Origin of the sequence: Symbiopectobacterium sp. (assembly GCF_047692315.1) — a bacterium.
Classification (GTDB): domain Bacteria; phylum Pseudomonadota; class Gammaproteobacteria; order Enterobacterales; family Enterobacteriaceae; genus Symbiopectobacterium.
Map to the genome: position 1 here is coordinate 1 of NZ_JBLLJS010000025.1, position 83365 is coordinate 83365.

Genomic DNA, 83365 nt, shown 5'->3' on the forward strand with positions numbered 1-83365 from the left:
CTCTGGTTCTCTGGTTCTCTGGTTCTCTGGTTCTCTGGTTCTCTGGTTCTCTGGTTCTCTGGTTCTCTGGTTCTCTGGTTCTCTGGTTCTCTGGTTCTCTGGTTCTCTGGTTCTCTGGTTCTCTGGTTTATGTTGCCCAGCAGCACAGGATTTTATCTACGACAACCCTGGCTGAGCTGCTGGGTTACCGGGATGTTTTTGCCGCGCGTCAGCGCATCGAATCAGGCGACTATCAGCCGGAAGATCTAGAACGTCTGGACGTTGTGTTTGCTGAAGCCCGTTTGCCTGCTTTGTTCCTGATAAACGTGCTGCTGAACTGAGTGGCGGTGAGCGTGTGCGGGCACTGCTGTGCGCGGCGTTTATGGCTGATGCTGACTATTTACTGCTTAATGAACCGACCAATCACCTCGACCGACAGGCGAGAACGTGGTTTTACGATCAGCTTTCCCGGCAACGCGGCGGAACGTTGGTGGCAACGCACGACCGTGAACTACTGGCGATGATGCCACACATTTTGGAACTGACCCCGGCGGGTTTGCGTAACTATGGCGGGAATTATGATGATTATCAGCGTCAGCGTCAGCGTCAGGCTGAACAACAGGCTGCTCAGGCAGCATTGGAGCATGCCACGGCTGAGCGTCGGCGCACCCGGATGCGTTTGCAAAAAGAGCATGATGCCAGCCAGCGGCGATCGGCACAGACCTTACGAACGGTTGATTCACTGAATATTGCGTCATTTGAACGGGTGCAATACAAAGCGGCGGCAAAAGCGCGTTTAGGCACGCTGCGTAAGCAGCACCGCGAGCAAAATGATGTGCTTAATGCCGCTGTATGCGAGGCGCAGGGAAGAGTAGAGGAAGATTGCCCGATATTATTCACGCTGCCAGGTAGCCATGTCGCACCAAACAAACAGGTGCTGATGATGGAAGACCTCGTATTGCCCCATGTCGCAAATTCTCCTTTCAACTGGAGGATGGATGGTCCTATACGGGTAGCACTGCGCGGGCCAAACGGCTGTGGCAAATCGACCCTGCTTAAGTTGATCGTAGGGGATGAAACGCCGGTCTGTGGTGACTGTCGAGTTTCGGTCACCACGGCTTATCTTGATCAGCACCTGTCGCGTTTGGATCTCTCTCTGTCGGTACTGGCGCATCTGAATGCCGAAGATACGCCGCTGGAAGAGGGCGTGCTGCGTACCCGACTGGCGCAATTGCAACTGGATGCGAATAAGGTTGCTCTTCCTCTGGCAGTATTAAGCGGCGGAGAACGTCTGAAGGCGGCATTGGCCTGCGTGCTTTGGCATCGCGAAGCCGCGTAATTGCTGTTGTTGGACGAGCCCACCAACCATCTTGATCTGACGTCAACGCAGGCGGTTGAGGCCGCGTTGTCCACGTTTCCGGGCGCCATTATTGTGGTATCGCATGATGAGGCGTTTCTTGCTGGATTGCGGCTTACGCATAGCCTCGAATGGCGGGGAACAGGGTGGCATTGTGAAAGGGGATAGCGAATGTGCAGGTTTGGGCATCGCGGGTGTTTGAACATAATAATTCAAATTTCTTGATGTTCTTCATCACCTGCTGGTGACTTTCTCCCGGCGAAAAAGGGCGTAAAGTAATCCTATCGAGTGCACCGGCACATCAATATGACTCACTAAGGATACTTCTATGAACACTTCCCGGATGCCCGCACTATTTCTCGGCCATGGTAGCCCGATGAACGTGTTGTAAGAGAATGAATACACCCGCGCATGGCGTCATTTAGGGGCAACGCTGCCGCGCCCGAAAGGCATTATCGCGGTGTCTGCCCACTGGTATACCCGTGGCACAGCGGTAACGGCGATGGAAAAACCGCGCACGATTCACGATTTCGGCGGTTTCCCGCAGGCGCTGTTTGATACCCAGTATCCGGCGCCGGGATCGCCTGAACTGGCGGAACGCATCCAACAGGCGCTGGCGCCGCTACCGGTAATTGCTGACCACGAGCAGTGGGGCTTTGATCACGGCTCCTGGGGCGTGTTGATCAAAATGTACCCAGATGCAGATATTCCCGTGGTGCAACTGAGCGTGGACGGCACCCAGCCAGCAGAATACCACTACCAGCTGGGTACCAAACTGGCGGCGCTGCGTGATGAGGGCTATATGATTGTCGCCAGTGGTAACGTGGTGCATAACCTACGGATGGTGAAGTGGGATGGCGATGCCACACCTTATGACTGGGCGGATTCCTTCAATCAGTTTGTTAAGGATAACCTGAACTATCAGGGAGACAGCCACCCGCTGGTAGACTTTATGCAACATAATAAGGGGCCGCGTTATCGAACCCGACGCCCGATCACTTTTTACCGCTGCTCTATGTGCTGGGCAGTTGGGACGGTTAAAGAACCCATCACGGTGCCCGTTGATGGTATTGTGATGGGCGCATTGAGCATGCTGTCAGTGCAAGTGGGCCGTTAAGCATGAATACCAAGCCCACGCCTGTCGCGGGCTTGGTTTATACCTGACGGCATCAGCCGTTTTTGAGTGAATCCAGAATATCTTGCGCCGTTTTTTTGTGGTTTTCTGACGCTTTGGCATTGTTAAGCAGGCGGTTTGCCCAGAGAGCTGCTTGCTTGTCATCCTTTTTCAACACTTTGCCATCGGCGAGCAGGCTTGCCAGCGCCATTTGCGCGATGGGCATGTTGTCCTCGGCTGCCTTGGTCAGGTACGCCTGCCCCTGTTGTGGATCATGGGGGATTCTTTTCGAGGTGAAGTAGGTTTTGCCTACGGCAAACTGCGAAGGCACATGCCCGCCATCTGCCGCACGTTTCAGCCATACAAACCCTTCTTTCCAAGCATCGGCTGAACCTCTGGTTGTCAGGTTGTACGCCAGGCGGTTTTGCGCTTCAAGATCGCCCTGTTCTACGCGTTTTACCAGATCGGTATCTTCATCGTAGATGGCTTTTACGTCGGGAGGTAGCGCGGTGGTGCTGGCGGCATGGGCGGTAAACAGGGCGCTGACGGTGCAAAGCAGCAGCACGGACAGAAGTCGCTTTTTCATAAAAGTCCTTTTTCGAAGATTTAGATATCGCTAGTGGATATCGGCGAGCAGAATACGTTCTTTAGCTTTTGAAAGTATTAATTCAATAACATCATGATATTAGCACGAGACCGCCAAGAAAAAACCACCGGAAACGGTGGTTTTTTCTGACAATGCGAATCAATCCAGAATGATATGCGGGTAAAAGCGTGATAGATCCTGAGTGATCAATTCGCGATCTTCGCGTAGACCAATACCGCACGGCTGATCGTTGACCAGCCAACTGCCGATCACCGTATGGCTGTCGCCAAAGGTTGGCAGCGGATGGTATTGCTGGATTATCTTGCCTTCTTCGCCGTAAGGGCCGTCAACGGAAGCGATCTGCTGACCCTCTTTCACGATCTGAATATTGGCACCTTCACGTGAGAACAGCGGTTTAATCACGTAGCTCTCGAGTGCAGGGTGCTCGTCGCCGGCAAAATAGGCGGGCAGCAGGTTGGGATGGTTGGGAAACATTTCCCACAGCATCGGCAGCAGCGCCTTGTTGGAGATAATGCTTTTCCAGGCGGGTTCAAGCCAGCGCCCGCCCGCATCTTCCAACTTGGTGGAAAACATTTCGCGCAGCATGAATTCCCACGGGTAGAGCTTGAACAGATTGCCGATCACCTGATTTTGCATATCGGTGAACTGGCCCTTTTCACCCAGCCCAATCTCTTCCATGTAGAGGAATTCAGTGGGCACGCCAGCTTCCAGCGCGCAATCCTGAAGGTATTGCACCGTGCCGCGATCTTCCTCCGTATCCTGACAGCAGGCCATGTGCAGTAAGCCGAAGCCATGATTGAGGCGCAGTTCTTCAAAGCGGGCGATCAACGCTTCCTGAATGCTGTTGTACTGATCGGCATTCTGCGGCAGCTTACCGGCGTTGATCTGGTCTTCCAGCCACAACCATTGAAAAAAAGCCGCTTCGTACAGCGATGTCGGTGTATCAGCGTTATTTTCCAGCAACTTTGCCGGGCCTTTGCCGTCATAGGCCAGATCGAGGCGTGAGTAGAACGAGGGCTGCTGGCTGCGCCAGGAGCTTCTGACAAATTCCCAAGTGTGCTTGGGAATGCAGAATTTAGTCATCAGTGCATCGCTGCCGACCACCTTTTCAACCATTTGCAGGCACATCTGGTGCAGCTCAGCGGTCGCAGCTTCCAGCTCTTCAATCTGCGCCAGCGTGAACTGGTAGTAGGCGTTTTCACACCAGTAGGGCTCGCCGTACATGGTGTGGAAGCGGAAACCAAATTCTGCGGCTTTTTCACGCCAATCCGGGCGTTCGGCAATATCAACGCGCTTCATGCTTATGTCCCTTAGCCACCCATACTGCGAGAAGAGGAGCTGGAACCGGTGCTGGCGCTGCTGCGCTGCATGCTGGTCTGCTTGGCGACGCTTTCGCCAAAGCCGCCACGGGTGATGGTGTTAGTGGTGGCGGGTTTAGGTGCCAACGCTGTTTTGGGTACGGTAACGGTACGGCCAGAGGTGGCGGCGCCGTAGCTTTTACCGCTGGCATCCACGAACTGGCCGTTGGCCGGGCTTGCCGGAGAGCGGGAAGAGAACAGCGGCTGCTGAGCAAAGCCAGCGCCCCCGCCCATCATGCGCCCCATCATATAACCGGCCATCAACGGCATCCAGGAGCTGCTGGTTTGCGTTGGCTGCGCGGCGGTGCCCGCTTGCGCTTGCGCTGGCACTGGCGTACATTGCGCTTCACCAAATTCAGCGACACAGTCTTCTTTGCTGGCGTATTTCGGTGCGGTTTTTTCTGCTTCTTTCAGCGCGTTGTTGTACGCAGTGGTGCACTGAGCACTCATGGACGGGTTCGCCGCCGAGCAGTCATCCGCATTTTGATACATCGACACGGTTTCGTCAGTCTGTTCGCAACCGGCCAGAATAAAGGCGGCGCTGATCGCGAGCGCGACCGGTGCCAGACGATAGGTGCGCCAGCCCTTTCGGAAAGCGTCCTTCTGTATGTTTTCTGTACGTTTCATATGGTTATCCCAGAGGGTAAGGCGTCAATGCCAAAGGTATGCCAAGTATGCATTAGCATAGGGGATGACTGGCTGAATTTAAAGCATTACGCCTGTCAGAACGTCTGCTCTTTACGTTGCTATACATTTTATTGCGCGCTCGGGCGGGCTGGAATAAATTCGAGCCAAACAAAAAGGAGATACGGTGAGTATCTCCTTTGGGTATTTAACGGCCTGATGGGTACGGCGTCATTAGCCGCGCGGTGTTCTTGGCTCCGGCGCGCTGTTGTCAGTAAAGACCGGCGAAGTGGAAACGTCCTGACCCAACGCAGCGTTCAGTGCCTGCAAGTCGTTTTCGTTTAATGTACCCAACGCTGATTTGATGTTCAGCTGATTGATCAGGTAGTCATAACGCGCATTGGAGAGTTGCTGCTTGGCATTATACAACGTGGTGGTGGCATCCAACACGTCAACGATGGTACGCGTACCCACTTGGTAGCCTGCTTCCATCGCATCCAGGGAGCTTTGCGCTGACACTTCAGCCTGTTTGTAGGCGTTGATGCTGCTGATCGAGGCAGAAATATTATTGAACGAAGAACGTACAGTCTGCACCACGGAGCGGTGTGCGCTTTCCAGCAATTCGCTGGCGCTGACGAAGCTGTGTTGTGCCTGCTTCACGCGCGAGCTGGTGGCACCACCGCTGTAAATAGGCACTGTCAACGATAGGCCGATTTTGTTTTGGCCAGCGTCGTTATCGCTCATGTTTCTGCCTGTAGAACCCGAATAGCTGGTGTTGCTTACGCCGGAGGCGGCGGTTAAATCCAGCGTTGGCATGTGGCCAGTTTCCGCCGAGCGGATCTGCTCACGTGCCAGATCCTGACTGAGACGGTTGGACAGCAAGCTCAGGTTATGGTTTTCTGCGTCTTTCAGTAAGGTCGCAATCGCCCCCGGTTTCTCTGTAGAGAAGCGGCTGATGTTCAGCCCCGCCAGTTGCGGATAGAAGTTACCGCTGACCTGACGCAGGTTTTCCAGCGCGTTATCCAACGTGTTGCGCGCGGACACTTCGCTGGCCAATATGCTGTCGTATTGGGCACGGGCGTTCTGTACGTCGGTGATGGCTACCAGCCCGACATTAAAGCGCTGGGTGGTTTGATCGAGCTGACGATAAATGGCTTGCTTCTGCGCGTTAACGTAGGAGAGCGCGTCAATGGCGCGCAGCACGTTGAAATAGGCGGTAGCGGTATTCAGAATCAGCGTTTGTTGTGCCGTCTGGTAGGTCACGTCTTGAATGCCTGCCTGCTTTTCTTGCAGCGTCAGGGCGCGCCATTTAGACATATCAAACAGCGTTTGGGTCAACTGTAAGGAGCCGCTGGTGGCGTTGCTGTTTATGCCGTCATTCGTTCCGCGGAAGTTGTTGGTGTAACCGTAGTCGGCCCCGAGCCCGAGTTGCGGCAACAGGGGGCTGCGCGCCTCGTTGATTTTCTCGAAAGCAGCATCACGCGTCGCAGCCGAGCTGCGCAAATCCGGGTTAGTGGTTTTAGCTTGTTGATAGACCTGTAACAGATTTTCCGCGTGGCTCACGGCGCTAAAGCCGCTCAGGCTCAGACCAATAAGAAAAAGATGATGTAGAAATTATTGCACGAGAGTCGCTGTACGATGGTTTTTTTTCGCTGGAGCGCTATCGTTTTCGTCATCGGCTGTTTAACGGTGAGATGAGCGGTGAAGTCAGCCAGGAAATTTTGGAGCTTGGTCATGCAGTTGTATTACTGCCTTATGACCCGGTACGGGATGAAGTGGTGCTGATTGAGCAGATCCGTATTGCCGCTTACGACACCAGCCCGACACCGTGGCTGTTTGAACTGGTGGCCGGGATGATTGAACCCGGTGAGAGCCTGGAAGCGGTGGCGCGGCGTGAAGCGCAAGAAGAAGTGGGCCTCAATGTTGGGCGCTGTAAGCCGATTATCAGCTATCTGGCGAGCCCGGGGGGCACCAGCGAGCGTCTGGCGGTGATGGTGGGCGAAGTGGATGCCCGCGTAGCAAGGGGAATCCACGGTCTTCCCGAAGAGAATGAAGATATCCGGGTGCATGTTGTCAGCCGCGAACAGAGCTATCTGGGTGGAAAGTGGGATTATTGATAACGCTGCGTCTGTCATTGCGCTGCAATGGTTGGCGTTGCACCATACACAATTAAGACAGGAGTGGACGGAGTAAGCTGATGAAACGCTACACCCCGGATTTTCCGGCCATGATGCGGCTGTGCGAAATTCATTTCGCACAATATTACGCCGTTTATTGCCGCGAAAGGATGAAGTCGGAGAAAGTGCGGTTTATCATGTAAATAACGCAAGCTATCGCTTAACGATAGTGGAATCCACGCGTTATACCTCATTGGTTGAAATCCAGCAGATAGCGCCTGCCGTCAGCTATTGGAGCCTGCTAACGTTGAGCGTGCGGCTCTACCATGACGCGCTGGTTGCGGAAGTGTGTGCCAGTCAGCAGATCTACCGTTTTAAAGCACGTTATGATTACCCGAATAAAAAATTGCATCAACGTGATGAAAAGCATCAAATTAATCAGTTTCTTGCTGATTGGCTAAGGTACTGCCTGACGTATGGTTTTGCATCGGCACCGTTAAATGCCGATTCCAGTCTGTTAGACAGATTTCAGTAACCAAGGATACTATTTTTTGGAAAGTCTGCTGAAAGTTCCTGTGGCGAGTGGGGCCAGAATCAGGATTTTACAAATAACCGATACCCACCTGTTTGCAGGCGAGCATGAGACGTTGCTCGGCGTGAACACATACCGTAGTTACCATGCCGTGCTGTCTGCTATTCAGGAGCAGGGGCAGGATGTTGACCTGATCGTGGCAACGGGAGATCTTGCTCAGGATCATTCTCAGGAAGCCTATCACCACTTTACGCGCGGCATTGCTCAGTTATCCGCGCCTTGCGTGTGGCTACCCGGGAATCATGATTTTCAACCCGCGATGGTGGATGTGCTGGTGCAGGCGGGCATTGCCCCTTCCAAGCACGTGCTGTTGGGCGATGCGTGGCAGATTATTTTATTAGACAGTCAGGTGTTTGGCGTGCCGCACGGCGAGTTGAGCGAGTATCAACTGGAGTGGCTGGAGCTCAGTCTGCTGCGTTTTCCGGAGCGCCATACGCTGCTATTGCTGCATCACCATCCGCTGGCTTCCGGTTGCACCTGGCTCGATCAGCATAGCCTGCGTAATGCGCACCATTTGGATGCGGTGCTGGCGCGTTATCCGCAGGTGAAAAACGTGCTGTGTGGGCATATTCATCAGGAGTTGGATCAACCCTGGAACGGACGCCGCTTGATGGCAACGCCCTCCACCTGTGTGCAATTCAAACCGCATTGCACCAACTTCACCATTGGCGATGTCGGGCCGGGCTGGCGCCATCTGGATCTGTTGTCGGACGGTACGCTGGAGACGCGCGTTTGCCGCCTGAGCGGCAGCGAGTTTTTGCCCGATATGGATTCGGACGGCTATTAATGCCTACGCTACTTTACCTTCACGGGTTCAACAGTACGCCGAAGTCGGCTAAAGCGACGGCGTTGGCCGCGTGGCTGGCGCAACACCATCCTCACATTGAGATGCTGGTGCCGCAACTGCCGCCCTATCCGGCGCAGGCGGCAGAGCTGTTGGAGTCGTTGGTGATGGAGCGCGCGGGGCGTCCGCTCGGTCTGGTGGGGTCATCGCTGGGCGGTTATTATGCGACCTGGCTGTCGCAATGTTTTACCTTGCCCGCCGTTGTCGTCAATCCGGCGGTGAAACCCTTCGAATTGTTGCTGGAACATCTCGGCGAATATCGGAACCCCTATACAGGCGAAGAATATGTGCTAGAGTCTCGGCATGTTTACGACCTGAAAGTGATGCAGATTGAATCACTCGACGCGCCGGATTTGCTGTGGTGTTTGCTCCAGACAGGGGATGAAGTGCTGGATTATCGGCAGGCCGTGGCGTATTACACGGATTGCCGCCAGACGGTGGAATCGGGCGGGAACCACAGTTTTGTTGGGTTTGATCACTATTTTGACCCTATTGTGCGTTTCCTGGGATTGAGCGACGATTAATCCGTCCAGTACCGCACCGGCCTCCCCCAAACGGACAACGACACGGTGTTGTCCGCTGGCAGTGCATCATCTCAGCACCATTTCCGTTTTACACATTTAAACAACGAATAACGCGAATATGAGTCAATCAAGTTATAACGCTGACGCCATTGAGGTGCTCAGCGGCTTAGAGCCGGTGCGCCGCCGTCCGGGGATGTACACCGATACCACACGCCCCAACCATTTGGGGCAGGAAGTGATTGATAACAGCGTCGATGAGGCGTTGGCGGGCCATGCGCGCCGTGTTGACGTTATCCTGCATGAAGATCAGTCCCTTGAAGTGATTGATGATGGCCGCGGTATGCCCGTGGATATCCACCCGGAAGAAGGGGTGCCCGCCGTTGAACTGATCCTGTGTCGCCTGCATGCCGGGGGTAAATTCTCCAATAAAAACTACCAGTTCTCCGGTGGTTTGCACGGTGTAGGGATCTCGGTGGTGAACGCGTTATCTTCACGCGTCGAAGTGACTGTGCGCCGCGACGGGCAAGTCTACGATATCGCTTTCGAGAACGGCGAGAAGGTGCAAGATTTAAAGGTCAGCGGCACCTGTGGGCGGCGCAACACTGGTACCCGCGCGCATTTCTGGCCGGATGCCAGCTTTTTTGACAGCCCGCGCTTTTCTGTTTCGCGCCTGACGCACCTGCTGAAAGCCAAAGCGGTGCTGTGTCCCGGCGTGGAGATCACGTTCAAAGACAAAGTTAACAACACCGAACAGCGTTGGTGCTATCAGGATGGTCTGAACGACTATCTGTGCGAAGCGGTCAACGGCCTGCCGACGCTGCCGGAAAAACCGTTTATCAGTTCCATTGCTGGCGACACCGAAGCGGTGGACTGGGCGCTGCTGTGGCTGCCGGAAGGCGGAGAACTGCTGATGGAAAGTTACGTCAACCTGATCCCGACGGTTCAAGGCGGGACGCACGTTAACGGCTTGCGTCAGGGCTTGCTGGACGCCATGCGCGAGTTTTGCGAATTTCGCAATATTCTACCGCGCGGCGTGAAGCTCAGCGCAGAGGATATCTGGGAACGCTGTGCCTATGTGCTGTCGGTGAAGATGCAAGACCCGCAGTTTGCCGGGCAGACTAAAGAGCGCCTTTCTTCGCGTCAGTGCGCTGCCTTTGTTTCCGGCGTGGTGAAAGATGCGTTTAGCCTGTGGCTGAACCAGAACGTGCAAGCGGCTGAAATGCTGGCCGAATTGGCGATCTCCAGCGCCCAGCGTCGCATGCGCGCGGCCAAAAAAGTGGTGCGTAAGAAATTGACCAGCGGCCCGGCGTTACCGGGAAAATTGGCGGACTGCACCTCACAGGATTTGAATAAAACCGAACTGTTCCTGGTGGAAGGGGATTCTGCGGGTGGTTCCGCGAAGCAGGCGCGTGAGCGAGAGTTTCAAGCGATCATGCCGCTCAAGGGCAAGATCCTCAATACCTGGGAAGTCTCTTCCGATGAAGTGCTGGCCTCGCAGGAGGTGCATGACATCTCTGTCGCGATCGGCATGGATCCTGACAGCGACGATCTCAGTCAGTTGCGCTACGGCAAGATCTGTATTCTGGCGGATGCGGATTCGGACGGCTTGCACATTGCCACGCTGCTGTGTGCGCTGTTTGTGCGCCATTTCCACCCGTTGGTCGCGGGCGGCCATGTGTATGTAGCAATGCCGCCGCTGTATCGTATCGACCTCGGTAAAGAGGTGTACTACGCGCTGGATGAAGAAGAGAAAGCCGGGGTGCTGGAGCAGCTGAAGCGTAAAAAAGGCAAGCCTAACGTTCAGCGCTTCAAAGGGTTGGGTGAGATGAACCCGCTACAGCTGCGCGAAACTACGCTTGATCCCAATACGCGCCGTCTGGTGCAGCTCACCATCAGCGAAGACGATGTGAGCGAAACGCTGGCGGTGATGGATATGCTGCTGGCGAAGAAACGCTCTGAAGATCGCCGCAACTGGCTGCAAGAGAAGGGCGATCGGGCGGACATTGAGGTGTGATGCCGTTATCGAGCAATGGCATATAAACAGAACCGCTCCAACGCATGACCAGCCGGTATTTTGGGATAATTGAAATCATCGCCGGTATTGGTCATGCCTATTTTGATCATTACGCGCTGTGAAGCAAGATTTTGCAGCGGAGTAAAAGCATAGACCGCAGGTGCATCGAGTTTCTCAAAGGTATAGCGAATTGCGTATTTTGCCCCTTCAGTGGCATAACCGTTTCCCCAATGCCGCGCTTGCAAACGCCAGCCTGCCTCGATAAGCGGCGCATGAGGAATTCCACTCTCTGCTTGCAGCTCATGCAAACCAATAAACCCGATAAATTCGCCGCTTGATTTCAATTCCACCGCCTAGAAGCCCCAGCCTTTTTCGGCAATATGGGCTCTGAGGCGGTCTGCCTGTGCATTACTTTGCTCTCGCGGGAAATAGCGCATCCAATGAAAGTCACGCTGGAAGAGTTGCAGGCGTTTGTCGTGGTCATCGACAGCGGATCGATTACGGCAGCGGCAGAGCAGTTGGGGCAGACGGCCTCCGGCATCAGCCGTGCACTGCGTCGGCTGGAAACCAAGCTGGATACCACGCTGTTGCACCGCACTACGCGTCGCTTGGTGTTATCACAGGAAGGCGAGCTGTTTCTGGCGCAGGCGCGTGAGGTGATCGCTTCTGTCGAACAGGCGGAAGAGTTAATGGCCGTTGGGCGTGAGCAGCCGTGCGGTACGTTGCGCGTCAATGTGGCGTTCCCTTTTATGCAGCATGCCATTGTGCCATTGATCCCTGAATTTCGCCGCCGTTACCCGCACATTCAGCTGCAATTGAACACTGATGACGTCTTTATTGATTTGCTGGAGCAGCATACTGATATTGCAATCCGCATTGGCACCCTGCGGGATTCCAGCATTCATGCGCGCCTGCTGGGTAGTACGCGCACGCGGATTTTGGCCAGCCCCGATTATTTGCGGTGTCACGGTGTACCGCAGACCGTGGAGGCGCTGGATAATCACGTATTATTCGGTTTTACCCATGTGGATGCGCTCAATGTCTGGCCGGTACGTAAAGCTAACGGTGAGCTGTATCGCATCAAGCCGGCGCTGGTGGCATCGAGCGGCGAAACGCTGCGCCAACTGGCGCTGCAAGGGGAAGGGATCGTCCGCTTATCTGATTTTATGACACAGGACGATCAGAAAAGCGGTCGATTGGTGCCAGTACTCGAGCAACAGACGATCGAAACGCGCATGCCGGTGAATGCGGTTTACTACCGCAACACCAAGTTGACTGCGCGTATCAGCTGTTTTCTCGATTTTCTCAGCGAGAAGATGGCGCAACAGTTGCTGTAGGCTGCGCTCAGGCGAATACGTTGGTCAAATGTTCGCGGTATTCAGCCAGATAGCGATCCACATCCAGCAGCTTGATCACATCGTTGCAGATAAAGGTCGGCAGCGGAGACAGGCCGATAAACTGGTTCGCCTTGTGGAATGGCAGGTAAACGCCGTCGACGCCTACACCGTGAAAGAACTGGTCGGGATCGGTAAAGGCTTCCAACGGCGCGTTCCAGGTGAGGGAAAGCATATAATTTCGCCCTTGCAGCAGGCCGCCGGAGCCGTATTTTTTGCTGGCGTCTGAGCGGGTGCGGCCATCGCTGGCATACAGAGACTCGTGGCCGTGAGTAAAGACCTCATCGACATATTTCTTCAGGATCCAAGGCACATCCATCCACCATCCCGGCATTTGATAAATGATGGTGTCCGCCCATAAAAAGCGCTGAACTTCTTCATCAAGATCGTAGCCCTGATCCACGTTGGTCACCTGCACGTTATGGCCCTGTTCGCTGAGCAAGGTGGCGGCAAAATCCGCGAGTGTATTGTTCAATTGGCCTTTGGAGTGACCAAAGGATTTGCTGGCATTGATCAGCAGAATGTTTTGCATGGTGACGATGATCCTGATTGTTAATGAAAGTAAGGCAGTGTAGTGCGCAGGCTAAGGATGAAAAACGGGGTTGATGGCATAACACTCTTGACTGTCAGTCAATAAATCAGGTGTTTTATACCCGGCATGTCAGCCCGCTGATAAGCAAAAAAGGCAGGAAAACCAACGTATCGGTTTTCCTGCCCTGGAGAGGCGATGTTTTGCGTTTATCTCATTTCACGCAATAAACGCAACGATTAGAAATCGACGCTCATGCCCAGTTGGAATGTACGTCCCGGTGCAATGGACAACTGTTGATCGTAATAACGTGCGTTATTGGGATCAGTATCGGTCGGAGCCTCAATGTTGCGGCTGTTCTGGTAATCCCAATATTTACGGTCAGTCAGGTTGTAGATGCCACCGTTAATGCGCACGTTTTTGGTGATGCGATAGTATGCAGTCAAATCCACCAAACCATAGCCCGGTACGCTCATAAAGGTGTGGTTGTCCGTGCCCAGGACGTTACCGTTACCGACGCGTTTACGACCTGCGGCGTAATTGGCAGTTTTCCCTTTGGTAAAGGTGGTGATCAACGCACCGCCATAGGTGTTGCTCGGGTCGTCATAGTAGGTCGGCCTTTTGTGGCGTGACGGTGTCGAGATTGACGTAGCGGTCACCGGAGGCGCTGGATTTCGAGGCACCTTGAGTATAGCCGTAAGCCAGACGGGCGCTAAACCCTTTAGCTTGTTCAAACCAGGTGCCCAGTTCGAAGCGCGCGCTCAGTTCGCCGCCGTAGATATAGGCTTTATCGCGGTTTTCGGTGAGATAGAGGATGCGTATATTGTCGGGTACATTGCCAAACATCTCGGGATTGTTGTTTCGGTGGTAATAACCGTTGGCGATAAAGTTTTTGTAATCGTTAATAGAATGCGGCAGCGCTGATCGTTACCCCATCCACGATACGGCCCTTCAGTCCCCGCTCATAGTTATCGCTGGTTTCTGTTTTCAGATTAGGATCGCCGAGCGTGGCATAAGGGCTGGCTCCTCCAAAGCTGCCATAACCTAGTGCCCAGGCACCATAGAGTTGCCCGGCGTTCGGGAACTGAGCGCCGCGCTTGTACTGCACATAGGCCAGCAGGTCCGGCTTCAGGTTGTACTGAAGGGTTAAGGCGGGAAGGATCTGACCGTCGGCGTTGGTGCCGTACATTTTGGCGGTTTCACTTGCCGTTACGTTACCGTGAGTGTTAGTGAACAGGTTATCGGTATTCTCTGGTTTGGCGTGCTGCCAGGCGAAACGCACGGCGGGAATCACCGAGAAATCACGGCCTGCCACATCCCAGGTCATCTTGTCCTGCACAAAAGCACCGGCATTGATGATCTTGCTGTCGGCTTGTGGGCGACCCAGGTCTACTGCACCTGCCGCACCGGCCCGCAGATTTTTGGCAACCAATGGGCGCTCAGACTCTGATTGGCGCAGGTTTACACCGTAACTAAAGCGATGGTTACGCCACTCTTTTGTTGCTTTGCTTTCCAGCCCAAGGGTGTTGGTATCATAGCCGCTCCACACCTGAGTCGGTAACGCGGCATCGCTGATGGTGTAGTCATGGGCTTTGGTTTTGCTAAAGAACAGTTTGCTGTTTAGGCTGTCAAACAGCAGCCCGTCAGTCGGTGTATACAGATCCGCGACGCTCACGCCCCAACGGCGAGTTTTACTGTCCTGAAATGAGGTGCTGCCATCACGGGTAGAGCTACCATCAGCGCCAACATTCCAGGTGGGGAAGTTGCTGTGGTTAAACTTCTCGTAATACTCCACGGTGCCTGTCAACTGATGCAGGTCGTTCGCCTGCCAGATCCCGGAGGCCAGCACCGCGTTGGAGTGCCAGTTGGCTGGATTGCTGTCGATAGCGGCATCGCGATGATTTTCGGTTTCATTACCGTCACGGCGGCTGTAGACCACAACGCCGCGCAGGGTGTCGTCACCGCCTGCGGCAGTAATGCCATTGTGGAAGCTGCGATCGGCGGAGTCATATCCGGCCTGATAGCCAAAGTAGCTATGTTTGTCGCTGCTAAGGAAATTGTCCGGCGATTTGGGCACAAAAGAGACGGAGCCGCCCAGCGCGTTATTGCTGTTCGACACGTCGGTAGCGCCGGAAGCGATATCTACCGAGCCGTACAAGTAGGGATCGAGGTAATCAACGCGGCCGATGCCGGTGCTGCCCGCCTGAACGCGGCCGCTCGGCGTAGAGGTACCGCGATCGGTCCCTGCGGGAAGTTCAACGCCGTCAATATCGATAGAGGCGCGGTTGTTTTCCAGCCCGCGAATGTTGTAGCCGCTGTAGACACCGCGATCGTAGCTGCTCTTGCCTGCGGTTGCCCCTGCGCTGACGCCCGGTGCACTCACTAGCGGTTGGTAGCGCATAATATTGCCGCCTTCTTTCAATAAGTCGTTGGCCGTCAGGGTGGTTTTCGTTCCGCTTCTCGCTCCACGCGGGGAGAAAGTACCGTCATGGTGTCCTGGGACTCTTTCTGGGCATTGTCCGATTTGCCTTGCGCGCTTTGCGCCGCATTGGCGCCAAATGCCAAGCCGGACAGGACGCCGGTCAGCAAAATGTTATTCATATTCTTATGATTTAACATGATAGAGCTCTTGGGTTCGCGATGGTTTGAGTACGTGAAAATGAAGGTGCCGATATTGTCATCGGTGCGGTACGGCGCCGCGTATAGCAAATATAATCATTATCACCATGATTGCGGCATTAAGATTTCTTAATAAAGGAACCCGAAGACGATTGATGAAGTGTTAAGGGAGGAATGCATCTGAGGTTTGTGACAGTGGCTGGCAAGATGCTGTACTATCTGCGCATACATTACCGCGCGGTCAGTATTAGCACGCTGCGGGAATTAAGCATTTTTAGATGACCCGTTTTGGATGATCATTGAGTCACCGCGTAAGGATTATCGATGAGTGAGATTACTCATGACGGCGCAGAACGTCTTGCGCTGCATACGTTTACAGAAAATGCGTACCTGAACTACTCCATGTACGTCATCATGGATCGGGCGCTGCCTTTTATTGGTGACGGCCTCAAGCCAGTGCAACGCCGCATCGTCTATGCGATGTTGGAGCTGGGGCTGAATGCCAGCGCCAAGTTTAAAAAATCCGCCCGTACCGTGGGTGACGTGCTGGGGAAATACCACCCGCACGGTGACAGTGCCTGCTATGAAGCCATGGTGTTGATGGCGCAGCCTTTCTCTTATCGCTATCCGCTGGTGGATGGGCAAGGGAACTGGGGGGCACCGGACGATCCGAAATCCTTCGCTGCGATGCGTTATACCGAGTCTCGCCTCTCCAAATATGCCGAAGTGTTGCTGAGCGAATTGGGGCAGGGGACGGTAGAGTACCAGCTCAACTTTGACGGCACCTTGCAGGAGCCGAAAATGTTGCCCGCGCGTCTGCCCAACATTTTACTTAACGGCACCACTGGTATCGCTGTCGGGATGGCGACGGATATTCCGCCGCACAACGTGCGTGAAGTGGCCGCTGCTGCCGTGGCGCTGCTGGAAAAACCAGATGTATCGCTCGACGATCTGTTGCAGTTCGTTCAGGGGCCGGATTTCCCCACTGAAGCGGAGATCATCACGTCGCGTGATGAACTACGGCGCGTCTATGAGCAGGGGCGTGGTTCAGTACGGATGCGAGCCTTGTGGAAGAAAGAAGAGGGCGAAGTGGTGATCACGGCGTTGCCGCATCAGGTTTCGGGGGCGAAAGTGTTGGAGCAGATCGCCAGCCAAATGCGGGCGAAAAAGCTGCCGATGATCGACGATTTGCGCGATGAATCGGATCATGAGAACCCGACGCGTCTGGTGCTGGTGCCGCGATCTAACCGTATCGAGCTCGATCAGGTGATGAACCACCTGTTTGCCACAACGGATCTGGAAAAAAGCTACCGCATCAACATGAATATGATCGGTCTGGATAACCGCCCCGCCGTGAAAGGCTTGGTGGAGATCCTAAGCGAATGGCTGGTGTTCCGCCGCGATACGGTGCGCCGCCGCCTGAACTACCGTCTGGAAAAAGTGCTCAAGCGTTTGCACATTCTGGAAGGTTTGCTGATTGCGTTTCTGAACATTGATGAAGTTATCCATATCATCCGCACCGAGGATGAGCCAAAAGCGGAACTGATGCGCCGTTATGGCCTGAGTGATACCCAGGCTGAAGCCATTCTGGAATTGAAATTACGGCATTTGGCGCGTCTGGAAGAGATGAAAATCCGCGGCGAGCAAAATGATTTGGAAAAAGAGCGCGATCAGCTTCAGGCGCTGCTGGCATCAGAACGTAAGCTCAACAATCTGCTGAAAAAAGAGATTCAGTCGGATGCTGAAGCCTATGGCGACGATCGCCGTTCGCCGCTGCATGAGCGTGCTGAAGCCAAGGCCATGAGCGAGCACGATTTTGTGCCGTCTGAGCCGGTTACTGTTGTGCTGTCAGAAATGGGCTGGGTGCGCAGCGCCAAAGGGCACGATATCGATCCTTCCGGGCTGAGCTTCAAGGCGGGTGACAGCTTCCGCGCCGCCGCGCGCGGCAAGAGCAACCAGCCGGTGGTGTTTATCGACTCCACCGGGCGTAGCTACGCGCTCGATCCGATTACGTTGCCGTCGGCGCGCGGTCAGGGTGAACCGCTGACCGGCAAACTGACTCCGCCGCCGGGTGCGACCATTGAGCATGTTCTGATGGCCGCGGATGAACAGCGTCTGTTGATGGCGTCCGATGCAGGCTACGGATTTATCTGCACCTTCAACGAGTTGGTCGCGCGCAACCGTGCCGGTAAGGCGATGATCACTCTGCCGGACAACGCCAAAGCGTTGGCGCCAATCGTGGTAGAACACGATGACGATCTGCTGATGGCCGTCACCGCCGCTGGCCGCGTGCTGTTGTTCCCGGTGTCCGATCTGCCTCAGTTGTCAAAAGGCAAAGGCAACAAGATTATTTCCATCTCCTCGGCTGATTTCGCCGCGGGCAAAGATCGCCTGGCTATCCTGCTGGTGCTGTCGCCACAGGCGACGGTGAAACTGTTCTCCGGCAAGCGCAAAATTGTGGTACGCGCGAGTGAACATCACGGTGAACGGGGCCGTAAGGGTACCTTGTCGCGTGGGCTGCAACACATTGACCGCATTGAAGTTGATGCACCGCAAGCCCCGAAGGATAGCAGCGAGGAGTAATGCGCAGCCTGATATCGCCTGATAGCGGTATCAGGCCTCTCTCCCCCTTTCTCACTTGGCTGATGGTGTGGTGCCGCGGCAAAGGATTACCCGTGTGTTTTATGCCGAAGTCGCTATACTAGCGGCGGCGGTTGGCTTATGAGGTTGCTATGTTATTCATTATCCGTTTTGTGGTAGTGGTGATTTTTTCCATTCTGATTTGTCTGTTCGGTACGATTTACTGCCTGTTTAGCCCGAAGAATCCGCGCCACGTGGCGACATTCGGCCATGCATTTGGGCGGCTTTCGACCCTGTTTGGCCTAAAAGTGGAAGTCAGAGTGCCAGCAGATGCAGGACACTACGGTAACTGCATTTATATTGCCAACCATCAGAACAACTACGATATGGTGACGGCATCGAATGCAGTACAGCCCGGCACGGTGACGGTCGGTAAAAAAAGCCTGGTGTGGATCCCTTTCTTTGGGCCGCTCTATTGGTTAGCGGGTAACTTGCTGATTGACAGAGAAAACCGCGCCAAGGCACACGGCATGATTGCGCAAGTGGTCCAACACATTAAAGAGCGCAATATCTCCATCTGGATGTTTCCGGAAGGCACGCGCAGCCGTGGTCGTGGGCTAATGCCGTTTAAAACTGGCGCTTTCCATGCAGCTATCAGCGCCGGTGTACCGATTGTGCCGATTTGCGTGACCAATACCCATAACAAAGTAAAACTGAACCGATGGAATAACGGTCATGTGATTGTTGAAATGCTGCCACCGATTGACACGTCTGCGTATGGTAAAGAGCAGGTGCGTGAACTGGCCGCGCACTGTCATGATGTGATGGCGGCGCGCCTGGCTGAGCTGGATGCCGAAGTGGCTGAGCGGGAGAAAGCGGCGAAGCGTTAAAGATTTTTACGTCCTCCGCGTTGGTGGATGTATACGGTTAGCAAGATTACGGAGTTCTTATGTCACTCAGCCGCCGTCAGTTTATTCAGGCATCGGGGCTTATGGTGTGTGCGGGCGCGTTGCCTGCGACGGCGCAGGCAAGTGGTAAGCAAAATGCGTTACCCATTCCGCCACTGTTGGAGTCTCGTCGCGGACAGCCGCTTTTTTTGACCATGCAGCGTGCTCACTGGGCGTTTTCCGGTGACCGCAAAACCTCGGTGTGGGGCGTCAATGGACGCTATCTCGGCCCGACGGTAAAGGTGTTCAGCGGCTATGACGTCAAACTGATCTACGGCAACCGCCTGAATGAGCCGGTCTCGATGACTGTCAGTGGCTTGCAAGTGCCTGGCCCGCTGATGGGCGGTGCCGGGCGCATGATCTCTCCGGGAACTGACTGGGCCCCCGTGCTGCCGATTCGTCAGGCGGCTGCCACCTGCTGGTATCACGCCAACACGCCAAATCGCATGGCGCCGCACGTTTATCAAGGGCTGGCCGGGCTTTGGTTGGTGGAAGACAGCACCAGCAAGAACCTGCCGATTCCCAACCACTACGGAGTGGATGACTTCCCGCTGATCATTCAGGACAAGCGCCTGGATAACTTTGGCGTTCCGGTCTACAACCCGCCCAGTAGCGGTGGGTTTGTTGGAGATACGCTGCTGGTGAACGGCGTACAAGAGCCGTTTGTCGAAGTCTCACGTGGTTGGGTACGCCTGCGTTTGTTGAATGCTTCGAATGCGCGCCGCTACGTGATGCGTTTAAGCGATGGTCGTCCGATGTACCTTGTCGCCAGCGATTTGGGCTTTTTACCGCTGCCGCTGGCGCTGAATCAGATTTCGTTAGCGCCGGGTGAGCGGCGAGAAATACTGATTGATATGTCTCAGGGTGGGGAAGTGACCTTGACGGCGGGCGATGCGGCCACGCTGATGGAGCGCTTGCGCGGTTTGTTTGAGCCCTCCAGTATTCTGGTGTCAACGCAGATACTGACGTTAAAACCCACCGGCTTGTTGCCATTGGTCACCAACAATCTGCCCGCCCGTTTGCTACCGGATACCGTGCTACCCGCGAATATCAGTCGGACACGGGAGTTCCGTCTGGGTGATAGCTTGCCGGGTATCAATGGTGCGATGTGGGATATGACGCGCACGGATGTCCAGGCGCAAGAAGGGCGCTGTGAACGCTGGATTATTCATGCCGATTCTCCACAGCCGTTCCATATTCAGGGCGCGATGTTCCTGGTGCGTAGCGTCAACGGTGCTGCTCCGGCAGCCGATCAGAGCGGCTGGAAAGATACGGTGTGGGTGGACGGTGACGCAGAACTGTTGGTCTATTTCACCCAATCGTCATCAGCGTCATTCCCGTTCCTGTACTACAGCCACACGCTGGAGATGGCGGATCGTGGTTCTACCGGACAGTTGGTGGTGCAGTGATACTCCTGCGGTAAAACACAAGGGGGCGTCTAGCCCCCAAGCGTTCTGCGCTATAGATTAGCGTTCGGGTTACTTTGCGTTGTCACGGTGGGCTGTGTTTCAGCAACCTTCAGCGTCAGCTTGAACCACTCCACCACGCGATGAATGAGCGGCTCCTGATACCAGGGCAAATCGCCGTGATTTGCCCCTTCCAGTAACACATACTCTGCCGGATTTCCGCCCTGCTTTAAGGCCTTGAACAACTGAGCACTTTGGACCGGAGACACCAGTGTATCTGCGCTGCCGTGCATGATCAGGAACGGGGGTTTTTTGCCGTTGATGTGTCCCATTGGGCTAGCGTACGAGGCTTTTTTCTCATCCTTGCCGATTGCCGCACCGGGGAAATCGCGGAATGCCGCGCCGTGCACCAGCAGCGCTTCGGTTGACGCGGGCGAACGGTGTACTTCTTGTATATTCTCTGGGAAGCCGGCACCAATGTTTAAGAGATTTGAGAAACCGTAAAGTGTCGCAACCGCTTGCACATCTGAGGATTTATCGAGGTTTTCCCCTTTATCGAAGGCTTTCTCATCGTTTGTGGTTCCCAGCATCTGTGCGACATAGCCCCTGGCAGAATCACCTAACACGCCGATACGTTGCGGATCAATGCCGTATTCTGCCGCGTGTGCGCGTAAATAACGCACGGCAGCCTTACCATCAAGCACTGGGGCAGGGAAGGTATCCGGTACTACGTGATATTCTGCTGCCGCAACGACAAAACCTGCTTGTGCCAGTGCCAGACGCATTTCGGTGTATTTTTCATATTCAGCAGAAATAAGACCGCCGCCCGGGAAGTAGACAATGGCAGGTTTCAATACATTGGTTCGAGGCACCAGCAATGACATTTTTAGCTGGTGTACTGAGCGTGTGCCTTTGATTTGTGAGTAGACGACGTTACTGAGCGTGTCGACTTGCCCGCGTGTTACCGGGATCTGAATCACTTCGGCACCGGATGCGTATCCAGGCAGTTGTTGTGGGGCGGAATAGGCGGATGTGGAGGCGATGCCCGTCACTATCGTGCCAATCAAGGCAATCTGTTTTATTTTCATAACCTTCCTTATGCGATCGCTGACGTGGGGTTATTTCAGGTTTTCAGGAAAATTGGCAGGCAGTTCACTGGCCGGGCAAGCGATCACGCTCTCGTTATTTGCGCCACAGTCACGAACAAAGGTAATGGTGGCGAACTCATCGATCACTTCCGTTGGGTAGGCCGGGCCCGCAGCGCGGTAGGCTTGCATGGTAGAGATGTGATCGTTTTGGAAGCACACAGTTTTTTGCGGATCGTTGATAACCCAACGCGGGAAGAAAATGGTGCCGTGGAACAGACGATCGCCCAGATTGACAATCAGGCTGACATCGGTGCCGGTAGGTTCCGTCCAGGAAATCTTATAGACGCTCTGGGCAACGCGAACGATATGGGCAAACTGGTCCTTGACCCAACGGTTGGCGACGATGCCGCTGTGAATGCGGTAATCCAGCGTGTGGTCGTTCTTCACGTAAATTTCATAGTTCCAGCCATTATCGTAGGTATAAACCAGATATTTACCGACAAAATTGCTGAGATCGTGCTTATCAAATGTACTCATGGTCCTGCTCCTTTTGTTCTTGATGTCAGGATCATATTGCGTCACCCTATGAATTAATAACGCTGATTTCCCATATAATTCATCCAAAATTTAGATTGATTATGCACAAGACGACGTTGGAACAATGGTTCCTGCTGGATAAGGTGATTGAGCTGGGCAGTTTTGCTCGCGCGGCGCAGGCGACGCACCGCAGTCAGTCTTCGGTAAGCTACAATCTGGCGCTGCTTCAAGAGCGCCTCGGCGTAGTATTGCTGGAGGCCAAGGGGCGTAAGGCGGAGATAACGCCGGCGGGGGCGTTGCTGCTGGCGCAGGTCAGACCGTTGCTCAACGCCTTTCATTATGTGGAGACGCAGGCTGCTACGCTTAAAAACGGTGTACGTACGCGTCTCGATCTGGTGGTCGATAACGTATTTCCTCGCGAGACGCTGTTTGCCATTTTGCGTGAGTTTCAGCAGTTACACCCCGACACCCACGTTCATCTGACGGAGATACTGGAGAATCAACCTTGGGACGTTGATGCCGATGTGGCGGTGCTGACGCGGCGTGAAGACATGATGGGGCGGGGCGAATGGCTGATGAACATCGATTTTGTTGCCGTGGAGCACCGCGATCACCCTTTGCATCAGCAGCCAGCGCCGCTACGCGAAGAAACGCTGCTGCGCTACCCGCTGGTGAGAATTGCTTCCCGGGAGAACAGCCTACCGCTGGCGGTAACGGCGGCCACCGAATATTGGACTTTCTCCACCGTGGAATCGGCAATTGAAGCGGTGATGCATCAGGTTGGTTATGGCTGGTTACCGGAGGAGTGGATTACAGCACCGCTGGCGTCGGGTGTGTTAAAGACGCTGGCGTTAGGACACGGCACGCGGCGCGCCACACCGTTACACCTGATCGTCCGGAGGGCACTGGCTCCGCTGGATGAACAGGTGAAAACCCTGCTGACGCTGTTTCGACGCACCAGTCGCAGTACTCCCCAAACGGGGCGTACCGAATAAGATTGCATCTGGTTTAGCGCGTTAAGAATGCTGGCAGCGGGGGAGCGTCGGGGAAATATTCGTGTAGCGTATTCCAATCGGGAGGCTGTGATGAGCCTTGAACGGCAACCATGCAAGCGGCAACCCGATTGGCCAGATCGACAGACTCTGTTAGCGACCAGCCCGCAGAAAGCCCAGCCAGCAACCCGCCGCAGTGCGCATCGCCCGCGCCAATGCTGTCCACTACGGTGACCGGATAGGGCGCCACGGCTTCTGGAGCACTGTCCGGTGGGCAAATCCATGCCCCTTCCTTATCCAAGCGACAAATCAACGTCAGCCCGCTGCGTGCGGCGTACTGCTGTGCCAGCGCCAGACACCAGCCGTTGTCCATGTCAGGATGGCGCATAAGCACTGGCAGGTGCAGTGCTTGCATGGCGGTTTCCACCGCATTGCCCCAGTTGCCATTGCCCACGGGCATGCCGTTTAGCACCGAAGCGCCAAGGCGCGTGAGCACGCGCGCCACGTTAAAAGCACAGCCGCCGATTTGCAGTCCGTTGTCTTTGGCTTCCACGTCTTCCCCACTGAGCGGCATACGTGGAACGCCCAGCAGCATATCGCCACAGGCACCGCCAATCACCAGCACTTGCCGGGTGTTTTTTCCCTCATGCATTAGTGATTCTCCCGGGGTTGTAGCAACAGGTAAAGGCCGTAAGTCACGCCGCTGACGCTAAAGGAGAGAAACAGCCCGAGGCTGGAGTTTTCGAAGATACCGGTCGCCCAGGGGCCATCGATAAAACCGGTTCTGGTGACCATCAGCCCGGCAAACGAGGTATATCCCACCAGCGCGAAGCTGGTGACGCCCGCAATGGCTGCGAGCAATGACTGAATAAACGATAATCCGAACGAAACGATGATTGCACCATACACGATGCCAAGAATGCCAATATTCGCGGCGCACCAAATCCAGAACAGTTCTAACGGTTTTCCTGTGCGTTCCGTAGGAGGAACAATATCGATTCCCGTATTTTCAACTTGCCAGGTCTTATTCTGCTGTGTTTCACCCATGACGACGGCTCCTTGTTGGCCTTAATGAAGCGGGTGGCGGAAAGGGCTGTCATGCAGTGACGATAGATGACGGCAGCCATGCCGAAGAGAGAGTCCAATGTTAAAACATAGCAGCGGAACGGCAGGACAGACAGTAATTTAATGCGTTTGTTGAGCTGTGGTGTGTGGAAAGCGCGTAGCACGGAGAAGTTATCGCGATCGCCCTGATGGAAGGCGGTAAGAAAAAAATAAAGGTGCAGCCAAAACAGAATGACTGCACCTTTTCTCAGTTCATGCGTGGGTAAAACGTGTGATACCGAGTGACAACATAAAACGGCTGTTAAAGGTGTTGTTATGTGCCTAATACGTCGGGCACCAAGTACTGCCTGTTACTGCTTATTGCTGTGTGTTGTATTTATGCCATTTCATGTTAATGGACTGTATTTCTGATTGTATTATTCAATGCACGACTTCTTCGATAAACACTTTATTCGATAAACAAGGGCGCGTTCGCGCATTTTCCTGGTATTGCTAAGAGTCCTTTCGTATGCCATTGGAACAAGGGCTGGCATACGTGCTCAGGTGACATTTTTCGCTCTGAGCGCTGTTCTCATCGCACGATATACTTAAATAACAAGGGGATTATTGTGATCTGTGTCGTGAGACGCTGTTTTATGGTCAACTAAATGACCCCCTAGTGTTGGCACGTCTGTATTTAATGTATACAATCCACAGTATAAAAGAAAGTCTAATTAAATGCCATTGAGATACCAATACCAGTCCTGAATCTTGTCTCGTGGTAATTGCTCTCGCCATGTTGATACCTGTTAGGTGTATGCTATTCGTGGCGCAAAATAACACTAGTAAGGCCGTACTATGCAGGAGCTATTTCGTTGGGTCAGGCACACACTTGAGCAACCCTCTTCAGCGCCGCGCTATATGCAATTGGCGATGATTTTGGAACAGGGCATCAGCCAGAAAAAGAGCTTGCTGGTCAGTTCTTCCCTGCTGAACGTATGATTGCCCAGCAGTTGGGGGCTTTCTCGCGTTACGGTCTCCCGCTCTTTGCGCTGTTGGAAGAAAAGGGATTGATTGTGCGCCAGCAGGGCGTCGGAACGCGTATTAGCCAGCATCTTGATTATTCGTTGGATGATGAAGAGGCGGGGTTCACCAAGTTAGTGTTGCAAGCAGGTGGCGTTGCGGGTAATCGCTGGCTGGAGCGCACCACGGTTCTTCTGCCGGACGAGGTCGCCAGTAGCGTGCCCGCTTTGAAAGGCGAGCGTGTGACCAAACTGCGGCGTGTGCGATTGATCAACGGCGAGCCCGTGTCGCTGGAAACCACGTGGATCCCGTTGGATTTGTTGCCTGCACCGGAAATTCTGGAGCACTCGCATCAATATTGGGCAGAGCGCGGGATTGTCCCGGCGAAAAAGAAGGTACGTATCAAGGCAATTGCTTGTCAGGCTGAGACGGCGCGGCTGTTGAATATTCAGCCAGGTATGCCACTGCTGTTTTATCGCCAGCATACTTACAATGCGCAAAATAGCTTGCTTGAGTATTGTGAAATTTATTGTCGCAGTGATATCTACGAAATACAGGTATCGGACTGAGCCGTCTTTCAGCCAGCCTCATCGCTTATAAGGCTGGCTGTCTCGTCAGATTATTGACAACCGCCTCTAGCCCGGCAGTGTTCCCATTCTGCTGTACCCTCATCCGGCCCTGTTGCCGGGTCATTGCAATAAGGCCACCACGGGTTTGATTTGTTGCACACAATATGCGCGTGGGTCCCCGATGCAAAGCCTAGTATGCCTATCAGAAACAGATAGTTGATTGCATTTTTCATCGGTAACATCTCCATATTCACCATGTTTGGGTTATTACACGAACAGCTAAACTGCGTCATGAATCATGGAGTGGGGGTTATACCTGAGCAACGAATAGGGAGCGCTTGTTTGGTGTTTGTTCACGATATTTGAGCGAAATGATTGTTATTTAATACTGCTGCTCAGGGAGAAAGCACATGCAACGGAAAGAAGGGATTTCCGCCACCGGGGAGTGGCGGAGATAACGTTAGTCTTTAGGTTGGGAAATTGGTGCGTGGAACATCAGGGTCTGGCCCCAGCCGTTTGCCAGAATCCAGCTTGGCGATATCTCCCAACTCGTCTTTGTCGAGACGGAAATCGAACACGTCGAAATTTTCTCGGATACGCGTGGGCGTAACCGATTTAGGGATCACCACCAGGCCGGAATCTAAATGCCAGCGGATCACGATCTGCGCCGGCGTTTTGCCGTATTTCAGCGCCAGTTGTCGGATCAGCGGTTGATCAAATACGCCTTCACCGCCTTGTGCCAACGGGCTCCAGGACTCGGTTTGGATCTGGTGTGTGGCATTCCAGGCGTGTAATTGGCGTTGCTGAAACAGAGGATGCAGTTCAACCTGATTAATCACCGGGAAGACGCCCGTTTCAGCTTTAAGGCGCTGTAAGTGGTGCGGGTGAAAATTGCTGACGCCAATACTTTTTGTCAGACCTTGTTCCTGCAAACGCAGCAGGCCGCGCCAGGCATCGACGTAGGTATCCTGATCCGGTACCGGCCAGTGGATCAGATAAAGATCGACAAAATCCAGCCGCAATTTTTGTAGGCTCTCTTCTTCCAGGGCTTTTTGCGGATCGGACTGATCGGTATTCCACAGTTTGGTGGTGATAAAAAGTTGATCGCGGGGCAAGGTGCTGGCCTGTAGCGCTTCTCCGACGCCAGCCTCATTTTTGTAAATCGCAGCGGTATCAATGGCCCGGTAGCCGGTGTCTAGCGCATCGGTCACGGCGGCCACCGTTTGATCGTGTGTTGCTTGCCACACTCCCAGGCCGAGCTGCGGCATAATGTTGCCATCGGCCAGTTTGATCATGGGTTGCGTCGTCATGTCATTCTCCTTTATTCGAGAATCATCCCTGCCGAGGTAGGCAAGGGCTCGGTTAGTGTTCAGCCACCGGATACGGTGATGAATGGGATCCCTTCAACCCTGTTCGTAATCGATAGGACATGTCGGTTAAGTCTAGCCGAAAATAGCCGCAAAGCGGCGAGGGGATTTAGCGGTACCTACCTTTCTTGCGAATAACATCAAGAAAATCAGAGAACAGCGGGTACCGCTGCGGAATAGTCGGAAAGAGAGGGCGCGTTAGGCAGCGGAGCGCCTTTTATGCCACAGCATCACCAGCATGCCAACCAATCCACTGATCAGTAAAACAATGGGGAGAATGATCAGGGAGGTCATGACCTGGTCTTCATAACGCTTGACCAGTGGCACATGGCTAATGGCATAGCCCAGTGTGACAATACCAAACACCCACAAAAAGCCGCTCAACCAGTTGAACAACTGAAAACGAAGGCTGTTGAGGCCGGAAATACCTGCTATGGTCGGCAACAGCGTGCGGATAAAGGCCAGAAAACGGCCAATCAGCAATGCCATCAGACCGTGGCGGTGGAACATGTGGTAGGCACGCTGGTGATAGTGTGCGGGCAGTTGCAGCAGCCACCCTTTAACAATGCGCGTATCTCCTAACCAGCGACCTTGCAGGTAGCTGAGCCAACAGCCGAGACTGGCTGCGATGGTAAGCAGTAACATGGTGGGCACGAAACTCATCACGCCTTTGGCGATCATAGCGCCGGTGAGCAGCAGCAGGCTGTCTCCCGGCAGAAAAGATGCCGGCAGCAAGCCATTTTCCAGAAATAATGTCGTGAAAAGAATGCCGTAGATAACCCAGATAACATTGGGGTCGGCCAACGCACTGAAATCTTGCTGCCACAGCGCCTGAATGATGTCGTGAACCACACTCATATTACTTCCTGCCAGGTGTAGGGGCCCAAAGTACAACCGCGCTCGCACAAACGCCGAACGGATCAATCTGTGTCGCTAAGCAATAGCGTAGGGCCAAGAACTTAGTGTCGCCAATACGAACGCCTCTCGGCGGCATAAGTTGTGTTATTCATATAAAGCGGTTTTTTTGTCTTACTTATTCCGTTCATCATACACGCTTTATACACACCACCGCAGCCATATCAAGGGATATCGCCGTCACACTTTGTGAATTCTGTTGAATCCGGCCGTCAAATCATCGATCAGATCATCACAGTCTTCAAGCCTGATATGTAACCGAATAAGTGTGCCGGTGAAATCAACGCCGCCAGCGGGACGAATAGCAGCCAGATCTTCCGGCTGATTGGCAAAAATCAGGGATTCGAAACCGCCCCAGGAGTAGGCCATGCTGAAATGGGCGGAATTATCCAGATAGTCAGACAGCTGTTCCTTGCTCAGCTTTTGCTTCAGCACAAAGGAAAATAATCCGTTACATCCTGTGAAATCATGGACATAGAACTCATGCCCTTTACAGCTTGGCAGAGCAGGGTGGTTTACCACCGCCACTTCCGGCCGCTCAGCGAGCCAGTGGGCGATACGCAGGCTGCTCTCCTGATGCTGCTTGAGGCGAACCCCGAGGGTGCGCAGGCCACGGCTGGCGACGTAAGCGGTATCGGCATCGACCATTTGTCCCATCAGATAGGAATACTCACGCAGTCGATCCCAGCAGCGTGCGTTGGCAACGGCGGTACCCAGCATGGCATCGGAGTGGCCGACGATATACTTGGTGCCGGACTGCACGGAGATATCAATACCGAACTCGAGCGCTTTAAACAGAATGCCCGCCGCCCAGGTGTTATCCATGATGATCACAATATCAGGGTTAACGCGCCGCACAGCGCTGACGATGGCAGGGACATCGTGCACTTCCATGGTGATTGAACCGGGAGATTCGAGGAACACCACTTTGGTGTTTTCCTGAATCAGGTCGGCAATACCAGCACCGATAAGCGGATCAAAATAGGTGGTGGCGACATTAAACTTGCTCAGGACGTTATCACAGAAAGCCTGCGTCGGTTCATAGACGGAACCGGTAACCAGCACATGATCCCCGCCTGACACAAAAGAGAGTATCGCATTGGTGATCGCCGCTGCGCCGCATAGGTAAAGCGCACAACCTGCGCCGCCCTCCAGCTCCGTCATCGCTTCCTGTAACGAGAAGTGCGTCAGTGTGCCGCGACGTCCGTAGAACAGACGCCCTTTGGCCCGGTTGATGGTTGCCTGCTTCTTGTCTGCAACCGTCTCAAAAATCAGAGATGAGGCGCGTTGAATAACGCTGTTGACCGATTCCTGAGTGTATCTTTTGCTGCGTCCTGCGGCGACCAGCGCCGTTGCTGTTTTCTTGCTGCTCATGTCTGTTTCACCAAAGGTAACGGAAAGGTCTACGTTAACATGGCGCGACGACGAGGGGGATGGCGTTTTTTACCCTGAGGGAAAAATGGTCAGAGTCACTGTTTTTCCGAAGGATGGAGTGACGTCATGCTGGCGAGCTCGGAGGAAGTGCCAGCCCGTCTTGCACGAAGGGCTGGCGGAATTGATGCGAACTTACCCGGTATGGACGCCGAAAAACTTGGGCAGCCACAGGGAAATGGCGGGAATGTAGGTGACCAACATCAAGACGAAGAACAGGCCGCAGTAGAAGGGCAGCATAGCTTTCACCACCTGTTCTATCTTCTGTTTACTGACGGCGCTGGCAACAAACAGCACGGAGCCTACTGGCGGAGTGATCAAACCAATCCCCAGGTTAACCAGCATGATCATGCCGAAATGTACGGGATCGACGCCGAGTGAAATGGCGACAGGTAACAGCACAGGCGTCAGGATCAGCGGTGCCATGTCCATCAACGTGCCAACCAACAGCAGCATGATGTTGATCCACATCAGAATGACGTACTTGTTATCCGAGATAGAGGTAAAGAATTCGGTAATGCGGCTCGGTAACTGCATATAGGTCATGATAACGCCGAATGCAGCAGTAAAACCGATCAGGATCATCACGATGGTGACGGTTTTTACCGTGCGGTACATCAGCTTCGGCAGCTCTGTCCAGGTGTAATCCTTGTAGATGAACATGGTGACGAAGAACGACCATACGCAAGCGATGGCCGCGGATTCGGTGGCGGTGAAGATCCCAGAGAGAATCCTCCCCCATGATGATCACCACGGTCACAGGCCCCACAGGGTATCCACAAAAATCTTCAGCGCTTGTTTGAACGGGATCTTCTCGCCTTTAGGGTAGCCGCGTTTGTGGGCAAAGCCCACGCACATCACCATCATGGTGAAGCTCAGCAGCAGGCCCGGCATGATACCGGCGATGAACAGTGAAGCGATAGACACCGTGCCGCCAGTGGCCAGCGAATAGATGACCGAGTTATGGCTGGGCGGTGTGAGGATGGCCTGCACCGAACCGCTGGCGGTCACGGCAGCAGCAAAATCACGCGGGTAACCTTTCTTTTCCATTTCTGGGATCATCACTGAACCGATGGAGGCAGTGTCCGCCACCGATGAACCGGAGATGGCACCAAAGAAGGTTGAAGCCACAATATTCACCAGCGACAGGCCGCCGCTCGAGCCGGAGCCGCTTGGCTAAGTCAGCCGCTGTTATCGCAAACGATGGATAACCTGATTGCTGCTGCTGCGCCAGATTAACGCAGGATCTTTGAGATCCTGTACAAATTTACCGTCTACTAACACGTTGATCAGCGCCACGACCTGTTGTTGCTCGGAGGTGAGTTCAGCCAGCACGTAGCCGGTCCGCATCCAGATATCTTTGTCGGGGCATTCGGCGCGAATACGCTGCACCAGACGCAGTACGTCCGGTACGTTTTGCGGATGGAGCGGATCGCCACCGGAGAGCGTCAAGCCTTGGCGCGGAATCTGCGTATCCTGCAAATCGGCAATAATCTGGTCTTCCAGCGCCTGAGTGAAAGGAAGGCCGGAATTGAGACGCCAGGTGCTTTTGTTGTAGCAACCTGGGTATTGATGCACGCAACCGGAAACGAACAGCGTACAGCGCGTGCCGGGCCCGTTGACCACGTCAACCGGGTAATACTGGTGATAATTCATGGTATGGCGTTGTTTGCTGGTTAGAGATAGCCGGCATCCCGTCGACGCCGGTAAAAGTGCGAAGTTGGCCGCGTCCTTGCGACCATCAGGCACTGCGCGGGCCGCTTAGCCCAGTTGACCATTGCCGAGATGCTTGATCCCGGCGTTTCACTTCTTCCTGCTTCCCGGCGTTGAACGGACGTGCATCCGGACCGCTCAAATAGCCGCATACGCGACGCGTCACGGATACGCGAGCGGAGTCGTGATTGCCATATTTCGGGCAGGTAAAGCCTTTGCTGGTGCACTCAAACTCACCGGTGAAGCCACACTCATAACACTCATCGATCGGCGTATTGGTACCGTAATAGGGCACACGGCTATAGCTGTAATCCCAGACACAGGTTTTCGCTCGGCGTGCTGTAGAGGCTGAAGCCGTAGCCCGTCTCTTCTTTCCACTGCTCCGTCGCGGCTTTCAAGCGTGCGACGATGGCGACAGCTTTCTCACGCAGTTGCTCATTGTCGAATAAGTGCGTCTGGTTAACCGAACAGAGCGTTAACGGTTTCATGAATCCCGATGTAGCCCAGAGAAATGGATGCACGGCCATTTTTGAAGATTTCGGCAATGTTGTCGTCGGCTTTCAAACGTACACCGCATGCACCTTCCATATACAGGATCGGTGCGACGCGGGCTTTGACGTTTTCCAGACGAGCAATACGCGTCATCAGCGCTTTTTTCGCCAGTTGCAGACGATTATCCAACAGGTTCCAGAAGCGCTCTTCGTTATGCTCAGCCTCCAGCGCGATGCGCGGCAGATTCAGGCTGATCACACCGAGGTTGTTGCGACCATCATGAATCTGTTTGCCCTCTTCCTCATACACCCCAAGGAAACTGTGGCAGCCCATCGGCGTTTTAAACGAGCCGGTCACTTCAACCACCTGATCGTAGTTGAGGATATCTGGGTACATATGCTTGCTGGCGCAGTCCAACGCCAGTTGCTTGATATCGTAGTTCGGATCGGCGGCCTTGTGATTGACGCCGTCGCGGATAGCGAACACCAGTTTGGGGAACACCGCCGTTTTACGGTTTTTGCCCAACCCGGCAATGCGATTACGCAGGATCGACTGCTGAATCAAGCGTGATTCCCAACTGGTGCCGAGGCCGAAACCAAAGGTCACAAACGGTGTTTGACCGTTGGCGGTGTGCAGCGTATTGACCTCATACTCCAGCGACTGGAAGGCGTCGTAGCACTCTTTTTCGGTACGAGACAGCGCATAGGCTTCGGCGTTAGGAATGTGTCATTCAGCGGCAATCTCCCGGTGCTTCTTATGGCTGGCGGTGACGAACGGTGCCAGAATTTCATCAATACGGTTAATAGTGGTGCCGCCGTAAATATGGCTCGCGACCTGCGCGATAATCTGGGCGGTCACCGCTGTGGCAGTGGAGATGGATTTGGGTGGCTCAATCTCCCCATTACCCATCTTGAATCCTTTGGTCAGCATGCCTTCAAGATCGATCAGCATACAGTTGAACATCGGGAAGAAGGGCGAATAGTCCAGATCGTGGTAGTGAATTTCTCCGCTCTCATGGGCAAGCACCACATCGCGCGGCAGGATATGCTGCTTGGCATAGTGCTTGGCAACGATCCCGGCCAACAGGTCGCGCTGGGTTGGGATCACTTTACTGTCTTTGTTGGCGTTCTCGTTGAGCAGGGCCATGTTGCTCTGTTCAACCAGACCGCGAATTTCCTGATTCAAACGTCCGCGCTGTTCGCGGGCGACATCACGATCGTGACGGTACTCAATGTAGGTACGTGCAAGCTGCTTATACTGGCCAGACATCAGCAGGTTTTCAACGGCGTTCTGGATATCGCGGATATCCACACGTGCTTTCCCTTGCATTTGTTGAGCGACCGCACAGGCCACGGTTGCACAGTAATCTGTATCATCAACTCCTGCTGCATGTGCAGCACGTTCGACCGCCTGCTTGATGAGCATCTCATCAAAAGGCACCTGGCAACCGTCCCGTTTAATCACTACTGGTTTCAACGTTCGTTCCTCAGAGTTGTCCACAAGCGAAATCCGCAGCGGACAAGGGCTGCGGGGGGGTGTGGATGAGATTGTGGATAAGTGCTACATGTAGTGTCTGTAATTATGATAGACACTATATGTAGTTTTGGGTGAAAAGAAATTCGCGATTTATTGACCTGGAACAAAGAATTTCAAGCGACGTTGAAAGGGTGCACAGTGCGTTTGAGCGAGATAAAAATAATATATTGATTTTATTAGTAGTTTTTTATCACTGTGCCTTAAGGCAAATAACGAACAAAAAAGCATAATAAATGCAGGGAAATAACAATAAGCAGGGAAATAATCTCGTGGGCTGAAGCGGGGTAAAGGGGGCGAAGGTGCCGCCCCAGAGTGTATGGTCTGCGCTTAACGACGTACCGCGATGGCTTCGATTTCGATCTTCACATCTTTCGGCAGGCGTGCCACTTCCACACAGGAACGCGCCGGGAACGGTGCCTGATGCTGGGTAAAGAAGGCTTCGTAAGTGGCGTTAACGGTAGCGAAGTCTTGCAGGTCTTTAACGAATACCGTGGTTTTCACGATATCAGACACTTTCAGGCCCGCGGCTTCCACAATCGCTTGCACGTTTTCAAGAGACTGGCGCGTTTGCGCGACGATGTCCTCGGCGATCAGGCCACTTTTCGGGTTTACCGGGATCTGACCGGAAGTGATGATCATGCTGCCCAGATCGACACCTTGTACATAAGGGCCGATAGCGGCTGGGGCGTGTTCCGTGCTGATGCTACGTGACATGGCTTCTCCTGGATTTTCGACGTGGCTGTTTTCGAAAGGACAATTCCCGCCGGGCCTGCGCCGGGCGGGATACAACTTACCATTATTCAGAAAAGCGCGGCGCAGGCAATGGCATTGATGCTGCGGCGCGTATCGCCCGCTTAGCGGTCGGCCAGCACTGCCTGACGTTCAAACTCTTTCTCGCAGTATTTGCACTTGAGGTGCGCATCGCCATCGCGCTGTTTGACGCTGAATGAGGAGGTGACCGGCTCACTGCGGCTGATGCAGTTGCTGCTCGGGCAGGTCAGCACACCATTAATACGTTCCGGCAGGCTGGGAACCAGCTTGCGCACCACTGCGTAGTCATCAATCTGGTTAACGGTGGCCTGCGGCGCATAGATAGCCAACTGGTTTGCCTGCTGCTCTGTCAGGAAGATATTTTCTATCTTGATCAGATCCTTGCGCCCCAGATGATTAGAGGGCAGATTCAGCCCGATGGTGATGCGCTGGTCAGTGGCGGTCAGTTTGAACAGCGTCAGCAGCTTGAAGCCAACCTGCGCCGGGATATGGTCGATAACGGTGCCGCGTTTGATGGCTTCAACCTGTAATTTGTTATCCTGAGTCATGATGCTTTCCCCTCTCACAGAACCAGTTCGCGATTTAATACCAGCGCCAGCAGGGCCTGACGTGCAAAGATGCCATTGCCTGCCTGTTGGAAGTAATAGGCGTAAGGCGTGCTGTCGACATCCGTCGTTATCTCATCCACGCGCGGCAGTGGGTGCAGCACTTTCAGATTATTGCGAGCGTCATTCAGATCGGCGGCGCGCAACACAAACTGCGACTTGATATTGATGTATTCGGACGGGTCCAGGCGCTCTTTCTGCACGCGCGTCATGTACAGAATATCCAGCTCTGACACCACCTCTTCAATGCTGGTGTGCAGGCTGTAGGTGATGTTTTTCTCTTCCAGCATAGCCAGAATGTAATCCGGCATCGCCAGTGCGTCTGGCGCGATAAAGTAGAAGCGGTTGCCGTCAAATTTCGCCAGCGCCTGCGTCAGAGAGTGCACGGTACGGCCATATTTCAGGTCACCGACCATGGCGATATTGATGTTATTCAAGCGCCCTTGGGTTTCCTGAATGGTGGACAGGTCGAGCAAGGTTTGTGTCGGGTGCTGGTTGGCGCCGTCTCCTGCGTTGAGCACCGGAATGCCGCCGGAGAACTCAGTGGCAAGGCGTGCAGCCCCTTCCTGCGGATGGCGCATGACAATGGCATCAACATAATGACCAATCACTGAGATGGTATCCGCCAGCGTTTCGCCCTTCTTGCCGAGCGAGGTGTTATTGCTGTCGGCAAAACCGACTACGGAAGCGCCCAGACGGTGCATCGCGGTTTCAAAAGAAAGCAGGGTGCGCGTCGAGGCTTCAAAGAAACAGCTGGCGATCACTTTATGTTTTAACAACTCTGGCTGCGGTTTGGCTTTCAGGCTGGCAGCCACCTGTAACGCCAGTTCCAAATCTTCACGGGTAAGGTCGTTAATCGAGATGATGTGTTTTTGATAAAGCGGATTGACCATGTTTGCTTTTCTCCCAACGGTTATCCCTGAAGCATCTTCCTCTCGCTCGGCCTGTCGGCTGGCGAGGTTTGCCCGGTATGACAGGCAAAAAAAAGCCCCTTCAACGAGGGGCTTTTTTTAAACGATCGGTGATTGCCGGAAAAGAGGCGACGCGCTGACGAAAAAAGGGGTCAGCAGCGTGATAAATACAGCATGTGGTGATGCAAGCGCACATGGTTCCTCCTGGCAAATTGTGGTATATTATACGCGCGAGATTTGCTATTTCAAGCGCTAATTTATGCGCAATAGTCGCACTTTTAGGCGTTGGCAATCGGTTGCTTACGAAAAACCTTACGCGTTCGACTAAGGAAAATAAAGGGGACAGGTAGCACTTTTGCCACTGTAGACTAGCGGGAATGCATGTGGCGGAGTATAAAGTTCGCTAAAACGACGTTTTACTTTTCACGAGAGGACTTACTATGATCACCGGGAATATCCACCATCTTGAATTGGTTCCTTAATCTGCCTGCGAAACTGCGCGAAGCGATCGAGTACGTAAAAGCAAATATTACGGTCGATACCCCGCTGGGCAAGCATGATGTCGACGGCAACAACGTGTTTGTGCTGGTTTCCAATGACAGCACTGAAGCGTTTGAACAACGTCGTGCCGAATACCATGCCAAATATCTGGATATTCAGATTGTGCTCAACGGCGTAGAAGGTATGACCTTCAGCAACCTGCCTGCTGGCACGCCTGACACTGACTGGTTAGCGGACAAAGACATCGCATTTTTGTCTGCGGGCGAGCAGGAAAAAACCTTTGTGATGCAACCGGGTGATTTTGTCGTCTTCTTCCCGGGTGAAGTGCACAAGCCGCTATGTGCGGTAGGTGAACCTGCACGCGTATGCAAAGCCGTAGTGAAGATCGACGCTTCACTGGTGCTGTAATCTTGCAACCGCGCGCGGTGCCGATGACGTTCGGTGCCGCGCACGGTGCGCCATCGGGATATTTGATCCCCCTCCGTAAATTCATCCATAATCACCTGTATAGATATTAATATCGTCCTGTTCAGTGATGCGGCGGTTTATGCTCATCGTGTAACGCTGGGGAGCGCTGTTGTGCTGTCTCCTCGCTGATAGTTGATGATGGCCTCGCCGTGGCTGCGCGCGCCATTAAGGAAGGAGTAAAAATGGTTACAATACTGGATGTGGCGAAAAAGGCGGGTGTCTCTAAAGCGACGGTATCTCGCGTGCTTAACGGTAAAAACGTGGTACGTGAAGATATGCGGCAGCGCGTGTTTCGTGCCATTGAGGAAACCGGATTCAGCCCAAACCTGCTTGCTCGCCAGTTAGCAACTCGCAAAACCAACTCCATTGGTTTGGTGATCACCAATTCTCTGTATCAGGGACCGTTTTTTTCAGAAATGACTTATCAGGCGGCGTCATGCAGTGAAAAGCATCAGCGTCAGCTGATTCTGGCGGATGGTAAAAACAGTGCGCAGGATGAGCGCAATGCCATCGGCATGCTACTGGCATTGCGCTGCGAAGCCATTATTGTCTACCCCAAATTCTTATCGGCAGAGGCGCTGGAAACGCTGATCGAACAGTACGAGACGCCGATCATCGTGATTAACCGTAAGTTGCCCCATCACCAGAATCACGCCGTCTATATTGAGCATTACCACAGCAGCCAACTGATGACGCAATATCTGCTCGATCAGGGGCATACTCGCATCGCTTTTATTGCCGGGCTGCCCGGTTCCCCGTCTGGTGAACAGCGGCTTGCCGGGTTCCTTGATACGCTGAAAGCGGCAGGTATCGAGCATGATGAGGCGTTGCGTTTGGAAGGGGACTGGTGGACACCAGAGAGCGGTTATCGCGCCGCCAAAACGCTGCTGGCGCGCAATGTGGACGTCACCTGCGTGCTGGCGGCCAATGATGATATGGCGATTGGCGCGGCGAAGGTGTTTCTCGATGCCGGAAAGCGTGTACCGCAGGATATCTCGTTGGCCGGATTTGATGACATGCTGATTGGGCGCTACTTTTCCCCCGCCTTGACGACGGTGCATGTGCCGATTGCTGCCATAATTCAGGATGCGATTGGCCGCCTGGTGGCGGCGTCAGAAGGCGATGCCATGCCGACACCGCCCTGCCAACACCAAGGTCATTTGGTTATCCGTGACTCCGTCGCCAGGCGCTAAGCATGGCTCGGAGCGTGGTGGTTATTCCTGGCCGAGTGTGGCAACCATCACCGCTTTAATGGTGTGCATGCGGTTTTCTGCCTGATCGAACACAATGCTGTGTGCGGATTCAAACACTTCATCTGTGACTTCCATGCCGCCGTGCAAACCGTATTGCTCAGCTATCTGCTTGCCGATGGTGGTTTGATCGTCATGAAACGCGGGCAGGCAGTGCAAGAATTTAACCTGTGGGTTACCGGTGGCCGCGATCATCGCCATATTGACCTGATAGGGTTTTAGCAGCGAAATTCGCTCCTGCCACACCTCTTTGGCTTCTCCCATGGAAACCCACACATCGGTGTAGATGAAATCAGCACCGGCCACGCCCGCGGCGATATCTGCGGTCAGCGTGATTTTTCCGCCAGTCAATTCGGCGGCGGCGCGGCACTCGGCCACCAGGTTGGCGTCAGGCCAGCAGGCTTTGGGGGCGACCAGACGCAGATCCAATCCAGTCAGGGCAGCGGCTTCCAGCATGGTGTTGCCCATGTTGTTGCGCGCATCGCCCGCGTAGACCAGCGTCATGTCGCTGAAGGCGCGTTCAGGCAGATGTTCCTGCATGGTGAGCAAATCAGCCAACAGCTGCGTGGGGTGAAACTCGTTAGTCAGGCCGTTCCAAACCGGCACACCTGCATATTCCGCCAGCGTTTCCACCAGTGCCTGACCGTAACCACGGTATTGAATGCCATCATAAATTCTGCCCAGCACGCGGGCGGTATCCCTCATCGACTCTTTATGGCCGATCTGGCTGCCGCTCGGGCCGAGGTAAGTCACGTGTGCTTCCTGATCGTATGCAGCAACTTCGAAAGAGCAACGAGTACGTGTCGAATCTTTTTCGAAGATGAGTGCGATGTTTTTATTTTGCAGGTAGCGTTTTTCGGTGCCGTTCTTTTTGTCGGCTTTCAGTTGGGCAGATAAGGTTAACAGTGCGCCGATCTCAGCGGGGGAAAAATCCATTAATCTTAAGAAGTGACGCTGGTGAAACGAGTTCATTGTAGTTATCTCCATGTGGCTCAATGCTGTCGGTTGAATTAAAATTCACTTTATATGTGTAATTATTCAATTTCAAGGGGCGGCGTCAAACTTTATGGTGGAGAGGGCGTCGGGGGTGTGGGAGAATACGGCAATAACGTAGAGATTAACGGGGGATAGACTCATGGCAAACCGCGATTTACTGGAAGAGCAACGGGAAGAAACGCGCCTGATCATCGAAGAATTACTCGATGATGGCAGCGATCCGGACGCACTGTATACCATCGAACACCACTTTTCGGCGGAGAACTTCGACGCGTTGGAAAAAGTGGCAGTCGATGCCTTCAAAATGGGTTACGAAGTGACGGATGCAGAAGAGCTGGAGGTTGAAGAGGGCAAGCTGCTGATGTGCTGTGATGCCATTAGCGAAGTTGCGCTCAATGCTGAACTGATCGATGAGCAGGTAGAACAGTTAATCGGGCTGGCAGCACGTCACAACGTCAATTACGATGGTTGGGGCACCTACTTTGAAGATCCGGATGGTGAAGACGGCGAAGAAGGTGAAGACGACGATTTTTATGATGAGGACGATGACGGCAAACGTCATTAATTCCTCTCTGCTATTACGGGGGGTGCCGAAGGTCCTTCGGCACCCTGTTTCAGAGTTGCTTTAGCATGGTGACTTCACAGTCGCCGTGGCCGGTATTGCCCATGGCGTGCGGAATGTGTTCGAACCCCAGTTTCCGATACAGCGCAATCGCCTGCGTCAGTGTGCTGGTGGTTTCCAGATAGCAGCGGCGGAATCCTTTTTGGCGAGCGAAGTAGAGCGCTTGCAGTGCCAGTTGGCGCGCCAGCCCCTTGCCGCGTAATACCGGCAGAAAATACATCTTTTGCAGTTCACACACGTCAGCTTCTCCCTCCTGCAAGGGGGCGATACCGCCGCCGCCGACCACCTCTCCTTCATATTCAATGACCCAGTAGGCGCTGTTTGGGTGGTTATACAACTGAAACAGGTTATCCAGATTGGGGTCAGAGACCGTATATCCCTTATCTGCCGTCAGTCCAAATTCCGCAGAAACACGGCGGATCACTGCCGCAATGGCAGCATTATCCTGTGCGGTAATGGGGCGCATCCGCAGAGAAAGGGGAAGGGCGGTTGCCATGGTGCTTACTCTTGCTGATAGAGGCTGGTTACGTTTTCTTACGCTGTAATACCATTGAACAGGGTTTTTGTGCAATACCGGGTTAATGGGTGTCGGTCACGGGCAGCCTCACCGTGAGCAATGACGCTCACAATCCGTTGTGTTGGTTTTTTGTCCGTTAATTTTATGCTTGTCTAATGGATTAGGCACAGTTATTTTCTGGGTATAGCTGTTTTTTCCTTTCCTTAATCATAACATAATGATTGTTATCCGATTATGTAGGATGTGCCAGAATTTACCTTATGATAATATATTATTGTTATTTAATAGTTAGCCTGCGATCGATATTGGGATGTGACCTGGGACACATTATTATTGAAATCCATTTACCCTTATGGATGACGAGTAGTATGGCCCATCGCATAGTTGTCAGGCTGGATTAGCCTGTTGCTGTTAGTGTTCTCCTCTTTCTCTTTTGCACAACTCCCGCAACCCCAAGAAGGCGACTGGCGGCCTGCCGAGTTTCGTTTTCATACCGGTGAAACGCGTAGTGATCTCCGCCTGCACTATTACACGCTGGGCGATCGCAGTAAGCCTGCGGTGCTGCTGCACGGCACCAATCAGCCTGTCAGTGCGCTGTTGGCAGACGGATTTGGCGGCGAATTGTTTGGGCCGGGCCAACCGCTGGATGTGACGAAACACTTTATTATCATTCCCGAAAGCATTGGCTCGGGGAAATCCTCTAAGCCCTCCGATGGTTTGCGCACCCAATTCCCACAATATAATTACGATGATATGGTGCTGGCGCAATATCGACTGGTTATGGGCTACTCCATGGGCGGCATGCACACCTGGCTGTGGGGGCAAAAATATCCGGATATGATGGATGCGCTGGTGCTGATGGCGTCACAGCCCAATGCGTTGTCAGGCTGTAACTGGATGCTGCGCCGTATGCTGATCGAATCCATCAAACGCGATCCGGCCTGGAAAAACGGCGATTATCAAACCCAACCTCCGGCATTACAGACTGCCAATATCATGTTCAACATCGCCACAACGGGCGGCACCCTGGCTTACCAGAGTAAAGCGCCGACGCGTGAACTGGCGGATGCGCGTCTGGCTGCACCGGTGACCAGTGATGCCAATGACTTCATCTATATCTGGAACTCCTCTGCGGATTATAACGCCATGCCCGGTTTGGAACGCATCAAGGCCCCGATGCTGGTGATCAACTCCGCTGATGACGAACGCAATCCGGTGGAAATCGGCTCGTTGGAGCCGGCGTTGAAAAAGGTCAAACAGGCATCGCTGTTCTTGATTCCGGCGAGTGCGCAAACCAGCGGCCACGGGACCATGATGTCCGCCCGATTCTATCGCGATGCGCTGGGTGAATTCCTGGCGCAAACCCCTTCCCATAAATAACTGAGGTTTTTTTCTGCGCAGGCACGTCCGCTATGAAGCGCGGCGTGCCTGCCCGGCTTTCTCTTGATGACCAAACAATAGGGACAATGTATGTTTCGTAAGATAAAGATCCGCACTACGCTCAGCATCATGGTCTTATCGTTGACAGCGCTGTTGCTGTTTGTCGGTATGCTGGGGCTGTTTGCAGCCCAATCAGGGAATCACTCCTTCGCCAGGGTCGATAAAGAAGTGTTGCCCGGCCTGGTCGCGTTAAATGAAAGCTCGGAACTACTGCTGCGCGCGCGTCTCGATCTGCGTTTGTATGAATCGCTGATGAGCAACGGTTCGCAGGACGCGGCAACGGTGGCATTAAAGCGCGCCAAAGGGAAAATCGACGAATGGCAAGAGTATTTGACCTACCCGCAGGCAGAGCAGGAGAAGGCGATTTCCACCGAGATGGCCAGCAAGCGTGAAACGCTGATGACCACCTTTATCACGCCAGCACTTGCCGCGCTGGAAGCCGGAAATCTGGATGAATATCGCCAGCACGCGGGAAAATCTACCGTGCTCTATGCCGATTTTGATGCTGCTGCCAAGAAACTGGTGCAGTTCAAACGTCAGAATATCGATGATGCCTACACTGCCTCCAACGCCAGTATTAACCGCATGGAAATCATGCTGACGGTGGCGATTGCGCTGGCGTTGGTATTGGCGTTGCTCGCCTGGCTGGTGATGACGCATCTGGTCGTCAAGCCATTGAATCAGGCTATTGTATTGCACAAGGCGATCTGCGCGCTCGCTTTGAAATGCAGGGTAAAAATGAGATCGCGCAACTGTTTGGTGCCGCTCAGCGTATGCGTGACGGGCTGGAGAATATGGTGCGTGTGGTGTGTAACGGTACCGATGCGATCGGCGTTGGTGTCGGCGAAATTGCTTCCGGCAATATCGATCTCTCCAGCCGTACTGAGCAGCAGGCCGCATCGCTGGATGAAACGGCTTCAAGTATGGAGCAGATTCTCTCGACGGTAAGCAATAACGAAGATAACACGCGTAAAGCCAACGATCTGGCGCAGAAGGCTTCTGCCTCGGCGGCACGTGGCGGCGGCGTGGTATCCGAAGTGGTGGATACCATGCGCACCATCTAGCGCAGTTCCGCCAAGTGTCGGGGTAATCGACGGTATTGCATTCCAAACCAACCTGCTTGCGCTCAATGCGGCAGTGGAAGCCGCGCGCGCCGGAGAGCAGGGCAAAGGGTTTGCTGTGGTTGCCACCGAAGTGCGAACTCTGGCGCCGCGTAGCGCTACGGCAGCCCGAGAAATTGGTTCGATGATTGATAACTCGCTCACCAGCATTCAGCAAGGTGCAGGCTTGGTAGAAGTGGCAGGAAAAACCATGAGCGAAGTGCTGGATGATGTGAAGAAAGTGGCGGATATCATGGATGAAATCATGATGGCATCCGGTGAGCAAAGCCGGGGTATCTCGCAAATCAACATCGCCATTAATCAAATGGATGGCGTGACACAACAGAACGCCGGGCTGGTGGCCGAGGTGGTGACGGCAGCGGGTTCGTTGCAGGAGCAGGTCTGTCACTTGCAGCACGCTATCGCCAGTTTTCAACTCGATGATGAGCATGTTTCCGATAATGGGTTGTTCTCTGTGGCGTCACCCGTGGCACTGGTGGGCGCGTGTTAATCGGTAGATAAAAACAGGCTCCGTATCGGCGGAGCCTGAATAAATATTCTATATAATATTTATCCTGCTAACTAAAATAACCGCATCAGATGAGTGTTTTACGCCTCGGAATAATACCATCCCTCTTCCTCGCTTTTCTCATAATTGTCATGGCGCATTATCCATTTTTATGTTGATGTATTTTATCAGATGCAAAAAAATTTATTTTTTCTATTTTGCATGTTCAAATCAGGTGCTCCTATTATATCACCGCAATAAATTTGACTTATTTCCACTTATAGGATTATTCCACTTCTTTTAGGATGAGAGTGTTATGAGTGACAATATTTCTCAAGGGAACGGCAAACATGCCGTGGTTTTCCATGGAAAATCGGGAGAGTATTTTTTAATCTGGCTAGTTAATGCGTTATTAACCGTAATCACGCTAGGTATTTATTCTGCCTGGGCAACGGTGCGCACCCGTCGTTATTTTTATGGCAATACCGAGATTAATGGCGATCGTTTTGATTATCATGCAGAGCCCATCCAAATCCTTAAAGGGCGCATCATCGTGATTGGCGCGCTGGCGCTGTTCTATCTGTTACTGATGGTTGCGCCTCTGGTGGGGATGGCAGTATTGCTGGCTTTTGCCGCGCTGTTGCCGCTGTTGATTATTCGTAACTGGCGCTATAACGCCATTATGACCAGCTATCGCGGGGTGCGTTTTAACTATTTGGGCACTGTGAAAAGTGCCTATTGGGCATTTTTGGCCGTTCCGCTATTGATGGTGGCAGTGCTGGTACTGTTTATGACCTCGGTGGGTAATATCTCTTCTATTGCCAGAAACTTTACCCCGGTTGTGGTTACTTCTCTGCTTTATGTCCCCGCCTTGGTTGCGCTAGGTGGTGTGATGAAGTACATGATCGCTGACTTCTATGTGAATAATCTGCGGTTTGGCAATACGGCGTTTAACGCCGCAATCAGTAAGTCCGGTTTTATTAAAATTGCCTTTGTCAGCCTGCTGGTTTTTTTCCCCTTCCTGGTGTGGGCATTGGGGTATGCAGGGTCGGCTATCGCTTCACTTGTGCAACAGATCCAACCGAGTGGGGATGCGTTTGAGCGTGCACAATACCGCTCTCCGTATGACAGCATCTTCCAACTGGTCGTGGCCTATATATCGCTGATTATTGGCGGTCTGGTTGCCAAATGCTATATCGTGGTGGCGGAACGTAACTACATCTTTAGCAATACGGCACTCGGTGACAATGTGCAGATACACTCCACGGTAACGCTGCGATCTTATCTGATGCTGTTGTTCACCAACACGCTGATTACGCTATTTTCACTGGGGCTGGCCACACCGGTGGCACATGTTCGCTACGCGCGCTTTATGGCGAATGTCACGCAAGTGAGCGGCGATCTTTCTCTGTTGAACGTGCAGGCATACGATGATGCCGCGCGTTCGGCTGTTGCGGAAGAAGCGATCAGCGCACTTGATATCAACGTAGGCATCTAAGGCGACCTGATGATTATCGAGGGATACTATCAGTATCCGGGGCGTGCCGCGCAGGAAGCGGCACGTGTGACGCTTGGCGAGCTGGACGCCTCTTTGGTGCTGGAGCGCCATGAAACGGGTTCACAGGCGTTTATGCTGGCGCAAGTAGGGGTCTCTGAAGCGTTAGGTTCGATACCGTTGACGCTGACATTTCCTGATGGCGGGCGCTTTCGTCCCGCTGATGATGCGTTGTTTCGTGCCTGGGTAGTACAGCATAAGGCACCCGGTCTGGTGTATCGGTTAGAGAAATATAAACGGGGCGCGCTGTTTGCCCTGCTGGCGACGGTGTTGGTGGCACTGAGTTATGTGTATGTGGTGCTGTCCTGGCTGAGTGCGACAATCGCGTTGCATATCCCAACCGCAGTGGAGCAGCGGCTGGGGGAGCAGACGCTTGCCTTGCTGGAGCGAACCGAGTTAGCACCTTCAACACTTCCTGAAGCACGCCAGCAGGCGTTGCAGCGTCTGTTTGAGCAGGCTCAACCGCCGGAAATGCGTCAGGCGCGTACACCGCTACGCCTGCGCCTGATGAGTGCGCCGAGCATCGGTCCGAATGCGTTTATGTTGGCGGATGGGACGCTCATCGTCTTGATGCCATCAAGGCACGAGAAAAGTAGTTTGTTTCACAAAAAAAAGCCCGGACTCAGCCGTCCGGGCTTTTTATTCGCGTAACGTGGCTATTGATTACAGCGCGGCAATGGTTGCCTGCTGCTCCAACAGTTTGGCTTTCGCTACTGCATAGCCGTCACGTTTTTCACGCTCTTTGGCGATAACCACCTCCGGTGCGCGTGCAACAAAGCCTTCATTGGAGAGCTTGCTGTCGATACGACTGATTTCCGCTTCAACCTTGGCAACCTCTTTCGCCAAACGTTCCAGCTCTGCGTCTTTGTCCACCAGATCCAGCATCGGGATCAGCAGTTCCGCGCCTTCCAGCAGGGAGGTGACTGCAACCGGACCTTTGTCATCGGCAGGCAGCAGTTGAACGCTTGCCAGACGCGCCAGCGTTTGGATAAAGCTGCGGTTTGCTTCCACACGACGTTGCGTTTCCGGCGTTGCATCACGCAACAGCACATCGAGCGGTTTGCCCGGGGCGATGTTCATCTCAGCGCGGATATTACGCACGGCGGTAATCGCCTGCTTGATCCATTCCAGATCGGCCAGCGCCTGCGCATCTTCTGCGGCCGCATCGTAGATCGGGAACGGTTGCAGCATGATGGTATCGCCGGTAACGCCTTTCAGCACTTTGACCTGCTGCCAGATGGTTTCGGTAATAAACGGAATGATCGGGTGCGCCAGACGCAGCAGTGCTTCCAATACCGTGACCAGCGTGTGGCGCGTACCGCGCAGCTCAGCGTCGCTTCCGCCGTTCATCACCGGTTTGGCTAGCTCCAGATACCAGTCGCAGAACTGGTTCCAGGTGAACTCGTACAGGATACCGGCGACAATATCGAAGCGGTAGCCGTCTAGCGCTTCGCGGAAGGCTTTCACCGTGCGGTTGAATTTGGCCAGAATCCAGCGATCGGCCAGTGACAGCACTTTCTCGCCACCGTTAAAACCGCAATCTTGCCCTTCGGTGTTCATCAGAACAAAACGGCTGGCGTTCCACAGCTTGTTACAGAAGTTGCGGTAACCTTCCAGACGCTTCATGTCCCAGTTGATATCACGGCCGGTAGAGGCGAGTGCCGCCAGGGTGAAGCGCAGGGCATCGGTGCCGTGCGGTTCGATACCGTTCGGGAACTGTTTCTCGGTGCGTTTGCGGATTTTCTCCGCCAACTGCGGCTGCATCATGTTGCCGGTGCGTTTTTCCAGCAGATCCTTGAGCGAGATGCCGTCTACCATGTCCAGTGGGTCGATCACGTTCCCTTTGGACTTGGACATCTTCCGCCCTTCTTCATCGTGGATAAGCCCGGTCATGTAGACGGTGTGGAACGGCACCTGCGGCTTGCCTTCGTCATCTTTAACGAAGTGCATGGTCAGAATGATCATGCGCGCAATCCAGAAGAAGATGATATCGAAGCCGCTCACCATCACGCTGCTCGGATGGAACGCTTTCAGTTCCGGTGTCTGTTCCGGCCAGCCGAGGGTGGAGAAGGTCCACAGTCCGGAGGAGAACCAGGTGTCCAGTACGTCTTCGTCCTGGCGCAGTTCAACCGTGTCGGCAAGCTGATATTCGCGGCGCACTTCTGCTTCATCACGGCCTACGTAAACCTTGCCGCTGTTGTCGTACCACGCCGGAATACGGTGGCCCCACCACAGCTGGCGGGAGATACACCAGTCCTGAATGTCACGCATCCAGCTAAAATACATGTTCTCGTACTGCTTCGGCACAAACTGGATACGGCCATCTTTCACCGCCTCCACCGCCGGTTTCGCCAGTACGCCAGCGCGAACGTACCACTGGTCGGTCAGCATCGGTTCAATCACCACGCCGCCGCGATCGCCGTAGGGCACAGTCAGATCGTGCGGTTTGATCTCATCGAGCAGGCCCAGCTCATCGAGCTTGGCAACCACCGCTTTACGGGCAGCAAAACGCTCAACGCCGCGCAGGAAATCCGGAATGTCGTTGCTGTATACCGTGCTTGCTTCGCCGTTGGTATCGAACACTTCGGCTTCCTGACGGATGTCGCCATCGAACGTCAGGATATTGATCATCGGCAACTGATGACGTTTACCGACTTCGTAGTCGTTAAAATCGTGTGCCGGGGTGATCTTCACGCAGCCGGTGCCTTTTTCCATATCGGCGTGTTCATCGGCGACGATCGGAATACGACGATTCACCAGCGGCAGGATCAGGAACTTGCCGATCAGATCTTTGTAGCGCGGATCTTCCGGGTTTACCGCAACACCGGTATCCCCCAACACCGTTTCCGGACGCGTGGTAGCGACCACCAGATAGTCTTTGCCATCAGCGGTTTTTGCACCGTCTGCCAGCGGATAGCGCAGGTGCCACATCGAGCCTTTGCTCTCGCGGTTTTCCACTTCCAGATCGGAGATGGCGGTGCGCAGTTTCGGATCCCAGTTCACCAGGCGTTTGCCACGGTAGATCAGATCTTCTTTATACAGGCGAACGAACACCTCTTTCACCGCGTTGGACAGGCCTTCATCCATGGTGAAGCGCTCACGCTCCCAGTCCACAGAGTTGCCCAGACGACGCATTTGGCGGGTGATGGTGCCGCCAGATTCTGCTTTCCACCGCCAGATTTTCTCGATAAAGGCATCGCGGCCATAATCGTGGCGCGTTTTACCCTCTTCGGCGGCGATTTTACGCTCAACCACCATCTGGGTGGCGATACCCGCGTGATCAGTACCCGCCTGCCACAGCGTGTTTTTCCCTTGCATACGCTGATAGCGAATCAGGGTATCCATAATGGTTTGCTGGAACGCATGGCCCATATGCAAGCTGCCGGTGACGTTCGGCGGCGGGATCATGATGCTGAAGCTTTCCTGGCTCGTGTCACCGTTTGGCTTGAAGTAGCCTTGCTGTTCCCAGCGCTCATAGAGCGGCTGTTCGATATCTTTCGGGTTATATTTGGTATCCATTATGTCTACTATTCAGTGCGTTGGCGGCGTCGCCGTAGTCAATTGAAAGCCGCCGCTGCGATACGCTTTGTAGCGATCGCGCGCCAACGGTTTCAGGGATTCTTCATGAGGGACAAAGTCTATCACTTCATGGAAAGCGGTGGCAAAATCTGCGAACTGCGGCAGGAGGCTTATCAGCAGATCGCGCGAGGTGCTGCCCCGGTGCTGCGGCCAGGCCAGCTCGACGGGCGCGCCCTGTCGCGGGCCTTCACCGGCGAGGTTATGCGGCACAAAGGCGCTGGCATCGCGCTGCCACAGCGCGTCGTCCAGTCGCAACGCTTGCTGCTCGTCTTCACAGGCGATAAGCACACGCTGCCCGCTGCGCCAACGTTCCGCCGCCAGCTCGCAGGCCAGCGCCTCACAAGCGCTGAGCCCGCCGACGTCGTCACTGTGTTCGAGAAGGTAGAACGTTGCGTTTTTCATTGTTTACACTATTGATCAGGGCCGAAAAGCCTGACGATAAGGGCCGGGATAACCCCGGCCCACGGTGATGACGGTCAATGCCAACGGCCATAAGTTCGTTAGCCGGTATGGCTTATTCTACGTCATTTAACCCGGCGTGATTAAGCAGGAACTGCGACAACATTGCCACCGGGCGGCCTGTTGCCCCTTTGGCTTTACCAGAACGCCAGGCAGTGCCAGCGATATCCAGGTGCGCCCAGTTGTATTTGCGGGTAAAGCGCGACAAGAAGCAAGCGGCGGTAATGGCACCGCCCGGACGCCCGCCGATGTTTGCCATATCGGCGAAGTTCGACTCCAACTGCTCCTGAAACTCATCGCCCAACGGCAAGCACCAGGCGCGGTCGCCCGCTTGCTCCGATGCCCCGAGCAGCTCGTGTGCCAGCGGGTTATGGTTCGACATCAACCCGGTAAGGTGATGGCCGAGTGCTATCACGCAGGCACCGGTTAGGGTCGCGATATCAATCACCAGTTCCGGCTCATAGCGTTCCACATAGGTCAGCGCATCACACAGCACCAAACGGCCTTCGGCATCGGTATTCAGCACTTCAACCGTTTGACCAGACATGGTGGTCAACACATCGCCCGGGCGATAGGCGCGGCCATCAACCATGTTTTCACAGCCTGCAAGCACCCCGACAATATTGAGCGGCAGCGCCAGCTCGGCGGCCATGCGCATCACACCGTATACCGTGGCGGCACCGCACATGTCGTACTTCATTTCATCCATGCTGTCGGCGGGCTTGATAGAGATACCGCCGGAGTCAAAGGTCAGGCCTTTGCCGACCAGCACGATAGGGCGATTTTCCGGGTTAGGGTCGCCTTTGTATTCAATCACCGACATCAGCGATTCATTTTGCGAACCCTGCCCGACGGCCAGATAGGCGTTCATGCCCAGCTCTTTCATCTGCTGCTCGCCAATCACACGCGTCACGATGTTCGGGCTGTAGGTATCCGCCAGTTGGCGTGCCTGCGAGGCCAGATAGCCAGCGTTACAAATATTAGGCGGCATGTTGCCGAGATCTTTCGCTGCCTTGATGCCCGCCGCAATGGCAAGCCCGTGCTGGATGGCGCGCTCGCCGCTGGTGAGTTCACGGCGCGTTGGCACATTGAACACCAGCTTACGCAGCGGACGACGCAGTTCGACCTTATTGCTTTTCAACTGATCGAAGGTGTAGAGCGTCTCTTTTGCCGTCTCTACCGCCTGACGTACTTTCCAGTAGGTATTGCGCCCTTTGACATGCAGCTCGGTCAAGAAGCAAACGGCTTCCATTGAACCGGTATCATTCAGCGCATTGATGGTTTTCTGGATGATTTGCTTGTATTGACGTTCATCCAGTTCACGCTCTTTCCCGCAGCCAATCAGCAGAATACGTTCTGACAGAATGTTCGGCACGTAGTGCAAGAGCAGGGATTGCCCCACTTTGCCTTCCAACTCGCCGCGGCGCAGGAGTGCGCTGATATAACCGTCACTGATTTTGTCCAATTGTTCGGCAATAGGGGACAGACGGCGAGGTTCAAACACGCCGACGACAATGCAGGCACTGCGTTGTTTTTCCGGGCTACCGCTTTTTACACTGAACTCCATGTACTCTCCTGAATCTTAAAGACAAAGACGGGGCCAACGGCTAGAATGTGACACTCCGTAATACTTTCCCGCCGTTACACTTACCTAACCTGTGTTAATCTTAACGGCGCGGCGAATCTGTTTTGGTGATGATAAGCAGGTTCTGATACAACGCCGGGCGCGCGGTATGCTGTAATGCATCGTAGCGACAAAGGTTGCCACAAATGCGTATAAATGGCGAGTTAGCGATGAAATTATCGACTTTCCTGCAAAAAGACAAGTTTTCACAGGTTTAATTAAGCGTGATCATCGTTCGATATCTGGTACGGGAAACCTTTAAGAGCCAACTGGCCATCCTGTTTATTCTGTTACTGATCTTCTTTTGTCAGAAGCTGGTGCGGATATTGGGTGCGGCCGTTGATGGTGAAATCCCGACGAACTTAGTGCTCTCTCTGCTGGGACTGGGCGTGCCTGAAATGGCGCAGCTCATTCTGCCCTTGAGCCTGTTTTTAGGGCTGCTGATGACGTTCAGCCGCATGTACACCGAGAGCGAGATCACCGTGATGTATGCCTGCGGACTGGGCAAGACTGTGTTGCTCAAGGCAGCGTTTATTCTGGCGGTGGTGACCGGTGCGATAGCGATGATCAATGCACTGTGGGTCAGTCCATGGTCTTCTCGTCATCAGGACATTGTGATGGCAGAGGCCAAGGCCAACCCCAGCGTAGCGGCACTGGTGGAAGGGCAGTTTCAATCTGCGCAGGGCGGCAATGCCGTGCTGTTTGTCGGCGATGTCAAAGGGCAGGAATTTGAGCATGTATTTCTGGCACAGCTGCGCCCGAGCGGCAACGCGCGCCCTTCGGTGGTGATTGCCGACCGTGGGCGTGTGGACGTTGATCAAAACGGTGCGCAGGTGGTGACGCTCAATAAAGGTTCCCGTTACGAAGGCACGGCAATGTTGAGGGATTTCCGCATCACTGATTTCACCAACTATCAGGCGGTTATCGGGCACCAGAACGTGTCGCTACAGAATACTGGCGTAGAACAGATGACGATGAGCCAACTGTGGCAGTCGGATGAAAACACCGCGCGGGCCGAGTTTCATTGGCGTATTACGCTGGTGCTTTCGGTGCTGATCATGGCGATTATTGTGGTGCCGCTCAGTGCGGTAAACCCACGTCAAGGGCGTGTGCTGAGCATGCCGCCTGCTATGCTGCTTTATCTGATTTTCTTCCTGTTGCAAAGCTCGCTGCGCTCTAATGCCAGCAAGGGAAAAATCTATCCGGAGGTGTGGATCTGGCTGACGAATCTGGCCTATATCGGGATTGCGCTGCTGCTCAATGTCTGGGACAGCGTGCCTCTGCGCCGGTTGCGCGCGCGGGTGAAAGTACAAGGAGCAGCCTGATGTTTGGCGTACTGGATCGCTATATCGGCAAAACTATCTTTAACACCATCATGATGACGTTGTTCATGCTGGTTTCGCTGTCGGGCATCATCAAGTTTGTCGATCAGTTGCGTAAAGTTGGGCGCGGCGACTATACCGCGCTGGGCGCGGGCCTCTATACCCTGCTGAGCGTGCCAAAGGATATTGAAATCTTTTTCCCGATGGCGGCGCTGCTCGGCGCGCTGCTGGGGCTAGGAACGCTAGCGACGCGCAGTGAACTGATGGTGATGCAGGCTTCAGGCTTTACCCGCTTACAGATTGCCGGTGCGGTGATGAAAACCGCCATCCCGCTGGTGCTGCTCACCATGGCGATTGGCGAATGGATCTCACCTGCCGGTGAACAGATGGCGCGCAACTACCGTTCGCAGATGATGTACGGCGGCTCGATGCTCTCGACCCAGAACGGGCTGTGGGCCAAAGACGGCAACGACTTTATCTATATTGAGCGCGTGGTGGGTGATAAAGAGCTGGCGGGCGTGAATATCTATCAGTTCGACCCGGAGCAGAAACTGCTCTCCGTGCGCTACGCGGCATCAGCGGAATTTGATGATGACGCCAAGCTGTGGCGACTCTCTCAGGTTGATGAATCAGACCTGCGCGATGGCAAACAGATTTCGGGCAGCCAGACCATCAGCGGAGAGTGGAAAACAACCCTGACGCCTGACAAACTGGGCGTGGTGGCGCTAGACCCGGATTCGCTCTCGATTCGCGGCCTGTACGACTACATCAACTACCTGAAGCAGAGCGGGCAGGAAGCGGGCCGTTACAAGTTGAACATGTGGAACAAGACGTTCGCCCCGCTTTCGGTGGCGGTGATGATGCTGATGGCGCTCTCCTTTATCTTTGGGCCATTACGCAATGTGCCTGCGGGCGTGCGTATCGTTACCGGCATCAGCTTTGGCTTCCTGTTTTACATGTTGGACAAGGTATTTGGCCAACTTAGCCTGGTGTATGGCCTGCCGCCCGTGCTGGGGGCGCTGGTGCCGAGCCTGCTGTTTATGGTTATCAGCCTGCTGCTGCTGTTAAAACGGCGTTGAGTGTATCCGGCACGCAACCTCGTGCCGGGAAAATGCGCAAAAAAGTGTGCTAACGCTGTTTTTTTCAGCATTCAACGCGCCAGAGTGCGGATTAGTGTTGTGTCATCAATCTCAAACGGTATAATGCACCTCGTTTTCCGCATACTACTTCAGTGCCGAAGTGGCGAAATCGGTAGACGCAGTTGATTCAAAATCAACCGTTGAAAGACGTGCCGGTTCGAGTCCGGCCTTCGGCACCATTAGTATGAAAATCAAGTCACCTTCGGGTGGCTTTTTTTATGTCTGAAATCCAGTCGTTATCTTTCTTCCTTGCTATATTCGCGCTCTTAAGACCAACCGACTTCAACGTACGTCTACCAACAGTTGTTGGTACAAATGATGGTGATCTATTCCTACCCCAACTTGCCTACCCATCCATGTAAAACGCTATAGTTCCACTGCCGCCGCAAAATCGGCAGTCGGGATTGGCGTCCTGACCTACTTCAAGGCGGCTATAGACGCGTTATGCGTCTTTTTTATGCCGTAGCCTTAGTGCACCAGTATTTTTGTAGTCAGCTTCATGCTGTTGCATCCAAATAATGGTGGCTCAGGCGGGGGCTTCTTCGGAAGCGCCGGTGTCCTTGAAGGCCGGTTACGCCAACCCTGTCTGGGCTACCACCCCAGCCGTGTTATACCCGCGATTTACTGCTCTTCCTCTGGTGACTATTGCTTTAGAGGAGCCCCGTTCTTGTCTTCCGTCCGTTCAGGAGGTGCATCATGTTTGATGCCACGCCCTTAACCGTAGAAGAAATCACCGATTAGTGTCGCGCATTGGCACATGCGGTGATTGAACTGGAGAACCCCGCCGTGAAAGAGATCCTTAGCTTTATGTTGGCGGAACGGCTAGAGCATCTGCATGTTTCGTTAGGTGCACCGTATTCTCATGACGATGAGCTATGCGTGTCATCGCATAAAACGTCGGGGGAGGATGGCGGCGCGAGTGTGGTAGCCAGTAAATAGCCTGAAAACCAAGCCACCTCAGGGTGGCTTTTCAGTGACCAAAGCAAGGCTCTGTCATACTGACTCAGTGGTAGTCTCCCATCAAAATCAAGCCATTTTAATACGTGTAAGCAGGCGGTAATGATCATGAAACGACCCGCAAAACGGACGATAAGCGCGTATATATCCGTAGATCTTGCTGCTGCGGTTGAAAGTCTCGCGATTGAATTGGGAAGATCCAAAAATCGGGTGATTGAAGAAGCGCTGATTGTAATGATTGAACAAGAGAACGGCGGCATCAGAGGATTTTGAAAGGCCTTGCTGATGTGGATGCGGGAAGGGTAGTAAGCCATGCTGATGTTGTTGATTTTGCCAACAAACTGAAAAAGTCATAATAAAAGGAAAAGTAAGCTGCCGAATTTGTCCTGGCGGGATGGAATTAATAATTCACCAATAAAATCAATGATAAAACAGCATGACCCATGACATCACTGCGCTCGACAAGTCAGATAAATTCTCTGTATTTCAGGATCATCCAGACTTCCGTAAGAGATGTTTTCTTTGTCTAAACCATCTAGGCCTTTAATACCACCGATAATTTTTGGCCAATCGTTACGGCTTGAAATATTTATAACAAAGGGAATTAGATAGTTATCCAGATATCTCTGAGAGGGGTCTCTGATTTCGTCACTCAAGGCTCGAAGGTAGTCATCTTTGTTTGTTTCTGACCAGTTAATGGCGAATCCAGCACGAAAGGCGAGTTCCATGAATACGAGCAAAATAGTACGCCCATTACCGTCAAGAAAAGGGTGGGCAAAAGCCAGTAACCCCATCACTTCCCCAGGTCTTTCCCTAAATCGTTTCTTGTCCGCTACGAGTTGCAACGCATAATCAATCGCTTTGCGGATGAAATCAGGGCGCTCGAAAGCAGTATGGTGTGGGTTGTCTTTCGAGCCTTTGAAGACGGCTAAATGGGGAACAAGTTCATGACGGTCTTTCCCTGCCCAAGGGTAAAAGTCAGAGAAAAGGATCTCATGCACCTTGAGAATTACCGGGTAATCGATGATTTTCGTTTGAGCAAGATAAGAAAGGGCATCTTCAATACTTAACTCGAATGAAAGATGTTCGGATCTTTTTATTTCATCAGGTTCTTTGAGCCGGAGAACATTCTGGAGATAACCTGCAGTTTCGAAGTCGCCGAACGGATCAAAAGTCATGTTCTGACGTTCTTACCGATACGCTTTTTTTTCTTGAAGATAATTGCCCTGAAGCATCAGAGTTTCAGGCTTGCTCAAAACGCCTTTTCTTTTAAGGTTGACGAGCAATTGCTCAACGCTATCAAGCTCGACATCATCATCAGCCATACCCGTAATTGCCGCTGCCATGCGGCTCATATCATCGCGATAAGCTGTAATGTTATGATCTTCTGCAAGTTTGCGAACATAACTTGCAACACTCACGTTGGCTTTTGGGGTCATAGAAAAATCCTCAATTTGTGGTCATATTTTAGCATGCCAATCTCGTTGTGTCTCTAAAGGCCTCATGGGGGTAAGAGGCCTTATCGTTTTTGGTGTGTGTAATTCTGAGGTATTAGTCTCATCGCCAATGTTCAAGCTACAGGCTATAACTGCTTAAACATAGAGCCTCCGACACGCTCTACAACACTCCCCCAAACTTGCCTATCCGTTGACGACAGCAACTGATCCAAATGTTGCTGTCCTAAGCCGAAGAGCGCCATATTCCCTGCCTTTTTGCTGTGTTGTTTAGTCGCAGATGCCTTAGGCCGTTACCACTTTATAAAGCAGCGTATCCAGCATCGTATCGTCGGTAGCATGACTGTCTGGCAGCACTGCCGCGTTATCCAATGCGTTCAGCATGTGCGTGATAAACTTGTGGATATACTCACGTCGCGGGCCATATTGCGCTTCACCGGAGCGCTGTTTTATTTCCAGCAATTGATTGATTTCAGCCAACAGCTGTGGCTCATCCACCTTGCTTGCAAGTAATTGTGAAAACCGCATGGGCGGCATGCCTTTGCCTGCCTCAATCCATCGCACGGCCAGTAGCGGGCGCAAAACGTAGAAATACTTTTTGAGACGTACCGTTTCCTCTTGCAGATAACCGCGAAAATTTTTTCGCGCCATAGAGAGATAGTGCCAGCGCGCCTTGGTAGGTGAAAACCAGGTCGGAACCGCCGCCCGCAGTTCTGATGTAATTTCCCGATCCTCTTGGTAAACGATGGGGGAATCCAGCCACTCGAGAAGCGTCGGGTTGGCGCGTTTGAGTAAGCAGAGTGCTTTACGCCATTCCCAACCACAGACATCCAGTTCATCGTCTATGGGCAGCTCTATCACATCGCGCTGGGGTTCTACGCGCAGATACCATTCGGGTCGGTGCACGTAAAGAAAGCGCACATCGTAATCGCTATCTGGAGAGGCAAATCCCCAGCCGCGACTACCCGATTCACAGGCATATAGAACTTTCACTTGATAACGTGCTTCCACCTCTGCCAAGGCCAGTTTTATCCGCCGCTGCACGGTGGAATCGATGCAATAATCCTGTTCCATCATGAGATTACCCTTTCACACACACCACCTGGCGCAGCGTGTGTACAATTTCAACCAGCGACGACTGTGCTGCCATCACTTTATCGATGTCTTTGTATGCCATCGGGATTTCATCGATGACATCGCTGTCTTTTCTGCACTCGACATGCTCCGTTGCCTGAATCTGATCGGCTACCGTGAAACGTTTTTTCGCTGCGGTTCGGCTCATGGTTCTGCCTGCGCCGTGGCTGCAAGAGCAGAAACTCTCTTCATTGCCCAATCCCCGCATGATAAAGCTCTTTGCCCCCATCGATCCCGGAATAATGCCCATTTGTCCTTTTTGCGCCGACACCGCGCCTTTACGGGTGATCAGTACGGATTCACCAAAATGGGTTTCACGTTGTACATAGTTATGGTGGCAGTTGACGGCTTCCTGATGCGTCGTAAACGGCTTGGTTACAATGCGTGAGAGTGCCGCCAACGTATGCGACATCATCACTTCACGGTTATGGCGCGCAAAATCTTGCGCCCATGACACCGCTTCCATGTAGTCATCAAAATGCAGGCTCCCTTCTTCGAAATAGGCCAGATTATGGTCTGGCAGGTTAGCAATGTGCTGCTGCATGTCCTTTTGTGCCAGTTGGATAAACAGGGAGCTAATTGCATTCCCGATACCACGTGACCCGCTATGTAACATCACCCATACGCGATCCACTTCATCCAGACAGATTTCGATAAAGTGATTGCCCGTTCCTAATGTTCCCAGATGTTGATAGTGATTGGTTTTCAGAAACTGTGGGTATTTATCCGTTAAATGTTGAAAACGCGGTGCTAACGTTGCCCAATGTGCCTTGACCGTTTCCGGTGGATTTTCCCAAGAGCCTTTATCGTGTTTAGAACGCGATACGCTACGCCCATATGGTACTGCTCGTTCAGTGGCACTGCGTAGCCCCGACAGATTATCCGGCAGGTCACTGGCCACCAACGAGGTACGTACTGCTATCATCCCACAACCGATATCTACGCCAACCGCGGCAGGAATGATTGCGCCACGCGTTGGAATGACGCTCCCGATCGTTGATCCTTTTCCCAGATGCACATCCGGCATCACTGCTAGATGTTTAAAAATAAACGGCATTTTGGCTGTATTCAGTAATTGCTCGCGGGCTTCCGACTCAACAGGCACGCCCTGTGTCCACATTTTTATCTGTGCGCTGTTCATGGGCGACATCATGTCGTAATCCTGTCTTTTTTGATTTTCCATTTCTCATCCTCTTGGTTGTTTTTGTCTGTCAGATATAGCGAAAGTCGTGCCATTTTTTAGAAATGAAGAAAATGGATTTAACATATTGATTATTAATCATTAAAAATCATATCAGCCAAGCTGGCGATAAACTTCAAAAGACGTTAATTTATCCTATGGGATAAATTATTATACAGTTGGATAAGATGAAGCGTCGTGTTGTGATTGGTGTACTGGGAACTACGCTGGATAAACGAGGCAAGCGAGGGAATCGCTGGACAAAATGGTGCCCCAGCGTCGGGCTTTATCAGCAGCCAGATTTCCCTGTCGATCGTCTGGAGTTGTTGCACCAGTCACGCAATGAGGGAATGGCACAGCAGGTAGCGGAGGATATTGCCGTGGTGTCACCGGCAACCAAGGTCTCGTTGCAAACGGTTGAACTGCGCGATCCCTGGGATTTTGAAGAGGTTTACAGCGCCTTTCTGGACTTCGCTAATTGCTACCCGTTTGACACTGAAAATGAAGAGTATTTCGTCCACATTACCACCGGTACGCACGTGGTGCAGATTTGCTGGTTTCTGTTGACGGAAGCGCGCTATCTGCCTGCCAAATTGCTACAAACTGCACCGGGAGAAAAGGAGGCACGCCCGGCTCCTCAGGGCATCTACTCTGTTATTGATTTGGACCTCAGCCGTTACGTCACGCTCACCAGCCGCTTTCAGCAAGAACAGCAACGGTCAGTGTCATTCCTGAAATCAGGTATTGCAACGAGCAACACGACATTTAACACCCTGATCGATCAGATTGAACGTGTGGCACTACGTTCAACAGCACCGATACTGTTGAACGGCCCTACTGGGGCAGGGAAATCCTATCTGGCGCAGCGTATCTATCAGCTACGCCTGTCTCGTCATCTGGTTAGCGGCCGTTTTTTGGCCGTCAATTGTGCCATGCTGCGCGGCGACAATGCGATGTCGACACTGTTTGGTCATGTAAAAGGCGCATTTACCGGTGCGTTTCAGGCTAGAACCGGGCTCTTGCGTGAGGCAAACGGCGGAATGCTGTTTCTGGATGAAATTGCAGAACTGGGGCTGGATGAGCAGGCGATGTTACTCAAGGCTATTGAAGAAAAAAGCTTTTTCCCGTTTGGTTCGGATAAAGAAGTCAGCAGTGATTTTCAACTGATTGCCGGTACTCACCAGAATATACGTGAGCGGATAGACCAGGGAAAATTCCGTGAAGATCTCTACGCGCGTATCAACATGTGGACATTCCCTTTGCCCGGTCTGGCGGAACGCCGGGAAGATATCGAGCCTAATATTGAATACGAAATCCAACGCTTCGCCCGCGACAATCAGTTGCAGATTCGTTTTGATAAAGACGCACACGAGCGCTACCTCGCTTTTGCTTGCTCACCGCAGGCTGAGTGGCGTGGTAACTTCCGTGAACTCGGCTCGTCAATCGCGCGCATGGCGACACTCGCTGAGCAAGGGCGCATCACCGTTGCATTGGTAGAAGAAGAAATTTTCCGGCTGCAATACGACTGGCAGGGCAACACTACTGCAACGACGCTTCCGCCAGCGCTGGCTAATATCGATCTCTTTGAACAGCGCCAGTTAGAAACGGCGCTAGAAGTTTGCCAGACGTCTGCTTCCCTTTCTGAAGCAGGGCGTCGTCTGTTTGCCATCTCACGGCAGCAGAAGCAGAAACCGAATGATGCCGACCGATTACGCAAGTATCTAGCGCGGTTTGGGCTGACTTGGGAAGAGATGAAGCGGGTTTAGGCGGGGCTGGATGTGGCTATAAATACGGGTATCTCCTGGTTCAATAACGTTTGTATTGCTATAGCACGCAGGGAAGGATTCTCAGCATGGCAGGCGCGATCGGCCATTTCTATCAAATCGTGAGCAAAACATTGCAGCCAGCCTTGCAAAGTGGAAAATAGTTACCCACATATCTTTTTATATCAATAAAATCAATTGTTTTATTAAATCATAGGGCAGGCAATGGATGGTATTTCTTTAGGGTTCGCCTCCTATTGGCGAAACTCATTAGCTGATGCAGATTTAGGGAAAGGCGCCCTCGAGCCGAAGGACACTAAAAGTTTCATGCAATGGCATGATATCGCGACAGGACGTCTTGACGACGCTATCGTCAGTGAGCTTTTTGAGGGAGAAAAAGAAGATGTTCAAACGGTTGATGTCGTTTTACGTCCAAAGGTTTACTTTCGCTTGTTGCAACATGAAAAGGAGCGTTCTGCCGGTATCCCATCTGTTGTGACGCCCATAGTGACATCGGCAGTACTGAGCCGAGAGGGGTTTTTGTTTCCGACACCAAAAACCTCCATCCCCAGAGATTTGCTTGAGCCTTTGCCAAATGGGGCATTTTCTATTGGTGAGATGGCACAATATGACAAATATAAAACGACCCACTCATCGGTTTCCATGGTATTTGATGATGGGATTGATAAGGCCTCTGAATCAGAGAAAGAACGGGAGGCTAGGTATGCTGTTTACCAAAGAGAATGGCGCCATTCTCTGGATGGCGTAGATAAGCTACTTGATAACGTTGCTGAGATATGGATAAAAAACCACGAGCAGTATGTTCTGGCCGATCACGGTTATTTTGTTAAAAAGACGCAACTCGGTGGTGCCAGCCATCATATTATTGCTCTTTATGATCATCTTATTGTCTGCAAGAAGGATGTGCCGCTCTTCAAACGTTTTGCTTCGCTTGAGGTTCGCCCGACAGAGCCTCTGCTTTCTCCAGAGGCAAAAGTCAGTGAGAGGCTTGGGCATTCGGGGGATAAATTTTCGCTGGCAATGGCCCAGCGTGACGCATTAAGCCATTTTCTTGATGTTGAACATGGTGATATCCTTGCCGTTAATGGCCCGCCGGGAACGGGAAAAACAACGCCGGTTCTTTCCATCATTGCCACTCAGTGGGCAAGGGCAGCCCTTGAAAAATCAGAACCTCCCGTTATTATTGCTACATCAACCAATAATCAGGCGGTAACGAATATTATTGAAGCCTTCGGAAAAGATTTTTCTGAAGGTACTGGCCCCATGTCGGGGCGATGGTTGCCCGAGCTTAAAAGCTTTGGCGCGTATTTCCCATCAAGTACCAGAAAATCAGAAGCTGCTAAAAAGTATCAAACTGAAGAATTCTTCAGTCATGTAGAGTCAAAAGAATACAGTGAAGACGCTCTGGTATTCTATCTGGATAAAGCAAAATCAGCGTTTCCGGAAAAAGATTACTCATCTCCTGAAAAAGTTATTGATTTGCTGCATGGCCAACTGGCAATAAAGTTCGAAAAGCTTGTAAAAATAAAAACGGTATGGAAATCATTAAACCAAATTCGGACAGAGCGGGGAAAAATATCTGATAATATTGAGCAGTATATTATTGATAAAAAACTATTACTCTCTGAGCAAGAACAAAAAATTACAATATTCAAAAGCGCTATAGCGCAATGGCATAAGTATCGTGCTGATGAATCACTGATTTATACGTTATTTTCATGGATTCCCGCCATCCGTAATAAGCGACATTATCGGATAAAAATTTTTCTTGAAGATACGCTAGGCCACTTTGCTTCAGGAGATCAGTGGACAAGCTCTGAAGCAATTGATGAGTACATTGGTAGACAGCTCAATTCTGCGTGCACTGAACAGAAAATGCATCAACAGCATATTGATTTGGCATGTGAGATTGTTCGACTGGAGAATGAAGCCGTTCAGGAGTGGCTGAACATTGCTCGCGATCTTGGGTATAAAGATGAGGAAGAGTTGAGTTTGTCGCAGGCGGATGCGCTTGCGGATACACAGATCCGTTTCCCTGCTTTCTTATTGACGACTCACTATTGGGAAGGTCGTTGGTTAATTGATATGGCGAATATTCAAGATCTTCAGGATGAAAAGAAAAAGAATGGTGCTAAAGATGTAACGTCTCGTTGGAAAAGAAGAATGAAACTGACCCCGTGCGTGGTGATGACATGCTATATGCTGCCTAGCTACCTGCAAGTACGCGAGCATAAGGGACAACAGCGATTTGAGACGGGATACTTGTATGACTTTGTGGATTTACTTATTGTTGATGAAGCAGGGCAAGCGCTTCCTGAAATTGCTGCCGCATCGTTTTCGTTGGCTAAGAAAGCGTTAGTGATTGGTGATACGCAACAGATTGCGCCAATATGGAATATTATCCCGGCTATTGATATCGGCAATATGCTTGAGGAAAAGATCCTGTCAGGTAATACACAGGAAGAGATGGTTGAAGAATATAACTCAATTGCCGAACTTGGTAAAATCGCAGCTTCCGGTAGTGTAACGAAAATTGCGCAATCTGCTTTGTGCTATCAATATGATCCTGAATTAGCGCGTGGTATGTATCTCTATGAACATCGTCGATGTTTCGACAATATCATTGGATATTGTAATGAGCTTTGTTATCACGGTAAGTTGCTACCTAAAAGAGGGCTTGAAGAGAATAATTTCTTGCCCGCAATGGGGTATCTCCATATTGATGGTAAAGGCGCGCTGGCAAGTAGCGGTAGTCGATACAATTTGCTTGAAGCAGAAATGATAGCAGCCTGGTTGAGGGATAACCGAAACGATATTGAGGGATCGTTATGGTAAACCTGTTCATCAGGTTGTCGGTATTGTTACGCCGTTCAGCGCTCAGGTATCAGCGATAAAACAGGCTATGGGTAAACTCGGTCTCAGCGCAGGAGCAGATGAAAAGGCCATTACTGTAGGAACAGTGCACGCCCTCCAGGAGGCTGAAAGAGCTATCGTAATATTCTCACCGGTGTATTCAAAACATGAGGATGGCGGATTTATTGATAGCGATAACAGCATGTTGAATGTTGCTGTCTCACGAGCGAAAGACAGTTTTCTAGTTTTCGGGGATATGGATTTGTTTGAGATACAATCCTCTTCATCACCCCGAGGGATGCTGGCAAAATATCTGTTTGCAGCAGAAACAAATGCTTTATATTTTGAGTATAAAGAACGCAAGGATTTAACATCCTCCGAGACAACGGTCTACACACTGCATGGTGTGGAGCAGCACGATAACTTCTTGAACCAGGCGTTTGAAAATACCGAGAAACACATTACGATTGTGTCCCCGTGGTTAACGTGGCAGAAACTGGAGAAGACCGGATTTCTGGATTCTATGATTGTAGCCGGTTCACATGGTGTTGCTATAACCATAGTCACGGACAGATACTACAACACTGAACATAATGATTATGAGAAGCGAAAAGAAAAACAGCTAAGCCTTAAAGCTGCGCTGGATAAACTGAATGATCTTGGTATTTCCACAAAATTGGTAAACCGTGTCCACAGTAAAATTGTTATTGGGGATGATAGTTTATTATGTGTGGGATCGTTTAACTGGTTTAGTGCAGCACGTGAAGCCCGATATGAACGCTATGATACATCGATGGTTTATTATGGTGATAACTTAAAAGGTGAAATTGAAACGATTTATAATAGTCTTCATAAGCGTGAAATTTAGCTTGGAAACCATCTCGTCTGAGATTTATCCTTGGGTGAGATGGTGATTACATATGGTTTTTCTGGCAATAATGAGCGGGTCTGGTCTCCTGAAACGGAGTTGATGTGGGGACCATCCGTCAGTGCAACACGTGCAGTGGCATCATCTTCACCGAGATATGTCGCCAAAGGAACACAAACAATAATACTATCAATAACCCGAAAGTATTTGTATCCCCGTGGCGATCCCCTTCAAATCCCAAAACTCAACCCGCTTCTGCCGTCGTTTCCCGAGCGATATCCGTTTGCTTGCGCCGCATCTGCGTCAGCACCAGCAGCAGGGCGAGTAGCGCCAGCACTGCACCGGAAATGGATACTGCACCATAGCTTCCGCCGAGGTTCAGCACGGCGCTGCCTAATGCGGCACCCAGCGCGTTGCCGAGGTTAAACTCACTGATGTTGACCGATGAGGCCAGCCCCGGTGCACCTGCAGCTTCACGCATTACCCAGGTTTGCAACGGCGGGACCACGGCAAAAGTGGCGGTGCCCCAGACTACCAAGCCGATGGCTGCGCCTGCCTTGGATGTCGCCAGCCAGGGGAATGCCACCATGCTGATGGCTATCAGGCTTAAAAATACAATCAGCGAGCCTTTTACCGAACGGTCTGCAAGCTTGCCGCCTAACTTGGCCCCGAAAGTGAAGCCAATGCCAATCAACACCAGCATGCCGGCCACATAGCCGGGAGAAACCTGCATAATGGATTCGAGCGAAGGGGCAATGATTCACGCCACCCGACGACTTGCCCAAACCAGGTCGCCACGGGAACGCCGCCGATATTTGCGATGGTTAACCCCATAAACATGGCAGCAACGGCACTGGCTTGTTTCTCACGTGGAACGAGGCTTGCCGCCACAATCGAACCAATCCCAAAGAATGCCCCGTGGTTTAAGCTGGTGATGATACGAGCAATCACCAAGCTGGTGTAATTGGGTGCCATGGCGGAGGCCAGATTACCAAGGGTAAAAATTGCCATCAGCGCTCTGCGGCGCGGCCAGAGGGCGAACAGCAGCGTCATCACCGGCGCGCCCACCATCACACCGATGGCATAAGCAGAAATCAGCATTCCTGCGGTAGGGATTGAAACATCCATTCCCTGAGCGATGGTCGGGAGCATGCCCATTGGGCCAAATTCGGTTGTGCCAATACCAAATGCGCCAACGGCGAGTGAGAGTAATGGAAGGGTGGAATGGGTTTGTGAAGACGTACGGCTTGTCGACATAATTTGATTCCTAATCGTTGCGATTTGAACGCCACCAGCATTGAATCGCCCCGGAAATACAGGCATCCATCAGCGCTTGCGATTTGAACTCGGCATTCTGCCGTTATTAAGCGGGAAGATAAACGTAGAAAAATAAAAAACACTTTTGCTAAAAGTGGTAGGCTGATGGCAACTTCTGTTAGGTATTATCGATGAAAATGCTGAGATGGGAATCGGGTGAAAGGTGTAGATGGGGCTACCCCGCGCGTTGTTTCAGGATTCACTATCCTTAGCTGCGTCGGGTAACTCCCTCTTGGCGATATTATTGATTACACAATCGCCTCACCTTCATAGGCCTGACGATACAGCTCAATAACCTGCTCTTTGGTGGCTTTGCGCGGGTTCGTTAATTGGCAAACGTCTTTCTTCGCATTCTCAGCCATAATGGCGAAATCTTCCGGTTTGACGCCAAGGCTCTTGAGGTCGCGCGGAATGCCAACCTGTTTGCCTAAACGTTGAATCGCGCTAATGGTTTTCAATGCGGCTTCATCTGTCGATGGGCCATCCACGTTTTCCCCCATGGCTTCAGCGATATCTCTGAACCGGTTGAGGTTGCCGATGAGGTTGAAGGATTCGACATACGGCAGCAAAATGGCATTACACACGCCGTGCGGCAGATTATAAAAGCCGCCTAGCTGATGCGCCATGGCATGCACATAGCCCAGCGATGCGTTGTTGAAGGCAATCCCCGCCAGATATTGCGCATAGGCCATATTATCCCTGGCTTTCATATATTCACCATTGGCAACGGCTTTCGGCAAATATTGGGTGATCATTTTGATGGCTTTTAATGCGGCGGCATCAGTAAGCGGGTTTGCCATGGTGGAAACATAAGCTTCAATGGCGTGGGTTAATGCATCCATCCCTGTCGCAGCTGTCAGTGACGGCGGCATCCCGACCATTAATTCCGGATCGTTAATGGAGATTTGTGGCGTAACGCGCCAGTCAACAATCGCCATTTTAACTTTGCGTTCTGTATCGGTAATAATACAAAAACGGGTAATTTCCGAAGCGGTGCCCGCAGTGGTATTAATGGCCATCAGCGGAATCATATCGTTGATAGATTTATCGACACCTTCAAAATTGCGAATATTTCCGCCGTTAGCAGCGATAAGGCCAATACCTTTTGCACAGTCATGCGATGAACCGCCACCGAGAGAAACAATCGCGTTACAGTCATTTTCCCGATAACACTTAATGCCTTCCGCAACGTTCTTATCCATTGGGTTTGGTTCAGCGCCGCCAAATATATGAACGCCAATACCTGACTTTTTATAAATCTCAGCAACCTTATCCGCCATTCCGCTTTTGGCGAGGAAGGCATCCGTGACAATAAGAATTTTTTTAATATTTAACGTTTTTGCAAGACTGCCCGCTTCCTGAACGCCACCCTCACCAAATACATTTCGTGTGGGTAGAAAATAATATGTCGACATACAATTTCCCCTATTTATAAATGATGGCTGTCAGTATGTTCATCAGAGATTCTGAAAATATTAATTAAAAATAAATGTTTAGCGCCAATGTTAAATGGCACCAGGCATGGATAGCAAAAGCAGAGGTTGAACATCTGTGGGCAGTGTAAGGGAATAGCGGTGATGAACTTTGATTTACATCACATTATATGCGATTGTTTTTAACAATAAGTGACATTGCGTTTACAACTAATTTGCGGGATGTTCAAGATTGACCAAAGATAAGCGTTGTACCGGCAAGAGTGGAACTGTGGGAGAACAGAAAACGATCAGGGAGAATCAATAGTCGAATAGCGCGGTTAATGAAATACCTAGTCCTGTGGCGATGATACTAATGGTTTCCAGGGTCGGATTTCTGATTCCCCGTTCAATACCACTTAAATAAGTACGATCCAAATTGCATTTACTGGCAAGTGCCATTTGCGTGAGCCCTGCCTGAACGCGCAACGTTTTGATGCGTTGTCCAAAAAGCCACGTGGTATCTCTGGTGTTCTGCATGTTGGCACTGTCCTGTCGTTGCTATCTCTGTGGTTCGTCATTATAACTCACCAAAAGTAGAACGTTATCTATGCAGTCTGCATTTTTATATGTTGGCTCGCTCAGGTGATAAAATTGCTGCAAGCCGATGGCGCGAAGTGGGTACCAGCCCGACCTGAAGCCCAAAGGGTTTGAATAGCTTGTTGATGACATCAGCAGTGTAGTTGCCTCGGTCATTTTCCACTTCGGATAGTGTTTTGCGTGATATTGAAACCAGATTGGCAAAGGCATCTTGCTTTAGCCCTAATACGTCAGCCCGAAGCATTTTTAGTGCCTTGCCCTGTGTGATTTCACCCAGTAACAGATGCCTGATAATGGCATTCATGGCAGATTGTCTTTCTGGCGTGCTAATCGGCTTGGCTTTTTTAGAAACACGTTGTCGCTTTATACCTTGCACGCCGGGGGCTGGTGTGATTGGCTGGAAAGTATAACTTTTTATCGGTTCTTGCATCGCGCGATTTTTTTCTTTTATTTTTCTTATCGTTTCGCTCGCAGGCATTACATCACTATTTTGATTTTTCATAGCAAACTCCATCTATCCAACTTTTGTTCTATATAGTTGAAACCGATAGACGGCAGGGTAACGATCTGTTCGGGAACCCCCCTTTGTATCAGCCTCTCTTTTAGCCCCAGTAGTTGTTGCGCAGTTTCTTGCAATGCTTTCAGTAACGTATCGGCTGGCAAAAGATCGCTAAGTGCTTGTGCAATTGCAATAAAATTATACTCGCCCCCATTTTCTAATGGCGCTGCCCACTTCATTGTACGTGCGATCCCTTCGGGGTCTGCTTTCATGGGGGCAAAGTCGTAGATGGGGGCTAACTTGATGCAGTTTTCTGCTTTAAGAAATGCGGTATTTCTTCCATGATTATCACTGTTGCCGAAAATAATATTGAGTAAATCCCGACGCACCCATTCGATAACAAAGGCGGTGATATCAAAATCAAAGCCCTGCTCTGTCACCATATTGCTGTGCGTAATTTTTTCTATCAGTGTTCTGAGCGTTTCCTCATGATAAAGCGTAACGCCGGGCGCTTTTCTTAATATTGAATACACGGATTCCATGCCAAACCGTTTGAGACAACCCTCTTTTTCGAAAGATACATCAAATCTGGGGAGCCACAGGGAAGGGTAATTTTCCCCTTCTTCCAAACGCATATTTTGAGTAGGGATTGTGTTAAATCCAAAGGCTGTCAGCTCTTGGTAATAATAGAATTCGGCACACAATATATTACAGTCAACTTCGCTGCGGTTTCCGCGAGGGTATTTAACCAGATAATGGATATCTCTATTGCTTGAGTCCTGTTGGTAAGTATCAATCCATATGCGCTATGCGCTGCTCTGGTGTGCAACGGAGTAATAATTTCGGTGCCTCGCCACCTGCGCCTGTTGCCCCGCCTGCCGCAGCACCACGTTGTTGAGCGTAATCCAGAAAATCACTCGCTCTGTTTTTAACGTCATCAACAGAAAAAAAAGCTGTTCCGCTTCGGGATGGAACGCAGGGACAGATTCCTTAATGCGCAAATTGCCAATGGGCGACATAGTGCCATGTTTTAGAATGACAAAATTTTGCTGGCTGGGAGTCAGCCCTTCGAGATCAAGGTATTTCTCCCAATAACGCCGGCTTGCCCCGCTAGGGATAATGTCATCAAGAAAACGCATCCAGCTGGGCTGGCCACCATCATCGAAGAAGAGGGATACGGGGTGGTTAAGTGATACGGCGTAATTATCATCACGGTTCAGGTGGTCGATGGCGTAGTCAGACTGATAGTCCAACTCGGTGAGCTGGTACATACTTTGCTCACTTTCGGGAAAAGTGATGAGTGCAACATCGCACCATTGATTGTTAAGGAAAGCCTGTACTGTTAACTGTTCCATCCTCATACCTCTCACCTTCTATGAGTAACATATTACGTTTAATTTGCATGATTTTCAATCTATGTAACTTATTATACTCTTTAATATGTTTTTTGTTTTATTGCGAGTTTTTATTACTCATTATTTTTGTGATAAATCTAGCCTCGAGCCCACCAAAAGAGAACAAAAATAAGAGCATGCCCGTTGTCAGCATCCAGTAATCAATTGCATGATGTAGGGCGTTTTGCCCGATAGCGGGCTGATAATGGAATGAATAAATAACAGGATTGCTCGATGAAGCAGCTAACAATACTGGCTCTGGGATGGGTGTTGTCTGCACCGACTTTTGCACAGCCACAACTGCCGCAGGTGGTTATCAAGGATGTTACCTGGGTATCAAACAATACCGTGAGAGTAGGCAATGCCATTAATGCCCTTTATCGTATCACCACGCAGAGTAGTGGGACGACGGATGGATGGCTTAATGTGGACTGCGCAACGGGCCAAAAAACACAATTGTTTGCCAGCATGTATACCTCTGGGCCGAATCGTCCAAGTGTTCGGGTCTATGGCGCGGGTTCTCTTAATCGTTACGCGCCTGGCATACCTTTTGAGCCAGAGGCTGACAGCCCATACAGCACCAATCCGGCATTGAATGTGTGCCAACAAAACGTCCCCGTACCCAAATGGGTTGCACTTGCTGAGCCCGATGCGCAGGGTGACCAACTGTTTATTGATGTGAATAACAGCGCGAGAGAGGGAGATCGGCTTCAGGTGCGTATCGCAACGGATTATGCGCACATCCATCAAGATGAAAAATACCTCGCGCCCTATTCAGTGAAAATAGCGGATAAGGTTTTTGATTGCGCGCAGAATAAGAGCCAAACCCTTAATCAGTTTGCGCTGGATAATCAGAGGCGAATAACGGATAGCCAGTCTGAAGAAAATTCTGCTTTCGTAGCTCTTTCGGCCGAGGAAGCCACGCTCGCAAAAAGGCTCTGTGCGATTAACGATATTAGCCAGTTTAGCGGTAAAGGCACGCTGGAATGGCGTGAAAAGCCGATGGCGGAGAATTTGCCGTTACGACCGGATTTTGCGCAAAACGATCCGGCACCGATCCAAAGCCATCCACTGCCACAGGCCGTGGCGGAGACGGTGAAACAGGCGGTTGCGACGCCGCAACAGCGCCCGACATTTAAGCGCCTGAGCTACACCCAAAAATCGCCGGGAGAGGATCTCGCCTCTTTTGTGGTGCAAATGGACAGCTTACCGGATGGAACATTACTGACGCTGGATAAAATGACGTTGGGCGGCGTGGTGTTTTATTCACAACATGTGCGCCTGTTTAATATCGTGGACGTTAAGAAATGGGATTCGCTGGCAGAAAAGTCCGTTATCAGCAACACGCTGGAAAACGCGTTTGTGCTGCCCCCGGCGGCTGGTGCCGAGTATCACTGGAAGAATACTCAGAGCGATAACAAATCGACCGGCAAGCTGTGTCATGCCGATAACGCGTGGCGCAGTGCCACTGCGATTAGCCCGCATTTTTCCGGACGTTATCTGGAATTCATCTGTACCGACGATCGCGGTGATGGCCGCCCGATGAGCAGTGATTATGCTTACCTCGAAGACCTGCGCGTGTTTATTCGCATCGGTTATCACGAAGCCGGTGAGAAAAAACGCTTTGCCTTTGAAGATGTGACGATAGTGAACTGAGTTATCTGGTTGTACGTTCCCCGCCAAGGCGGACTTAGCGGGGAACGCGCAGTCTTAATTAACGCACTGCACTCAGGCACCTTGTCTAACGATCCTACCAGCCAGTCGATATCCTGCTCCTGAAAAGCCAATGGCGGGTGCAGTTTCAATACGTTGCCATAAGGGCCTGCCACCGAGGTCAGCACGCGCTCGGCTCTCAGGCGTTCGATCACATCCAGAGCCAGCGCCTTGTCAGGTGTTTTGGCAGCGCGATCGCTCACCAGCTCGAAACCGATAAACAGCCCGGCTCCGCGCACATCGCCCACGCATTCATGGCGATCGGCGAGTCGTGCCAGCTCGCGCCGCAGTTTTTCACCGACAATCAGGCTGTGTTCCTGCAACTTCTCTTCGCGGATCACACGCAACACTGCCTGCGCCGCAGCCATGGAAACCGGGTTGCCGCCAAAGGTGTTGAAATAGGGGATTTCATCGCTAAAGGCGGCCAACACATCGGCTTTGGCCAACAGGCCAGACACCGGAATCCCGTTACCCATCGGCTTACCCAGCGTCACCACGTCCGGCACGATGCCGTGGCGCGCAAATCCCGGTTGCACCTCGTCGGCGATAAAAATTCCGCCGTTGGCATGCACCACGTCGAGTGCGGGTTTCAGAAAGCCTGCCGGCCCAGGCAGCACGACATCAGAAGAGAAGATCGAATCGACCAACAGACCCGCAAATTTGATGCCATGCGCCGCCATGTCGTCGATCTGTTTTTGGATCTCATTGGCAAACCAGACGCCTAAATCGGGTGCATCAACGCGGTAACGATCGGGTGGCGGCACCAGACGTGTAGTGGGAGCGAGGGGTTGGCCGCTGCCCAGCGCCGGTGATGCGCCAGATGTCAGTTCGCTGGTGCCGTGGTAGGCCTCCTGGCTGACGATGATGCCGGTGCCGCCGCTGTAAGCTTTGGCGATACGGATCGCCAGATCGTTGGCTTCCGAGCCGGTACACACGTACATCGCTTTATTGATTTCGTCAGGCACGGTCGTCAGCAGATCGGCGGTGTAATCCAGAATGCGTTCATGCAAATAACGGGTGTGGGTATTGAGCTGGTTCATCTGCTCATGCACGGCGGCGATGACTACGGGGTGGCAGTGCCCGATGCTGGCAACGTTGTTGTAGACATCCAGATATTTATCGCCCGCGGCATCTCACAGATATTGCCCTGCGCCGCGAACCAGATGCACGGGGTTGCGATAAAACAAACGGTAGGATTCACCGAGCAGTTGGTTGCGCTTATCGGTCAGTTTGCGCGTTTCGGCATCCAACGCATCCGCGTGTTCTGCGCGAAAGCTATTGGTATCCATGATAGTTGAACGTGTTGCCATGATGACTCCAAATTTCGGTTAAGCACAATATTTCGATCGGGCACCGTGTTTCTGTCAGACACCGTGCATAAACAGGATGGGGAATAGCTTACGCATTAACCTGAATGAAAAGCAACTAAATACACAAATACATTTAAATGCACTTTTTTGATGCACTTAAAACACCAAAAAAGTGCAACCTGATACAGGTAAAACCTCTCTCTCACTCTCCTTTAAAACGACGGAAGCTGAGCAATTCCTTGTTTTATTAGCTTATCATAGTCGTAACTGTGTGCTTTCTTTAGGGTTGGCATGATTAGTGCTTAAAATTACACAGATGCAATATAACGCACAAAAAAACGCAGAATGTGAAATGCACAAAAGTGCTCACCTTCTCAGGGCTACGCCACCGAGTTATGACTTCCGCAACCATTAAGGGGAACATTTATGAAACGTCTTTCATTTCGCCGTACCAGTCTGATGGCGGCATGCGCCTTTGCGACCCTGGTGGGGGCGGCACAGGCAGGCACCATCACGGTGTATACCTCGTTGGAAGAGGATGAAATCAAGGATTACGTCGCACAGGCGAAGAAAGACATGCCGGATGTCACCGTGAATGTGCTGCGTTTGTCTACTGGCGATCTCGGACCGCGCATTTTGACAGAAGCCAAGAATCCACAGCATGACGTGGTCTGGGGATGGGCGCTGACCAACGTGATGGACCCGCGCATTTCCGCGCTGCTGGAGCCGTATGCCGCCAAAGGCAGTGAAAAGCTGGATGAAACCTATCGCGCGCCGAATAACAAATGGTTCGCGGCCGCCGGCTACATGGCGGCGTTCTGTGTGAACACCGAAGCGCTCAAAGCGAAAAACCTGTCGGTTCCTGCCACCTGGCAAGATTTGACCAACCCGATTTACAAAGGCGAAGTGGTGATGCCGAACCCGGTTTCATCGGGTACGGGTTATCTGCAAATCGCAGCGCTGTTGCAATCCAAAGGGGATGAGAAAGGGTGGGAATTCCTCAAATCGTTGGATGGCAATATTGCGCAATACACCAAACACCAAATCCGGCTCTCGTCCGTGTAAAGCGGCGCGTACTGGCGAATACGCCATTGGCGTGTCGCTGGCGTTTGCCGCTATGCAATCCATCGAAGAAGGGTATCCGGTCAAAATGGTGATTCCCAGTGATGGCGCAGGCTATGAACTGGAAGCCTCTGGCTTGATGGCGGCATCAAAAAATAAAGCTGATGCCAAGCGCTTCCTGGATTGGACCTTATCCAACAGTGCGGCGACGCTGTATACCAAATACAAAGAGATCGTCACCATTCCCGGCGTAGAACAATCAAAAGCTGCCAAGCTGGCGGGCGCCTGCCTGCCGATCTGTCCAGCGTTCTGTTCCCGGTTGATTTCGCCAAGAGTGCCGAAGAGCGCGATGCCATTCTGGAAACCTGGCAAAAGGCGATTGGTCGCTGATAACACCTGTTTTGTTCTATAACCAACGCTGGCTATCAGGCCAGCGTTGAGGCCGTTGTAATAAAAGGCGTTTTTTTACGAGGCGTTGTTTAAAGAGGATAGTAAGTACATGGCGCTGGTGATTCAGAATCTCTATAAAAGTTTTGACGGCCACGTAGCGCTCGATCGCATTAACTTGTCGATTGAGAATGCGGAGTTTGTTTACTAGGGCCAAGTGGCTGTGGGAAAACCACTTTACTGAGGATTATCGCCGGGTTGCTCAGCAGCGATGGCGGAAAAATCAGTCTGGATGGCCTCGATTTGATTAACGTGCCTGCCCGCGATCGCGGGTTTGGCATTGTGTTCCAGTCTTACTCATTGTTTCCGCACATGACCATTGCGCAAAACATCGGTTATGGGCTGAAAATTCGTCACACGCCGGAGGCGGAGATTCGCGATCGCGTCAACAGCCTGCTGGATACGGTACGACTTGGCGGGTTTGGCGATCGTTATCCTAATCAGCTTTCCGGCGGTCAGCAGCAGCGTGTGGCGATAGCGCGTGCGTTAGCCGTGAATCCGTCGTTGCTGTTACTGAATGAGCCGCTTTCTGCACTGGATGCGCGCGTGCGTGCTGGATTGCGCCAGGAACTGCGTGAAGTCCAACAACGGTTAGGGATTCCCACGCTGATGGTTACCCACGATCAGGAAGAAGCCATGAGCATGGCGGATAAAATCGTCTGTATGCAGGGCGGTCTGATCGTGCGGGAAGGGACTCCGCGCGAGCTTTATACCGCACCGCGCACCCGCTTTGTGGCTGAATTTATGGGGCACAGTAATCTGTTGCCTAAGGCGACGGTCCAGCAGTGGATGCCGGAACTGTTGCAGACGTCTGCGCCAGAGAATGCCGAGCTGTTTATTCGGCCTGAGCGCATTGCAATGGCGAAAGTGCCCGATGCCGAGGGGCAGGTGGTGAGCACCAGATTTTTGGGCAGCATTCAGCGGGTTGAAGTGCTGTGGAAATCACATCCGTTGCTGGTGGAAACCAGCAGTACCCTCAACTGGTCGGCAGGCGATCGCGTTACGCTCTCCATTGCCGCACAAGATTGTGCCTGGGTACAAGCATGAGTTATTCACTTCTTCCTCTTCCTCCGCAAACGTCGGCTGACCGTTGGTTATCTCGTCTCTGTCTCTATCTGCCGCTGGCGGCGTTGCTGGCGTTTTTTGGCGCGCCGATGCTCAGCATTCTGTGGCACAGCCTGCTCGACGATCGCAGCGGCACGTTTGGTTTGTCGAACTATCTGGTGCTGATGAATTCGCCGGGCGTCTGGCGCGCGATGTGGAACAGTCTGGTGCTGGGTGTCGTTACCACACTGGTGACGCTGGTACTTGGGTTTATCGTCGCGTATGGGCTGGAATGCACGGCCATGCCCGCCAAACGCTTTATCTCCTTTGCCACTTCGCTGCCAGTATTAGCGCCATCGTTAGTGCTCGGTCTGGGGCTGATTTTTCTGCTCGGGCGTAATGGCATCGTGGGGAACCTGTTAGGCGTGCGCCTCAATATTTACGGTTTTTGGGGATTGCTGATTGCCAACGTGCTGTATGCCTTGCCGCAGGCGATTTTGATCATTCGCGTCACGCTGCGCCAAAGCGATACCCGGCAGTATGAGGCGGCGAACGTGCTGGGCGCCACGGACTGGCGGCAGTTTCTGGATATCACCCTGCCGGGCGTGCGCTATGGCATTTTGAGTGCGGCCTTTGTGGTGTTTACCATCACCATCACCGATTTTGGTAATGCGATGGTGATCGGCGGTGATTTCTCTGTGCTGGCGACGGAGATTTACAGCCAGGTCAGCGGGCAAATGAAGTTTGGCATGGGGGCCGTGGTGGGGATTCTGTTATTACTGCCTGCGGCGGCATCCATCTGGATTTCGGCGTTAGCGGCTGTTATCGGCACGCTGCTGCTGTTTTTGCTCACGTTTGGGATTCGTCGTCAGCCGGGGAAAAGTGCGGATTTTGCTGCGTTGCTCAGCGCGCTGCCCGTGGGCGTGCTGGGGCTGGTGCTAGGGCTGTCGTATGTGTTCACGTTTAACACCGCCGACCTCCCTTGGGGGATGCTGTATGGTTCGGCGATTCTGGTGGCGCTGTGTAACTACTACCATTATCACACACAGGGGTACACCACGATGATGATGGGTATGCGCAATGTGCCCAACGCCATGGAAGATGCCACCACCGTGCTGGGTGGCGGAGTGGTGCGTATCCTGCGCGATGTGTATTTGCCTGCCATGCGGCTGACCCTGATCTCCGTCGCCATGTTCCTGTTTATGCGTTCCATGGTGACCCTCTCGGCGGTGATTTTTCTGGTTACGCCGTCGCTGCCACTTGGTGCGGTGACAGTGATGCGGTTGGATGAAGCGGGTTTCACCTCGCAGGCAGCGGCTTTTTCTACGTGCATCATGGGGATTGTAGCGACATCGCTGGAGCCTGAGCCCCCGCTGTCGGTGCGCAATACCGTGCGTGAAAAAGAGAAGCAGGATATTGCCCGCACGGCGGTGCAGCAGCTTAGCGCTGGGCAAACGCTGTTTATTGATGCGGGCAGTACTACCGCTCTGTTGGCGGATGAGCTGTTGTCGATGCCCGGCATGACGGTGATAACCAACAGCCTGAATGTCGCGCTGAAGCTGACCACGGCGGAATCGACGATGCACCATGAGGTGATTCTGCTTGGCGGCCATATGGGGCCGTCCCCATGCAGGCGACCAGCGGTGATTTGACGGTGAGCGAGATTCAGCGCTATCGCGCTGACGTTGCGCTTTTGTCACCAGTAGGGATCACCAGCGCCTCGGGGGCAAGCAGTTTTGCGCACCATGAAGCAACCATTGCTCGCGCCATGGTCAAAAACGCTAAAACGCGTATTATCCTGGCGGATAACAGTAAAATGGGTATCACCAGCCGCGTCATTTACGCAACACCGCAGGAAATCGATATCATCATTATTACTGATGCTGGCTCGGCTGCTAAACCTGAATGGGAACTGCTTCAGGCGCAGTGTGCCCATGCCATCGTGGCGTAATCAGTGACGGTTTACACCGTTGCTGGGGCTTCAGAGTGTTGCAGTGCTTCTCCCAATGCTTGTCTCTGTGACAGTAACGTATGGCTGGTGCGATCGCGCGGATAGGGCAGCGAAATAGGTAATAGTGTGCTGATGCGGCCCGGTCGGGGCGACATCACCACTACTCTGTCGGCCAGAAAGACCGCTTCTTCCACGTCGTGGGTTACCAGCAGAATGGTTAGTGTGGTATGACGGCGAATATCTGCCAGCCGATGCTGTAGCTGCTGTTTGGTCATGGCATCGAGCGCACCAAATGGCTCGTCGAGTATAGAGAGGTGATTTATTTGATACTTCCGGGAATTGGCGGGATCTAGCGGGAACTCATGGGATTTCATAGAGTTAATGCTAATTTATCGATTTGATATCAATGGATAAAAAATAAACAAAAATGGGCTTGGAGGTAAATCATTTGATACCACTATAAGCAAGGATCAATTACCACAATAGTACATATATTCTTAATCTGGGCTAAGGACAATTATGCCCTAGCCCTTGTGTAATTCTCAGGTTCTTCTACTTCTGAAATGGTTTCTTCTGTACTTGTTTCAATTTTGGATAAAATCTCTCTCAGTTGTTCTTCTGACATGGATTCTAAGCGTAACGCTATCCGCTTTTTATCGCCCTTCAGTTCTAAAAGTGATTGATTTTCAACATCAAAAAGGTGAATAACTATTTCGATTCCTTTACGAGCAAAGACCTCAAATAGTCTTAACTTCTCTTGATCTGTCAAAAGCGACAAGATCTCAAAAAGCTTCCGCTCAATGTCACTACTCGGACTGACACCATTGGTTTCTTTAGTTTTTTTATCGGATTCAAAAATAGTTCCTTCACCTTTAAGTAACCAATTTAGAGAGACACCTTCGTGTTCGGCTATCTTCAATAATTGGTTTCGTCTAGGACTTGGTTTTAAGTGCCTTCTTTTATAATAATTCTTTAATGTACTGACATTAATTCCCCACGCACGAGCGGCTTCGCTTCTAGATGCATATCTATCAACTAGTTGAAAAATTCTCTCAATTACAGGTTCTTTCTCGGACTCAAGAAAAATACGACTAGGTTTTTTTGTCATATCGGCCCTCCACTATTCTATTAGATTTATTTAAAAGCAAAAATAAATAAAACCAATGAATCTACAAAGAAATCTTTACTGGGTTTCTTTAGGTTCTTATACTTTTCCTGTACGAATAACTTCCCAGTTACTCATGCGGGTAACTTTTTAGGATAGACGAATGATGAGTAGAAAAGAAGACGTGTGTGCTGATTGGCACCCTGAAATCATTAAAGCGGAGATCCATAAGCTGGGGCTGTCGTTTCGCTTACTGTCCTTACAAGCCGGCTACAGCAAGGATTCGCTCAAAACGGTTTTACGCACGCCCTGTAAGACTTATCAGAAGATTATTGCCGAGGCGTTGGGGGTCGAACCGGAAACCATTTGGCCAAGCCGTTACAAGATTAAAAGCTACATACGCAAGGCATCATAATTATGTTTCTTGTCGCTAAAGAACTCATTGGCGTAATAGGTCTCCCCAAAACTACCAAGGGCATTAGAGAGATATTGGTGCGTTTAACGAAGAACTCGCCCGATCTCGTGCGTAAACGCCAAGGGACTAAGGCTTACGAGTACCACATTGATTGTTTGCCTATTGAAGCCCAGTGCGCGATCCGTGAGCGTCATCTTCAACAACTGATGATCGCCGCTCCTGTGGATGATGTCGTCAAGCAACCCGTCGTATCAAAGGTCGGCTCAGACCTAGAAAAAGCGGGCAAGCTGGACGTTTACCGCCGTTGCCCGGCATTGGTTGGAACCAGGCTGGCCGACCTGACGGATAAACAGCGCCAGATTGCCGATGCGCGGATGTTACTGGTGCAGCATATCCTCACCATGGGGCAGCAGCCCGGTTATAGCTGTGCGCAGGCGATCCGCTTTATTGTCCAGCAGACGAAAACAGGCCAGTTGCCTGAGAGCATCGCCCAGGCGGCACAGGTGGCCAATGCCAAGAAAGGCCAGCGCCGTCAACTCAGTGAAATCACCCTCAAGCGCTGGCTGGCCGACTACAAAAAAGCCGCCACGCCCGCCGAGCGCCTGATAGTGCTGGCACCGGGCAAGCGCGAGGTGGTCAAACCAGAGCAAATCGCCTGGTTACATGACTATCTGGCGCACTATCGCAAGCCGAACGGGTGCAGCATGAAAGAGGCCTATGCAGATTTTTGCGCCGAATGGCAACAGCGCTATGCGGATGAACCGCTGATGTTGGCGGCGCAGCCTTCTTATGATGCCGTGCTGTATGCGATGGAGAAACTCCCCGAAATCGTGAAACAGCGCGGGCGCAAGACCGGCAGTGAATATCGCCAGCTGGAAGGGTTTATTCGCCGCGACTGGACCAGCCTGCCGGTGAACTACGTCTGGATTGGGGGATGGTCACGGCATGAAAATGAAAGTTGCCCATCCCGACCACGGCCAGCCCTTTTCGCCGGAAGTGACTTTTATTATCGATGGCAGCTGCCGCTATATCACCGGCTGGAGCCTGTCGCTCTCCGAGAACGTGATCGCCGTCACCGATGCCCTGCGTTATGGCATTGCTACCCACGGTAAGCCGTTTCTCTACTACTCGGATAACGGCAGCGGTGAAACCAACAACACGCTCGATGCGGATATTACCGGTATTTTAACCCGACTGGATATTGCACATCCGACCGGCATTCCCGGCAATCCGCAAGGGCGCGGCATTATCGAACGGCTTAACCGCACCTTGCCGATGCGCATTGCCCGCCATTTTGCCACCTACTACGGCACCGACGCTGACCGTGAAACCGTGCGCAAGACCGGCAAGGCGCTTAAATCGGCGTTGAACGCCCAATCAAAGGGCGGTGAGCTGACTATCGCCCAGCAGACCACGCTGCGCAAGCTGCCCTCCTGGGAGATGCTGATTGATGAAATCAAGGCCGGTGTCGAGTGGTACAACGCCCGCCCGCACAGTGAGTTACCCAAGCGCCCCGATGGGCAGCATTACAGTCCGGCCGAGTTTCGCCGCTGGAAACTGGAAAACGAATCCACCGAACTGGAATGGCTGACGCAGTTTGAGCTACGCGACCTGTTCATGCCGCAGACCGAGCGTACCGTCAGTCGCTGTGAAATCCGTTTCCTCAACAACATTTACTATGCCGCCAAACTGGCGGATGAGCACGGGCACAAGGTGCTGGTGAACTACGACATTCACGATGCCAGCAAGGTGATCGTGCGCCGCATGGATGGCTCCTACCTCTGTGAAGCCGTCTGGGATGGCAACAAGCGCCAGGCCTTCCCGGTTACGGCGGAATACCACAACCGCCAGCAGCGTATCAAGGGGATGCGCAAACGGGGCGAAGAGAAAGTGGCGTTGGCCGAGGCAGAAAACACCGTCACCCTGCCCGCAGTGGCGGAAGACGACTGGTTGCCTGGCAATGTTTACCGCACGGTGGGAAATGCTGCCATGAAACAGGCTGTGGAGCGTGAAGTTCAGGCGGATGACTGGGATACCGAAGGGGCCTTACAGCGTGGGCTGGCTCTACTTGAAACGCAGCAGGATGCAGATCCGCTGTTATAGAAAAGCCATTCGGGAGCAACCGAATGGCTTATCGGAACACAAGAACGCTTTTCATCAAGGAGGCAGGATGATGACCCAAAACGATGATCTTATCAAGACGCTGCATGAACTGATTGACTCAGGTCAGGTAACCCAGGCGCAGATAGCGCGCGAGACCGGGCAGTCAGGGGCGGTGATATCCAACTTTATCAAGGGGAGTTACACCGGAAATAACCAGCGGGTCGGTGAACTGTTAACCCGCTGGCTGACGGATTATCAGCAAAAAAAGACCTTGCCCGCACCACCGCAGTTTGTGGAGACGGCCACGGTTAAGGAGATATGGGCGGTGTTCCAGTTTGTCCGGCTGGCGCAGTGCATGAATGTGATTGTCGGGGTGCCGGGGGTGGGCAAAACCCTTGCCGCCCGTCAGTACTGCCAGCATGCCAATACCTGGATGGTGACCCTTTCCCCGGCCCACGCCAGCATCACCGAGTGTCTGCTGGAGCTGGCGGAAGCGCTGGGCCTGAGTGACCTGCCTATAAACAAGGGGACGCTGGCGCGCGCGATTCGGCGGCGGCTGACCGGCACTCACGGGCTGGTGATTGTCGATGAGGCTGACCACCTGGGCATTGACGGGCTGGAGCAGCTGCGTGCCATTCAGGATGCGACCGGGGTTGGTATGGTGTTGATTGGTAACCCGCGTGGCCTGTCGAAGTCTGCCCGTTCAACCCAGGGGGCGGATGACCTGGCCCGGCTGTACAGCCGTATCGCCCGCTCCAAACGGCTTTTAAAGGCCAAAAAAGCGGATGTAGCCGCGATTGCTGCCGCCTGGGGCATTACCGGCGAAAGTGAGCTGACGCTGGTACAGGCCATTGCCCAGAAAGCAGGTGCCTTGCGGGTGTTGTCGCACACCCTGCGCCAGGCATGGCTGATGGCTAGCGGTGATGCCCAGGCCCAACTGGGGGAAAAATACATCAAGGCGGCGTTCAGGGAGGTGTATACCGATACCGACCTGCTGCCGGCAAGGGGGTGAGTATGGGCGGTGTGCTCTTTACCGACAGCGCCGGACGCCAGGTGCTGCTCAATACCCGGCGGGTGGTCTCCGTCTCGCTGGAATCGTCACACAGCCTGTTAGTGTCGTTTGGCAACCGGGGGGACGCGCTCTATGTGCTGCCGGATGCGCAGGAGGTGATGATGCAGTTATGTCATGACATGAGCCAGTTACTCAGGAGAGCCAGTGATGAATAACCCTTTACGCCATGAAGTCCGCGCCCTGCGGCGTATGGCCCGCTACGCACTGTATAACTTTGATAACAGCATCCGGCCATATATCACCCTGTCACGCGGGGCAACTCCGTACCTCTATCTGGACCGGTATGAGATGGCGGCGGCGACCTTGCCCCCAGCCCAGCAACATTGTTACCGGTGGCAGGGATTTGATGTGGATGTCTGGAAAGCGCTGCAACTGGGGTGCGCTCTCTCTGGCCCAAGTCGGCGTCAGGCGTGGTACACCGCCTGGCACACCTTACGGGTATTGCTGTCCGGGCGGGCAGTACTGTCCGGATCGGGGCCGGTTTTACTGAGCAGGCTACTGTGTGAAGCTCGGCTATTAATGAAAATGCTGAAAAGGACAGGTCACCATGATGAACATGTTTGATGCCATGAACGCCGTGCGCAGCCGGCTACGTCAGGCGGGCAGCGACATCCTGCATACCCGGCGTTACTGCCAGCGCCCCTTTATAAAAATCACTCCGCCGGTACGCCCGGAGGAGAGGGATAACGCGACGGAAATCACCCTTTGCTGCCAGGGAGAACGCCGTCAGGTGTATGCCCGCCGGATTGAGGGGTGTCTGGTGTATTGGGAGTGGCCATGAGTGAAGACGACGTCGTGGTACTGCTGTTTTTTATCATCATACCGCTGGCGATAGCCGCCAGTGATAATCGCAAAAAGTAAACATGAGGCTGACGATGAACGAGCTAAATACCACGCCCTCCATCCCGGCGGGCTACCGGCGCAACGCACAGGGTCACCTGGTGCCCGCTGACACTATCAAACCCGTTGATGACATGCGCGATGAGCTGGTGAACACCCTGTTTGACGAGGCGCGTCAACTACGGCGTCAAATGGCTGAGTTCAAATTGCGCGCCATGCAGCAAATCAGGGACTTTGTTGATTTGTCCGCCTCTGAATATGGCGTTCACTACGGCTCGTCTAAAGGCAATGTGACACTGACCAGCTTTGACGGTGAGCGACGCATTATTCGTGCGGTCGGTGAGCACCGCATTTTCGATGAGCGTATCCAGGCAGCGAAAGAAAAAATAGAGGTATGCATTGCCAAATGGTCAGATGGTGCAGATCCTCGCATTATCGCCATCGTTAATCGCTCTTTTAAAGTCAACAAGCAGGGCAATATTGATATTAACGAAGTGCTGGCGCTGCGTGAGCTGGATATTGACGATGAAGACTGGCAAGAAGCTATGCGCGCCGTGACGGACTCAATAAAAGTCAATGGCACCAGTAGTTATGTGCGTTTTTATCAACGGGAGACGAACAAGGAATATAAACAGATTTCGCTCGATATCTCCAAACTGTAATGCATTTTTAACCGATTGTTTTAAATCCGGCGCGTGCGTCAGGGCTTCGTGCGCGCAAAATTTAGCCGAGGACAGAGTATATCAGTGAATGAACAGTCTATTTATGATGCCGCCCTGGCGCGCTGGGGCCATGATCGGCAAATGTTAAAAACCATTGATGCCTGCGGCCAACTGGCCGGGGCGCTATCCCGTTTCCTTACTCATGAGCAGAACGTCGGGCAGGTCTGCGCGGCCGCCGTCGAGGTTGACATCATGATTGAACAGCTACGCGCTGGCGGCATGGGGGCGATAATGGAGGATGAAAAAATCCGCAAATTGCACCGCCTCGCTCGGCGTCTACTGCCGCAAGATCCACCGCAGACGACGGACGCCGCTTTCGCCCCCGACAACCTTATCAATGAGGCGCTGGATGCTGGCGAGCAGGCGTTGGCCCTCTATAACCGTGGCCGCAGTACCGCCGCCGACAAGCGCCTGGCTGCCCGGTTTATCCGTAAGGTGGTCGGGCATTTCTGGCATGCGGCCCAGCATTGCATCAGTGAAGCACAGCGTGAAGCAACACTGTCCCGGGAGGTTTCAGCATGAGCAATATTGTGATGAAACAGGTCCTTGAACAACTGCATCTTACCCTGCGCCTGACCTGTCGTGACCTGGCTCAACACACGGGCTTCAAGCCCGGTGAGCTGATTGATATGCTGCGCCGGGCCGTGCTGGATGGCGTACTGGCAGAGCTTAACGGCTTCTATGCCCTGGGTAGTCCGACCACAAGCCCCCGTCCTGGCTATCCCTGGGTGGAAGGTCGGTTGTTGCCCGATTGGGTTGCGCGGCTGGCTACCGGCGCAAAAGGCTGTGAGCAGGTTTGCGTGGTGGCAGAAACCCAGGACTGGGCACAGAAAAAAGACGGCGTGCCCGCCTTTATGCTGGCGTATCTGACACTTTCCCCCACCCGATGCCGCTGCGCCAGCAGCGGGCAGGATATCAGCGCGCAGGTGCTGCGCTATTTACCCTTTGACCCGACGCCGGTCTCGAGGAGGTAAGTATGGAATTATTATCCATTCCCGTCGCCCAGTGGCCGCCGCAGAACCATGGCCCTTGCCGGCTAAAGGTGTTTATCCATCCCGAGGTGCTGGTTCAGGTATTCGATGAAGGTAACGGCATTTACCGATTGACGGTCAATCTGCTGGCCCTTGGCGGTAACGGGCGCTGGAAAGACGGGATATCGTGGGACAGCCTGCAAGAGATTAAGGATTCGGTCGGTTTTGCCGGGCAGGATGCGGTCGGGGTCTATCCCGCCGCACAGGATGTGGTCAATGTCGCTAATATGCGGCATCTGTGGGCGCTGCCGGAAAAGCTGCCTTTTGCCTGGCGGCATAAGCCATGATGCTGCGAAATCGGAGAGAAGACGAGCACAAGAGGCTAACGCTGGCCTACTCAGCAGAAAAAAGGGTCTGATTAATAACAAAATAGTTAGGGTAATCATGTCTTTACGCACCTACTTTACTCGTCGTGAATA

The 83365-nt window shown here is 52.6% G+C and carries 64 protein-coding genes, 1 tRNA gene and 17 pseudogenes; 45 read left to right on the forward strand and 37 right to left on the reverse strand.

All coding sequences use genetic code 11. The features are described 5' to 3' along the window. Positions 1-113 precede the first annotated feature (113 nt). Positions 114-1504 (forward strand): annotated as a pseudogene (locus tag ACMZI0_RS15810) (ATP-binding cassette domain-containing protein); the annotation flags it as partial. A 235-nt stretch (positions 1505-1739) separates the two neighbouring features. Continuing rightward, a pseudogene (gene ygiD / locus ACMZI0_RS15815) lies at positions 1740-2453 on the forward strand (4,5-DOPA dioxygenase extradiol); the annotation flags it as partial. Between the two features lie 52 nt (positions 2454-2505). Here the strand turns inward: ygiD and ACMZI0_RS15820 are convergent. From ACMZI0_RS15820 to tolC, 4 genes are all read right to left on the reverse strand, one after another. Further along, entirely contained in the window at positions 2506-3036 is a 531-nt protein-coding gene (locus tag ACMZI0_RS15820; RefSeq protein WP_415673678.1) for a tetratricopeptide repeat protein, read from the reverse strand. 159 nt (positions 3037-3195) lie between these two features. Then, positions 3196-4356 carry a glutathionylspermidine synthase family protein gene (locus tag ACMZI0_RS15825; protein WP_415673679.1) on the reverse strand — a complete coding sequence of 387 codons (1161 nt, stop codon included), beginning with the start codon at positions 4354-4356 and terminating at the stop codon, positions 3196-3198. 11 nt (positions 4357-4367) lie between these two features. Further along, entirely contained in the window at positions 4368-5042 is a 675-nt protein-coding gene (locus ACMZI0_RS15830; RefSeq protein WP_415673680.1) for a DUF1190 family protein, read from the reverse strand. 231 nt (positions 5043-5273) lie between these two features. After that, positions 5274-6602: an outer membrane channel protein TolC gene (gene tolC / locus ACMZI0_RS15835; protein ID WP_415673681.1), complete on the reverse strand. Its 1329-nt coding sequence runs from the start codon at positions 6600-6602 to the stop codon at positions 5274-5276. A 50-nt stretch (positions 6603-6652) separates the two neighbouring features. Between tolC and nudF the strand changes: the two are divergent. The 5 genes and pseudogenes from nudF (at position 6653) to parE (ending at position 11130) form a co-directional block, all read left to right on the forward strand. Next, positions 6653-7232: pseudogene (nudF, locus tag ACMZI0_RS15840) on the forward strand (ADP-ribose diphosphatase). A gap of 4 nt (positions 7233-7236) precedes the next feature. Beyond that, positions 7237-7691: pseudogene (locus ACMZI0_RS15845) on the forward strand (DUF1249 family protein). 16 nt (positions 7692-7707) lie between these two features. Then, positions 7708-8535 carry a 3',5'-cyclic-AMP phosphodiesterase gene (cpdA, locus tag ACMZI0_RS15850; protein WP_415673682.1) on the forward strand — a complete coding sequence of 276 codons (828 nt, stop codon included), beginning with the start codon at positions 7708-7710 and terminating at the stop codon, positions 8533-8535. Continuing rightward, on the forward strand, positions 8535-9116 hold the full coding sequence (gene yqiA / locus ACMZI0_RS15855) for an esterase YqiA (protein ID WP_415673683.1): 582 nt from the start codon (positions 8535-8537) through the stop codon (positions 9114-9116). Before cpdA ends, yqiA begins: the two co-directional genes overlap by 1 nt. A gap of 118 nt (positions 9117-9234) precedes the next feature. Next, positions 9235-11130: a DNA topoisomerase IV subunit B gene (parE, locus tag ACMZI0_RS15860; protein WP_415673684.1), complete on the forward strand. Its 1896-nt coding sequence runs from the start codon at positions 9235-9237 to the stop codon at positions 11128-11130. 5 nt (positions 11131-11135) lie between these two features. Here parE and ACMZI0_RS15865 read toward each other — a convergent pair whose 3' ends face one another. Then, positions 11136-11474, reverse strand: a complete 339-nt coding sequence (locus ACMZI0_RS15865) for a GNAT family N-acetyltransferase (protein WP_415673685.1) — start codon at positions 11472-11474, stop codon at positions 11136-11138. A 96-nt stretch (positions 11475-11570) separates the two neighbouring features. On the opposite strand from ACMZI0_RS15865, the gene ACMZI0_RS15870 reads away from it, so the two are divergent. Beyond that, complete coding sequence (locus tag ACMZI0_RS15870; protein WP_415673686.1) at positions 11571-12467, forward strand: LysR substrate-binding domain-containing protein; 897 nt, start codon at positions 11571-11573, stop codon at positions 12465-12467. A gap of 7 nt (positions 12468-12474) precedes the next feature. On the opposite strand, the gene ACMZI0_RS15875 is transcribed toward ACMZI0_RS15870, so the two are convergent. Together ACMZI0_RS15875 and ACMZI0_RS15880 are read right to left on the reverse strand one after the other, a co-directional pair. Further along, positions 12475-13056 carry an NAD(P)H-dependent oxidoreductase gene (locus ACMZI0_RS15875; RefSeq protein WP_415673687.1) on the reverse strand — a complete coding sequence of 194 codons (582 nt, stop codon included), beginning with the start codon at positions 13054-13056 and terminating at the stop codon, positions 12475-12477. A gap of 236 nt (positions 13057-13292) precedes the next feature. Then, a pseudogene (locus tag ACMZI0_RS15880) lies at positions 13293-15672 on the reverse strand (TonB-dependent receptor domain-containing protein). A 324-nt stretch (positions 15673-15996) separates the two neighbouring features. Between ACMZI0_RS15880 and parC the strand changes: the two are divergent. The 3 genes from parC to ftsP all read left to right on the forward strand — a co-directional run bounded on the left by parC (position 15997) and on the right by ftsP (position 20608). Further along, a complete protein-coding gene (gene parC / locus ACMZI0_RS15885) occupies positions 15997-18255 on the forward strand; it encodes a DNA topoisomerase IV subunit A (protein ID WP_415673688.1) in 2259 nt (752 codons plus the stop codon). Positions 18256-18404: 149 nt separating this feature from the next. Continuing rightward, on the forward strand, positions 18405-19142 hold the full coding sequence (locus ACMZI0_RS15890; RefSeq protein ID WP_415673689.1) for a 1-acylglycerol-3-phosphate O-acyltransferase: 738 nt from the start codon (positions 18405-18407) through the stop codon (positions 19140-19142). Between the two features lie 59 nt (positions 19143-19201). Beyond that, on the forward strand, positions 19202-20608 hold the full coding sequence (gene ftsP, locus ACMZI0_RS15895) for a cell division protein FtsP (protein ID WP_415673690.1): 1407 nt from the start codon (positions 19202-19204) through the stop codon (positions 20606-20608). A 50-nt stretch (positions 20609-20658) separates the two neighbouring features. On the opposite strand, the gene ACMZI0_RS15900 is transcribed toward ftsP, so the two are convergent. Together ACMZI0_RS15900 and ACMZI0_RS15905 are read right to left on the reverse strand one after the other, a co-directional pair. Next, positions 20659-21693 carry an alpha/beta hydrolase fold domain-containing protein gene (locus tag ACMZI0_RS15900; protein ID WP_415673691.1) on the reverse strand — a complete coding sequence of 345 codons (1035 nt, stop codon included), beginning with the start codon at positions 21691-21693 and terminating at the stop codon, positions 20659-20661. Positions 21694-21723: 30 nt separating this feature from the next. Next, the gene (locus ACMZI0_RS15905; RefSeq protein ID WP_415673692.1) at positions 21724-22230 is read right to left on the reverse strand and encodes a phenolic acid decarboxylase; all 507 of its coding nucleotides are present in this window, start codon (positions 22228-22230) and stop codon (positions 21724-21726) included. Between the two features lie 101 nt (positions 22231-22331). Between ACMZI0_RS15905 and ACMZI0_RS15910 the strand changes: the two genes are divergently transcribed. Further along, the gene (locus tag ACMZI0_RS15910) at positions 22332-23225 is read left to right on the forward strand and encodes a LysR family transcriptional regulator (RefSeq protein ID WP_415673693.1); all 894 of its coding nucleotides are present in this window, start codon (positions 22332-22334) and stop codon (positions 23223-23225) included. Positions 23226-23238: 13 nt separating this feature from the next. Here ACMZI0_RS15910 and ACMZI0_RS15915 read toward each other — a convergent pair whose 3' ends face one another. Next, on the reverse strand, positions 23239-23874 hold the full coding sequence (locus ACMZI0_RS15915) for a PfkB family carbohydrate kinase (RefSeq protein ID WP_415673694.1): 636 nt from the start codon (positions 23872-23874) through the stop codon (positions 23239-23241). Positions 23875-24020: 146 nt separating this feature from the next. Further along, a pseudogene (locus ACMZI0_RS15920) lies at positions 24021-24269 on the reverse strand (cytosine permease); the annotation flags it as partial. A gap of 855 nt (positions 24270-25124) precedes the next feature. On the opposite strand from ACMZI0_RS15920, the gene ACMZI0_RS15925 reads away from it, so the two are divergent. Both ACMZI0_RS15925 and ACMZI0_RS15930 read left to right on the forward strand, forming a co-directional pair. Next, positions 25125-25268: a hypothetical protein gene (locus ACMZI0_RS15925; RefSeq protein ID WP_415673695.1), complete on the forward strand. Its 144-nt coding sequence runs from the start codon at positions 25125-25127 to the stop codon at positions 25266-25268. Then, entirely contained in the window at positions 25265-25858 is a 594-nt protein-coding gene (locus tag ACMZI0_RS15930; RefSeq protein ID WP_415673696.1) for a GntR family transcriptional regulator, read from the forward strand. The genes ACMZI0_RS15925 and ACMZI0_RS15930 overlap by 4 nt, the downstream gene beginning before the upstream one ends. A gap of 467 nt (positions 25859-26325) precedes the next feature. Here ACMZI0_RS15930 and dkgA read toward each other — a convergent pair whose 3' ends face one another. The 9 genes and pseudogenes from dkgA to pyrB form a co-directional block, all read right to left on the reverse strand. Next, positions 26326-27168 (reverse strand): 2,5-didehydrogluconate reductase DkgA, encoded by an 843-nt coding sequence (dkgA, locus tag ACMZI0_RS15935; protein ID WP_415673697.1) that lies wholly within the window; start codon positions 27166-27168, stop codon positions 26326-26328. 255 nt (positions 27169-27423) lie between these two features. Beyond that, a complete protein-coding gene (locus ACMZI0_RS15940) occupies positions 27424-28083 on the reverse strand; it encodes a DedA family protein (RefSeq protein WP_415673698.1) in 660 nt (219 codons plus the stop codon). Positions 28084-28320: 237 nt separating this feature from the next. Beyond that, complete coding sequence (metC, locus tag ACMZI0_RS15945) at positions 28321-29514, reverse strand: cystathionine beta-lyase (protein WP_415673699.1); 1194 nt, start codon at positions 29512-29514, stop codon at positions 28321-28323. A 192-nt stretch (positions 29515-29706) separates the two neighbouring features. After that, a pseudogene (locus tag ACMZI0_RS15950) lies at positions 29707-30720 on the reverse strand (TRAP transporter large permease). A 42-nt stretch (positions 30721-30762) separates the two neighbouring features. After that, positions 30763-31227: an anaerobic ribonucleoside-triphosphate reductase-activating protein gene (gene nrdG, locus ACMZI0_RS15955; RefSeq protein WP_415673700.1), complete on the reverse strand. Its 465-nt coding sequence runs from the start codon at positions 31225-31227 to the stop codon at positions 30763-30765. A 105-nt stretch (positions 31228-31332) separates the two neighbouring features. Then, positions 31333-33252: pseudogene (gene nrdD / locus ACMZI0_RS15960) on the reverse strand (anaerobic ribonucleoside-triphosphate reductase). Positions 33253-33639: 387 nt separating this feature from the next. Then, positions 33640-34026: a 2-iminobutanoate/2-iminopropanoate deaminase gene (gene ridA, locus ACMZI0_RS15965; RefSeq protein WP_195314357.1), complete on the reverse strand. Its 387-nt coding sequence runs from the start codon at positions 34024-34026 to the stop codon at positions 33640-33642. A 140-nt stretch (positions 34027-34166) separates the two neighbouring features. Then, positions 34167-34631, reverse strand: a complete 465-nt coding sequence (pyrI, locus tag ACMZI0_RS15970; RefSeq protein ID WP_415673701.1) for an aspartate carbamoyltransferase regulatory subunit — start codon at positions 34629-34631, stop codon at positions 34167-34169. 14 nt (positions 34632-34645) lie between these two features. After that, the gene (gene pyrB, locus ACMZI0_RS15975) at positions 34646-35581 is read right to left on the reverse strand and encodes an aspartate carbamoyltransferase (RefSeq protein ID WP_415673702.1); all 936 of its coding nucleotides are present in this window, start codon (positions 35579-35581) and stop codon (positions 34646-34648) included. Between the two features lie 458 nt (positions 35582-36039). Here pyrB and ACMZI0_RS15980 point away from each other — a divergent pair. Next, a pseudogene (locus ACMZI0_RS15980) lies at positions 36040-36508 on the forward strand (YhcH/YjgK/YiaL family protein). A 242-nt stretch (positions 36509-36750) separates the two neighbouring features. Then, positions 36751-37761, forward strand: a complete 1011-nt coding sequence (locus ACMZI0_RS15985) for a LacI family DNA-binding transcriptional regulator (protein ID WP_415673703.1) — start codon at positions 36751-36753, stop codon at positions 37759-37761. A 21-nt stretch (positions 37762-37782) separates the two neighbouring features. On the opposite strand, the gene argF is transcribed toward ACMZI0_RS15985, so the two are convergent. After that, positions 37783-38790 carry an ornithine carbamoyltransferase gene (gene argF / locus ACMZI0_RS15990; RefSeq protein ID WP_415673704.1) on the reverse strand — a complete coding sequence of 336 codons (1008 nt, stop codon included), beginning with the start codon at positions 38788-38790 and terminating at the stop codon, positions 37783-37785. 163 nt (positions 38791-38953) lie between these two features. Here argF and rraB point away from each other — a divergent pair, with 163 nt between their 5' ends. Further along, positions 38954-39379: a ribonuclease E inhibitor RraB gene (gene rraB, locus ACMZI0_RS15995; RefSeq protein ID WP_415673705.1), complete on the forward strand. Its 426-nt coding sequence runs from the start codon at positions 38954-38956 to the stop codon at positions 39377-39379. 49 nt (positions 39380-39428) lie between these two features. On the opposite strand, the gene ACMZI0_RS16000 is transcribed toward rraB, so the two are convergent. Continuing rightward, positions 39429-39932, reverse strand: a complete 504-nt coding sequence (locus tag ACMZI0_RS16000) for a GNAT family N-acetyltransferase (RefSeq protein WP_415673706.1) — start codon at positions 39930-39932, stop codon at positions 39429-39431. Between the two features lie 405 nt (positions 39933-40337). On the opposite strand from ACMZI0_RS16000, the gene ACMZI0_RS16005 reads away from it, so the two are divergent. From ACMZI0_RS16005 to ACMZI0_RS16020, 4 genes and pseudogenes are all read left to right on the forward strand, one after another. Next, positions 40338-41333 carry an alpha/beta fold hydrolase gene (locus tag ACMZI0_RS16005; RefSeq protein ID WP_415673707.1) on the forward strand — a complete coding sequence of 332 codons (996 nt, stop codon included), beginning with the start codon at positions 40338-40340 and terminating at the stop codon, positions 41331-41333. Positions 41334-41423: 90 nt separating this feature from the next. Then, positions 41424-43004: pseudogene (locus ACMZI0_RS16010) on the forward strand (methyl-accepting chemotaxis protein). A 313-nt stretch (positions 43005-43317) separates the two neighbouring features. Then, positions 43318-44499: a YjgN family protein gene (locus ACMZI0_RS16015; protein WP_415673708.1), complete on the forward strand. Its 1182-nt coding sequence runs from the start codon at positions 43318-43320 to the stop codon at positions 44497-44499. A gap of 9 nt (positions 44500-44508) precedes the next feature. Next, positions 44509-45207 carry a hypothetical protein gene (locus ACMZI0_RS16020; protein ID WP_415673709.1) on the forward strand — a complete coding sequence of 233 codons (699 nt, stop codon included), beginning with the start codon at positions 44509-44511 and terminating at the stop codon, positions 45205-45207. 12 nt (positions 45208-45219) lie between these two features. Here ACMZI0_RS16020 and ACMZI0_RS16025 read toward each other — a convergent pair whose 3' ends face one another. From ACMZI0_RS16025 to pepA, 3 genes are all read right to left on the reverse strand, one after another. Continuing rightward, positions 45220-48075: a valine--tRNA ligase gene (locus ACMZI0_RS16025; protein WP_415673710.1), complete on the reverse strand. Its 2856-nt coding sequence runs from the start codon at positions 48073-48075 to the stop codon at positions 45220-45222. 12 nt (positions 48076-48087) lie between these two features. Beyond that, positions 48088-48537: a DNA polymerase III subunit chi gene (locus ACMZI0_RS16030; RefSeq protein WP_415673711.1), complete on the reverse strand. Its 450-nt coding sequence runs from the start codon at positions 48535-48537 to the stop codon at positions 48088-48090. 112 nt (positions 48538-48649) lie between these two features. Beyond that, positions 48650-50161 carry a leucyl aminopeptidase gene (gene pepA / locus ACMZI0_RS16035; RefSeq protein WP_415673712.1) on the reverse strand — a complete coding sequence of 504 codons (1512 nt, stop codon included), beginning with the start codon at positions 50159-50161 and terminating at the stop codon, positions 48650-48652. Positions 50162-50442: 281 nt separating this feature from the next. Between pepA and lptF the strand changes: the two genes are divergently transcribed. From lptF to ACMZI0_RS16065, 6 genes and pseudogenes are all read left to right on the forward strand, one after another. Further along, positions 50443-51543, forward strand: a complete 1101-nt coding sequence (lptF, locus tag ACMZI0_RS16040) for an LPS export ABC transporter permease LptF (RefSeq protein ID WP_415673713.1) — start codon at positions 50443-50445, stop codon at positions 51541-51543. After that, positions 51543-52619, forward strand: a complete 1077-nt coding sequence (gene lptG, locus ACMZI0_RS16045; RefSeq protein WP_415673714.1) for an LPS export ABC transporter permease LptG — start codon at positions 51543-51545, stop codon at positions 52617-52619. Before lptF ends, lptG begins: the two co-directional genes overlap by 1 nt. Positions 52620-52773: 154 nt before the next feature. Continuing rightward, positions 52774-52858, forward strand: a tRNA-Leu gene (locus tag ACMZI0_RS16050). Positions 52859-53194: 336 nt separating this feature from the next. Next, the gene (locus ACMZI0_RS16055; protein WP_415673737.1) at positions 53195-53383 is read left to right on the forward strand and encodes an ash family protein; all 189 of its coding nucleotides are present in this window, start codon (positions 53195-53197) and stop codon (positions 53381-53383) included. 58 nt (positions 53384-53441) lie between these two features. Beyond that, positions 53442-53618: a hypothetical protein gene (locus tag ACMZI0_RS16060; RefSeq protein WP_415673715.1), complete on the forward strand. Its 177-nt coding sequence runs from the start codon at positions 53442-53444 to the stop codon at positions 53616-53618. Between the two features lie 126 nt (positions 53619-53744). Beyond that, positions 53745-53992: pseudogene (locus ACMZI0_RS16065) on the forward strand (CopG family ribbon-helix-helix protein). A gap of 93 nt (positions 53993-54085) precedes the next feature. On the opposite strand, the gene ACMZI0_RS16070 reads toward ACMZI0_RS16065, so the two are convergent. The 4 genes from ACMZI0_RS16070 to ACMZI0_RS16085 form a co-directional block, all read right to left on the reverse strand. Beyond that, positions 54086-54814, reverse strand: a complete 729-nt coding sequence (locus ACMZI0_RS16070; RefSeq protein WP_415673716.1) for a Fic/DOC family protein — start codon at positions 54812-54814, stop codon at positions 54086-54088. A 12-nt stretch (positions 54815-54826) separates the two neighbouring features. Further along, complete coding sequence (locus tag ACMZI0_RS16075; protein ID WP_415673717.1) at positions 54827-55075, reverse strand: hypothetical protein; 249 nt, start codon at positions 55073-55075, stop codon at positions 54827-54829. Between the two features lie 300 nt (positions 55076-55375). Further along, positions 55376-56167, reverse strand: a complete 792-nt coding sequence (locus tag ACMZI0_RS16080; RefSeq protein ID WP_415673718.1) for a nucleotidyltransferase domain-containing protein — start codon at positions 56165-56167, stop codon at positions 55376-55378. A 4-nt stretch (positions 56168-56171) separates the two neighbouring features. After that, the gene (locus ACMZI0_RS16085; RefSeq protein WP_415673719.1) at positions 56172-57407 is read right to left on the reverse strand and encodes an RtcB family protein; all 1236 of its coding nucleotides are present in this window, start codon (positions 57405-57407) and stop codon (positions 56172-56174) included. 185 nt (positions 57408-57592) lie between these two features. Between ACMZI0_RS16085 and rtcR the strand changes: the two genes are divergently transcribed. Together rtcR and ACMZI0_RS16095 are read left to right on the forward strand one after the other, a co-directional pair. Further along, entirely contained in the window at positions 57593-59170 is a 1578-nt protein-coding gene (gene rtcR / locus ACMZI0_RS16090; protein WP_415673720.1) for an RNA repair transcriptional activator RtcR, read from the forward strand. Between the two features lie 222 nt (positions 59171-59392). Then, a pseudogene (locus ACMZI0_RS16095) lies at positions 59393-62909 on the forward strand (AAA domain-containing protein). A 244-nt stretch (positions 62910-63153) separates the two neighbouring features. Here ACMZI0_RS16095 and ACMZI0_RS16100 read toward each other — a convergent pair. From ACMZI0_RS16100 to ACMZI0_RS16120, 5 genes and pseudogenes are all read right to left on the reverse strand, one after another. Continuing rightward, a pseudogene (locus ACMZI0_RS16100) lies at positions 63154-64166 on the reverse strand (MFS transporter). 308 nt (positions 64167-64474) lie between these two features. Beyond that, complete coding sequence (locus tag ACMZI0_RS16105; protein ID WP_415673721.1) at positions 64475-65641, reverse strand: iron-containing alcohol dehydrogenase; 1167 nt, start codon at positions 65639-65641, stop codon at positions 64475-64477. Between the two features lie 318 nt (positions 65642-65959). Then, positions 65960-66178 carry a helix-turn-helix domain-containing protein gene (locus ACMZI0_RS16110; protein WP_415673722.1) on the reverse strand — a complete coding sequence of 73 codons (219 nt, stop codon included), beginning with the start codon at positions 66176-66178 and terminating at the stop codon, positions 65960-65962. A gap of 85 nt (positions 66179-66263) precedes the next feature. Beyond that, positions 66264-66740, reverse strand: a complete 477-nt coding sequence (locus ACMZI0_RS16115; protein WP_415673723.1) for a helix-turn-helix transcriptional regulator — start codon at positions 66738-66740, stop codon at positions 66264-66266. After that, positions 66737-68092, reverse strand: a pseudogene (locus tag ACMZI0_RS16120) (type II toxin-antitoxin system HipA family toxin). Before ACMZI0_RS16120 ends, ACMZI0_RS16115 begins: the two are co-directional and overlap by 4 nt. A gap of 273 nt (positions 68093-68365) precedes the next feature. Here ACMZI0_RS16120 and ACMZI0_RS16125 point away from each other — a divergent pair. Next, positions 68366-69787, forward strand: a complete 1422-nt coding sequence (locus ACMZI0_RS16125) for a surface-adhesin E family protein (RefSeq protein ID WP_415673724.1) — start codon at positions 68366-68368, stop codon at positions 69785-69787. Positions 69788-69867: 80 nt separating this feature from the next. On the opposite strand, the pseudogene ACMZI0_RS16130 reads toward ACMZI0_RS16125, so the two are convergent. Next, positions 69868-71154: pseudogene (locus tag ACMZI0_RS16130) on the reverse strand (aspartate aminotransferase family protein); the annotation flags it as partial. Between the two features lie 426 nt (positions 71155-71580). On the opposite strand from ACMZI0_RS16130, the gene ACMZI0_RS16135 reads away from it, so the two are divergent. The 5 genes from ACMZI0_RS16135 (at position 71581) to ACMZI0_RS16155 (ending at position 75658) form a co-directional block, all read left to right on the forward strand. After that, complete coding sequence (locus ACMZI0_RS16135; protein WP_415673725.1) at positions 71581-72219, forward strand: extracellular solute-binding protein; 639 nt, start codon at positions 71581-71583, stop codon at positions 72217-72219. Then, positions 72176-72628: a hypothetical protein gene (locus ACMZI0_RS16140; RefSeq protein ID WP_415673726.1), complete on the forward strand. Its 453-nt coding sequence runs from the start codon at positions 72176-72178 to the stop codon at positions 72626-72628. Before ACMZI0_RS16135 ends, ACMZI0_RS16140 begins: the two co-directional genes overlap by 44 nt. Positions 72629-72861: 233 nt before the next feature. Next, on the forward strand, positions 72862-73710 hold the full coding sequence (locus ACMZI0_RS16145) for an ABC transporter ATP-binding protein (protein WP_415673727.1): 849 nt from the start codon (positions 72862-72864) through the stop codon (positions 73708-73710). Next, the gene (locus ACMZI0_RS16150; protein WP_415673728.1) at positions 73707-75359 is read left to right on the forward strand and encodes an ABC transporter permease subunit; all 1653 of its coding nucleotides are present in this window, start codon (positions 73707-73709) and stop codon (positions 75357-75359) included. The genes ACMZI0_RS16145 and ACMZI0_RS16150 overlap by 4 nt, the downstream gene beginning before the upstream one ends. Beyond that, a complete protein-coding gene (locus ACMZI0_RS16155) occupies positions 75335-75658 on the forward strand; it encodes a hypothetical protein (protein ID WP_415673729.1) in 324 nt (107 codons plus the stop codon). Before ACMZI0_RS16150 ends, ACMZI0_RS16155 begins: the two co-directional genes overlap by 25 nt. 11 nt (positions 75659-75669) lie before the next feature. Here the strand turns inward: ACMZI0_RS16155 and ACMZI0_RS16160 are convergent. Together ACMZI0_RS16160 and ACMZI0_RS16165 are read right to left on the reverse strand one after the other, a co-directional pair. Beyond that, positions 75670-75966: pseudogene (locus tag ACMZI0_RS16160) on the reverse strand (ABC transporter ATP-binding protein); the annotation flags it as partial. A gap of 209 nt (positions 75967-76175) precedes the next feature. After that, a complete protein-coding gene (locus ACMZI0_RS16165; protein ID WP_415673730.1) occupies positions 76176-76766 on the reverse strand; it encodes a helix-turn-helix domain-containing protein in 591 nt (196 codons plus the stop codon). Positions 76767-76929: 163 nt separating this feature from the next. On the opposite strand from ACMZI0_RS16165, the gene ACMZI0_RS16170 reads away from it, so the two are divergent. From ACMZI0_RS16170 to ACMZI0_RS16215, 10 genes and pseudogenes are all read left to right on the forward strand, one after another. Then, positions 76930-77178, forward strand: coding sequence for a helix-turn-helix domain-containing protein (locus ACMZI0_RS16170; RefSeq protein ID WP_415673738.1), 249 nt, complete (start codon positions 76930-76932; stop codon positions 77176-77178). Positions 77179-77180: 2 nt separating this feature from the next. Continuing rightward, a pseudogene (locus ACMZI0_RS16175) lies at positions 77181-79281 on the forward strand (Mu transposase C-terminal domain-containing protein). Positions 79282-79351: 70 nt separating this feature from the next. Next, complete coding sequence (locus ACMZI0_RS16180; RefSeq protein ID WP_415673739.1) at positions 79352-80293, forward strand: AAA family ATPase; 942 nt, start codon at positions 79352-79354, stop codon at positions 80291-80293. 2 nt (positions 80294-80295) lie between these two features. Continuing rightward, positions 80296-80508: a hypothetical protein gene (locus ACMZI0_RS16185; RefSeq protein WP_415673731.1), complete on the forward strand. Its 213-nt coding sequence runs from the start codon at positions 80296-80298 to the stop codon at positions 80506-80508. Beyond that, entirely contained in the window at positions 80501-80917 is a 417-nt protein-coding gene (locus ACMZI0_RS16190; protein ID WP_415673732.1) for a hypothetical protein, read from the forward strand. Before ACMZI0_RS16185 ends, ACMZI0_RS16190 begins: the two co-directional genes overlap by 8 nt. Next, positions 80901-81134 (forward strand): hypothetical protein, encoded by a 234-nt coding sequence (locus tag ACMZI0_RS16195; protein ID WP_058948937.1) that lies wholly within the window; start codon positions 80901-80903, stop codon positions 81132-81134. The genes ACMZI0_RS16190 and ACMZI0_RS16195 overlap by 17 nt, the downstream gene beginning before the upstream one ends. A 94-nt stretch (positions 81135-81228) precedes the next feature. Continuing rightward, on the forward strand, positions 81229-81855 hold the full coding sequence (locus ACMZI0_RS16200) for a DUF3164 family protein (RefSeq protein ID WP_415673733.1): 627 nt from the start codon (positions 81229-81231) through the stop codon (positions 81853-81855). An 84-nt stretch (positions 81856-81939) separates the two neighbouring features. Further along, positions 81940-82437, forward strand: coding sequence for a hypothetical protein (locus tag ACMZI0_RS16205; protein WP_415673734.1), 498 nt, complete (start codon positions 81940-81942; stop codon positions 82435-82437). Further along, positions 82434-82889, forward strand: a complete 456-nt coding sequence (locus ACMZI0_RS16210; RefSeq protein ID WP_415673735.1) for a hypothetical protein — start codon at positions 82434-82436, stop codon at positions 82887-82889. The genes ACMZI0_RS16205 and ACMZI0_RS16210 overlap by 4 nt, the downstream gene beginning before the upstream one ends. 2 nt (positions 82890-82891) lie before the next feature. Further along, on the forward strand, positions 82892-83233 hold the full coding sequence (locus ACMZI0_RS16215; RefSeq protein ID WP_415673736.1) for a hypothetical protein: 342 nt from the start codon (positions 82892-82894) through the stop codon (positions 83231-83233). Positions 83234-83365 lie beyond the last annotated feature (132 nt).

What these genes read in the sequence shown, in the direction of transcription:
- ACMZI0_RS15820 (WP_415673678.1), bottom strand. Translation starts at nt 3,036, where the DNA reads ATGAAAAAGCGACTTCTGTCCGTGCTGCTGCTTTGCACCGTCAGCGCC.
- nrdG (WP_415673700.1), bottom strand. Translation starts at nt 31,227, where the DNA reads ATGAATTATCACCAGTATTACCCGGTTGACGTGGTCAACGGGCCCGGC.
- dkgA (WP_415673697.1), bottom strand. Translation starts at nt 27,168, where the DNA reads ATGACGACGCAACCCATGATCAAACTGGCCGATGGCAACATTATGCCG.
- ACMZI0_RS16075 (WP_415673717.1), bottom strand. Translation starts at nt 55,075, where the DNA reads ATGACCCCAAAAGCCAACGTGAGTGTTGCAAGTTATGTTCGCAAACTT.
- ACMZI0_RS16200 (WP_415673733.1), top strand. Translation starts at nt 81,229, where the DNA reads ATGAACGAGCTAAATACCACGCCCTCCATCCCGGCGGGCTACCGGCGC.
- ACMZI0_RS15830 (WP_415673680.1), bottom strand. Translation starts at nt 5,042, where the DNA reads ATGAAACGTACAGAAAACATACAGAAGGACGCTTTCCGAAAGGGCTGG.
- ACMZI0_RS15900 (WP_415673691.1), bottom strand. Translation starts at nt 21,693, where the DNA reads ATGAAAATAAAACAGATTGCCTTGATTGGCACGATAGTGACGGGCATC.
- rraB (WP_415673705.1), top strand. Translation starts at nt 38,954, where the DNA reads ATGGCAAACCGCGATTTACTGGAAGAGCAACGGGAAGAAACGCGCCTG.
- ACMZI0_RS16085 (WP_415673719.1), bottom strand. Translation starts at nt 57,407, where the DNA reads ATGGAAAATCAAAAAAGACAGGATTACGACATGATGTCGCCCATGAAC.
- ACMZI0_RS16080 (WP_415673718.1), bottom strand. Translation starts at nt 56,167, where the DNA reads ATGATGGAACAGGATTATTGCATCGATTCCACCGTGCAGCGGCGGATA.
- ACMZI0_RS16195 (WP_058948937.1), top strand. Translation starts at nt 80,901, where the DNA reads ATGATGAACATGTTTGATGCCATGAACGCCGTGCGCAGCCGGCTACGT.
- ACMZI0_RS16110 (WP_415673722.1), bottom strand. Translation starts at nt 66,178, where the DNA reads ATGCAGAACACCAGAGATACCACGTGGCTTTTTGGACAACGCATCAAA.
- ACMZI0_RS16155 (WP_415673729.1), top strand. Translation starts at nt 75,335, where the DNA reads ATGCAGGCGACCAGCGGTGATTTGACGGTGAGCGAGATTCAGCGCTAT.
- pepA (WP_415673712.1), bottom strand. Translation starts at nt 50,161, where the DNA reads ATGGAGTTCAGTGTAAAAAGCGGTAGCCCGGAAAAACAACGCAGTGCC.
- ACMZI0_RS15985 (WP_415673703.1), top strand. Translation starts at nt 36,751, where the DNA reads ATGGTTACAATACTGGATGTGGCGAAAAAGGCGGGTGTCTCTAAAGCG.
- parC (WP_415673688.1), top strand. Translation starts at nt 15,997, where the DNA reads ATGAGTGAGATTACTCATGACGGCGCAGAACGTCTTGCGCTGCATACG.
- ACMZI0_RS16165 (WP_415673730.1), bottom strand. Translation starts at nt 76,766, where the DNA reads ATGACAAAAAAACCTAGTCGTATTTTTCTTGAGTCCGAGAAAGAACCT.
- ACMZI0_RS16070 (WP_415673716.1), bottom strand. Translation starts at nt 54,814, where the DNA reads ATGACTTTTGATCCGTTCGGCGACTTCGAAACTGCAGGTTATCTCCAG.
- ACMZI0_RS15875 (WP_415673687.1), bottom strand. Translation starts at nt 13,056, where the DNA reads ATGCAAAACATTCTGCTGATCAATGCCAGCAAATCCTTTGGTCACTCC.
- ACMZI0_RS16020 (WP_415673709.1), top strand. Translation starts at nt 44,509, where the DNA reads ATGATTATCGAGGGATACTATCAGTATCCGGGGCGTGCCGCGCAGGAA.
- ACMZI0_RS15910 (WP_415673693.1), top strand. Translation starts at nt 22,332, where the DNA reads ATGCACAAGACGACGTTGGAACAATGGTTCCTGCTGGATAAGGTGATT.
- yqiA (WP_415673683.1), top strand. Translation starts at nt 8,535, where the DNA reads ATGCCTACGCTACTTTACCTTCACGGGTTCAACAGTACGCCGAAGTCG.
- ACMZI0_RS15870 (WP_415673686.1), top strand. Translation starts at nt 11,571, where the DNA reads ATGAAAGTCACGCTGGAAGAGTTGCAGGCGTTTGTCGTGGTCATCGAC.
- ACMZI0_RS15905 (WP_415673692.1), bottom strand. Translation starts at nt 22,230, where the DNA reads ATGAGTACATTTGATAAGCACGATCTCAGCAATTTTGTCGGTAAATAT.
- ACMZI0_RS15930 (WP_415673696.1), top strand. Translation starts at nt 25,265, where the DNA reads ATGATTGCCCAGCAGTTGGGGGCTTTCTCGCGTTACGGTCTCCCGCTC.
- ACMZI0_RS16185 (WP_415673731.1), top strand. Translation starts at nt 80,296, where the DNA reads ATGGGCGGTGTGCTCTTTACCGACAGCGCCGGACGCCAGGTGCTGCTC.
- ACMZI0_RS16125 (WP_415673724.1), top strand. Translation starts at nt 68,366, where the DNA reads ATGAAGCAGCTAACAATACTGGCTCTGGGATGGGTGTTGTCTGCACCG.
- ACMZI0_RS16190 (WP_415673732.1), top strand. Translation starts at nt 80,501, where the DNA reads ATGAATAACCCTTTACGCCATGAAGTCCGCGCCCTGCGGCGTATGGCC.
- pyrB (WP_415673702.1), bottom strand. Translation starts at nt 35,581, where the DNA reads ATGGTCAATCCGCTTTATCAAAAACACATCATCTCGATTAACGACCTT.
- ftsP (WP_415673690.1), top strand. Translation starts at nt 19,202, where the DNA reads ATGTCACTCAGCCGCCGTCAGTTTATTCAGGCATCGGGGCTTATGGTG.
- ACMZI0_RS16105 (WP_415673721.1), bottom strand. Translation starts at nt 65,641, where the DNA reads ATGTCGACATATTATTTTCTACCCACACGAAATGTATTTGGTGAGGGT.
- ACMZI0_RS16115 (WP_415673723.1), bottom strand. Translation starts at nt 66,740, where the DNA reads ATGAAAAATCAAAATAGTGATGTAATGCCTGCGAGCGAAACGATAAGA.
- ACMZI0_RS16210 (WP_415673735.1), top strand. Translation starts at nt 82,434, where the DNA reads ATGAGCAATATTGTGATGAAACAGGTCCTTGAACAACTGCATCTTACC.
- ACMZI0_RS16215 (WP_415673736.1), top strand. Translation starts at nt 82,892, where the DNA reads ATGGAATTATTATCCATTCCCGTCGCCCAGTGGCCGCCGCAGAACCAT.
- ACMZI0_RS16030 (WP_415673711.1), bottom strand. Translation starts at nt 48,537, where the DNA reads ATGAAAAACGCAACGTTCTACCTTCTCGAACACAGTGACGACGTCGGC.
- ACMZI0_RS16170 (WP_415673738.1), top strand. Translation starts at nt 76,930, where the DNA reads ATGAGTAGAAAAGAAGACGTGTGTGCTGATTGGCACCCTGAAATCATT.
- rtcR (WP_415673720.1), top strand. Translation starts at nt 57,593, where the DNA reads ATGAAGCGTCGTGTTGTGATTGGTGTACTGGGAACTACGCTGGATAAA.
- ACMZI0_RS16150 (WP_415673728.1), top strand. Translation starts at nt 73,707, where the DNA reads ATGAGTTATTCACTTCTTCCTCTTCCTCCGCAAACGTCGGCTGACCGT.
- pyrI (WP_415673701.1), bottom strand. Translation starts at nt 34,631, where the DNA reads ATGACTCAGGATAACAAATTACAGGTTGAAGCCATCAAACGCGGCACC.
- ridA (WP_195314357.1), bottom strand. Translation starts at nt 34,026, where the DNA reads ATGTCACGTAGCATCAGCACGGAACACGCCCCAGCCGCTATCGGCCCT.
- ACMZI0_RS15915 (WP_415673694.1), bottom strand. Translation starts at nt 23,874, where the DNA reads ATGCATGAGGGAAAAAACACCCGGCAAGTGCTGGTGATTGGCGGTGCC.
- ACMZI0_RS16000 (WP_415673706.1), bottom strand. Translation starts at nt 39,932, where the DNA reads ATGGCAACCGCCCTTCCCCTTTCTCTGCGGATGCGCCCCATTACCGCA.
- ACMZI0_RS16015 (WP_415673708.1), top strand. Translation starts at nt 43,318, where the DNA reads ATGAGTGACAATATTTCTCAAGGGAACGGCAAACATGCCGTGGTTTTC.
- ACMZI0_RS16025 (WP_415673710.1), bottom strand. Translation starts at nt 48,075, where the DNA reads ATGGATACCAAATATAACCCGAAAGATATCGAACAGCCGCTCTATGAG.
- ACMZI0_RS15925 (WP_415673695.1), top strand. Translation starts at nt 25,125, where the DNA reads ATGCAGGAGCTATTTCGTTGGGTCAGGCACACACTTGAGCAACCCTCT.
- ACMZI0_RS15940 (WP_415673698.1), bottom strand. Translation starts at nt 28,083, where the DNA reads ATGAGTGTGGTTCACGACATCATTCAGGCGCTGTGGCAGCAAGATTTC.
- ACMZI0_RS15825 (WP_415673679.1), bottom strand. Translation starts at nt 4,356, where the DNA reads ATGAAGCGCGTTGATATTGCCGAACGCCCGGATTGGCGTGAAAAAGCC.
- argF (WP_415673704.1), bottom strand. Translation starts at nt 38,790, where the DNA reads ATGAACTCGTTTCACCAGCGTCACTTCTTAAGATTAATGGATTTTTCC.
- metC (WP_415673699.1), bottom strand. Translation starts at nt 29,514, where the DNA reads ATGAGCAGCAAGAAAACAGCAACGGCGCTGGTCGCCGCAGGACGCAGC.
- ACMZI0_RS16135 (WP_415673725.1), top strand. Translation starts at nt 71,581, where the DNA reads ATGAAACGTCTTTCATTTCGCCGTACCAGTCTGATGGCGGCATGCGCC.
- parE (WP_415673684.1), top strand. Translation starts at nt 9,235, where the DNA reads ATGAGTCAATCAAGTTATAACGCTGACGCCATTGAGGTGCTCAGCGGC.
- ACMZI0_RS16180 (WP_415673739.1), top strand. Translation starts at nt 79,352, where the DNA reads ATGACCCAAAACGATGATCTTATCAAGACGCTGCATGAACTGATTGAC.
- ACMZI0_RS15890 (WP_415673689.1), top strand. Translation starts at nt 18,405, where the DNA reads ATGTTATTCATTATCCGTTTTGTGGTAGTGGTGATTTTTTCCATTCTG.
- lptG (WP_415673714.1), top strand. Translation starts at nt 51,543, where the DNA reads ATGTTTGGCGTACTGGATCGCTATATCGGCAAAACTATCTTTAACACC.